Raw genomic sequence first — 113,269 nt, 5'->3', positions numbered from 1 at the left:
GTCTGCTTCAGAGATGTGCATCAGCGCAGAGCGGTCCAGCACGACCAGTCCGGCCGGCTCGATCCGGATGGTGCCCTCGCGCTCCATCGTCTTGAGTTCCTGGTTGACCCGCTGGCGCGAGGCGCCGAGCAGCTGCGCGAGTTCTTCCTGCGCCAGTTGCAGGCCGATGCGCGTCTGGCTGCCGTCGTCCAGGTTGGGCACGCCGTAGCTGCGCACCAAGTGGATGAGCTGCTTGGCCAGGCGTGCGCGCAAGGGCAGGGTGTTGAGGTCTTCCACCAGCCCGAACAGCGTACGGATGCGGCGCGCCTGCAGCCGCATCAGCGCTTCGTACAGCTCGACGTGCGTGGCCAGGATCTTCTGGAAGTCGGCCCGCGCCACGCACAGCACGGTGGTGTCGCCGTGCGAGTACGTGTCGTGCGTGCGCCGCTCCCCGTCGAACATCGCCACGTCGCCGAACCAGATGCCCGGCTCGACGTAGGTCAGCGTCACCTGCTTGCCCGACACCGCGGTCGAGCTCACGCGCAACGCCCCCTTGGCACAGGCGATCCAGTGCTCGGGCGGGTCGCCGCGCGCGGCGAGCAGGTCGCCGTCCTTGTAGCGTTTGACAAAGGCGCATCGGAGGATGTCGTGCCGTAGCGATGGAGATAGGGAAGAAAACCAGCGACCACTGTTGATCGCTTCACGTTCTTCGATGGTAAGAATGGGGTCGTCCATGGTCTGTCCTCTCGGCGACTGAAAAGCTGTGGGGTGTCTCGGGAGCGACGCCGTCAGGCGTCACTCGTAGCGTGGCGGTGTCTTGTCGAGGAACGCGGCGATGCCGATGCCCGCGTTCGCGTGGTGCAGGTTGCGCACGAAATGATCGCGCTCCTGCGATAGCTGCGACGCCAGTGTGGCGCCGCGCGCGTCGCTCAGCAGCTCCTTGATGCTGGCCAGCGAGTTCGGTGCGCGCGCGTTCAGGCGGGTGGCCAGGGCCAGCGCGCCGGCCAGCGCCTGTCCGCTGTCGGTGAGCTCGTTGACGAGGCCGAAGGCATGCAGGCGCGCGGCCTCGATGCGCTCGCCGTTCATCAGCCATTCGCTCGCCAGCTGGCGCGGCAGCGCCTGCCCGAGGTGCCAGCTGAGGCCACCGTCGGGCGACAGCGCCACGTTGCTGTACGAGGCCGCGAACACGGCGTCGCGCGCGGCCACGACGAAGTCGCAGGCCAGCGCGAGCGAGAAGCCGGCGCCGGCCGCCGCGCCCTCGACGGCCGCGATGACAGGCTTGGGAAAGGTGCGGATCGAGTCGATCCAGTTGTGCAGGCCCTCGATGCTCTCGGCCTGCACGGAGCGGTCGAGCTGGCGGTTGGCCAGCAGCCGCTGCAGCGAGCCGCCGGCGCAGAACCAGGCGCCTTCGCCCACGATGACGACGCTGCGGATCTCGTCGCTGCTCTCGGCGCCGTTCAGCGCCTCGATGCCGGCGGCATAGATCTCGGGGCCCAGTGCATTGCGCTGGGTCGGGTTGACGATGGTCAGCACCATGGTGCTGCCTTCGCTGGTGCTCTTGAGTTCGGCGGTCATGGTGTGCGTGCTTATTCTTCTTCGTGCAGCAGGCTCAGGCCCAGCGCGCCGCGGCGGCGCAGCCACGGGCTCGGGCGATAGCGCGGGTCGCCATACACGGTCTGCAGGTTGAACAGCACCTCGAGCATGTTGGTCGGCCCGTACAGGTTGCCCATGGCGAGCGGACCGCGCGGGTAGCCCAGGCCCAGCTGCACGGCGGTCTCGAGGTCGGCCGGCGTGCACACGCGCTGCTGGCACATGTCGGCGGCGATGTTGACGATGGCGCCGATCACGCGCTGCGTGACGAAGCCGCCGCTGTCGCGGATCACGCTCACGGCCTTGCCGTCGCGCGCGAAGAGGGCGTGCGCGGCGTCACGCACGTCGCGGCGCGTGGCCGGGTTGGTGGCGAGCACGCGGCGCTTGGTGGCGGCGTCGTCGATCAGCATGTCGATGCCGACGGTGCGCGTGGCGTCAAGCCGCTCGACCGCCGCGACCGTCGTCACGTCGAAGCCCAGCGGCGCGACCAGGATGATCGACTGCGGTGCGGGGGCGCTGCCGCTGTCGATCTGCGCACCCAGCGTGTTCACCAGGCGCAGCAGCTCGGCGCGGCGCGCGGCACGCGGTGACACCCAGACCGCGGGCGTGCCTTCGATCACCGGCGCCGGCGCTTCGGGCGTCTGCTGCATCACGCCGTCTTCATAGCGGTAGAAACCTTCGCCGGTCTTGCGGCCGAGTGCGCCGGCGGCCAGGCGCTGCGCGGTGATCACGCTCGGGCGGAAGCGCGGCTCTTCGAAGTACTGGTGGTAGATCGACTCCATCACCGGGTGCGACACGTCGAGCGCCGTCAGGTCGAGCAGCTCGAACGGGCCGAGGCGAAAGCCGGCCTGGTCCTTCAGGATGCGGTCGATGGTGGCGAAGTCGGCCACGCCTTCGCCGACGATGCGCAGCGCCTCGGTGCCGTAGCCGCGGCCCGCGTGGTTGACGATGAAGCCGGGCGTGTCCTGCGCCTGCACGGCGCTGTGGCCCATCTGCGTGGCGTAGCCGGCCAGTTTCTGGCAGACCTCGGGCGAGGTCTTGAAGCCCGCCACCACCTCGACCACCTTCATCAGTGGCACGGGGTTGAAGAAGTGGAAGCCCGCGAAGCGCGCGGGGTTCTGCAGGCCCGCCGCGATGGCCGTGACCGACAGCGACGAGGTGTTGGTGACCAGCGTGGCGGTGGGCGCGACCACGTCCTCGAGCTCGCGAAACAGCGTGCGCTTGACCTCGAGGTTCTCGACCACGGCCTCGACCACGAGGTCGCAGCCGGCGAGCGCCTGCATGCCGTCGACCGCCTTCACGCGGGCCACGTAGGCGTCGCGCGTGGGGGCGTCGATCTTGCCCTTCTCGTACAGCTTGTTCCATTGGGCGGCGAGGGCTTCGCGGCCGCGCTCGGCGGCACCGGCGAAGCTGTCGAGCAGCAGCACTTCGCTGCCGGCCTGGGCGGCGATCTGCGCGATGCCGCGCCCCATGGCGCCGGCGCCGATCACGCCGATTCGGGGGTAGTTCACTGTCATGGGATCAAGGTTCTCATGGGTTGGTGGGTGTCCGGGGCGGCCGTGCCGGCGCGGGTGCGCGACACGGACGAAAGCTCCGATTTTGCAATCTCGCGGGAGGCCCGCGCCCCGGGTGTTACGCGGGGCATCGGAATCAGGCCGGGCGGCGGCTGCGGTCGATGGCGATGCTCAGGCCCATGGCCAGCAGCATCAGCGCGAAACCGACCCGGCTCATCCACTCGGTGGCGTCGTTCGCCAGCAGCCAGCCGCCCAGTGCCGCACCCAGGGCCTGGCCGATGTAGATGCCCGAGCTGTTGAGCGCCACCGAGCCCGGTGCCAGGGCGGGCGCCAGCCCCACGAGGCGCGCCTGCTGCGAGGAATTGGTGGCAAAGCAGCCCAGGCCCCAGGGCACGAGCACCACCGCGAGCCACGCCAGCGTGCTGGCCAGCGGCCACAGCAGCAGGCTCAGCGCGATCAGCCCGGTCGTCAGCAGCACCATGCGCCCGGCGCCGACGCGGTCGATGTAGCGGCTCACCACCATGTTGCCCAGCAGGCCGAAGGCGCCGAACAGCGCCCACATCAGGCTCAGCGTATTGGCATCGGCGCCGAAACCCTGCTTGAGCAGCGGGCCGAAGTAGCTGAACAGCACGAACTGGCCGACGCCCTGCAGCGCCGTGACCGACACGATGCCCATCAGCACCGGGCTGCGCAGCACGCGCGACCAGGCGGCGGCCGTGAGCGCGGCGGGCCGGATGCCGCTGGGCAGCGTGAGCCAGACCGAGGCGGCGCTCACGACGCTGAGCGCCGCGATGGCCATGAAGGCCATGCGCCAGCCCAGGTGGCCACCGATCAGCGCGCCGATCGGCAGGCCCAGCACCGAGGCTACCGACCAGCCGAGAAAGACGAAGGTGACGGCGCGCCCGCGCTGCTCGGGCGGCACCAGCATGCCGGCGCAGGCCGCGGCCTGGGGCGTGAAGATGGCGGGCGCGATCACCGTCAGCATGCGCACCGGCAGCAGCGCGCCGAAGCTGGGCACGAGCGCCGCGGCGACATGCCCAGCGGCGTACCAGAGCAGGGTGAGGGCCAGCAGCTTGCGGCGGTCCCAGCCGGCGACCGCGGCGGCCAGCAGCGGGGCGCCCAGGCACATCACGAAGGCGGCCGCGCTGATCAGCTGGCCTGCGGTGGCGACCTTGATGGCCAAGGAGGCGCTGATCTCATTGAGGGTGCCGGGCACGACCATCACGCCCGTGCCGATCACGAAATTGCCGGCCAGCAGCGCCCAGAGCGCGCCTCGCTGCGGCGCGGGCCGGCTCATGCGTTCACCGCCGGACCTGCAGCGCGCCGGGGTTCACGATGTTCGTGGGATTGCCCTTGATGAAGCTCACGACGTTGTCGAACGCCTGGCCGAAGTAGCTTTCGTAGCTTTCCTGCTCGACGTAGCCGATGTGCGGCGTGCAGATGCAGTTTTCGAGGCGCAGCAGCGCATGGCCCTGCAGCGGCGGCTCGCTCTCGAACACGTCGATGGCCGCCAGCCCGGGGCGGCCGCGGTTGAGCGCGGCCAGCAGGGCATCGGCTTCCACCAGCTCGGCGCGCGAAGTGTTGACGAACAGCGCCGTCGGCTTCATGCGCGAGAGGTCTTCGAGCTTGACGAGACCCTGGGTGTCCTCGTTGAGCCGCAGGTGCACCGACAGCACGTCGGCGGCGGCAAAGAATTCGTGGCGGTTCTGCGCCACCTGGAAGCCGTCGGAGCGCGCCTTGGCGCAGCTGGCCTCGCGGCCCCAGATCACGACCTGCATGCCGAAGGCCTGCCCGTAGCGCGCCACCAGTTGACCGATGCGGCCGTAGCCCCAGATGCACAGCGTCTTGCCCTTGAGCACCGAGCCCACGCCGAAATTCGGCGGCATCGACGCCGACTTGAGGCCCGACTGCTGCCAGGCCCCGTGCTTGAGGTTGCTGATGTACTGCGGCAGGCGGCGCATGGCCGCCATGATCAGCGCCCAGGTGAGTTCGGCGGGCGCCTGCGGCGAGCCCGAGCCCTCGGCCACCGCCACGCCGCGTTCGGTGCAGGCCGTGACGTCGATGTGGCCGCCGACGCGCCCGGTCTGGGAAATCAGCTTGAGCTTGGGCAGCTTCTCGATCAGTTGGCGGGATATCTGGCTGCGCTCGCGGATGAGCACGATGACGTCCGCATCCTTGAGGCGAACCGACAGTTGGCCGATGCCCTTGACCGTGTTGGTGTAGACCTTGGCGGCATAGGCGTCCAGTTTGGCGGCGCACTGCAGCTTGCGCACGGCGTCCTGATAATCGTCGAGGATCACAATGTTCATGGCATGCCATTGTGCCTCGCAGCATCGGCACGTCGCACGTGTGAACGTTTGGATACCCCGTGCCAGATGGCGCCCGGGAGGCCTGTTTCAGACCGTTGGGGGTGAATCCGCCATGCGCGTGCGGGCGCGCAGGCACGGCGGGTTCGTTCGCACCTTCTCAGTGCAGGTGGCTGGGGCGGGGCGTGCCGCTCCCAGTTTCTGCAGCTTCGAGTGCGGCGAGCCGGTCGAGTTCTGCGCACACGTCGGCCATGCGGCCGGAAATCACGACCCGGTTGGCGCAGCCGCGCTGCGAGCCTTGCCGATCGACCACGCGGACCACGCGCAGCGGGCGGGCGGGTGTCGCGGCGGCGGATGGCGACGTGGCCGGCGTCGGGCTGCCTGCGGTGCGTGCCGTGCAGGCCGGGCGAATGGCCACGTAGCGCAGACCGGCGGCAGCGTCGCTGCTGTCACCGTGCGACGGGCGGCGGGCGGGCATCCAGCGGGTGGCCAGCGATTGCAGGGGCGACCAGAGGTCGGCGATGGCGAGGAGGGCGATTCCCATGTGAACTCCAAAAAAGTATGAGGTTGAACACAGGCAGGATTTCTTGAATCGGCCGCAACAGGGTGATGGCGACTTTGCGCCATACGCCCGCCACCTGTCGCGGCCGGATGAGGTGCTGCTGCGTGTGGACAGCAGGCCCGGGGCCTACATCAGCATCGTGTTGCGGATGAGGCCGACCGCGAGGCCTTCGATTTCGAAGGGCTCGCCGGGCTGGACGATGATGGTCGGGTAGTCGGGGTTCTCGGCGTGCAGCTCGATCACCTGCTTGTTGCGCTTCAGGCGCTTCACGGTGACTTCTTCGCCGAGGCGTGCCACCACGATCTGGCCGTTGCGTGCTTCCTTGGTGGCCTGCACGGCGAGCAGGTCGCCGTCCATGATGCCGGCGTCGCGCATCGACATGCCGCGCACCTTGAGCAGGTAGTCGGGTTGGCGCTGGAAGAGCGTGTTCTCGACGTAGTAGGTCTGGTCGACGTGCTCTTGCGCAAGGATGGGCGAACCCGCCGCCACGCGGCCGATGAGCGGCAGCGCGAGCTGGGCCATACCGGGCAGCGAGAGCGAGAACTGGTTGCCTTCGCGGTGGCGCGTTTCGTGGAGCGAGCGCAGCGCATCGCCCTTGAGGCGGATGCCGCGCGAGGTGCCGCTGACCAGTTCGATCACGCCCTTGCGGGCCAGGGCCTGCAGGTGCTCCTCGGCGGCGTTGGCCGACTTGAAGCCCAGCTCGTTGGCGATTTCGGCGCGCGTGGGCGGCGCACCGGTGCGTGCGATGGCGCCCTGGATCAGGTCCAGGATCTGCTGCTGGCGGGCGGTAAGCTTCACTGCGAACTGCATAGTGGTTTCCTTGCGGCACTGGCTAGATATCCAGTACCTGTATTTTTAACCAGTTTTCAAAAGTTGACAAGCCATGACTCATTCCTCTTCGTCCGAGACGCGCCGTGTGGTCGTGCTGGGCACCGGCGGCACCATTGCCGGCAAGGCTGCCAGCAGCGGCGACAACATCGGCTACACCGCCGGGCAGGTGGGCGTGGCGGACCTGCTGGGTGGCATCGAGGCGCCGGCCGGCGTGACGCTGGTGGCGGAGCAGGTCGCGCAGCTCGACAGCAAGGACATGGACGCCGACACCTGGCGCCAGCTGGCCGCGCGCTGCGCACACTGGCTGGCGCAGCCTGATGTGGCCGGCATTGTGATCACGCACGGCACCGACACGCTGGAGGAGACGGCCTTCTTCCTGCACGTCGTGCTCGCGTCGGCCAAGCCGGTGGTGCTGACCTGCGCGATGCGCCCGGCGACGGCCCTGTCGCCCGATGGTCCGCAGAACGTGCGCGACGCGCTCGCGGTGGCCTCGACGCCCGGCGCACGGGGCGTGACGGTGGTGTGTGCGGGCGCGATCCACAGCGGCCTCGATGTGCAGAAGGTGCACACCTACCGTCTCGATGCCTTCGCGTCGGGCGATGCGGGGCCGGTCGGCTATGTGGAGGAGGGCGAAGTGCGGCGCGTGCGTGCGTGGCCGCAGGGAGCGCCGTTCGATGCGGCGCGGCTGGAGGCGGTATCGCAGCCGTGGCCCCGCGTCGAGATCGTCATGAGCCACGCGGGCGCGAGCGGTGCGATCGTGGAGGCGTTGCTGCTCCCGTCGACTGAGCCCTTGCGCGGCCTGGTCGTGGCCACGACCGGCAACGGCACCGTGCACCACGCGCTGGAAGCCGCGGCGCTGAAGGCGCAGGACGGTGGCTTGGTGGTGTTGCGCGCCACACGCTGCGCGAACGGACGCATCCTGCCGAAACCCGGTGACTGGCTGCGGGATGCGGGCGCACTCACGCCGGTGAAGGCGCGGGTTGCGCTGGTGCTGGAACTCTTGGGAGTGGCCGCCCTGCCGGAGTCGAAGGGCGGCTAGGAGAAAGAGGCTGACGAATCAGCCGCTGAATCAGCTGGTCAGTGCGGCAAGCGCGCGCTGCGTGATCTCGTCGACCGTGCCCACGCCCTGGATGGCGCGGTACTTCGGCGCGGCGGCCGGGTCGGTCTTAGCCCAGGCCGAGTAATAGTCGACCAGCGGACGGGTCTGCTGGCTGTAGACGTCGAGCCGCTTGCGCACGGTCTCTTCCTTGTCGTCTTCGCGCTGGATCAGCTCTTCACCGGTCACGTCGTCCTTGCCTTCCACCTTCGGCGGATTGAACTTGACGTGGTAGGTGCGGCCCGATGCCGGGTGCGAGCGGCGGCCGCTCATGCGTTCGATGATGTCGCCGAAGGGCACGTCGATCTCGAGCACGTAGTCGAGCTTGACGCCGGCCGCCTTCATGGCGTCGGCCTGCGGAATGGTGCGCGGGAAGCCGTCGAACAGGAAACCGCCGTTGCAGTCGGGCTGCGCGATGCGTTCCTTCACGAGGTTGATGATCAGGTCGTCACTGACCAGTGCACCCGAATCCATGATCGTCTTGGCCTGCCGCCCGAGGGGGGTGCCTGCCTTGACCGCGGCGCGCAACATGTCGCCGGTCGAGATTTGGGGAATGCCGTATTTCTGGCAGATGAAGGTCGCTTGCGTGCCTTTGCCTGCTCCGGGCGCGCCCAGCAAAATAAGTCTCATGGTGTCCTCGGAAGGTTCTTAGATTTTGTGTCGCGCCCCATGCGCGCCCTCAGGCGCGCCGAGGCGGAATTGCATCGAGGATAGCATGCGTCCCCGTGACAAATTGCCGCCGTCTCCCTCGGGGCGGCCGGCAGCTCACGCAGGCGAGCCGGCCGCGAAGACGGCGCGCACGCGCGCGAGGTCTTCGGGCGTGTCGATCCCGGGGCCCGGTGCCACATCGCTCACATGCACCGCGATGCGGTGTCCGTGCCACAGCGCGCGCAACTGTTCGAGCGCTTCGGTGGCTTCGACAGGGGCAGGCGACAGCAACGGAAATTGCCGCACGAAGCCTGCGCGATAGCCGTAGATGCCGATGTGGCGCAGCGGCGCCGGGCTGGGCAGCACCGAGGGCGCCGCACCGCCTGAAGAGCCGTCGCGCCACCAGGGGATCGGTGCGCGGCTGAAGTACAGCGCATGGCCCTGTGCATCGAGCACGGCCTTCACCACGTTCGGGTTCATGAAGTCGGCCAGCGAGTCGATCGCATGGACGGCGGTGCTCATCGCGGCCTGCGGTCGCGCGGCCAGCGTGGCGGCAACAGCGTCGATCAGCGCGGGGTCGATCAGCGGCTCGTCACCCTGCACGTTGACGACGATCGCGTCACCGTCGAGTCCGAGCTGTTCGCAGGCCTCGGCCAGCCGGTCGGTGCCGCTGGGGTGGTCCTGGCGGGTGAGCAGGGCCTCGACGCCGTGCGCCTTGCAGGCCTCGATGATCGAGGCGTCATCACCGGCCACCACCACGCGAAGGGCGCCGGACTGGCGGGCGCGTTGCGCCACGCGCACGACCATCGGCAGGCCAGCGATATCGGCCAGCGGTTTGTTGGGAAGTCGCGTCGAAGCCAGCCGGGCCGGCACCAGGACGGTGAAGCTCACAGGCCCAACTCTTCGTCGGACAGCGTGCGGGCCTCGTTCTCGAGCAGCACCGGGATGCCGTCGCGCACCGGGTAGGCCAAGCGCGCGCTGCGCGAGCAGAGTTCCTGCTTCTCGGCGTTCCAGGTCAGCGGGCCCTTGGTGACGGGGCAGACGAGCAGTTCAAGCAGCTTGGTATCCATCGAGCGATGATAGCTTCGCGTCGAGGGCGGCGAAGAACGCCGGCGAGGGTTCGAAGTGCAGCGGCACGGCGAGCGCGTCGGGCGCCTGGTGCCAGAGCTTGACGGCGTCTTTTTCCGTGCAAACGAGGGGCAGGGCGGGACCGGCTGGTCGTTGCCAATCGCTGAAATCGTGGTGGTCAGGCAGCACGAGGGTGTCTGCGAGCGTCAGGCCGCGAGCACGCAGCATCGTGAAGAAGGCCTCCGGCCGGGCGATGGCTGCGAGCGCGATCACGGGCTGGCCGGCGAGCGTCTCGAGCGGGATGCGTCGGCCATCCTTCGCGAGGGCGTACGGCGCCAGTTCGCGGGTGGCGGTGTAGCCATCGGCGAAGGCTGGCCGCTCGCCGCTGTGCAGCAGCAGGTCGCAATGGCGCGGCCACGGCTCGCGCAAGGGGCCGGCCGGCAGCAGCCAGCCGTTGCCGACACCGCGGTCATCGAACACGCAGATCTCGATGTCGCGCGCCAGCGCCAGATGCTGCAGGCCGTCGTCGCTGACGATGACCTGCGTCGCCGGGTGCCGTTCGAGCAGGGCGCGTGCGGCCTCGATGCGCTGCCGGGCCACGAAGACCGGCGCGCCGGTGGCATGGTGGATCAGCGCGGGTTCGTCGCCGACGTCCTGCGGATCGCTGTCAGCCTGGACTTCACGGCAGTCGTCGGTGCGGCGGCCATAGCCGCGCGACACCACACCCACCCGCAGGCCACGCGCCTGAAGGTGGCGCACGACGGCCATCACGACCGGTGTCTTGCCGGCCCCGCCCGCGATCACATTGCCGACCACGATCACGGGAACCGGCACGCGTCCGGTTTTCTGCCAACCCCATCGGTAGAAGGTGCGCCGCAGCGCGAAGAGGGCGCCGTAGACCTGCGACAGCGGCCACAGCAGGCAGGCCAGCGCACCGCGGCGCAGCCAGGCGTCCTGCAGCCGCGCGCCGGTCGACACTCAGTGACCGGCCTGGGCCGTCGACTGGGCGGCGAAGGTGATCTGCATCAGGCCGGCGCGGCGCGCGGCCTCCATCACCGTCACCACGGCCTGGTGCGGGCTGGCGGCATCGGCGCTGATGATCACGACGCTGTCCTTGCCGCCGGTGGCGGCGGCGCCGAGCGCGGCGGCCACGGTGTCGACGCTGCGGTCCGCCAGCGGCGACTTGTTGATCACGTAGCGGCCGTCGGCCGACACCGCCACGATCACCTCTTTCGGGTAGTCGCGCTGGGCGTCGACGTCCGCGGTCGGCAGCCGCAGCTGCATCTCGGTGAACTTGCTGTAGGTGGTCGACAGCATCAGGAAGATCAGCACGACCAGCAGCACGTCGATGAACGGGATCAGGTTGATCTCCGGCTCGTCGCGCGCGCCGTGGCGAAACTGCATGCGGCCCCGCGTGCTCATTTGCGCAGGGCGTTCAGGTGACGGGCAAAGCGCTCGCCCGAGAGTTCGAGGTTCAGCAGGTACTCGTCGACGCGGCTGCGGAAGTAGCGCCAGAAGATCAGCGTGGGAATGGCCACGATCAGGCCGAAGGCCGTGTTGTACAGCGCGATCGAAATGCCGTGCGCCAGCTGCGCCGGATTGCCCGAACCGACGGCACCGCTACCGGGCGACTGCGAGCCGAAGATCTCGATCATGCCGATCACCGTGCCCAGCAGGCCGAGCAGCGGCGCGGCCGAAGCGATGGTGGCCAGCGCTGGCAGGTAACGTTCGAGCTTGTGCGCCACGGTGCGGCCCGAGGCCTCCATGGCGGCGCGCAGGTCTTCTTCGGTGCAGCGCGGGTTGGCGTTCAGCGCGCGCAGGCCGGCGGCCAGCACCTGGCCGAGCATGGAGTTACTTTCCAGTTTGGTCACGACATCGGGGCCGGGAACCGCGCCGCGCGACACGGTGATGGTCTCGTCCAGCAGCTTCGGCGGCAGGACCTTGACGGTCTTGAGGCTGGTGAAACGTTCAATGACCAGCGCGAGTGCGATGACCGAACAGGCGAGCAATGGCCAGATTGGCCAGCCCGCGGCAACAATGATGGAAAACAAGAAAATCCTCCGGCCCGTAGACTGCAAATGCGCGGCGATTATCCACCGAGCCACCCTCGGCTCGCGGCTTGTTTGCGTGTCGGCAAGGACGCACAGATTCTGTGGATAACTTTGTGATTAACCCATCGCGCAATGTCTCCGAACCCGCATGGGACGGGCTTTCCGTTAGATCGATTGAATTTTGAGCAGCACTTTTTTTAATGAAATCAACAGCTTGCACGAGAACTCGTGCATCTGTTCCACCATACCCCTCCAAAGTGGGGGGCGCGACGCCCGTTGTGGAAGAGTGGCGCTCGGTGGGGGAGGGGCGCAATGAGCTTCAGGGAGCCGAATGCCGTGCCCGGGCCGCGCGTGTGGGCCGTGGGCGCGCTGTGCCGCGCGGTGGCCGATGCGCTCGATGCGCGCTTCAACCCGGTCTCGGTGCGCGGAGAAATCTCGGGTTTCTCGCGTGCATCGAGCGGTCATTGCTATTTCTCGCTCAAGGACGAATCCGGCCAGCTGCGCTGCGCGATGTTCCGTGGCGCGGCGGGTCTGCTCGACTTCACGCCGCGCGACGGCGACCAGGTCGAAGTGCGCGGCCGGCTGGCGGTGTACGAGCCGCGCGGCGACCTGCAACTCGTGGTCGAGAGCCTGCGGCGGGCGGGGCAGGGCGCGCTGTTCGAGCAGTTCCTGCAGCGCAAGGCACGCCTCGAGGCCGAAGGTCTGTTCGACCCCGCGCGCAAGCGGGCGCTGCCGTCCATGCCGCGCGCCGTGGGCGTCGTCACCTCGCAGGGGGCCGCGGCGCTGCATGACGTCGTGACCGCGCTGCGGCGGCGCGTCCCACATATTCCCGTGGTGCTGGCGCCGTCGGCAGTGCAGGGCGCCAGCGCGCCGGGCGACCTGGTGCGTGCCTTGCAGTCGCTGTACACGCTGGAGCCGGCCGTCGACGTGATCCTGCTGGTGCGCGGTGGCGGCTCCATCGAGGACCTCTGGGCCTTCAACGACGAGACGCTGGCGCGCACCATCGTGCAGAGTCCTGTGCCGGTAATCAGCGGCGTGGGGCACGAAACCGATTTCACCATCGCCGACTTCTGCGCCGACCTGCGCGCACCGACGCCGACGGCCGCCGCCGAACTCGTCAGCGCGCCGCGCGACCTGTGGCTCGGCGCGCTCGACCTGCTTGACGAACGGCTCGGCGATGCGCTGGGCGGGCGGCTCGACGTGCTCGGCCAACGGCTGGACCAGGCGGCCGCGCGGCTGGGCCGCCCATCGGGCCTGGTCGCGCGCCAGCAGTTGCGGCTGGCGCACCACGCGCAGCGGTTGCATTACGCGGTGCTGTCGCGCCGGGAGCGATTGGCGCAGGTGCCGCAGGCCATCGCCACCGATTTCTCCGCGAAATTCGCGCGTTCGCTGACGCAGCGGCGCGAGCGGCTCGAGCGCGTGGCCCTGCGCCTGCGCCTGCTCGACCCGGCCCTGGTGCTGCAGCGCGGCTATGCCTTGCTGACCGACGGCGAAGGCCGCGCGGTCGTCAGCGCAGGCAGCCTGCAGGCCGGCGATGCCGTGGTCGCGCGCCTTTCGGATGGCTCGGTCGACCTGACCGTGACGCCCGGCGGCGCGACGGGAACGCGTCTGACGCCGCCCCCCTGATTACTTCCTAGAATCCTTCATTCCCCACAACCAACCCACGAGAAAAAACCATGGAACATGTGCTCCCACCCCTGCCGTACGCCATCGACGCGCTGGCCCCCGAGTATTCGAAGGAAACGCTCGAGTACCACCACGGCAAGCACCACAACGCCTACGTGGTGAACCTGAACAACCTGCAAAAGGGCACCGAGTTCGAAGCGATGACGCTCGAAGAGATCGTCAAGAAGTCCAGCGGCGGCATCTACAACAACGCCGCCCAGATCTGGAACCACACCTTCTTCTGGAACTGCATGAAGCCTCAAGGCGGCGGCGCACCCACCGGCGCGCTGGCCAAGGCCATCGACGCCAAGTGGGGCAGCTACGACGCCTTCAAGGAAGCCTTCGTGAAGTCGGCCGTGGGCAACTTCGGCTCGGGCTGGACGTGGCTCGTGAAGAAGGCCGACGGTTCGGTGGACATCGTGAACACCGGCGCCGCCGGCACGCCGCTGACCACCGCCGACACCGCGCTGCTGACGGTGGACGTGTGGGAGCACGCGTACTACATCGACTACCGTAACCTGCGCCCGAAGTTCGTCGAGACCTTCCTGGCCAAGCTGGCCAACTGGGATTTCGCGGCGAAGAACTTCGGCTGAAGCCGGACCTGGCGCTCGCCATAAAAAAAGCCGACCTGCGGGTCGGCTTTTTTACGGGCGCTCAATTGCTCAGCGCTTGGCGGCCGAGAAGAGCTCTCCGCCGAGCTTGGCACCCTTTTTGATGTTCTTCTTGGCGAACCAGCCCTGGTTCATCTCGAGCACGTAGCGCACCGGCTCCTCGGAGCAGTGCGAGTTCTCGGTCATCGGCTGCATGTCGACCAGATTGACGATGCGGCCATCGTCGGCCACGAAGGCGGCGGTCAGCGGCAACAGGGTGTTGCGCATCCAGAAGCACTGCGTGGCCGGCTGCTCGAAGACGAAGATCATGCCTTCGGCCTGCGGCATCGTCTTGCGGAACATCAGGCCGATCTCGCGCTCGCGGGGCGATTGCGCCACCTGCGCATCGATCTTGTAGAGGCCGACCGACAACTGCGTGCGTGCCAGATCGGTTTGGGGTTGCGGTTGGATTTGCTGCTGCGCGTGGGCCGGCGCCAGGAAGGACGCGGACACCAGAAGCAGCGCGGCGAGACGCTGAAACATCGGATGACTCTTTCGGGGCCGCGACACACGAGGTCGGCCCGTGACCAATAAAAATGCCCGCTGGAGCGGGCATTGCCGGGAGCTTGAAAGCTTACACCTTCTTGGCGGCGGCCGCGTGGGCCTTGGAGACGTGACGCACCTTGTGCTTCTTGACCGTGTGCTTGGCCTTGGCCTTGTGGACGGCGGGAGCGGCCGGCGCTGCGGGAGCGGGTTCGGCGGCTTGGGCGAATGCACCGGCTGCGAAGAGGCCGGCGACCAGGGCTGCGATCAGCTTGTTCATGAGAAATCCTTTGAGATTGTTGATATGGATCACCTCCCTGCGGAAGGCCTCCATTCAACGGACCTCAAGAACCCCGGTTGACAGTGGTTGAACAAAACTGCGAACGAAAAAAAGCGCTCCGGAGAGCGCTTTTCTTAAGGGGACAGACCAGCTTACTTGGCGCCGGGCATGTCAGGCGTGCCGCCTTGGGTGGCCTTGCGCTTCACGCTGCCGTCCTTGTTGCGGCGACGATCGTCGCGGGTCTTGGCGCGCTTTTCGCCAGCAACGCCAGCCTTGTCGGCACCGAAGGCGCCGCCTTCAGGCGTCTTGGCGATGTCGCCAGCAGCGGGAGCCACTTGACCAGCGGGCTTGGCTTCCTTCTTGGCTTCAGCGCGAGCTTGCGGCTTGCTGTTGGTCGCGTTGCCTTGTTCGGGCGTGGTACCGGCCGGGTTCTGGGCGTACGCGCCAGCGGCGAACAGGCCAGCGATCATGACTGCGAGAAGTTTGCTCATTGATGATTCCTCTATCGAGAATTGGTTGGAAACGCCTCCCGGCGAGCAGAAGGTCAGCCAGTAACGGGCTCTATCGCCCTACGGTTGACAATTGTCCGCTGATGGGTTGCGTCTAAAATGTACAGCGATTTGTTAGCGCGCTGTACAGCGATTCTCCCTCGCTGTCTGAATTCGCAGACAGTCGTTCGAATTACGTCACTCCCGGAGTCAAGCCCCCTCATGTCCAGCTATCAGCACATCAAAGTCCCGACCGAAGGCCAGAAGATCACGGTCAACGCTGACAATTCGCTCAATGTGCCCGATCAGCCGATCATTCCGTTCATCGAAGGCGACGGCACCGGGCTGGACATCACGCCGGTGATGCTCAAGGTGGTGGACGCCGCAGTGGCCAAGGCCTACGGCGGCAAGAAGAAGATCCACTGGATGGAAGTCTACGCCGGCGAGAAGTCGACCAAGGTCTACGGCCCCGACGTCTGGCTCCCCGAGGAAACTCTGCATGCGGTGCGCGACTACGTGGTGTCCATCAAGGGCCCGCTGACCACGCCCGTCGGCGGCGGCATCCGCTCGCTGAACGTGGCGCTGCGCCAAGAGCTCGACCTGTACGTCTGCCTGCGGCCCATCCAGTACTTCGAAGGCGTGCCCAGCCCGGTGCGCGAGCCGCACAAGACCAACATGGTCATCTTCCGCGAGAACTCGGAAGACATCTACGCCGGCATCGAGTTCGAAGCCGAAAGCGACAAGGCCAAGAAGCTCATCAAGTTCCTGCAGGACGAGATGGGCGTCAAGAAGATCCGTTTCCCCAACACCTCGGGCATCGGCGTCAAGCCCGTGTCGCGCGAAGGCACCGAGCGCCTCGTGCGCAAGGCCTTCCAGTACGCCATCGACAACGACAAGCCGAGCGTGACCCTGGTCCACAAGGGCAACATCATGAAGTTCACCGAAGGTGGCTTCCGTGACTGGGGCTACAACCTGGCCGCCAAGGAATTCGGCGCCGAGCTGATCGACGGCGGCCCGTGGATGAAGTTCAAGAACCCCAAGACCGGCAAGGAAATCACCGTCAAGGACAGCATCGCCGACGCGTTCCTGCAGCAGATCCTGCTGCGTCCCGCCGAATACAGTGTGATCGCCACGCTGAACCTCAACGGCGACTACGTCTCCGACGCGCTGGCCGCGCAGGTCGGCGGCATCGGCATCGCACCGGGTGCGAACCTGAGCGACACCGTCGCCATGTTCGAAGCCACCCACGGCACGGCCCCCAAGTACGCAGGCAAGGACTATGTGAACCCGGGTTCCGAGATCCTGTCCGCCGAAATGATGCTGCGCCACATGGGCTGGACCGAAGCGGCCGACCTGATCATCAGTTCGATGGAAAAGTCGATCGCCAGCAAGAAGGTCACCTACGACTTCGCGCGTCTGATGGACGGTGCGACGCAAGTGAGCTGCTCTGGTTTCGGTCAGGTCATGATTGACAACATGTAATTGCGATCACTGACGTCGAGAAACGTCAGACCCTTATCAAGCCCTCGAGCTTCCGAAAGGACTCGAGGGTTTTTTCTCGCCTGTCGCCCTCGCGATATCGTTAGTGAATTACCTCCTTTGTGCTCTGAACGTAAGTAGAGGCGGGCAAACATCACAGATCAATAGGCTCCGTCTTTCGTTTAACTATTGGTAGAAACTGTGCTGTGTTTGCCTCGCAGCGAGCCGCCAGAATCGCGCCCATTCCAAGAAGCATAGGGGGCGCGAAGTGGGGAAAAAGAACGCAGGAATCTGCCCGGCAACAGGGGGCCTCGCAGACGACTCGATCGAACAGGGCGTGCACGCTGCACGGCAGATCGCGCAATGACGATCTCTCGGCGAGCGCTGTTCGGCAAGCTCAACCTCACCTTGTTTCGCGGCATCGAGTCCGCCACCGCCTTTGCCAAGCTGCGCGGCAATCCCTATGTCGAACTGACGCACTGGATTCACCAGCTCTGGCAGCTCAACGACAGTGATCTGCACCGCATCTGCCGGCACTACCAGATCGACGCGCAAGCCATCGAGAAAGACTTCGCATCGGCCTTGTCCAGCTTGCCATCCGGTGCCACCTCGCTGACCGATTTTTCCAGTCACATCGAAGCTGCCATCGAGCGCGCGTGGGTACTCTCGAGCCTCGAGTTCGGCGCGCATTGCGTACGTGGTGCGTGGCTGCTTGCTGCGCTGCTTCAGACGCCGGACCTGCGGCGCGTGCTTCTTGGCATCTCGTCTGCATTCCAGAGAATCCCAGCAGACCAACTGACGGAGGCCATCGGTGCCATCGTGGCCGGCTCCCCCGAAGGGCAGGAAGGACCGCACGATGGCTCCGGGCTGCCATCAGCGCTGCCTGGCGAAGCCAGCGCCGCGCTCGCGGATGCGGCGTCGGATGGAAAGTCCGCGTTGCGGCGCTACTGCACGGATCTGACCGAGCGCGCATCTCAAGGGCAGATCGATCCGGTCATCGGCTCGCGCCATCACGGCCAAGCGACGGCAGCACGCTGAATTTTTCCCTTCGAGAAACCTGCTCCATGACCGCTCCCATCCACACCGACGCCGAGCCCACCGCCTACGCCACGCGCGCCCGCATCGAGGCGGGCGACCGGCTGTCTCCCTTCAGCGCGACAGCGCCTTGTGGCCCCAGCCTGGAATACGACGCCGAATACGCCGTCCTGCTGGCGCGCATGTCCCCGCGTGGCGATGCGCAGTACGGGCAGTTCGTCGGAGCACCCGACGCCCCGAACTGGGCCGAGATCGAACGGGACTGCCGTCGGCTGCTGTTGCGGACGCGGGACATCAATCTCTTTGTCTGGCTGTGCCGCGCGCGCACCCGGCTGGCGCAGGCGGCAGGGCTTGCGCAGTCGTTGGTGCTGCTGGTCGAGGCGCTCCGGACCTGGCCCGAAGCGGTGCACCCCCAGTTGGTGATCGAAGGCGAGCGCGACCCGGCCGTGCGCGCCAATGCGCTCGCTGCGCTGGCCGATCCGGAGGGCCTGTTGAGCGACGTGCGAGAAGTCGTCATTGCAGCCAATGCCGCGCGGCACCTGACGGTGCGTGAAGTCGAGCGCGCCTTTGCGATGCCCCGGGCGCCGGACGCAGCCAGTCCGGAGGCCATGGCGCAGCAGCTGGCAGACCTCGCGGCCGCTGCGTCGGGCGACGACCAGGCGCCGCTGCGCCTGTTGGCGCAAGCGGCCGAGGCGGCGGCGCAGATCGTCGCCTGGGCCGCCCAGCACCTGGGGCTGGACGCGCCTCCACTGCATGCGCTGGTGCGGGTGCTGGCCCCATTCCAGCGAACCGGGGCATCGGCGCCGCCTGTCGCGGCCGCAACAAGACCTGATCCGCTTCCGTCGTGGCCGGCAAGCACGCCAGCCGGTGAGGGCCTGGCGACACGCGACGACATCCTGCGTAACATTCGCAAGGCCCGGCGATGGTTCGAGAACCACGAACCGAGCAGTCCTGTCGCCGTGTTGCTCAAGCAGGCCGAACGCATGACCGGCTTGCGGTTTTCCCAGGTGGCCGATGCCATTCCACTTGATCTGCTGCGCAAATGGGATGCCGACGAGGAGGCTTCGCTGTGACGCTGATCCAGGCCAATTTCCTTGTCGTCTGCTTCGCGGTCGGCGCCGCCGGCGCCTTGCTGGGTCTCTGGGTGTTCTCGCACAGGCTCGGCAGGCAACTCGACGCGCAGCGCCGTGCCTCGGATTCGGAGCGCGAACAGGTGCGGCTGGCGATCCGCGCCGAGTTGGCGCTGCTAGGGCAGCAGCAGACCGCACATCAGAAAGCGCAACACTTGGCCCTGACGCGGTGGCAGGCAGAGCAGGATGCGCGGCGGCTGGCTGAATGGCAGGCGCTGTCGCCAGCGCTCCCCACCTTGACGGGCAGAAGAGGAGGGCCGGTTGCGCCGCCCGTTGCACCCTCACCCCTGCAGCGGCCGAGACCATTGCCACCAGTACCGGCCTTGCACGAGGATTCGGAGTTGCAGAACTCGCCAGTCCCGTTCACGCTGCCCGCCGCCGTTCACGAGGAAGCAGAGTCGGCTCCCGAGCGCGAACTCACCGACGAAGAAATTGACGCCTTGCCGCCCGATCTGCCGGTGCCGACCCGGGTGCCGGGCCGGAAATTGCCGGCGCCCAAAGGTCCTGTTCTGCGCAATCTGTAAAAAAGACCGGCAATCTGCCGGTTTTTTTACGTCTGTCTTCGTGCTGTCGTACACGCCGCATGCCTCTTGATTTGTCGAATAGGCGTCACCAAGTCTGTTGGCGTCGGCACGGTGCTTGCACGCTCTATAGAATCTTTTTCATGGCAACGAGAATTCCCAAAACTCCCAGCACCCCACCGGCGCAGAAACCGGCGGGCGACGACGGAGATTCGGTCGTTCTGGAGCGCCGCCCGCAAAAAACGGCGCCGCCCCAGATGTACCAGGTCGTCATGCTGAACGACGACTACACGCCGATGGAGTTCGTGATCGTCATCCTGCAGGAATACTTCAGCAAGGACCGAGAAACGGCGACCCAGATCATGCTCAAGATCCACCTCGATGGCCGGGGTGTCTGTGGGGTTTATTCCCGCGACATGGCGGCCACCAAGGTCAATCAGGTGATGGAGGCCGCGCAGCAGGCAGGGCACCCGCTGCAATGTGTCAGCGAACCGGTCGCGTGAACCAGTTGAATTGCACGCGCTCCAACCCATCTGAGAACTTATTTACAGCAAGGCAAAAGGAAATCACATGATTGCCCAGGAACTGGAAGTCAGCTTGCACATGGCCTTCGTCGAGGCCCGGCAGCAGCGCCACGAGTTCATCACCGTGGAGCATCTGCTGCTCGCTTTGCTGGACAACCCGAGCGCCGCAGAGGTTCTGCGCGCCTGCTCGGCGAACGTCGACGACCTGCGGGCGTCGCTCACCAACTTCATCAAGGACAACACGCCGCAAGTGGCGGGTACCGATGATGTCGACACCCAGCCCACCCTGGGTTTCCAGCGCGTGATACAGCGCGCCATCATGCATGTGCAGTCCACCGGCAACGGCAAGAAGGAAGTCACCGGCGCCAACGTGCTGGTCGCGATCTTCGGCGAGAAGGATTCGCACGCCGTGTACTACCTGCACCAGCAGGGCGTCACCCGCTTGGACGTGGTCAATTTCATTGCCCACGGCATCAAGAAGAGCGATCCGCCGGAAGCCGTCAAGGGCAGCGGCGAAGCTCCGCAAGGCGAGGGCGAAGAGGGTGGCGGCGAACGCAACGAGAAGGCCTCGCCGCTCGAGCAGTTCACGCAAAACCTCAACCAGCTCGCCAAGGACGGCAAGATCGATCCGCTGATCGGCCGCGAATACGAGGTCGAGCGCGTCATCCAGATCCTGTGCCGCCGGCGCAAGAACAACCCGCTGCTCGTGGGCGAGGCCGGCGTGGGCAAGACCGCGATCGCGGAAGGCCTGGCATGGCGCATCACCCAGGGCGACGTGCCCGAGATCCTCGCCGAGGCGCAGGTCTACTCGCTCGACATGGGCGCGCTGCTGGCCGGCACCAAGTACCGCGGTGACTTCGAACAGCGCCTGAAGGGCGTGCTCAAGTCGCTCAAGGACAAGCCGAACGCCATCCTGTTCATCGACGAAATCCACACCCTGATCGGTGCGGGCGCAGCCTCGGGCGGCACGCTCGATGCGTCGAACCTGCTCAAGCCGGCGCTCTCCAGCGGCCAGCTCAAGTGCATCGGCGCCACCACCTTCACGGAATACCGCGGCATCTTCGAGAAGGACGCGGCCCTGTCGCGTCGTTTCCAGAAGGTCGACGTGGTCGAGCCGTCGGTGCAGGAAACCGTCGACATCCTGAAGGGCCTGAAGTCGCGCTTCGAGGAACACCATGGCGTGAAGTACGCCGTGGCGGCCCTGCAGGCTGCAGCCGAGCTCAGCGCCAAGTACATCAATGACCGTCACCTGCCCGACAAGGCGATCGACGTCATCGACGAAGCCGGCGCCGCCCAGCGCATCCTGCCGCCGAGCAAGCGCAAGAAGACCATCAGCAAGACCGAAGTCGAGGAAATCGTCGCGAAGATCGCGCGCATTCCCCCGGCCAACGTCAGCAACGACGACCGCAGCAAGCTGCAGACGATCGAGCGCGACCTCAAGAGCGTGGTGTTCGGCCAGGACAAGGCACTCGAAGTGCTGGCCTCCGCGGTCAAGATGGCGCGTTCGGGCCTGGGCAAAGGCGACAAGCCGATCGGCTCGTTCCTGTTCTCCGGCCCCACGGGCGTCGGCAAGACCGAAGCCGCGAAGCAGCTGGCCTACATCATGGGCATCGAGCTGATCCGCTTCGACATGTCGGAGTACATGGAGCGTCACGCGGTGAGCCGCCTGATCGGCGCGCCTCCGGGCTACGTCGGTTTCGACCAGGGCGGTCTGCTGACCGAGGCTGTCACGAAGAAGCCGCACGCGGTGCTGCTGCTCGACGAAATCGAGAAGGCGCACCCGGACATCTTCAACGTGCTGCTGCAGGTCATGGACCACGGCACGCTGACCGACAACAACGGGCGCAAGGCCGACTTCCGCAACGTCATCATCATCATGACGACGAACGCGGGTGCCGAGACCATGAACAAGGCGACCATCGGCTTCACGAACGCGCGGCAGGCCGGCGACGAAATGGGCGACATCAAGCGCCTGTTCACGCCTGAATTCCGCAACCGTCTGGACGCCATCGTCAACTTCAAGGCGCTCGACGAACAGGTCATCCTGCGCGTGGTCGACAAGTTCCTGCTGCAACTGGAAACCCAGCTCAGCGAGAAGAAGGTCGAGGTCACCTTCACCGACAAGCTGCGCAAGCACCTGGCGAAGAAGGGCTTCGATCCGCTGATGGGCGCACGCCCGATGCAGCGCCTGATCCAGGACACGATCCGTCGTGCGCTGGCCGACGAGCTGCTGTTCGGTCGCCTGACCGACGGCGGTCGCCTCGAAGTCGACCTCGACGAGAAGGACGAAGTGCTGCTCGACATCCAGCCGATCCCGAAGAAGGAAGGCAAGTCGAAGCCCGAAGCGGAGGAAGCAGCCACGGGCTGATCCCGCCTCTCTGAGGAACGAAGTCAAAGGCCGGTAGCATTCGCTGCTGGCCTTTTTCTTTGGGCCGGCCGAAAACACTCCGCCTTCAACCGCTTTTGCCTTGATCCTCCCCGAACTCAGCCACGAATGGAAAACCGGCCTCTCCCTGGCGTGGAGCGGCTACATCGCCGTGCTGTCGATCTGGATCGTGATGCAAAAGCGCGCGCCGGTGTCCACCATGAGTTGGATCCTGTCGCTGGCGTTGCTGCCGTTCGCGGGCTTCATCGTCTATTACTTTCTGGGGCCGCAGCGGCTGCGCAAGCAGCGGCTCAAGCGCCTGCGCAACCGCGCGAACGCCCATGCGCAGGCCGACCTGGCGCGGCTGCGTGACGCCTCGCAGCATGCGCCGCCGGCACTGCAGCAGATGGCCCGGCTGGGCACCGCCGCCTGCGGCCTGCCGGTGTCGAGCGCCACGGGCGTCGAGCTGCTGTCGGGCGGTGCGCGCACCTTCGACGCGATCTTCGAGGCCGTGCGCGCGGCGCGTGACCACGTTCACCTCGAGTACTACATCTTCGAACCTGACCGCATCGGCACCGCGCTGCGCGACCTGCTGGTCGAGCGCGCGCAGGCCGGCGTGCGGGTGCGCCTGCTGCTCGACGCGCTCGGCTCCAAGCGCATAGGCCGCAAGTTCATGGCGCCGATGCACGCGGCGGGTGTGGAGGTGGCGCTGTTCCACGACACCAAGATCGGCCGGCGCCTGCGCCCCGTGACCAACTACCGCACCCACCGCAAGATCGTGGTGTGCGACGGCCGCGTGGGCTTCACGGGCGGCGTGAACATCACCGACGAGGAAGACAAGCGCACCAACCCCAAGGACGCGTACCACGACGTGCATGTGCGCATCGAAGGCAGCGCGGTGCGCTGGCTGCAGACCACCTTCCTCGAGGACTGGAGCTACGCCACCGGCGAAAAGCAGCACCGCTCCGACGCCGTGCTGGACGCGCTGCTGCCCCAGGTAGAGGCGGGCGACATCCCGGTGCAGATCGTCACCAGCGGCCCCGACAACGCCTTCGAGGCCATCCACCGCATGCACGTCGAGGCCATCCATTCGGCCACGCGCCGGGCCTGGCTCACCACGCCGTATTTCGTGCCGGGCGAGCCCGCGCTGATGGCGCTGACCAGCGCGGCGCTGCGCGGTGTCGACGTGCGGCTGCTCGTGCCGCGCCGCAGCGACTCGGCCATCGTGAGCGCCGCCGCGCGTTCGTACTTCGACGAGCTGATCGCCGCAGGCGTCAAGATCTGGGAGTACAAGGAACGCATGCTGCACTCCAAGACGCTGGTGGTCGACGACCATTGCGCGATGATCGGCACCGCCAATTTCGACAACCGCAGCTTCCGGCTCAACTTCGAGGTCTGCGCCGTGGTCTACGGACCCGCGCTGACCCAGCCGCTGGCGGCGCAGTTCGAAACCGACCTGCACAGCTCCGGCGCGGTGCGCGCCCACCGCCCGCAGACTTTCTGGCGCCGCCTCGGCGATGCCATTGCGCGACTGTTTTCTCCCTTGCTCTGAATGAACCACACCTTTCTCTGGCACGACTACGAAACCTTCGGCGCCGTGCCGCGCCGCGACCGTCCCTCGCAGTTCGCGGCCATCCGCACCGACGCCGAGCTCAACGAAGTCGGCGAGCCGCTGATGATCTATTGCAAGCCCGCGCCGGACTACCTGCCCAGCCCCGAGGCTTGCCTCATCACCGGCATCACGCCGCAGGTCTGCCTGGAGCGCGGCATTCCCGAGCACGAGTTCGCGGCGCACATCGAGCAGGCCTTCTCGCAGCCCGGCACCATCGGCGTGGGCTACAACACCATCCGCTTCGACGACGAGGTCACGCGCTTCCTGTTCTGGCGCAACCTCATCGACCCGTATGCGCGCGAATGGCAGAACGACTGCGGCCGCTGGGACCTGCTCGACGTGGTGCGCCTCACGTATGCGCTGCGCCCCGACGGCATCGAGTGGCCGAAGAAGGAAGACGGCAAGCCCAGCTTCAAGCTCGAAGACCTGGCGCGCGCCAACGGCCTGCTGCACGAGTCGGCGCACGATGCGCTGTCCGACGTGCGCGCCACCATCGCGCTGGCGCGGCTCATCCGCGACAAGCAGCCCAAGCTCTTCGACTTCGCCTTCGGCTTGCACAAGAAGGACCGCGTGGCGATGGAGCTCGGCCTGCCCGCGATGCGCGAGACCGCCAAGCCCTTCCTGCACGTGTCGGGCATGTTCCCGGTCGAGCGCGGCTGCCTGGCCGTGATGTGGCCGCTGGCCAGCCACCCGACCAACAAGAACGAGCTGCTGGCCTGGGACCTGTCGCAAGACCCGAGCGAGCTGCGCGACCTCGACGCCGAGACGCTGCGCCTGCGCCTGTTCACGCGCACCGCCGATCTGCCCGAAGGCATGACGCGGCTGCCGATGAAGAGCGTGCACCTGAACAAGTCGCCGATGGTGGTCGGCAACCTGCGCACGCTGGCACCGGCCATGGCCGAGCGCTGGGGCGTCGACATGGACACCGCCATGCGCCACGCCGCCATCGCGCGCGACCTGCCCGACATGAGCGCCATCTGGTCGCAGGTTTTTTCCCGCCCGAAGGAGGCGACGCCCGATGTCGATGAAGACCTCTACGGCGGCTTTGTCGGCAACGGCGATCGCCGTCGCCTGAACCAGCTGCGCGGCCTGTCGCCCGAGGGGCTCGCCAAGGAGCGCGTGGCCTTCGACGACGGGCGGCTCGAGGAAATCCTCTTCCGCTACCGCGCACGCAACTGGCCCGAGTCGCTGAACGAGGAAGAAGCCGAGCGCTGGGAAGCCCTGCGCGTGGCGCGCCTGTTCAAAGGCGAGGGCGGGGCGCGCACCATCGAGGCGCTGTTCAGCGAAGTCGATGCGTTGTCCGAGAACGCCGACGAGCGCGGCGAGGAAATCCTCGGCGCGCTGTACGAGTACGCCGAGTCGATCGCGCCCGAGGCCTGAACCAAGACCGAGGGCCGGCATGAACAGCGTCGCACGCCACAGACTGTTTCGCGCAGGCGTGGCGGCCGCGCTGGCCGCTGCGGGGCTTGCAGGCTGCGCCGCAGGGCCGTCCGGCCACTGCGCCGCGGGCTTCGAGGCCTTCGAGCGCTACACCCTCTATTTCGGCCGCGCCATCCCCACGGGCGGTCAGGTGTCCGACGCCGACTGGGCCGACTTTCTCGACACCCGCGTCACACCGGCCTTTCCGCAAGGCTTCACCGTGCTCGACGCCGCCGGCCAGTGGCGTGGTGCGTCGGGGCAGGTGGTGCGCGAGCCCTCGAAGCTGGTCGTGCTGCTGCACCCGCGCGACACGAAGGCCGACACGGCCATCGCTGCGTTGATCGACACCTACCGCCAGCGCTTCGCGCAAGAGGCGGTGTTGCAGGAAAGGCAGTCCATCTGTGCCCGTTTCTGAAGCCGCTCCTACCGTTCGCCGTCTGGTTCCCGCCGATGCGCCGGCCTACCGCGCGCTGATGCTCGACGCCTACGCGCGGCACCCCGAAGCCTTCACCTCCACGGTCGAAGAGCGCGCCCGCATGCCGCCGACGTGGTGGGAGACGCGCCTGCGCACGGACGCCGATGCGGTCGAGGTGGTGTACGGCGCCTTCGATGCCGCCGGCGCGCTGATCGGCGCGGCGGGGCTAGGCCGCGAATCGCGGCAGCGCACGCGCCACAAGGCGACCTTGTTCGGCATGGTGGTGGCGGAATCGGCACGGCGCGCGGGTGCCGGGCGACAACTCGTGCGGGCCTTGCTCGCGCATGCATGCACGCTCGACGGCGTGCGCGTGGTGCAACTGACGGTGACAGAAGGCAATCGCCCGGCGCAGGCGCTGTACGAACGCTGCGGCTTCCAGGTCTTCGGCGTCGAGCCGATGGCCACCGTGCTCGATGGCGCGTTCTCGTCGAAGGTCCACATGTGGTGCGACCTCGACGCGACACCGTCTTCGACTTAGTCGCCGCGCTCGCGCACCATCAGCAGCGCGGGCCCGTCGGGCGTGACCACTTCGCCGAGCGCGCGGAAGCCGGCCTTGGCGTAGCTGCGGATCGCGCGGGCGTTGCGCGGCGACGGATCTGTCTGGATGCGCGTCACCGCCGGGTCGGCGAACAGCTGGTCCGTGAAGGCACGCACCATCGCGCTGCCGAGTCCGCGATTCAATTGGTCCGCCTGAGCCAGGAACTGGTCGATGCCGCGCGCACCCGGATCGCGCTCGTCTTCCCACCAGCCGTCGCCCGAGCCCATCACGACGTACGACTGGATGAATCCCAAGGGCTGCCCGTCGCGCAGCGCGATGTAGCCGCGGTCGGGCGACTCGGCCGCCAGCATCGGCGTGAAGTCGGCCTCGACCTCGGCGAGCGTCGGCACGGGCGTCCACCATTCGGCCACGTGCGGGCGGCACAGCCAGTCGTGGAGCATCGCGAAATCCGTGGCGTGCAGCGGGCGGAACGAAATCGAATGCATGGCGTGCGTCCTAGCAGGAGATCCGGTCGACGATGTCCTGCGCCAGCGAGGCGATGGTCAGCGGCGCGCAGCCTTCGGCGTTGTTGCTCACGGTGACGAAGGCGTTCTGCCCGGCGCCCGTGGTGCCGGCGATCACCTTGGCCAGCGCGGCGCGGGTTTCGGGGTCGGGGTCGAGCACCTTGTCGAAGGCGCCGTAGAGTTTTTCGGCATCTTCGTAGCCGAAGCGGCCGTGGCGGCGGTGCAGGTTCCAGCGGCACACCAGCGGCCCGGGCCACAGGGCGCGCAGCATCGGCAGTTGGTCCTCGATGGGCGGCATCTTCGCGTGCAGGCCCATGCAGAAGGTCGCGCCCACGCTGCGCAGCATGTCGGCGAAGGCGGGGCACAGCAGCTGCGGGTCGCGCACCTCGACCGCGAGCACGGCGTCGGGTGCGATCGGCTTCAGGTCGGGCATCGCCGCCAGCATGGCGCCGATGCGTGCGATCAGCGCGGGCTGGTCGGCCAGCAGGTGCGCGGGGATCGGGCTCAGCTGGAACACCAGCGCGCCGATGCGGTGGCCCAGCCCGTCGAGCGCCGGCTGCACGAACTCCTGCAGCGCGATCTCGTGGCTCAGGAACACCGGGTTGGCCTGCGTGCCGCGGCCGCTTTCATCGCGCACGGTGGCGTCCGTCACGAGGCTCGGGGCCTTCACGACGAAGCGGAAGTCGTCCGGCACCATGGCCGCGTAGCGCGCGTACTGGCTGGCGGTGAGGGCGCGGTAGAAGTTGCGGTCCAGGCTCACGGTGCGCAGCAGCGGGTGCTGGGCGAGCGCCGACAGGCCGTTCTTCGAGAGCACGGTCTCGGCGTAGTCGCCGTCCCAGACCAGGCCGGCCCAGCCCGGGTAGCTCCACGACGAGGTGCCCAGGCGCAGCTGCGGTGGCAACTCGGCGGCGAGGGCGACCAGCGCCGCGTCGGGTGCCACGGGCTTCACGGTGGCGCCGCGCAGCTTCTTCGGCGAAAGCGCCGGCGCGTCGGCCGCTTCAGCCGGGCGCGGAAGTTCGGGGAGGTCGGAAAAGAGGGAGTCCTGCACGTCAGCCATGTCTGGGTCGGCATTTTCGGCCAAGCGGGGAGGCCCGTCGGCGCCGGGCACAATCCGCGCCATGACACAGTGGTTGCGTACGCGGGGCGGTTGGTGGCTGGCTTGGGTGGTGCTCACGGCCGCCGGCGCCGTGTGGTTCGCGCGCGCCGAGCTGACCCGGCTCCAGCAGGATTTCGAGACCGACGCGCGCATTGCGCACCGCCTCATGAGCCAGCAGGTGGTGCAGTACGACGCCGTACTGGCCACGCTCGCGCTGCTGGAGCCCAACGCCGGCGCCGACTACCCCGAGCGTCGCCTGCCGTCGGTGTACTCGTCGATCCTGCGCGTGCAACGGCGTGCGGCCGACGAGCCCTGGCCCGATGCCGAACACGCCGATGCGCTGGCCGCCGCCGAGGCCCGCTCGCGCGCCGAACGCCGCGCCGACCTGGCCGTGCTCGACCTCGCGCATGGCCGCTACCAGCTCGTGATCGGCTCGGAGCCGCTGAGCTATGCGCTCGAGATCGACCTCGTCGGCTCGGTGCCCTGGCGCGACTGGCCGATGAACCCGCAGCGCAGTCCCGTGCGACTGGTCCTGCAGCGCGACGGCCAGCAGCTGGTGCTGCAACACGGCCAGTCGGCCGAACATGGCTGGCGCTACAGCCTGAGCAAGGAACTGGCGTCGCCGAGCCAGCCTTTCGAGTTGGTGGCCGAGCGCCAGGTCGGCTGGGCCGAGCTGCCGTGGCGCACCATCGGCGGCTGGGCGGTGGCGATGGCGCTGCTGCTGGCGGGCCTGTGGGCCGCGCAGCGCCAGCGCATCGCGCGGCGCCGCGCCGAGGAGCTGCTGCGCCTGGGCCAGGTGGCGCGCCTCAATGCGCTGGGCGAGCTGTCGGCCGGGCTGGCGCACGAACTCAACCAGCCGCTCACGGCCGTGCTGGCCAACGCCCAGGCCGCGCGCCGCCTGCTCGACGACGACCCGCCCGACCTCGCCACCGCGCGCGACGCGATGGGGCAGGCCGTCGAACAGGCCCGCCGTGCCTCGGGCGTGGTCGGCCGACTGCGCCGCGTGATCGAACGGCCCGAGGCCGGCGGCGACGTGAAGCCGCTGGTGCTGCAGGAGGTGGTGCGCAGCGCCATGCACCTGCTGGCGCCCGAGTTCGCGCGCCACGGCGTGGCGGCCCAGTTCGACGCCGGCGCGCAGGCGCCCGTGCGCGTGCAGGCCGAGGCCGTGGCGCTGGAGCAGATCGTGCACAACCTGCTCATGAACGCGATGCAGGCGCTGGACCTCGTGCCCGCGGCCGAGCGGCGCCTCGTGGTCTCGGTCGGCCGCAACGGCGAGGAGGGCGTGCTGACCGTCACCGACAACGGCCGCGGCATCGCGCCCGAGGCGCTGCCGCGCCTGTTCGAACCTTTCTTCAGCACGCGCGAAGGCGGCCTGGGCCTCGGCCTGAGCCTGAGCGAAACGCTGGCCAGCGGCATGGGCGGCAGCCTGAGCGCCGCCAATGCCTCGCCGCGCGGTGCGCGCTTCACCTTGCTGCTGCCGCTGGTGGCACCTTCGACATGACCACGCCAACCACTGCCGACCAGCCGCAATCGCCCCTGATCCACCTGATCGACGACGACCAGGCCGTGCGCGACAGCCTCTCGCTGCTGATCGGCACGGTCGGCCTGCGCGTGCAGGGCTGGGCCGATCCGCAGGCCTTCATCGACGGCTTCGACCGCGCGAGCGTCGGCGCCATCGTGCTGGACGTGCGCATGCCCGGCATCAGCGGCCTCACGGTGCTCGACCGGCTGGTGACGCAGGGCGTCGACCAGCCCGTGATCATGCTGACCGGCCACGGCACGGTCGAGATGTGCCGCCGCGCCTTCAAGGCCGGCGCGGCCGAGTTCCTGGAGAAGCCGGTGGACGACGAGCAGCTGCTCGAAGCCCTGCAGCAGGCCGTGCGCCAGCATGTGCGCACGCGCGAGCGCTCGCAGGCCGACAACGCCGCGCGCGAGCGGGTGGCGCAGCTGTCGGAGCGCGAGCGCGAGGTGCTGGCCTTCATCGTGCAGGGGCTCACCAACAAGGAGATCGCGCGCGTGCTGGCGCTGTCGCCGCGCACCGTCGAAACCCACCGCGCCAACCTGTTCGCCAAGCTCGACTGCGACTCGCTGGCGCAGCTGATCCGGCGCTACGCCGTGCTGGCGTCGGACGCGGGAGAAGAGGGCGCTCCGTAGTTCTACGGAGGGCCGGGCGTAGCCGTACGAATGGTTGCAGCGGACCGTATTTTTTACAGTGACACCGTGGTCGGCACAGGCCGGCACGAACCCTCTCATCACTGGAGAAACAACACATGCAATCGATCATCCGCGTTGGCGGTCTCGCCGTTCTGCTCGCTGCTTCCGTCGCCCAGGCCCAGACGCCGGCCCCCGCTGTTCGCACCGAGAAGAACATCTCGCTCGCACTGGCCAACCAGATCGCCGCAGAAACCGTGGCCGCCTGCGCCGCCAACGGCTACAACGTGGCCGCCACCGTGGTCGACCGCGCCGGCACCGTGCGTGCCGTGCAGCGCGCCGACAACGCCGGCCCGCACACGCTGTCGTCGAGCGAACGCAAGGCCTGGACCTCGGCTTCGGCCAAGAGCCCCACGCAAGCCATGATGGAAGGCGCCCAGAAGAACCCCGGCGCCGCCAACCTCGTGTACCTGCCGGGCTTCCTGCTGCTGGGCGGCGGCGTGCCGATCAAGTCGGGCAACGAAGTGATCGGCGCCGTGGGCGTGGGCGGTGCGCCCGGTGGCCACCTCGACGAGCAGTGCGCCAACGCCGCGCTCGAGAAGGTCAAGGGCCAGCTCTGATGACGGCGCGCGGTCTCTGGTCGGCGGTGCTCGCCGCCGCGATCGGCTGGAGCGCCGCGCCCGGCGCGGCGGCCCAGGTGCCGCCGCTGGCCGCCGAAGTGCTGGCCTACGAAGGCCTGCACCGCGCCGCCTGGCACGGCGACCTGCCCAAGCTCAAGAGCCTGATCGCCTCCGGCGCCAGCCTCGATGCGCGCGACGCGCGCGGCCGCACGCCGCTGCAGGTCGCCACCTACGCGCGACAGCGCGACGCCGTGACGCTGCTCGCCAAGGCGGGCGCGAACATCGACCTGCTCGAAGACGACCGCTACGACGCCGTGACCATCGCGGCCGTGGCCGACGACGTGACCACGCTCACGCTGCTGCTGCAACTGGGCGCCAAGCCCGGGCAGGTCACCAGCCGCTACGACGGCACCGCATTGATCGCCGCCGCGCACCTGGGGCACGACGAGGTCGTGCGCCGGCTGGTCGCGGCCGGTGCGCCGCTGGACCACGTGAACAACCTGCACTGGACGGCGGTGATCGAATCGATCGTGCTCGGCGACGGTGGCGCACGCCACCAGCGCACGCTGGCCGCGCTGATCGCCGGCGGTGCCAACCTGCAACTGGCCGACCGCCAGGGCCTCACGCCGCTGCAGCTCGCAAAGGCGCGCGGCTACACCGCGATGGTGAAGCAGCTCGAAGCGGCACGCGCCAAGTAGCCTGCCGCACCGCAAGCCGGGGGCGACTCGGGGACAATCGGACCTCCCCACGAGGAACCCGCCCCATGTACATGCCTCCGCAGTTCAACGCCAAGGACCCGGCCGTCGCGCTGGGCCTCATGCGCGACCACCCCTTTGCCAACCTGATCTCGAACGACGACGAGGGCCTGCCCTTCGTCACGCACCTGCCCATCGTGGCCGAGCAGCGCGAGGGCGATGCGCTGGTGCTGCTGGGGCACTGCGCCAAGCCCAACCCGCACTGGCGCTACCTGCAGGCGCGGCCGCGCGCGGTGGTGGTGTTCCAGGGGCCGCACGCCTATCTGTCGCCCTCGGTCTATCCCGACTTGGCGCGGGTGCCGACGTGGAACTACCTCGCGGTCCATTGCACCGTCGAAGCTCGGCTCGTCGAGACGCCCGAGGCCAAGGACGCGCTGCTCAAGAAGCTCATCGGCGACCACGAGCCGGCCTACGCCCAGCAGTGGAAGGACCTCGGCGAGGAGTTCCAGCGCAAGATGCTGGCCGGCATCATGGGCTTCGAGCTGCACGTGACGGCGCTGCAATGCAAGATCAAGCTCAACCAGCACCGGCCCGAATCGCATGCGGCGATGCGCGAGGTCTATCGCGCGGGCTCGGCCGACGAGCAGGCGCTGGCCGTGTGGATGGACCGGCTCGGCATGGCCGTCGCACCGGAGGCGCGCTGAGATGCGGATGTTCGGTTTGATCGGCCTCGTGCTCGCGCTGGTGGTGGTCGGGCTGCTGGCGAAGCAGCAACTCTCCCGCACCGCCATCGCCAAACAACCGACCGTGCCCGGCGCGTCGGCCCCGGCGGCCGTCGATGCACGCACGCAGGCGCAGCAGGTCCAGCAGCAGGTCCAGCAACAGGTCCAGCAACAGGTCAAGGACGCCCTCGACGCCGCGGCCCAGGCCCGCAAGATGCCCGATGACAACTGAGCCGGCCGCATCGACATCGGACGCGCACTGGATGGCGCTCGCGCTGCAGGAAGCGCAGCGTGCGGCCGACGCAGGCGAGGTGCCCGTGGGCGCGGTGCTGGTGAAGGACGGCCAGGTCATCGCGACCGGCCGCAACACGCCCGTGGCGCAGCACGACCCGAGCGCGCACGCCGAGATCAACGCACTGCGCGCCGGTGCCGCCGCGCTCGGCAACTACCGGCTCGACGGCTGCGAGCTGTTCGTCACGCTCGAGCCCTGCGCGATGTGCGCGGGCGCGATGCTGCATTCGCGGCTGGCGCGCGTGGTGTTCGGCGCCGCCGACCCCAAGACCGGCGCCGCGGGCTCGGTGCTCGATCTCTTCGCCGAGCCGAAGCTGAACCATCACACGCGCGTGCGGGGCGGCGTGCTGGCCGACGACTGCAGCGCATTGCTGCAGCGCTTCTTCCAGCAACGCCGCAGCGTCGCACGCGCGCAAGCCGAGCCGCTGCGCGACGATGCCTTGCGCACGCCCGCCCAACGCTTTGCCGCGCTCAGCGATTTCGGCTTCGCTCCGCATCACGTCCAGGACCTGCAAATCCTGCAGGGCTGGCGCCTGCACTGGGTCGACGAGACCGGCCCGGCCGGCAGCGACGGCCGCGTGGCCGATTGCCTGTGCCTGCATGGCCCGGGCGAGTGGGGCTACTTCTTCCGCCACCTCGTCGGCACGCCCGGCCTGCGCACGCTGGTGCCCGACCTGATCGGCTTTGGCAAGAGCGACAAGCCCAAGCGCGAAGCCACGCACCGGCTTGACTGGCATCGCGACGTGCTGCTGGCCTGGCTCGACCAGGTGCATCCCGAACCACTCGCGCTGGTGCACAGCGAGGGGGGCGATGAACTGGCAACGCTGCTGCAAACGGCGGCGCCGGGCCGCTTCAGCGCGACGCTAACCGCACCCGACAGCGGCGTGCGCGCCAAGGACGCCTGGCGCGCGCCGTTCCCCGACCGGGGCTACGAAGCCGCGCTGCGCGCGCTCGGTCCGCGTGCCGCATCGGGCGGGCCGGACAACGCGCAGGCCGCCACCCTGGCCCGGCAGATCCGGGACGCAATGGGATACTCGACGACGTGACGTCCAAACATATCTACATCTATTCCCCCTCCAGTGCCATCCGCGACAAGGCCGCCTTCCGGCGCGGCGTGGCGCGGCTGAAGGCCCTGGGCCATGAAGTCGAAGTCGATGAAGCCGCGCTCTCGGCGCACCAGCGTTTCGCGGGCGACGACGCCACCCGGCTCGCCGCCATCTCGCGTGCGGCCGCCAGCGGCGCCGACGTGGCGCTGATCGCGCGCGGCGGCTACGGCCTCACGCGCATCCTCGACGCGCTGCCGTACAAGGCGCTGGCCAAGGCCATCGACAAGGGCACCGAGTTCGTCGGCTGCAGCGACTTCACGGCCCTGCAGAACGCACTGCTGGCCAAGAACGGCGCCGTCACCTGGTCGGGTCCCGCGGTCGGCGAAGACTTCGGCGCCGAAGGCGGTGCCGACGACATCATGGAAGCCTGCTTCGACGACCTGTTGAGCGGGCAGGGCGAGGGCACCGGCTGGCGCATGCCGGCGCGCGACGCCGAACTCAAGGTCAAGCCGATCGAAGACGCCGTGCTCTGGGGCGGCAACCTCTGCGTGCTGACCAGCCTGCTGGGCACGCCGTACTTCCCGGTGGTCGACAAAGGCGTGCTCTTCATCGAGGACACCAACGAGCACCCGTACCGCGTCGAACGCATGCTCGACCAGCTGAAGCTCGCGGGCGTGCTGGCGCGCCAGAAGGCCGTCGTGTTCGGCCAGTTCACCGGCGTGCGCAACATCGCCGGCTACGACCGCGGCTTCGGCATGAACACGGTGATCGACCGGCTGCGCGCGAGCCTGAAGAAGGTGCAGGTCATTGCCGGCCTGCCGTTCGGGCACGTGCAGACCAAGGTGCTGCTGCCGGTGGGTGCGAAGGTGGCGCTGGCCGCCGAGGGGCGCGACGTGTTCCTGGTGTGGGGCCATCGGCACGGCCACCATGACCATGATCACCACGGTCACGACCATCACGGCCACGACCATTGAGCCAGCACGCAGGCGGCCACCGGTGCCGCTGCGATGCCGGCCGATCAGGCCATCACTGGTTGGTGAAACGCTGATGGACGCGCGGGCCCATCGAGCCGGGCAGGCCGCCCTTGAACATGCTGTTGATTTCTTTCATCTGGCGCCGCGCGGCCGATTCGCCGTCGATGGCGCTCAGCGCGACCATCACGTCCTGACGCAGGTACCAGAGGGTCTCGACATCGACCGCAAAGCGCACGCGTTGGCTGACGCGCTGGATCGATTGGCCGCCGCGGCCCTGGAGCACCGACAGCATCGCCGTGCGGATGCGCCCGAGCTGACTTTCCGCAACCTGCCGCGAGCCCAGGCCGGGTACGTTCAGGAGCTGAAAAAGGCGGCGAAAGAGCAGCATGTCACGAAAAGCGTATTGCCGGGAGCTGAGACGGTCGCTACCTTAAGCCTCAGTTCGCCGGGACACAAGATGTGAAACACCGTTTCTTGTTTGCAAACAACAAGCTTTAGCGGTCTCTTTTGTTGTCATTTGAATTTTGAGCGCAAAAGTATTAAAAAACTTTGGCATTCATCTGCACGATGCGCCAAGCTGGCCCCGTCGATGCAGCGTCAACAAGAAGCTTCTGCGGATCGTTCCTTGCATGTGAAGGCGCATGTCGGGGAAACTTCTCGCAGGAGCGGCGAAAGGTCCAGAGCAACCTAACCAGCGCTTGCCGCCAAGAAAAAACAGTATGGGTGTCAATTCCACAGTCGTTTTCGCGGACTTGACCGGAAGTACCAGGGTCTTCGAGGCCATGGGGAATGCACGTGCCACCGAGACCGTGACGCGGCTGACCCAATGGATCGGGCGTGTGTGCGAGGCCCACGGCGGCCGGGTCGTGAAATCGCTGGGCGATGGCGTGTTCGCCATCTTCACCAGCGGCGCCGCCGCCACGCACGCGGTCATCGAGTTGCAGCGCTACCACCAGAAGCGCCTGGCCGGCTGGCCCGTGCCGCTGCGCATGGCGCTGCAGATCGGCGTGGCCAGCGGTGATGTGGTCGAGGTCGAGGGCGACTGCTTCGGCGACGCCGTCAACCTGGCCTCGCGCCTGAGCGACCTGGCCGGCCCCGGCCAGATCTGGGTTACCGAGGCGGTGATCCAGCAACTGCACGAAGGCGCCGTGCAGCACCGCGACCTCGGGCCCATCAGCATCCGCGGGCGCACCGAGATGTCGATCGTCCACCGCATCGACTGGCAGGAAGACCTGACGAGCTTCCTCACCGTGCCGGCCGCGCTGCTGCCGGCGCGCCTGCCCGATTCCACCTTCGGCCGCATCGAACTCGCATGGCTCGATGTGCGCTCCATGTTCCGCATCGACCAGCTGCCCATCCACCTGGGTCGCGTGGGCGACGCGCAGTTCGTGGTCAACGACCCGCGCGTGTCGCGGCTGCATGCGCGCATCGAGGAGCGGCAGGGCAGTTGCGTGCTGATCGACGTCAGCACCTACGGCACCTGGGTGCGCTTCCATGGCAACGGCGGGCCGAGCCACGAGATCGCGCTGCGGCGCGACGAGTGCGTGCTCCACGGCCGCGGCGAAATCGGCCTGGGCGCGCCGCTGAGCGACTTCAGCGCGCCGACCATCGCCTTCAACACGACCGGCGACGACGTGATGCTGTCGCGCCGGGCCATCGTGAACTGAAGGCCGACTGGGAATCCCGTTCACGTTTGGCAACCAGCTGGTGCGCTTCGAGGTGCACCACGCAGGGACATGTGGCGTTGCAGGACCACGCCGGCGCCGTTCGCGCCAGGCCTGGAGCCACCATGCATTCCCCAAGTGATTCTTCTGTTTTCAGATGGGCCGCCGTCGCCGCGATCGCCGCCGGCGCGCTGCTCGCCACGGGTGCCGCCAGCGCGCGCACGAGCTGGTCGGTGCAGATCGGCACGCCCGGTGCGGTCTATGCACCGCCGTACTACGTGCCGCCGCCCGTCTATGCGTACCCGGCCCCGATCTACTACGAACCGCCACCGCCGCGGGCCTACTACCGTCCGCCGCCGCCCGTGTACTACCGGCCGGCCCCGATCTACGTCCCGCCGCGCGGGCGCCTGTACTACGGTCCCGGCTATCCCTACCGTGCGCCGAACGATGACGACGAGGATGACGACCGCGATTGACCCGCCGTCCGCAAGCTTGCAGGCATGCCAATTCTTGGCGTGAACTCTGACGAAAACGTCACATTCAGTCACATTTGTAAGATCAAAGAATTCATTTGATGCCTGCATGAGGGTTGAGGCCCGGGGCATGACACTTGCCTTGCATCGTTCAACAGGCGCGCAGAGTGCCGAAGGAGCGACAAAAAATGCAGACCAGCGTTCGGCCTTTCACCGATGTCGAGGCCGCCATTGCGGCGGTGGAGGCCCTGGACGGCGAACTCCGTAAGTTCGAGCTGGCCGTGGGGGACAACCTCCAGGACAGCATCGGCCTGCAGATGGCGCAGATCACCGACCGTGCGCTCGCACGCGGCTGGGAGCCCAGCGGCTTCATCCAGAAGGAAGGTTTTCGCCTCTACCGCTACCGCGCGATGCGCTGAAGGGCGAGGGGAGCGGAGTCAGCCCGGCGCGAGGATGCGCTCGAGCGCCCCGATGTCGATGGGCTTTTGCAGGTGGTGGTCGAACAGCACCTCGCCCGGCGCCGCATTCGCCGCGTCCCGTTCCGAAAACCCTGAAATCGCCACCAGCAGCCGCGGCGTGCCTTCGGCGGCTGTGGCACGCAGCCGGCGCGCCACCTCGGTGCCCGGAAAGTCGGGCAGGGTGAGGTCGATCAACGCCGCATCGAAGCGCTCGCCGGCCGCAGCGTCCAGCGCCTGTTGCGCCGTGTAGGTGCAGCGGGCGGTGTGGTCCTGCAGCGTCAGCAGCTCCCGCAGCAGGTCGGCCGCGGCCTCGTTGTCGTCGACGATCAGCACATTCACAGTTGTTTTCTCTCGGCATCCATTGATTGCGATCCCGCAGTATCGACGCTGTGCCTACCGGAATCCGTAACAGAGGCCTTGTTTGTTACTTCCCGCTGTCGGCCGAGGCGGGCGGTGGCTGCAGCGGCAGCTCGACGAAAAAGCGCGCGCCGTGGCCCGGTGTGCTCTCCACGCCGATGCGGCCCGCATGCAGGCTCACGATCTTGTGCGTGATGTACAGGCCCAGGCCCAGGCCGGCCGCGTGCTTGCGGCTGACGTCGGTGCGCTCGAACTGCTCGAAGATGCGCTGGTGGTCCTCGGGCGAGATGCCAATGCCTTGATCGCGCACGCTCACGACCGCCTGATCGCCGTCCTGGCGCACCGTCATCTCGACCGGCTTGCCGCCGCCGTAGCGCAGCGCGTTGGTCAAGAGGTTGGTCAGCACCTGTTCGATGCGGAACTCGTCCCACACGCCGCGCAGCGCCGGGGGCGCGTCCAGGCTGATGGTGCAGCCCGCGGCCTCGGCCTGGTGGCGCAGGTTGTCGACCACGGCGCGGGCCAGCTCGGCCAGGTCGACCGGCTTGGTCTGGATCGACAACGCGTCGCGCCGCAGCCGCGTCACGTCGAGCATGTCGTCGATGAGCCGCACCATGTTGCGGATCTGCCGCTGGTCGCGCTCGATCATGGTGGGCAGCTTCTCGGGCGAGAAGCTGTCGAGCTTGCCCTTGGACAGGTGCAGCTGCCGCAGCTGCGCCTCCAGGTAGAGCGTGTTCAGCGGCGTGCGCAGTTCGTGCGACACCATCGACATGAAGTCGTCGCGCATGCGCACCGCGCGCTCCAGCTCGCGCTGCGTGTGCTGCAGCTGCTGCACCAGCTCTTCCTGCTTGCGGTGCGCGGCGGCCAGCGATTCCATTTCGTGGCGCAGCGCCTTGCGATGCTGGTGCAGGTCGACGAACACGCTCACCTTGCTGACCACCGCGTGCGGATCGAGCGGCTTGTGCAGGAAGTCGACCGCGCCGCTTTCGTAGCCCTGGAAGGCGTAGTTCATCTCGCGCCCGGCGGCGCTCACGAAGATGATCGGGATGTGCCGCGTGCGCTCGGTGCCGCGCATCAGCTCGGCCAGCTCGAAGCCGTTCATGCCGGGCATCTGCACGTCGACGATGGCGAGCGCGAATTCGTGTTCCAGCAGCAGCGCCAGCGCGGCCTCGGCCGAACCGGCGCGGTACACCAGCCGCCCGGGCGCGCGGATCAGCGCCTCGAGCGCCAGCAGGTTCTCGGGCAGGTCGTCGACGATCAGCAGCTTGCTTTCGACCTCAATGGGCATGGGCGGGCTCCAGTAGCTGCAGCAGGATGCGCAGGTCGCGCAGCCGAAGCACGTGGTCGGGGGCGTGGCGCGCAATGGCGGCGAGGGGCATGGTGGGAACCAGGGCTTCTTTCGGGTCTTGCACGGCGGTGAGTCCGCCGGCGCGGTGGATGCGCAGCAGGCCTTCGGCGCCGTCCTCGTTGGCGCCGGTCATGAGAAAGCCGGCCACCGAGGGCCCGTAGGCGTCGGCGGCCGAGGCCATGAGCACGTCGATGGACGGGCGCGAGAACAGCACGGGCGGCTCGCAGCTCAATGAAAAGCGGCGCCCGCGCTCGATCGACAGGTGGTAGCCCGGCGGCGCGAAGTACAGGCAGCCATCCACCAGCGGCATCTTGTCGAGCGCCTCGTGCACGGGAATCGGCAGGCGCTGCGCGAAGATCTCGGCCAGGTGGCTCTCGTGCGATTCGGGCAGGTGCAGCACCACCGCCATCGGAATGCGCCAGTTGGCCGGCAGGCCGTCGAGCACCGCACTGAGCGCGTCGATGCCGCCCGCCGAGGCGCCGAGCACCACGGCCTCGACACGGCGAACCGGAAACGGACGGTGCTGCGTGCTGCCGCGCTTCATGCGACCTTGCGGTAGATGCGCTCGGCGCGCGCGTGGGCGTCGAAGCGGTCGGCGTAGCCCGAGAAGTCGATGCTTTCCTTGGAGCCCAGGCCGAGAAAACCGCGGTGCGACAGCGACTCGTGGAACAGCCCGAGCGCGCGGTCCTGCAGCTGGCGGTTGAAGTAGATCAGCACGTTCCGGCACGACACCAGCTGCGTCTCGGCGAACACGCTGTCGGTGGCCAGGCTGTGGTCGGCAAAGATCACGTCGGCGCAGAGCGACGGGTCGAAGCGCGCGGCCTCGTAGGCGGCCGTGTAGTAGTCGGAGAACGCGCTCAGGCCGCCCGCGCGCTGGTAGTTGGCCGTGTAGCCGCGGATCGCCTCGAGCGGAAAGATGCCCTGGCGCGCCTTCTCGAGCGAGGCCGGGTTGATGTCGGTGGCGTAGATCTGCGTGCGCTCGAGCAGGCCTTCCTCGCGCAGCAGGATGGCCAGCGAAAACACCTCTTCGCCCGTGCTGCAGCCCGCCACCCACACCTTGACCGACGGGTAGGTGTGCAGGATCGGCACCACATGCCGGCGCAGCGCCAGGAAGTAGGCCGGGTCGCGGAACATCTCGCTCACGGGAATGGTCAGGAACTGCAGCAGCTGGCCGAACAGCGCCGCGTCGCGCAGCACGCGGTCCTGCAACGCCGAGATGCTGGGCAGCTCGAGCTGCTCCAGCGCATACAGCACGCGGCGCTTCTGCGAGGCCGTGGTGTAGTTGCGGAAGTCGTAGCTGTACTTGAGGTAGATGGCCTCCATCAGCAGGCGCAGCTCGATCTCGGTGTCGCTCAGCGGCTGGGGCTGCATGGGGGCGGTGGCCGGGTCCTGCAGCGCGGCGGGAAGGGGCTTGCGGGTCACAGGCGCTCCATCTTCGGCATCCACACGCGCAGCAGCGAGAACAGGCGCTCCAGGTCGACCGGTTTGGCCAGGTAGTCGCTGGCACCGGCGGCCAGGCACTGGTCGCGGTCGTCCTTCATGGCCTTGGCGGTGATGGCGATCACCGGCATCTTCGCGAAGCGCGGGTCGGCGCGCAGGTGGCGCGTGGCTTCCAGTCCGTCCATCTCCGGCATCATCACGTCCATCAGCACGAGGTCGATCTCGCTGACCTGGTCCAGGCGCTCCAGCGCCTCGCGGCCGTTGCGGCCGATCTCGACCGTGGCGCCGCGCTGCTCCAGCGCGCTGGTGAGCGCGAAGATGTTGCGCACGTCGTCGTCCACCAGGAGGATGGTGCGGCCCTCGAAGATGCGGTCGCGCCCGCGCGCCGTCTTCAGCATGCCCTGGCGCTCGCTGGACAGCGAGGCCTCCACCTTGTGCAGGAACAGCGTCACCTCGTCGAGCAGCCGCTCGGGCGAGCGCGCGCCCTTGATGATGATCGAGCGTGAGTAGCGTTGCAGCTCGGTTTCTTCGTCGCGCGTGAGGTTGCGCCCGGTGTAGACGATGACCGGCGGGAACGACACGATCTCTTCCGCCGCCATGGCCTTGAGCAGCTCGCTGCCCTGCATGTCGGGCAGCCGCAGGTCGGTGATCATGCAGTCGAACACGCGCGTGCGCAGCAGCGCCAGCGCCTCCTCGCCAGAGCCGACCGCGACGATCTCGATGTCGTCGTCACCGATCAGCCGGATCACGCTCTCGCGCTGCAAGGCGTCGTCTTCCACCAGCAGCACGACCTTGACCTTCTGCGTGAGCTTTTCTTCCAGCCGGCCGAACACCTTGGTCAGCTCCTCGCGCGTGGCCGGCTTCAGCGCGAAGCCGATGGCGCCCATGTGCAGCGCGGCGGCCTGCGCGTTGTCGGCGGCCGAGACCACGTGGATCGGGATGTGGCGCGTGTGCGGCGAGTCCTTGAGCTTTTGCAGCACATCCAGGCCGGTGCTGTCGGGCAGGCGCATGTCCAGCAGGATCGCGTCGGGCACGAACTGCGTGGCCAGCTCGAAGCCGTCGGCCGCGCCGTGCGCCACCAGGCAGCGGTAGCCCAGCTCGTGCGCCAGGTCGTACAGGATGTGGGCGAACTGCGGCTCGTCCTCGATGACCAGCACGCGGCGCACCTGGTCGCGCGGGATCGAGCGGTCGTCCGCGAAGCGCGGGGCCGGCACCACGGGCGCCGGAGCAGCGGGTGCGAGCGGCGGCGGCGACAGCACGGCAGGTGCATGCGAGGGCGAGGCGCTCGACACCGACCGCAGCGTGCCCACCGGCACGGCCGGCGCCGGCATCGTCTGCGGCGCGCGCGGCGGCAGCTGCAGCGTGAAGGTGCTGCCCTGACCGGCTTCGCTCTTCACCGTCAGCGAGCCGCCCAGCAGCTGCGTGAGGTCGCGCGAGATCGACAGGCCCAGCCCCGTGCCGCCGTAGCGCCGGCTGGTGGTGCCGTCGGCCTGGCGGAAGGCCTCGAAGATCAGCTCGTGCTGCTGCGGATCGATGCCGATGCCCGAGTCGTGCACCGCAAAGGCCGCGCCGCCGTCGGCCGTGGCCGACACCGTGAGCGCCACTTCACCGCGCTCGGTGAACTTGATCGCGTTCGACAGCAGGTTCTTCAGGATCTGCTCCACGCGCTGCCGGTCGGTGACCAGCAGGGCCGGCGCGTCGGGCCGCAGCTCCAGGCGGAACTCCAGGTTCTTGTCGGTCGCGAGCGGGCGGAAGGTGCTTTCCAGGCTCTGGGCCAGCTTGTCGAGCGGCACCTCCTCGGGCACCAGCTCCAGCTTGCCGGCCTCGACCTTGGCGATGTCCAGGATGTCGTTGATCAGCACCAGCAGGTCGTTGCCCGAGGCGTAGATCGATTCCGCGAACTTCACCTGCTCCAGCGACAGGTTGCCCTGCGGGTTGTCGCCCAGCAGCTTGGCCAGGATGAGCGCGCTGTTCAGCGGCGTGCGCAGTTCGTGCGACATGTTCGCCAGGAACTCCGACTTGTAGCGGCTGGCGCGCTGCAGCTCGTCGGCGCGGTCTTCCAGGTCGCGCTGCACGCGGCGCAGGGCGGTGTTGCGCTGGTCGAGCGCCTCGGTGCGCTCGGAGAGCTGGCTGTTGGTCTGTTCCAGCTCGGCCTGCTGGTTCTCCAGCATGGCCTGCGAGGCGCGCAGGGCGCGCGATTGTTCTTCGAGCTCTTCGTTGGCGGTGCGCAGTTCTTCCTGCTGCACCTGCAGTTCCTCGTTGAGCTGCTGCGTTTCGGCCAGCACGTCCTGCAATTGCTCGCGGTAGCGCGCCGCCGCCAGCGAGGTGCCGATGTCGTCGGCCACGAGGTCGAACAGCTGCTCGCTGCGCGCGTCGGGCGTGCCCGGCAGGCCGAGTTCGAGCACACCGTTGACGGCGCCATCGGCCGCCACCGGCAGCAGCAGCACGGCCTGGGGCGCCATCTCGCCCAGGCCGGAATTCACCTTCAGGTAGTCGGCCTGCACCGGATCGATCAGCATGCGGCGCTGCTCGGCCGCCGCCTGGCCGATCAGGCTTTCGGTGGGGGAGAACACCTGCGGCGAGGCTTCGGCCTCGCTGGAGAAACCGTAGCTCGCGGCGCGGCGCAGCGGCCCGTGGCGTTCACGCACATAGAGCGCACCGACCGAGCTGCCGAGGTGGCGCGAGAAGAACGCGAGGATCTTGCGGCCCATGTCCGGCGCGCTGAGTTCGCCGACCAGCTCGCCCACCAGCTCGGTCTGCGCATTGCGCAGCCAGGCCTCCTGCGACAGCCGCTCGGCGTGCGCCGCCTGTTCACCCAGCACCACGTCGTAGCTGTCGGACAGGCGCATCAGCTGCCGGCGACCGAAGAACGCCACCAGGCCCGAGTACACCAGCGTGAACAGAAGGAACAGCCCGACCACCCACCAGCTCGTGCGGTTGGCTTCGGTGTTGCGCTGGAAGCGCAGCGTCTGCTCGGTGTCCATGAAGGCCGTGAACTCGGCGCGCAGGTCGTCGGTCAGGCGCTTACCGCGGCCCAGCCGGACGGTGGCCTGCGGATCGACGCCGTTGCGCCGCGCCTCGATCATTTCCCGTGCGAAGGTCAGCCACGACTCCTGCAGGCCGACGATGCGGTCGACGCGCTCCACCTGCTGGCGGTTGTCCGACACCTGGCGGCGCAGCGCGTCGGTGTCGGCCTTCAGGCGCGGCAGGGCGGACTGGTAGGGCTCGAGAAAACTCTCCTCGCCGGTGATCAGGAAGCCGCGCATGCCCGTTTCCATGTCGATGGAGCGGCGTTGCAGTTCGCTGGCGGCGCGCGTGACCTGGTCGGTGTGCTCGACCCAGCTCAGGCTCGTCAGCAGATACAGGATCAGCGCGACGAACGCCACGGCGCCGATCAGTCCGCCCAGCAGCGGCAGCTTGAGGTTGCGGCTGAGCAGGCGGTCGAATTCGACGGGGTCGATCGCGGAGGGAGTTTTCATGAATGCATTTGTAAGCAAAACTTGTCAAGTCTTGCCGAAAAAGCTCATTTGACCTGTCGGAGAAGGCCTCGATACCGATTTGTGTGACGTATTGCCGCATTCGGTGCTCGCTATACTGTGATTTCATCCAGTATCGGCAGCATGCCTTCCGACCTCCATTCCGCTCCGTCAGCCGCCGTTTCGGCGGCGCACGTCGTGTCCGTCAAGGCCTTGTGCGCCTTCGGCGCCAAGGCGGGCGATCTCGACCTGCGCTTCGTGCCCGCGCCCAGCGCGCTCGAAGGCATGGCCGGCCACGCGCTGGTGCAGGCCCGGCGCGGCGGCGACTACCAGAGCGAGGTGCCGCTGGCCACCACCTGCGGCACGCTGCGCGTGCGCGGCCGGGCCGACGGCTACGACCCGGCGCAGGCGCGGGTGGAAGAAATCAAGACCTTCCGCGGCGACTTCGACGCCATCCGCGCCAACCACCGCGCGCTGCACTGGGCCCAGGTGCGCTGCTACGGCTGGATGCTGTGCGAGCAGGAAGGACACGAGCAGCTGACCGTCGCGCTGGTCTACCTCGACCTGGCCAGCGGCGACGAAACCGTGCTCGAAGAGCAGCACACGCGCGACACGCTGCGCACGCACTTCGAGACCCTGTGCGCCTGCTACAGCGACTGGGCGCAGCGCGAGGCCGCGCACCGCGGCGCGCTCGACGAGGCGCTGGCGCGGCTCGAGTTTCCCCACGCCGACTTCCGCACCGGCCAGCGCGAACTGGCCGAGGCGGTCTATCGCGCCGCCGTGGGCGGGCGCTGCCTGCTGGCGCAGGCGCCCACCGGCATCGGCAAGACGCTGGCCACGCTCTTTCCGCTGCTCAAGGCGCGCGCGGCACACAAGCTCGACAAGGTGTTCTTCCTCACCGCCAAGACCTCGGGCCGGCCCGTGGCGCTCGACGCCTTGCGCGTGCTGGGGCAGGGCGGCGCCCACCGGCCGCGCGTGCTCGAACTCGCGGCCCGCGAGAAGGTCTGCGAGTACCCCGACCGCGCCTGCCACGGCGAGGCCTGCCCGCTGGCACGCGGCTTCTACGACCGCCTGCCGGCCGCGCGCGCCGAGGCCGCGCAGGTGGGCTGGCTCGACCGCGAGGCGCTGCGGCGGGTCGCGCTCGCGCACGAGGTGTGCCCCTATTTCCTGGCGCAGGAAATGACGCACTGGAGCGACGTCGTCGTGGGCGACTACAACTACTACTTCGACAGCAGCGCCTTCCTCTTCGCCAGCATGAAGGACGCCGGCTGGCGCGTCGCCGTGCTGGTCGACGAGGCGCACAACCTGCTGGAGCGTGCGCGCGGCATGTACACCGCGAAGCTCGAAGGTGCCGCGTTGGAAGAAGCGCACCGCGCCGCGCCCGCGGCCGTGCGCGGCCCGCTGGCGCGGCTGTTCCGCGAATGGGACACGCTGCAGCAGGCGCAGACCGCCGGCTACGACACCGCCGACGAGATTCCCGAGCGTTTTTTGCGCACGCTGCAGGCCGCCAACACCGCGATGGCCGAGCACTTCGCCGCCACGCCCGACGCGGCGCAGGGGCCGCTGCAGCGCTTCTTCTTCGATGCGCTGCACTTCGCGCGGCTGGCCGAGGTCTTCGACGACCACTCGGTGTTCGAGCGCACGCTGGGCGCCACGCAGGAACAGCGCGGCCTGGCCATCCGCAACCTCGTGCCCGGGCCCTTCCTCGAAGGCCGCTTCGCGGACTCGGTGTCGGTCACCTGCTTCTCGGGCACGCTCGCGCCGTTCGCGTTCTACCGCGACGCGCTCGGCCTGCCCGAAGACACGGCGCTGCTCGACGTCGAATCGCCGTTTCGCGGCCAGCAGCTGCGCGTCGAGGTGGCGACCGGCGTCTCCACGCGCTTTCGCGACCGCGCCGGCTCGCTGCGCCATGTGACGGACATCATCGGCGCGCAGTTCGAACGCCTGCCCGGCAACTACCTGGCCTTCTTCAGCAGCTTCGACTACCTGGACAAGGCCTGCGCCGCGTTCTCGCTGCGCCACCCCGGCGTGCCCGTGTGGACGCAGACGCGCGGCATGCGCGAAACCGACCGTCACGATTTCGTCGCGCGCTTCGAAGAGGGCGGGCAGGGCATCGGCTTCGCCGTGCTCGGCGGTGCGTTCGGCGAAGGCATCGACCTGCCGGGCAGCCGGCTCATCGGCGCCTTCGTCGCGAGCCTGGGGCTGCCGCAGTACAACGAACTCAACGAGATCACGCGCGAGCGCATGCAGTCGCGCTTCGGCAAGGGCTACGAGTACACCTACCTCTACCCGGGCCTGCAGAAGGTGGTGCAGGCCGCCGGCCGCGTGATCCGCACCGAGGCCGACATCGGCGTGCTGCACCTGCTCGACGACCGCTTTGCGCGCGCCGAGATCCGCGAGCTGCTGCCGCGCTGGTGGCATGTGCAGCTGGCCGGGGAGGCCGGGCAGGCCGGAGAAGGCGATGCGCGCCACCCGACGCCTTGAGCACGCCGGCCAGCCCGACCTGTTCGGCGAGGCGCCCGTGGCGGCCATCGGGGGCCTGCGCTACGAAGCGGGGTTCCTGTCGCGCGACGAGGAGGCCGGCCTGCTGCGCATCGTGCAGGGCCTGCCGCTCAAGGAGATGCGCTACAAGGAATACACCGCCCGCCGACGCGGCACCAGCTTCGGCGGCAGCTACGACTTCGACACCAACCGCCTCAAGCCCGGCGCGCCGCTGCCCGAGGCGCTGCACCCGCTGCGCGCGAAGGCGGCCGCCTGGGCCGGCCTGGCGCCCGAAGACCTCACCCACGTGCTGATCGCCGAGTACCGCCCCGGCACGCCGCTGGGCTGGCACCGCGACGTGCCCGACTTCGAGGACATCGTCGGCGTCTCGCTGTGCGGCGACGCGGTGATGCAGTTCCGGCCGTATGTGCCCGGTGCGCCCGCGTCGGGGCCGGCCGCGCTCGATGTTCTCATCGAGCCGCGCTCCGTGTACCTGCTGCGCGGGCCGGCGCGCTGGGCATGGCAACATGCCATCGCCCCGACCGAGGGCCTGCGTTATTCGATCACCTTGCGTACCCGGAGACCCCGCGCGCCATGAACCGCACCACCTTCCTCAAGCTGCTCACGCACCACCTCTTTCCCGTGCTCAAGGCCGAAGGCTTCCAGGGTTCGGGCCAGACGCTGCGGCGCATCGACGGGCCGGTGATCCACGTGTTCAACGTGCAGGGTGCGAGCGGCGGCAAGGCCTGCTACCTGAACCTCGGCGCGCACCTGGACTTCCTGCCGCCCGAGGGCGGAACGCCGGTGGCGCCCGAGGCGCTCGAAGAATCGCACTGCGTGTTCCGCGACCGCCTGGACCCACCGCCCGGCGCCGCGTTCGGATGGGCCTATGGCGAGACGAAAGAGCAGGCCGAGGAAAACGTCGAATTCATCGTGAGCGAGTGGGAAGGGCCGGGGCGTACTTTCTTCGCACGGCATGGCAGCTATCCGCAGAGCTTCGAACAGATGCTGCGCGAGACCGACCCGCACCAGATCCATGCGCGCACCGCCTTGCACTTCGCACGGATCGCGATGCACCTGGGCGACCGCGCCCGGGCACAGGCGCTGGTCGAGGCGGGGCTCGCGCGGGCGCCGGAACGCGCCACGGCCCTGAAGACCGACCTCGCGAACGTGCTGTCGGCCTGAGCGCGCACGACAGACTGCGCTGACGCGCAGCGCCTGCCTCTTCCGACCCATGGCGGCTCACAGGCGGCCAGCATGAAGGCTTCTTTCATTCCATTTGATTGAAGGAGCGCAGACATGCCACGAGGCGACAAGTCGTCCTACACGGACAAGCAGAAACGCAAGGCCGAGCACATCGAGGCAGGCTACGAGCACCGCGGCGTGGCCAAGGGCGAGGCCGAGCGCCGCGCCTGGGCCACGGTGAATGCCGAGACCGGCGGCGGCAAGAAGAGCGGTGCGGGCCGCGGCAAGGCCGAGAACCACGGGCCCTCGCGCAAGGGCGGGCGCCTGGGTGGCGCCGCCGCGGCGAACCGCACCGCCGCCGAGCGCTCGGCGTCCGCGAAGAAAGGCGCCGCCACGCGCAAGCGCAACGCCGAGAAGCGCGGCTGAGGTCGGTTGCGAATACCAGCCATATCGGCTGTCCGAAAAGAGGAATCCACCCGCCGCGCACCCTGAAAAGCGGACATTCCTTCGCCATCTGTGACGGCAGCCGGACAACTTGCATCGGCCCCGTGCCGACGCGGCCCTGCAGGAAGTCGCCAGCTTGCGCGACGTTGCCCTGAACGCACGTGCTACGCCGCCCAACCTCGGTCATTCCACCTTCTTTTTGCACGCGTTCCGGGCGTTTGCCGGGGCGCGTTCGCGTCGATACGATCCGCCGCCTTGCCCTCCAGAAAGGAACGCGCGGGTGCCTCCCTCGAACGTTTTCTCCCCCACGACCGCGCCAGCCGCCGCAGGTGCCGATGCAGCCAATGCCAACGCCGACTGGCAGCAGCGCAGCCGCCGCCACGTCTGGCACCCCTGCACCCAGAGCATCCGCCTCGAGGTCGCGCCGCCGCTGCCCATCGCGCGCGGCGAGGGCGTCTGGCTGACCGACCACGAAGGCCGGCGCTACCTCGACGCGACCAGCTCGTGGTGGGTCAACCTGTTCGGCCACGCGCACCCGGCGATCAACGCCGCGCTGAAGGCGCAGCTGGACACGCTGCCGCACGTGATGCTCGCCGGCTGCACGCACGCGCCGGCGGTCGAGCTGGCCGAGCGGCTGGCGGCGCTCACGGGCCATGCGCTGGGTCATTGCTTCTATGCCTCCGACGGTGCTTCGGCCGTGGAGATCGCGCTCAAGATGAGCTTCCATGCCTGGCGCAACGCGGGCCGCGCCGGCAAGCGCCGCTTCGTCGCGCTGCGCGGCGGCTACCACGGCGAGACGCTGGGCGCGCTGCACGTCACCGACGTGCCCGTGTTCCGCGACGCCTACGCGCCGCTGCTCGCCAGCGCGCACCTCGTGGCCTCGCCCGATGCGCGCGCCGCCCGGCCCGGTGCAGACGCCGCCGCCGTGGCGAACCGCGCGGCCGACGAGCTGGAGGCGCTCCTGGCCGCGCAGCACGACAGCATCGCCGCCGTCATCGTCGAGCCGCTGGTGCAGTGCGCCACCGGCATGGCGATGCACGACGCGGCCTACCTGCGCCGCGTGCGCGCGCTGTGCGACTGCTTCGGCGTGCACCTGATCGCCGACGAGATCGCGGTCGGCTGCGGGCGCACCGGCACCTTCTTCGCCTGCGAGCAGGCCGGCATCTGGCCCGACTTCCTGTGCCTGTCGAAGGGCATCAGCGGCGGCTACCTGCCGCTGGCGCTGGTGATGACGCGCGAGGCCATCTACCAGGGCTTCGTCGACGACGACGCCGCGCGCAGCTTTTTGCACTCGCATTCCTACACCGGCAACGCGCTGGCCTGCCGCGCGGCGCTCGCCACGCTCGATCTGTTCGAGCAGGAGGACGCGCTGAACCGCAACAAGGACCGCGCCGCACGCCTGCTGGCACGGCTGCGCGAGGGGCTCGCCGGCCAGGCGATCGACCACCTGCGCCAGCGCGGAATGATCACAGCCTTCGACGTGCGCGAGCCCGGCCCGCGCTTTGCCGAGCGCTTCCACCTCGCGGCGCGCGACCACGGCCTGCTGATGCGGCCCATCGGCGCCACCGTGTACCTGATGCCGCCGTACGCCATCGCCGACCACGAAATCGACCAGCTTGTGGACGGCACGCTCGCGACGCTGAAAGCCGTCACCACCGCATCCGGCGCCACCGCCAACGAAGGAGCCCGCGATGCTGCGCTTGCTTGAACGCCTGCAGGACGAGATCACCGCGCTCGACGCGCGCTCGCTGCGTCGCCGCCGGCAGATCGCCGAGACCGCCTGCGCGCCCGAGCAGATCCTCACGCTGGCCGGTGCCACCGCGCCGCGCACCATGCTCGGCTTCAGCAGCAACGACTACCTGGGCCTGGCCGCGCACCCCGCGCTGGCCGAGGCGCTGGCCGAAGGCGCGGCGCGCTACGGCACGGGCAGCGGCGGCTCGCATCTGATCCTGGGTCATTCGCGCGCCCATGCGCAGCTCGAGGAGCGGCTGGGCGAATGGATGGCGCCGCACATTCCGCAGGCGCGCAGCCTGTTCTTCTGCACCGGCTACATGGCCAACCTGGCGGTGCTGTCGGCGCTGGGCGACGGCGAGGCGGTGATCTTCTCGGAGACGCTGAACCACGCCTCGCTGATCGACGGCGCGCGGCTGGCCCGCGCCCGCGTGGAGCGCTATCCGCACTGCGACCTGCAGGCGCTCGACGCGCAGCTCGCCGCCTGCGACGCGCCGGTCAAGATCATCGTGAGCGACGCCGTCTTCAGCATGGACGGCCACATCGCCCCGGTCGCGGGCCTGCTCGCACTGGCCGAGCAACACGACGCCTGGCTGGTGATCGACGACGCGCACGGCTTCGGCGTGCTCGGCGCCACCGGGCGCGGCGCGCTGCAGGCGCTGGCGCTGCGCTCCGAGCGGCTGGTGCTCATCGGCACGCTGGGCAAGGCGGCCGGCGTGTCGGGCGCCTTCGTGGCGGCGCACCGCACGGTGATCGACTTCCTGGTGCAGCGCGCGCGGCCCTACATCTTCACCACGGCCGCACCACCGGCGGTGGCGCATGCGCTGCTCACCAGCCTGGCGCTCATCGAGGGCGAGGAGGGCACGCGCCGCCGCGCCCAGCTGCGCGCCCGCATCGCCCAGCTGCGCAACGGCCTCAAGCAGGTGCTGCCGGCCGACGGCAGCGCCTGGCTGGCCGATTCGCCGACCGCGATCCAGCCGCTCATCGTGGGCGACAACGCGCGCGCCATGCAGACCATGGAGCGGCTCGACGCGCACGGCCTGCGTGTCGGCGCGATCCGTCCGCCCACGGTGCCCGCCGGCACCGCGCGGCTGCGCATCGCGCTGTCGGCCAGCCACACCGAGGCCGACGTGGCGCGGCTCATCGATGCGCTGGGCGAGGCCCTGGCCGAACCATGGCCGGAGGCCGCATGACGACGGCAGCGGCTGCGCAGCGCCGCTGGTTCGTCACCGGCACCGACACCGGCGTCGGCAAGACGCTGGTGAGCAGCGCCATGCTCGCGCTGCTGGCCGCCTCGGGCCTGCGCGCGGTCGGCATGAAGCCGGTGGCGGCGGGGCTCGATGCCATCGACGGCGAATGGCGCAACGAAGACGTCGAGCGCCTGCAGGCGGCCGGCAACGTGGCCGCGCCGCTGGCCTGGCGCTGCCCCTACGTGCTGAAAGCGCCGATGTCGCCGCACCTGGCGGCGCGGGAAGAGGGCGTGCAGGTCGCGCTGCCCGTGCTGCTCGATGCCTTCGAGCGGCTGTCGGCGCAGGCCGACGCGGTGGTGGTGGAAGGCGTGGGCGGCTTCTGCGTGCCGCTGGGCGACGACCTGGACACGGCCGACCTCGCGGTGGCGCTGGGCCTGCCCGTGATCCTCGTGGTCGGGCTGCGGCTGGGGTGCCTGAACCATGCGCTGCTCACCGCCGAGGCGATCCGCGCGCGCGGGCTGGTGCTGGCCGGCTGGGTCGCGAGCGTGGTCGAGCCGCAGATGCTCTCGCCCGAAGGCAACCTGCAGACGCTGCGCGCCCGGCTCGGTGCGCCGCTGCTGGGCGTGGTGCCGCACCTGGCAGAGCCCTCGGCGGCGCGCGCCGCCGAACACCTCGACCTGCGCGCGCTGCGGGCGAGCGCGGCCCATGCCGCGCGTCGCACCGAGGCCCCGCTCGTGTCAGCCGCGACGGCCTGAATCCGCCAGCCGCTGGGCACGCACGCCGCCCTGGCGCGCGAGCATCCAGCCCGGGTACTCGGGCGCCAGCGCGCTGGCCTTGTCGATCGCCGCGAGTTCGTCGGCCGTGAGCCGCACCTCGGTGGCGGCGATGTTGTCGTCCAGCTGGTCGATGCGCTTGGCGCCAACGATCACGCTGGTCACCACCGGCTGGTGCAGCAGCCAGGCCAGGGCGATCTGCGCCACCGACACGCCGCGCGGCTCGGCGAACTGGCGCATGAGGTCGATGCAGTCGTAGGCGCGCTCCACGTTCACCGGCGGAAAGTCGAAGCTCGCGCGGCGGCTGCCTTGCGCGGTGGCGGTGTGGCGGTCGACCTTGCCGCTGAGCAGGCCGCCGGCCAGCGGGCTCCAGACCATCAGGCCGAGCTGTTCGCTGCGCAGCATCGGCACCAGCTCGCGCTCCAGGTCGCGCCCGGCCACGGTGTAGTAGGCCTGCAGCGACTCGAAGCGCGCCAGCCGGTCGCGCTCGGCGATGCCCAGCGCCTTGGCGATCTGCCAGGCGGCCCAGTTCGACACGCCCACGTAGCGCACGTGGCCTTGGCGCACGAGGTCGTCGAGCGCGCGCACCGTTTCCTCGATGGGCGTGATCGGGTCGATGCCGTGGATCTGGTACAGGTCGATGTGGTCCAGCTGCAGCCGCTTCAGGCTGGCCTTCACGCCGTCCATGATGTGGTAGCGCGAGGCGCCGGCCGAGTTCACGCCCTTGCTGCCGGTTTCGCCCAGCACCTTGGTCGCGACCACCACGCGGTCGCGCGGCACCTTCAGGTTCTTCAGCGCCTGGCCGGTGATGGTCTCGGACAGGCCTTCGGAGTACACGTCGGCCGTGTCGATGAAGTTGATGCCGGCGTCGAGCGAGCGGCCGATGAGGCCTTCGGCCTCGCCTTGCTGCAGCTGGCCGATGTGGTCCCAGATGCCCGGCGCGCCGCCGAAGGTCATCGTGCCGAGGCAGAGTTCGGAAACCAGGAGGCCGGTGCGGCCGAATTGGCGGTATTGCATCGAAAGTTGTCCTTTGCGGGTGGAGGGGCCGTCCGGCGTGACGAATGGCCGGCGGTTGCGAAAAAGTATCCCGCCGGCGCGCCCCGGCGGGCGAGCGCGTTTCTGCAAAGTCTTTGCCTATTTCTCCAGACCTCGTGCGCAGGCCGTGCGAAGGAGAGGATGCGACGCTAAGCTGCGGGCAGCCCAATCCTCCATGGCCGCCACCGCGGCCGCTCCCCTTTGTCAGAGGCCTACCCATGTCTGATGAAACCCCCGACACCGCCACCGTCCTCGCCATGCCGATGCCGCTGGAACCCGAACTCGATGCCGCCCGCGAAGAGCTGGTGCAGCTCATCCGCCACATCACGCGCGGGCAGGACGGCACGGTCGAATGCGCCGTGCCCGGCCTGCAGGTGCACTGCATCAGCAAGCCCGACGGCCCCAAGCACGGCTTCGCCACGCCGGCGCTGGGCCTCATCGCGCAGGGCTCCAAGCGGATCATCGTGGGCGACGACATCTACGTGTACGACCCGATGAACTACCTCGTCACCTCGGTCGACCTGCCGGTGTGCGGCCAGGTGTGCGTGACCAGCGAGAACGAGCCCTACCTGGGCGTGCGGCTGGAGCTGGCGCTCGACGAGATCGGCGACCTCATCGGCGACGAGAAGCTGCCGGCCAAGGCCAACGCGCCGGCCTCGCGCGGCATGTACGTGAACCGCATCGCCATGCCGGTGCTGGAGCCCGTGCTGCGCCTGCTGCGGCTGCTCGACACGCCCGAAGACATTCCGATCATGGCGCCGCTCATCAAGCGCGAGATCATGTACCGCCTGCTGGTGAACGGCGAGGGCGCGCGGCTGCGCCAGATTGCGCTGCACGACAGCCACACGCAGCGCATCGCGAAAGCCATCAGCGCGCTGCGCACCAACTACGCGCAATCGCTGCGCGTGGAAGACATGGCGCGCGCGGTGCACATGAGCGTGTCGTCGTTCCACCACCACTTCAAGGCCGTGACCGCGATGAGCCCGCTGCAGTACCAGAAGCAGCTGCGCCTGCAGGAGGCGCGCCGCCAGATGCTGATCGCCGGCACCGACGTGGCCAGCGCCGCGCACAACGTGGGCTACGAAAGCCCCTCGCAGTTCGCGCGCGAGTACGGCCGCATGTTCGGCGCGCCGCCGCTGCGCGACAAGCGCCGCTGGCTCGGCGAGGCCGGCAACGACGCGACCTCGATGGAAGCCGCGTAGGCCGCCCAGGGCCCCGCGCGAGGGGTCTTTCAACATAGCACCTGCCGCGATTTCTTGCGTCGTCGTGGAAATGCAGGTTTCGCAAATTCTCGCTATCGTTTTGTTCGCTGCAGCACCCGTCCGCCCGTGGAGGCGGGACTACTCAACAACTCGGAGAGATGCATGCTTTGGGAAAAGAAGCTGGCGCAGTGGAGCGCCGCGGTCCGCGCACGGGCCAACCTGCCCGCGCGGCTCACCTTGTGGGACGGCCAGTCCTACGACTTCGGTGACTTCAGCGGGCCGGCGGTCACGCTGCACGTGAAATCGCCCGCGGCGCTGTCGCTGATGCTGCAGCCCACGCTCGACAACCTGGGCGAGGCCTACGTCAAGAGCAAGATCGACATCGAAGGCAAGCTCAGCGACGTGATCGACATTGCCTACGGCCTGGCGAAGACCTCGCTCGACAAGCCCGGCGGCGCGCTGCAAAGCATGGCCCGCTACTTCGCGCACACCAAGTCGTCGGACAGGAAATCCATCGAGTACCACTACGACGTGTCGAACGCGTTCTACCAACTCTGGCTGGACGCGAACATGGTCTATTCGTGCGCCTACTTCGAGAACGGCGACGAAGACCTGGCCACCGCACAGCTGAAGAAAATAGACCACATCCTCACCAAGATCGAACTCCAGCCCGGGCAGACGCTGCTCGACATCGGCTGCGGCTGGGGCGCGCTGGTGATCCGCGCGGCGCAGAAGTTCGGCGCGCGCTGCGTGGGCGTCACGCTGTCGCAGAACCAGTTCGACCTCGCGACCGAGCGCGTGAAGGCCGCCGGACTGCAAGACCGCATCGAGATCCGCCTGCAGGACTACCGCGACGTGACCGGCCAGTTCGACCGCATCACCAGCGTCGGCATGTTCGAGCACGTGGGCCGCAAGAACCTGCCCGAGTACTTCAAGCGCGTGCAGCAGCTGCTGGCCGACGACGGCATCGTCATGAACCACGGCATCACCTCGTCCGACCCCGAGGGCGGCGGCGTGTCGTACGGTGGCGGCGACTTCATCGACCGCTACGTGTTCCCCAACGGCGAGCTGCCGCACATCAGCCTGGCGCTGCAGGCCATGCAGCAGGGCGGGCTCGAGGCCTTCGACGTGGAGAACCTGCGCCGCCACTACGCGCAGACGCTGCGTCACTGGAGCGACGCCTACGAGGCCCGTGCCGACGAGGCGCGCGCGCTGGTCGACGAAGAGAAGTTCCGCATCTGGCGCATCTACCTCGCGGGCTGCGCCTATGCCTTCGAGAACGACGACGTGGCGATCTACCAGATCGTCGGGCGCAAGGCGGGCAGGGCGGCAAGCACGCTGCCGTGGTCGCGCCGCTATATCTACGACGGCACCTCGGCGCTGCGCGCCTGACCCGTCAAGGCCGCGTTGCGGCTACTCGAGCGTGAAGCCGATCTTCACCGTCACCTGCCAGTGCGCGACCTTGCCGTCGACCACATGGCCGCGCGTCTCGGTGACGGTGAACCACTGGATGTTGCGCACCGTCTCGTGCGCCTTCGCGATGGCGGTCTGCACCGCGTCCTCGATGCTGGTCTTGGACGAGCCCGTCAGCTCGAGCGACTTGTAGACATGGTTCGACATGGCGGCTGCTCCTTGGGTGGTTGCGTGCCCATCGTAGCCATCGCATGGGGCGCGAGGCAACACCTTTGGGCGCGCGGATGCGATGCAAACCGCATCAGGACATTCGCAATCCGTCGTTGGCAACGGCGGATGCGCTTCGCAGAATCGGCGGCATCGAACCAGGGAAACCGCCCGCCATGCCACTGCACACCGTCGCCTCTTCATCCCCGGCCGCACAGGCCCGCCATGTCCTTGCGCTGACCGCCATCGCCTGGTGCATCGCGCCGGCGTCGCTGCATGAAGTGGCACGCCGTGCGCCGCATGGCCATGTGCCGCTGCGCGTGCGCAGGAGGCTGCACGCCACGGCCGTGGCGGCGCTCCTGCCCTATGCATGGTGAGCCGCGCGACCCCGCAGATTCCAGATATCGATAGAGGAATTCAGCGCAAACGGCCCGCGTGATGGCTCGCAGAATTTGAAGCACACCCGCTTCCACTGCGCCATCGCCGAACACCGTGTCCTACTCGCTCTCCCTGCTCGACAAGAGCCTGATCCCCGAAGGTGCCGACGCCGCGCAGGCGTTCCAGCACACCATCGCGCTGGCCCGGCGCGCCGAACGGCTGGGCTACCGCCGCTACTGGCTGGCCGAGCACCACGGCAACCGCACCTATGCGGGATCGGCGCCCGAAGTGCTGGCCTCGCACCTGCTGGCCAAGACCTCGCGCATCCGCATCGGCACCGGCGGCGTCATGCTGCAGCACTACAGCCCGTTCAAGGTCGCGGAGACCTTCAAGGTGCTGGCCTCGCTGGCGCCGGGCCGTGTCGACCTGGGCATCGGCAAGGCGCCGGGCGGCCTGCCGCTGACCAGCAAGGCGCTGCAATCGCTGCACGACCCGGCGAAGGCGAAGGCCCTCGATTTCGAAGCGCGCCTGCGCGAGCTCGATGCCTTCCTGCATGACGGCGTGCCCGCCGACCATGCGCTGGCGGGTGCCGTGGCCACGCCGTTCCCGCCGGTGGCGCCGCAGCGCGTGCTGCTCGGCGGCAGCCCCGAGAGCGCGCTGCTCGCGGCGCGGCTGGGCTGGCAGTTCGTCTATGCGGGCCACTTCAACGGCGACCCCGTGAACATCGAGCAATCGATCGACGCCTACCGCGGCGCGACCGGCCGCGCGCCGCTGCTCGCGCTGTTCGCCTTCGCCGCCGAGACGCACGACGAGGCCGCCGAGCGCGTGGGCGCGCTGCGCAGCTTCCGCGTGACCTTGCCCACGGGCCAGAGCGTGAACCTGCCCAGCCTCGAGGCCGCCGCCGAGTTCGCGCGGCAGGCCGGCGCGAGCGACTACCGCACCGAGGAACGGCGCCCGCATGTCATCGCCGGCACGGGTGAGGAGGTGCGCGACGCGCTCGAAGCCCTCAGTGCGCGCCACGGCATCGAGGAGTTCGTGATCGACATCCCGGTGGCGGACTTCGGCGCGCGCGCCACGGCGGTCGAGCTGCTGGCGCAGGCCCGTGAGCCCGCACTGGCCTGAGTTTTTTCTTTTCCCATCACAAGAACGATCGTCATGAGCAACATCCAGTTCGGCGTCATGCTGCAAGGGGCCGGCAGCCACATGAATGCGTGGAAGCACCCGGGCGGCCCGGCCGATGCCAGCGTCAACCTCGACTTCTTCATCCGCAGCGCACAGAAGGCCGAGGCCGCGGGCATCGCCTTCGCCTTCGTGGCCGACGGGCTCTACATCAACGAGAAGTCGATCCCGCACTTCCTCAACCGCTTCGAGCCGATCTCCATCCTGTCGGCGCTGGCCGCCGTCACCACGAAGATCGGCCTGGCGGGCACCATCTCCAGCTCGTACAGCGACCCGTTCACGGTGGCGCGGCAGTTCGCCTCGCTCGACCTCATCAGCGGCGGGCGCGCGGGCTGGAACGTGGTGACCACGCCGCTCGAAGGCAGCGCCAAGAACTACAGCCGCGCCCACCCCGAGCACGCGCTGCGCTACGAGATCGCCGACGAGTACCTGGCCGTGACGCAGGGCCTGTGGGACAGCTGGGACGACGACGCTTTCGTGCGCGACCGCGAGAGCGGCCGCTTCTTCGACCGCGACAAGCTGCACACGCTGGACCACAAGGGCCGCTTCTTCCAGGTGGCGGGGCCGCTGAACATCCAGCGCTCGCCGCAGGGCCAGCCGGTGATCTTCCAGGCCGGCTCGTCGGACGCGGGCATCGGTCTGGCGGGCAAGTACGCCGACGCGGTGTTCACCCATTCGCCCTCGCTCGAAGACACGCGCGCCTTCCTCAAGCAGGTCAAGGCCAGCGCCGTGGCGCAGGGGCGGCAGGCCGGCGACGTGAAGATCTTCCCGGGCATCGGCCCCGTGGTCGCCGCCACCGAGGCGGAGGCCGAGGCCAAGTACCTCGCCATCCGCGCGCTGCTGACGGTCGAGGAAGCCTTGGCCTACCTGGGCCGATTCTTCGACCACCACGACTTCAGCCAGTACCCGCTCGATGCGCCATTCCCCGAACTGGGCGAGATCGGCCGCAACAGCTTCCGCTCGACCACCGACCGCATCAAGGCCAATGCCAAGGCCAAGGGCCAGACGCTGCGCGAGGTGGCGCTCGAAGTGGCCACGCCGCGCACGCAGTTCGTGGGCACGGGCGAGCGCATCGCCGACGAGATCATCCGCTGGGTGGACGAGGGCGCGGCCGATGGCTTCATCCTCGGCTTCCCGGTGCTGGGGCAAGGCCTGGACGACTTCATCGAGTTCGTGATTCCGGCGCTGGAGGCGCGCGGTCGCTACCAGCGCACGCTGCCCGGCCAGACCCTGCGCGACCACCTGGGCCTGCCACGCAAGGCGAGCCGCCATGCCGCGCCGCAGGGCGGCGCCACCGTCGAGCGCAAGGCCGCCTGATGGGCGCCGCGCTGCCACGACCGGCCCTCAAGGACATCCACCGCGTCGAATCCGCCATTGCCGGCTACGGTGACGAATTCATCGCGCTGCGGCGCGACATCCACCAGCACCCCGAGCTGTCGTTCAAGGAGCACCGCACCTCGGCCCTCGTGGCCGAGCGGCTCGCGGCCTGGGGCTACGAGGTCACGACCGGCCTGGCCGGCACCGGCGTGGTGGGCACGCTGCGGCGCGGGCCGGGGCGCAGCCTCGGCATCCGCGCCGACATGGACGCGCTGCCGATCCACGAAGCCACGGGCCTGCCGTATGCGAGCGAGAACGCGGGCGTGATGCATGCCTGCGGCCACGACGGCCACACGGCAATCCTGCTCGCGGCGGCGCGCTTCCTGGCCGAGGCGGGCGCCTTTCGCGGCACGCTGCACCTGATCTTCCAGCCCGCCGAAGAACTCGGCGCGGGTGCGAAGAAGATGATCGACGAGGGCCTGTTCACGCGCTTCCCGTGCGATGCGGTGTTCGGCCTGCACAACTGGCCCGGCGTGGGGGCAGGGCACGTGGGCTGCGTCACCGGCCCCGCGATGGCCGCCATCGACCAGGCCCACATCACGGTGCGCGGCAAGGGCGGCCACGGCGCGCAGCCGCACGAGACGGTGGACCCCGTGGTCGCGAGTGCGCACCTGATCGCGGCGCTGCAGACCGTGGTGTCGCGCAACGTCGATCCGCTGGACATGGGCGTGATCACGGTGGGCTCCATCCACGGCGGCGAGGCCTCCAACGTGATTCCGAACACGGTCGAGCTCAAGCTCACGGCACGCTCGTTCAAGCCCGAAGTGCGCGCACTGCTGGCACAGCGCATTCCCGCGCTGGCGCGGGCGCAGGCCGAGAGCTTCGGCGCGCAGGCTGAGGTGGACTACCGGCCGGGCTTTCCGCCGGTGATCAACCACGCGGAAGAAACCGCCTTCGCACGCGCCGTGGCGCTGGACACCTTCGGCGCGCAGCGGGTCGACCCGGCCTTCCGCCCGCGCACCGCCAGCGAAGACTTCGCCTACATGCTGCAGGCGCGCCCCGGCAGCTACGTGTTCTTCGGCAACGGCGAGAGCGCCTCGCTGCACAGCCCGCGCTACGACTTCAACGACGCGATCCTCGCGCCCGCGGCCGTGTACTGGGCCCGGCTGGCCGAGCGTTTTCTTTCCGCCGACGGCGACACCCAGGAAACCACCCCATGAGCGAACAGTTTCTCTACACCACGCCGCTGGACCCGCTGGCCCGGCCGTTGATCGAAGGGCTTACCTTCGAGTACGACAGCCGCTACGGCGACGTGCTGCGCGAGCCCGGTGCACCACGCGAGATCGACCGCTACCCGCCCGAGGTGTTCGCGCCGCCGCACGGCAACTTCGTGCTGCTGCTGCGCGACGGCGTGGCGATCGGCGGCGGCGCCTTCATGCGCCACGACGAGCGCACCGCCGAACTCAAGCGCGTGTGGACGCACGGCGCGCTGCGCCGCCAGGGCCTGGCGAGTCGCGTGCTGGCCGAGCTGGAGGCGCAGGTGCTGCGCCAGGGCTACGAGCGCATCTACCTCACGACCGGCTTTCGCCAGCCCGAGGCCGTGGGCCTGTACCGCAGCCATGGCTACACGGCGCTGTTCGCGGACGACGCCGACCCCGAGACGCCGCGCAAGCTGCCGTTCGAGAAGCACCTGGCGCAGTGGGCCGCGCAAGGCCGTGCTGGTGCGACGTTGAGCGGGGCGGTGTCGCGATGAACACGACCACCATCCTGGACGTCGGCCCGGAGCCGCGCACCCCCACAGCACCCGCACGACCAATCGGCCGCAGCGATGCGGCACCGCCCGCCAAGGGCGACTACTCCCACTTTCGCATCGTCCCCGCGACCTACCCGGCACGCACCGTCGGCACCGTCTTCGCGGTGGCGGTGATCGGCCTCGTGCTGCATTCGGTGCTCACCAACCCCCGCTGGGGCTGGCCGGTGTTCGCGCAGTGGTTCTTCTCGGAGCCAGTGCTGGCCGGGCTGGGCCGCACGCTGCTGCTCACGGCGCTGGGGGCGATGCTGGGCTTCTTCTTCGGCACGGGGCTGGCGCTGGCGCGGGTGTCGCGCTCGCCGCTGCTGGCACGGCTGGCCTGGGTGTTCACCTGGCTCTTTCGCTCGGTGCCGGTGATCGTGCTGCTGTTGATCATCAACAACCTGGGCTACCTGTACGAGACCGTGTCGCTGGGCGTGCCGTTCACCGACCTCACGTTCTTTTCGTACCCGACCACGCAGCTCATCAGCCCCTTCGTGGCGGCGCTGCTGGGCCTCACGCTGAACCAGGCGGCCTTCGCCTCGGAGATCGTGCGCGGGGGCATTTTGTCTGTGGACCAGGGGCAGCTCGAGGCAGCAGCGGCACTGGGCCTTTCACGCCGGCGCCAGGCCTCGCGCATCGTGCTGCCGCAGGCCATGCGCAGCATCCTGCCGACGGCCTTCAACGACATCATCGGGCTGGCCAAGGGCACCTCGAACCTCTACATCCTGGCGCTGCCCGAGCTGTTCTACACGATCCAGATCATCTACCGGCGCAACCTGGAAGTGATTCCGCTGCTCATGGTGGCGACCGTGTGGTACCTCGTGATCCTCACGGTGCTGTCGGTGGCGCAGCACTACATCGAGCGGCATTTCTCGCGCGGGGCGCTGCGCCATGCGCCGCGCTCGTGGCTGGGCGGCGTGGTGCACGGGCTGTGGGCGCGGGGCAGGGCGCCGGCCGTGGTGCCCGTGTCGGCACCGGCGTCGGCGCCCGCACAGGTGCCGCGCTGGAACGGCTCGCGCGCACCGGGCGGCGAGGTGACGATCCACGGCGTGTCCAAGCGCTTCGGCGCGCTGCAGGTGCTCGACGACGTGACCTTCACCGCGCCGCGTGGCAGCGTCACCGTGATCCTCGGCCCCTCGGGCTCGGGCAAGTCGACGCTGCTGCGCACCATCAACCACCTGGAGCGCGTGGACGACGGCTTCATTGCCATCGACGGCGAGCTCATCGGCTACCGGCGCGACGCCGACACGCTGTACGAGCTGCACGAGAAGGACATCCTCACGCGCCGCGTCGACGTGGGCATGGTGTTCCAGAACTTCAACCTGTTCCCGCACCTCACGGTGCTGGAGAACATCGTCGAGGCGCCGCAGTCGGTGCGCGGCCTGCCGCGCGCCGAGGCCGAGGCGCTGGCCACCGACCTGCTGGCGCGCGTCGGCCTGGCCGACCGCAAGGACGCCTACCCGCGCCAGCTCTCGGGCGGCCAGCAGCAGCGCGTGGCGATCGCGCGGGCGCTGGCGCTCAAGCCCAAGGTGCTGCTGTTCGACGAGCCCACCTCGGCGCTCGACCCCGAGCTGGTCGGCGAGGTGCTCGCGGTGATCGAGGAGCTCGCGAGCTCCGGCACCACGCTGGTCATCGTGACGCACGAGATCGGCTTTGCCCGCGAGGTGGCCGACACCGTGGTCTTCATGGAGCAGGGCCGCATCCTCGAGACCGGCACGCCCGAGCAGGTGTTCAACGCGCCGCGGCACCCGCGCACGGCCGAGTTCCTGGCCAAGGTGCTCTGAGCTTTTTTCTCTTTCCCCATTTTTCAAACCGACCGCTTTCATGACCCATCGACGCCTTCTCCTGTCCGTTCTCCTGGCGGCCTTGCTGCCGATCGCCGCCACGGCCCAGACCGCCCCGGCGCCCGACCTGAGCCCCGAGCAGCCCGGTCGCCCGCGCGCGCAGAAGATCGACGAGGCCGTGCGGCTCGCGAAGGACTTCAAGTTCCTGAAAGAAGGCGTGCTCGTCGTGGGCACCACCACCGGCCGGCTGCCGTTCGCGGCCTACGCGACCGACACCAAGACGCCCGTGGGCAACGCGCCTGACATCGCGCAGCTCGTGGCCGACAGCCTGGGGCGCAAGCTGGAGCTGGTGTCCACCGCCTGGGCCGACTGGCCGCTGGGCCTGCAGTCGGGCAAGTTCGACGTGGTGGTGTCCAACGTGACCGTCACCGAGGAGCGCAAGGAGAAGTTCGACTTCTCGACCTACCGCAATGACCAGCTGGGCATCTACGTGAAGTCGGACAGCAAGCTCGGCGCCATCAAGGAGCCCAAGGACATCGCGGGCCTGAAGCTCATCGTGACGGCCAGCACGAACCAGGAGCAGATCCTGCTGCGCTGGAACAAGCAGAACCTCGCTGCCGGCCTCAAGCCCATCGAGATCCAGTACTACGACGACGATGTGGTGCAGCGCCTGGCCATCCAGTCGGGCCGCGCCGACGCGTACGTGGGCCCCAACGCCATCGCGGCCTACGAGGCGCGCGACGGCAAGACCCGGCTCGCGGGCCTGGTGTCGGGCGGCTGGCCGCTCAACGCCGAGATCGCCGTCACCTCGCGCAAGGGCTCGGGCATTGCCGAGGCCGTGACGCTGGCGCTGAACACGCAGATCAGGAACGGCAACTACGGCAAGGCGCTGTCGCGCTGGAACCTGGCATCCGAGGCCATCGAGGTGGCGCGCACCAACCCGCCCGGCCTGCCGAAGAACTGAGGGAGGGGACCATGTCGCTCAAGAAGACACTGGGGGCGCTGGCCGCCCTCGGGCTGATGGCGTTCGCGCCGGCGCACGCCGCCGACACCTTCGACTTCAGCCCCGAGCAGAAGGGCCGCCTGCACACCGGCAAGGACGCAGAGGCCGTCAACGCCATTCCGCCGAGCTTCAAGTTCGTGAAGGAGGGCGTGCTGACCATCGCCATCGCGCCGTTCGCGCCGCCGATCTCCACCTACGCCACCGACGCGAAGACGGTGGTGGGCTTCGACCCCGACTTTGCCCACCTCATCGCCGAGGCGCTGGGCCTGAAGCTGGAGCTGCGGCCCGTCGCCTGGGCCGACTGGCCGCTGGGCCTGAGCTCGGGCAAGTACGACGCCGTGATCTCCAACGTGGGCGTGACCGAGCAGCGCAAGGAGAAGTTCGACTTCTCGACCTACCGGCTCGGGCTGCACGGCTTCTACGTGCGCACCGACAGCGCCATCCAGTCGATCCGCGAGCCGAAAGACGTGGCGGGCCTGAAACTCACGACCGGCGCCGGTACCAACCAGGAACGCATCCTGCTCGAATGGGACCGGCAGAACGTGGCCGCGGGCCTGAAGCCGGTGTCGATCCAGTACTACGACGACGATGTGACGCGCTGGCTGGCGGTGACGACGAAGCGCGTCGATGCCAACTTCAACCCCAACGCACCGCAGGCCTACGAGGCCGCGAAGAACGGGCAGCTGCGGCTGGCCGGCACGGTGAACGCGGGCTGGCCGCTGAAGTCGGACGTGGCCGTGGCCACGCGCAAGGGCAGCGGCCTGGCGGTGGCGCTGAGCACCGCGGCCAACAACCTGATCCGCAACGGCACCTACGCCAAGGCGCTCGCGCGCTGGCGCCTGGCCGAAGAGGCGCTGCCGAAATCGGAGGTCAACCCGCCGGGGTTGCCGAAGTTCTGACCCTGCGAGCGACACGACCATGACCATCCACCACATCGGTTTCCTCACGCCCGGCAACTACGACGAGGCCGACCCGCACGCCGGCCTCGAAGCCGCGCTGCGGCTCTTTGAATTCGGCGAGCGGCGCGGCTTCGACAGCGCCTGGGTGCGCCAGCGCCACCTGGAGCGTGCCGTGTCGTCGGCGCCGACCTTCCTGGCCGCCGCCACGCAGCGCACGCGCCGCATCGAACTCGGCGCGGCCGTGATCCAGATGGGCTACGAAAACCCGTTCCGGCTCGCCGAAGATCTGGCCACGGTCGACGTGCTCTCGCGCGGACGCCTGCAGGTGGGCCTGAGCGCGGGCGCGCCGCCGCACGGTGCCTTGCTGGGCGGGCGCTTCCAGGACGCGCCGCCGGCCACGGTCGACTTCACGCACAAGCGCGTGGCGCGGCTGCGCGCCAACCTCGAAGACGTGCTGCTGGGCGACGAGGACACGGTGGTCGAATCGGCCGGCGGGCGCGTGCGTCCGCGCGTGCAGCCCTATGCGCCCGGCCTGGTCGGGCGGCTCTGGTACGGCGGCGGGTCGCTGCGCTCGGCCGAATGGGCGGGGCGCAACGGCTTTCACCTGCTGCTGGGCAACGTGCTCACGGGCGAGACCACCGATGACTTCCTCGAGGCGCAGACCGGCCTGGTCGAGCGCTACCGCGCCAGCGAAGTGCCGGGCGCGCGGCGCGGGCGGATCGCGCTGGGCCGCGTGATCGTGCCGCTGGACGGCGCCGATGCCGCCACGCGGCGGCGCTACCGTGCCTTCGCCGCGGGCCGCGTCGAACGCACGCTGTCGCCGCAGGGCGAGCGCCGCACGCTGTTCGCCGGTGACCTCGTGGGCAGTGCCGACGAGATCCTGGAGCGCCTGCACCGCGACCCCGTGCTGCCGCTCGTGAGCGAGCTGCGCGTGGAGCTGCCCTACAACTTCGACAGCGAGGCCTACGAGCAGATCCTGGACGACCTGGCGGTGCGCATCGCGCCCGAACTGGGCTGGCGCGTGCGCGCCGAGCTGCCACATGAAGCGGTCGCTCTGGCTTGAGCCTCAGACGCTTTGCGCATGCGCTTATCGCAAACGCTTCGTTGGTGATCGCGGGTGGCCTGCCTAGAGTTCGCTCTGATCTGTTTCTGATGTCTTCCATTCAACACAAGGAGTCCCGCATGTCGATCTTCAGCAGATGGTGGCGCGCCGCGTCCCTCGCCACGCTGACCTTCCTGGCCACCGCACCGTCGGCCTTCGCGCAGGCCTCGGCCGACGGCAGCGGTCCGCTGGTCTCCACCGACTGGCTCGAGAAGAACCTGCGCAACCCGAAGTTGCGCGTGATCGAGGTCAGCGTGAACCCGGGCCTGTACGAGCGCGGCCACATTCCGGGCGCGGTGAATTTCTCGTGGCACAACGACCTCAACGACCGCGTGCGCCGCGACATCGTGAGCCAGGCGGAGTTCGAGAAGCTGCTGTCGGCGGCCGGTGTCGACAAGGACACCACCGTGATCCTCTACGGCGACACCAACAACTGGTTCGCCGCCTGGGGCGCCTGGGTGTTCGACCAGTACGGCGTGCAGAACGTGAAGCTGCTCGACGGCGGGCGCAAGAAGTGGGAGGCCGAGAACCGCGTGCTCGACAACCGCGCGCCCGAGCATGTCGCCACGCGCTTCAAGGTGACGCAGCCCAACCCGCAGCTGCGCGCGCGGCTGGCCGACGTGCTGGCCGTGGCCGAGGGCCGCTCCGACGCGAAGCTGGTCGACATCCGCTCGGCCGACGAGTACAGCGGCAAGATCTTCGCGCCGGCCGGCGCCGCCGAACTGGCGGTGCGCGCGGGCCACGTGCCCGGCGCGGCCAACGTGCCCTGGGGCCGCGCGGTGAACGAAGACGGCACCTTCAAGTCGGCCGCCGAGCTGAAGGCGATCTACGCGGCCGTGGGCATCGACGGCAGCAAGCCGGCCATCACCTACTGCCGCATCGGCGAACGCTCGAGCCACACCTGGTTCGCGCTGCACAAGATCCTGGGCTACAAGAACGTGCGCAACTACGACGGCTCGTGGACCGAGTACGGCAACGCCGTCGGCGTGCCGGTCAACAACCCGGCGGGCACGGTGTGGGCGTCCAAATGATTGAGTTGAGGTGAGATGAGTTCGAGGTGAGTCGGCGTTGGAGGGACCTCGCGGCCTCTCTGATGAGCGACATTGGGCGAGCCCTCGGGCTCGCTTTTTTTTGGACCCAAAAAAGAGGGACCGAGGCATGTCTGCTTCGTCAATCCATGCGGCGCCTGCGCCGCTTTCTCGCACAGGCCTAGCCGCTGCGGTCGTGGTGTTGCTGCTGGTCGGCGCCGGCGTGCACCTGCTGGGCGAGCGCAGCGGCGGCCGTGCGCTAGCGTTCGCGCTCGGGTTGGGCGCGGTGCTCGGCGTGGTGCTGCAGCGCTCGCGCTTCTGCTTCTATTGCCATGCGCGCGACTACTTCGAAGGCGGCGACGCACGCGGCCTGCTGGCCATCGTGGCCGCGCTGGCGGTCGGCACCGTGGGCATGCACGTCGTCATGACGGGCTGGCTGCCCGTGCCGCAGCCGGGGCGATTGCCGCCCGATGCGCACATCGGGCCGGTCAGCGGCGCCCTGGTGCTCGCGGGGCTGGCCTTCGGCGCGGGCATGGTGGTGTCGGGCTCTTGCATCAGCGCGCACTGGTACCGGCTGGGCGAAGGCTCGCCGACTGCGCCCTTTGCGCTGCTCGGCGCTGGCGCGGGATTCCTGTTGGGGTTCGCCAGCTGGAACTGGCTCTACAGCGCCACCATCGCCACCGCGCCCATCGTGTGGCTGCCGCATCACCTGGGCTATGCGGGCTCGGCCGCGTTGCAGCTGGCGGTGCTCGCAGCGCTCGCGGCCTGGCTCTGGCGAAAGCTGCCGGCGGGTGAGGCTGCCTTGCCCACGCCGCGCCGCTTCATCGACGCCGCGCGCCGGCTGCTGCATGGGCGCTGGCCGTATGCGTGGGGCGGCCTCGCGGTCGGCGCGATCGCCGTGGTCGTGGTGCTGCGGCTGCGTCCCCTTGGCGTCACCGCCGCGTTGGGCAGCGCCGCGCGTGACTTCGGCAACGCGCACGGCCTGCTGCCGCAGCGCCTGGACGGGCTCGACGGTTTCGGCGGCTGCGTCACGGCGGTGGTCGAAAGCCTCTGGCAGACGCCCAACGCGCTGCTGGTCGGCGGCCTGGTGGCCGGCGCGTTGGCTGCGGCGCTCGCGAGCGGGCAGTTCAAACCCGCGTGGCCGAGCGTGGCGCAGGTGGTGCGCGGCCTCAGCGGCGGCGTGCTGCTGGGGTGGGGCGCGATGACCGGGCTGGGTTGCACGGTGGGCAACCTGCTGTCGGGCACGATGGCCGGTGCTCTGTCGGGGTGGGTGTTCGGCGCGAGCGTGCTGCTGGCGGTGTGGGGCGGGCTGCGATTGAAGCGTCTCGCCGTAAGGGCGTGATCGCCGTTCATCGCCGCGCGGCAGACACCGCATTTCCATATGCGGAGTCCTTCTTTCGGAGCGGCGTGGGGCAGGGCACAGTCCCTCACGCACAGGCACAGGACGACGCGGCCCCGCGCGGTCGTCCGCCTGTCTTCTCTTCCAAAGAACACCCGAGGGATTCCATGCTCCGACCACTCCTGACCGCGGCCCTGCTGGCCGCCGGCCTGCTGCAGGCGCCTGTTGCCGCCGCCGAAACCGTGCGCTGGGCGCGCAGCGCCGACCCCGCCACGCTCGACCCGCATGCGGTCAACACCGGCACCAACTTCGGGCTGCTGCACCAGATCTACGAACCGCTGATCCTGCGCGGCGCCGACAGCAAGTTGCAGCCCGCGCTGGCCACCTCGTGGAAGCTCACGGCCGACCCGACGGTGTGGGAGTTCAAGCTGCGTCCCGGCGTCAAGTTCCATGACGGCGCGCTGCTCACGGCCGACGACGTGGTGTTCTCGCTGCAGCGCGCGCAGGCGCCGAGCTCGGCGCTGAAGTCGCTGCTGTCGTCGGTGGCCGAGGTGAAGAAGGTCGATCCGCTCACGGTGCAGGTCAGGACCAAGGGCCCGAACCTGATCTTCCCGAACAACCTCACGAACCTTTTCATCCTCAACGAGGCCTGGGCCAAGGCGAACAAGGCCGAGCAGTCGCAGGACGTGGCCAGCAAGACCGAGAACTTCGCCACCCGCAACGAGAACGGCACCGGCCCGTACGTGCTGGCCTCGCGCGAGGTCGATGCGCGCACGGTGCTCAAGCAGTTTCCGCAGTACTGGGGCCGCGGCCAGTTTCCGCTGGACGTGACCGAGCTGGTCTACGTGCCGATCAAGTCGCCGGCCCCCCGCGCGGGCGCGGCCCACGCGGGGGGCCGCGCTGCTGTCGGGCGAAGTCGATTTCGTGCAGGACCTGCCGGCGCAGGACGTGGGCCGGCTCAAAGCCGACAAGCGCCTGCGCGTGACCGAAGGGCCCGAGAACCGCTCGATCTTCCTGGGCCTGAACGTGGGCGCGAAGGAGCTCAAGTACGCCGACGTGAAGGGCAAAAACCCGCTGGCCGACCCGAAGGTGCGCGAGGCCATCGGCCTGGCGATCGACCGCGACGCGATCAAGGCGGCGGTGATGCGCGGGCTGTCGACCCCCTCGGGCATCATCGCGCCGCCGTTCGTGCACGGCTACGAGAAGGGCTTCGCGGCCTACCCGAAGGCCAACGCCGCGCAGGCGAAGAAACTGCTGGCCGAGGCCGGCTACCCGAACGGCTTTGCGATCACGCTGCACACGCCGAACGACCGCTACGTGAACGACGAGGCCATCAGCACGGCGGTGTCGGGCTTCCTCGGGCGCATCGGCATCAAGACCACGGTGGCGGCGCGTCCGATCGCGCTGCACAGCACCGCCATCAACTCGGCCGACACCGATTTCTACCTGTTCGGCTGGGGCGTGCCGACCTACGACTCGGCCTACATCTTCGACTATCTGGTGCACACGCGCGGCAAGGACGGCCGCGGCCCGACCAACGCCACCGGCTACAGCAACGCCGAGGTCGACGCGCAGATCGCGTCGCTGGCCGCCGAGAGCGACAAGGCGAAACGCGACGCCACCATCAAAAGCATCTGGCAGACGGTGCAGAAGGAGCGCATCTACATCGCGCTGCATGACCAGGTGCTCAACTTCGCCTCGACCCCGAAGCTGGACATTCCCGTCAGCCCCGACGGCAGCGTGTTCTTCAAGAATGTGAAGGTGGCGAAGCCCTAAGCACACACACGCACGCACACCATGTGGGTTCATCTCTTGCGCCGGCTCGGCCAGTCCGTGCTGGTGCTGCTGGCGGTGTCGTTCGTGTCCTTCCTGGTGTTCCGCCACATCGGTGACCCGACCATCAGCCTGCTCGGCGAAGACGCCACGCTGGAAGAACGCGCCGCGCTGACGGCCGAGCTGGGCTTCGACCGCCCGGTGCCGGTGCAGTACCTGCGCTACGTGGGCCACGCGCTGCAGGGTGACCTGGGTGTGTCGTACCGGCTCAAGCGGCCGGTGGTCGAGCTCATCGCCGAGCGGCTGCCGGCCACGCTGGAGCTGGCGCTGGTGGCGGCCGTGCTGGCGGTGGCAGGCGGCGTGGCGCTGGGCGTGTACACCGCGATCCGGCGCGACAGCGTGGCCAGCCGCGCGGTCATGGCGGTGTCGCTGGTCGGCGTGTCGCTGCCCACCTTCCTGATCGGCATCGGGCTCATCTACCTGTTCGCGGTCGAGCTGCGCTGGCTGCCGTCGTTCGGGCGCGGCGACACGGTGCAGTTGGGCGGCTGGAGCACCGGGCTGCTCACGGCCTCGGGCTGGGCCTCGCTGCTGATGCCCGCGCTGACGCTGGGCCTGTACAAGCTGACGCTGATCATGCGGCTGGTGCGCGCCGAGATGCTGGAGGTGCTGCGCGCCGACTACATCCGCTTCGGCCGCGCGCGCGGGCTGCGCGAGCGCGACCTGAACTACGGCCACGCGCTGCGCAACACGCTGATCCCGGTCATCACCATCACCGGGCTGCAGATCGGCTCGCTGGTCGCCTTTGCCATCGTCACCGAGACGGTGTTCCAGTGGCCGGGCGTGGGCCTGCTGTTCATCACCTCGATCCAGGGGGTGGACGTGCCGGTGGTGGCGGCCTACCTGCTGCTGATCGCGCTGCTGTACGTGGCGATCAATTTCATCGTTGACCTGCTGTACGTGCTGGTCGATCCGCGCCTGCGACGCGCCTGACTCCTTTCTTGCTTTTCCGAATGACGTTTCCTTCCCCGACCGGCGCCCCCGCGCCGCGCCGCTGGCGCAACGCCGAGTCGCCCGTGCTGCGCGCGTTTGCACGCTCGCGTACCGTGCAGCTGGCCGCCTTCGTGCTGCTGCTGGTTGCCCTGGCCTCGCTGTTCGCGCCGTGGATCGCGCGGCAAGACCCCTTCGATCCGGCGGTGCTCGACCTGATCGACGCCTTCACGCCGCCGGGGCAGCAGGGCGCCTCGGGCGCCTTCTATCCGTTGGGCGCCGACGACCAGGGGCGCGACGTGTTCTCGGCCATCCTCTACGGGCTGCGCATGTCGCTGCTCGTGGGCGTGAGCGCGGTCGGGTTGTCGCTGGCCATCGGCGTGCCGCTCGGGCTGGCGGCCGGCTATGCGGGCGGCTGGTTCGACACGCTGGTGATGCGCGTGGCCGATGTGCAGCTGACCTTTCCGGTGCTGCTGGTGGCGCTGCTGATCTTCGGCATCGCACGCGGCTTGCTGCCCGCGGGCTACCGCGACGACATGGCGGTGTACGTGATCGTGGCGGCCATCGGCCTGTCGGAGTGGGTGCAGTACGCGCGCACGGTGCGCGGCGCGGTGATGCTCGAAAAGCACAAGGACTACGTGGCCGCCGCGCAGATCATCGGCCGCTCGCACACCGGCATATTGGTGCGGCACATCCTGCCGAACCTGCTGGCGCCGGTGCTCGTGATTGCCACCATCAGCTTCGCGCTGGCCATCGTGGCGGAGTCGACGCTGTCGTACCTGGGCGTGGGCCTGCCGCCCACGCAGCCGTCGCTGGGCACGCTGATCCGCATCGGGCAGGGCTTCCTGTTCTCGGGCGAGTGGTGGATCCTGCTGTTTCCGGCGCTGGTGCTGCTGGCGCTGGCGCTGTCGGTCAACCTGGCGGGCGACTGGCTGCGCGACGCCTTGAACCCGAGGCTGCAATGAGCGCGCGCGACCCCTCGCCATCGCCCCGCGGCGAAACGCCCGTGCTGCGCGTGCGCGGGCTCGACGTGGCCTTCGACACGCACCGGGGCACGGTGCAGGTGCTCGATGGCGTCTCCTTCGAGATCGCGCCGGGAGAAATCCTGGGCGTGGTCGGCGAGTCGGGCGCGGGCAAGTCGATGGTCGGCGCGGCCGTCATCGGGCTGGTGCCGCCGCCGGGGCGTATCGCGGGCGGCACGGTCGAGCTGCACGGCGAACGCATCGACACGCTGCGCGGCGAGGACATGCGCCGCGTGCGCGGGCGCCGCATCGGCAGCGTGTTCCAGGACCCGCTGACCAGCCTGAACCCGGTCTACCCGATCGGCCGGCACCTCATCGAAACCATCCGCACGCACCTGCCCGTGAGCGAGCAGGAGGCACGCCGGCGCGCGCTGGCGCTGCTGGCCGACGTGGAGATTCCCGATCCCGAAAGCCGCATCGACCAGTACCCGCACCAGTTCTCGGGCGGCATGCGCCAGCGCGTGGCGATTGCGCTCGCGCTGTGCGCCGAGCCGCAGCTGCTGATTGCCGACGAGCCCACCACCGCGCTCGACGTGTCGGTGCAGGCGCAGGTGATCCGCGTGTTCCGGCGCGTCTGCCGTGAGCGTGGCACGGCGGCGATGCTCATCACGCACGACATGGGCGTGATCGCCGAGGCGGCCGACCGCGTGATGGTGATGTACCAGGGCCGCGTGCTCGAGACCGGTCCGGTGCGCCAGGTGCTCGACCGCCCGCGCGAGCCGTACACGCGGGCGTTGATGGCCGCGATTCCTTCGGTGCACGACAGGCTGCATCGGCTGCCGGTGCCGGAGATCGGCGCGGACATCGCCGAGGCCGCCGCGTTGCCGCCCGCGCAGGCCGAGACCGTGGCGCCGCCGGCCGACGGCACTCCGCTGATCCGCGTGCAGGGCCTGTCGCGCGCGTTCGATCTCTCGGCCGGCTGGCTCGTGCGTACGCTCGCGCGCCAGCCGAAGAAGGTGCTGCACGCGGTCGACGGTGTGAGCTTCGACATCGCGCGCGGCCGCACCTTCGGGCTGGTCGGCGAATCGGGTTCGGGCAAGTCGACCGTGGCGCGCATGATCGCCGGCCTCACGCGGCCCACGGCCGGCAGCGTGCATTTCGACGGCATCGACCGCTGGGGCGACGCCGCGCAGACGGCCGCGCTGCGCCGGCGCTTCCAGATGATCTTCCAGGACCCGCATGCCAGCCTCAACCCGCGCTGGCGCGTGGACCGGCTCATCGCCGAGCCGGTCGAGGTGCTGGGCCTGGCGGCCAGTGCCGACGAAACCGCCGAGCGCGTCGCCCAGGCGCTGCGCCGCGTGCGCATGTCGCCCGACGACGGGCGGCGTTACCCGCACCAGTTCTCGGGCGGCCAGCGCCAGCGCATCGCCATCGCGCGGGCCTTGGCCAGCCAGCCCGAGTTCATCGTCTGCGACGAACCGACCTCGTCGCTCGACGTCTCGGTACAGGCCCAGGTGCTGAACCTCATGCGCGACCTGCAGGACGAGTTCGGTCTGACCTACCTGCTGATCAGCCACAACCTCGCGGTGATCCGCCACATGTGCGACGACGTAGGCGTGATGCAGCGCGGGCGGCTGGTGGAGCAGGGCAGCGCGGGCGAGGTGCTCGATGCGCCGAAGCACGCCTACACGCAGGCGCTGATGGCAGCGATTCCCGACATGCGGCATGCACCAGCCGTGGCCGTGCTCGCCACGGCCTGAAGTGCCCTCAGGGCACGCGCTGCAGCTGTTCGCGCAGGATGCGCCGGATCTCCAGGATCGCCAGCGGGTGCTCCTGCACGCTGTGCGCCGACGGGATCACCAGCTCCGACACCGCGCCGTCGAGGTGCGCGCTGGTGTAGGGCACGATGCCGTCGCTCGACTCGGCCAACGGCAGGCCGGGCGTGTCGTTGCCGATGATCGAGTGGTAGCGCACCTTCGGGCTCAGCGGCAACCCGGACGACAGGCGCACGAAGGCATCGCGGTCGCTGAGGTTGTCGATGCTGTTGGGAATGCGCAGCGGGCCCATGTCCTGCGAACTGGGCGCCACGCGCATCAGCTCACGCGAGATGTCGTTGAGCTGACCCAGCATGGCCACCGGCAGCGTGATGAGGTTGGCCACCCAGCGCGAGATGCGCTTGTTGGCGAACGAGGTGCCGCGGTGCGGCGACGCGATGAAGATGGCGTCGCTGACCTGGGGCAGCGGCTCGAAGCGAAGGTAGGGCCCCAGCCCTTCCTCGATGCGGCGGCGCTGCGCGGCCGGCATGGGGTAGCCCTCGCGCAGCGCGTCCCACAGCACGTCGCCCGACGACGACACCAGCAGGCGCGACAGCACGCCGCCCATGCTGTGGCCGATGAGCGTGACGTTGCGCGAGGCCTCGGCGCGGCCCTGCGGATCGAAGTGCGCCAAGGTCTGCGTGATGGCTTCGCGGATGGCCAGGTTGTTCAGCGGCAGCGGCGCATTCGTGGGGTAGTACACCTGCCAGATCTGGTAGCGGCGGCGCAGCGTCTCGTCGCCGAGCACTTCGTTCGCCACGTTGATCCAGGCCTCGGGGCTGCTGGCCAGGCCGTGCAGCATGACGATGGTGCGGCGCTTCGGGTCGTAGGGCTGCATCAGGTAGATGTGCGGCCGGGTCAGGCCCTCGGCGCCGCCGAACAGGCTGCGCAGCGCCTGCAACGCGAAGTCGGAGCGCGCCAGCCACAGGCCGTAGCCCGAGGTGAAGTTGGCGGCCAGCGGAATCTCTTCGCCGGCCAGCCGGATCGTGCTGGTGCGGTAAGGGTCGAACACGGCGATGCGCAGCGTGCGCGTGGCCAGCACGTCCTGCAAGGTGGCGCCGTCGAACTGCAGCAGCGCGGTGAGGGCGGGGAAGGGCGTCTCGCTGAAGGGCGGAGCGTCTTCGTCGGCCTGCGCCGCGGTCGGGCGGTCGTCGCCCGCGGCGACCAATTCGGCGCCGAAGCCGTCGCGGCGGTAGATGTTGCGCAGGCCCGAGAAGGTCAGCGAGGCGGCGGGAATCAGCTCTTTGGGCGGGGGCGCGTCGGGCGCGAACTGCAGCGCCGACAGGTCGGCGTCGATGCGCCAGCCGCTCACCTGCGGAATGGCGACCACCGACATGCCGCTCTTGCGGTAGCGGCTGAACAGGCCGGTGATGGCGCGCTGCACGGCGTAGTTGTAGTAGTCGCGCACCTGCGTCTGGCGGTCTTCGAAGGCGCGGTCGCGCGGCTTGCGCGCCGTGTGGAACAGGTAGGCGTAGGCGTGGCGCGCGGTTTCGAGCCAGGCCTCGATGGCCTCGGGCGCCATGGGCTGCGCGGCCGAGCCGCCGTCGCCGCCCGCCAGCGCGAGCTGCAGCCACACCTCGGACAGCGCCGACATGCGTTGCTCGTCGCTCAGGCCGGCGGAGGTGGCGAGGTTCTGGCGGCAGGCGCGGCCGTCCTTGCGGCACTGGTCGGCGTCGGAGCCGATGACGCGCAGCACCTCTTGCGCGGAACTGCTGAGCTGGCCGGTGGTGAGCACGTCACCGCGCCGCTGCGCCAGGTAGTCGGCCGGCGAGATGGTGCCGACCGTGACGCCGGCGCAGCCGGTGAGCAGCGACAGCGCCAGCAGCAGGGCGGGGAGGAAGCCGATGCGCCTCATGGCGCCACGCCCGGCAGGCCGTTGCGGATCGCCTGCGAGAAGTTCACGCCGGGCTGCTGGTCGGTGGCGATGGCCCGGTCGGTGATGCGGCCGCCGGCGCGCAGCGCCTCCATGCTCAGCCCCGGCGTCAGGCCGCCCACGTCGTGCAGGTACTCGGGCAGGTAGCCCGAGGCCAGCAGGCGGTAGTCCATCGGCAGGCCGGGCACGACGTGCCTGGCGAGGCTGTAGACGATGGTCGTGCAGTTGGCCGTGAGCGTGTTGTAGAAGCTCGGCGCGCGCGTCAGCGCATTGGCCTCGCCGACGTAGCCCAGGAACAGCGAACGCATCTCGGCCTGCGGCAGGTGCACGCGGTACATGTAGACGTCTTCGCCGCGCACGTTGGTGCGCACGCGCAGGATGTCGTGCTCGTCGGCGGCCACGAGGCTGTTCTCGAACTGCTTGAAGAAACCGCCCACGGACGAGAAGCTCTCGCCGCGCTCCTTGCGGATCTCGATGGAAAAAGTGACGAACTGGCCGTCGTCGAAGCCGAAGGACACCAGCGTGTGGGCGATGGCCGGGCCGGTCCAGTAGGACAGCGACACGTCGACCGAGCGCAGGCGGTCCAGGTCGTAGCGGCGCGTGTCCCAGCGCACGGTGTAGTCGGTGTCGCTGCGCCAGTCGAAGTTGCGCACGTTCTCCATCGTGACCACGCTGCCTTCGACGCGCGGCTTCAGGTGGCGGGCCACGTCGTCGGCCCATTCGCGATGCTGAGAGGGCGCGATGGTGCCCCACCATTCGAGCAGCACGACGAAGCCGATGGCGTAGGCCAGCAGCGAGCGGCCGGCCTTGCCGCGCCACAGCAGCACGATCGCCGCCAGGCCGAAGAGGCCCCACAGCACCATCGCGCCGACCTTGAGCGGCAGCGTCGCGGGCAGCTGATACCAGAGGGCCGCGCAGGCCCAGGCGGCCGACAGCAGCACGGCGAAGCTCACCAGCAGACGGCCGAGGGAGCGCAGGAGGATTCGGAGCATGAAGAAACGCGGAGGTGGAGGGCGGCCGATTCTCGTCGAGTTGCAGCCGCCGCCGTCGGGCTACAGCGGATAGGTCACCAGCTTGAAGTCCGGGTCCTCGGGGAAGGACTTCACCGAGAAACCCAGCCGGCGCACCAGCTTGAGCATGTCGGGGTTGCCGGCCAGCACCAGCCCGTCCATTTCCGAAAGGCCACGGTCGCGCGCCACGTCGATGATGCTTTCCATGAGGCGCGAGCCGATGCCCTTGCCGCTGAACTCGTCGGCCACCACGAGCGAGAACTCGCAGCTGGTCTGGTCGGGGTTGGTGATGTAGCGCGACACGCCCACGATGCGCTCGCTCTCGAGGATGCTGCCGTCGGGCGCGGTGCTGCGTTCCATCACGGTGGCGACCAGCGCCATCTCGCGGTCGTAGTCGATCAGCGTGAAGCGCGACAGCATCGACGGCGGCAGCTCGTGGAAGCGCGAGACAAAGCGGAACCAGCGGCTCTCGGGCGACAGGCCCTGCACCAGCGCCTGCAGCATCTGCGCGTCGTTCGGATGCACCGGCCGCACGACGTACGCGCCGCCACCGGGCAGCGGCCATTCGCGCCGGTAGCGCGCGGGGTACGGCATGATGGCCAGGTGCTGGTAGCCGTTGCCCACCGGGCCCGCCACGGCCTGCGTGCTGCTGTCGACCACGATGCGCGCATCGACCGACACCGCGCCGTGCTCGTCCACGATGATGGGGTTGATGTCCATCTCGCGCAGCTCGGGCAGCTCGCACACCATTTCGGACACGCGCAGCAGCACGTCCTCGATGGCCTCCATGTTCACCGCGTTGGCGCCGCGCCATTCGCCCAGCGTCTCGGCCACGCGCGAGCGCTCGATGAGGTGGCGCGCCAGGAACTGGTTCAGCGGCGGCAGCTCCATCGCGCGGTCGTTCATGAGCTCGATCATGGTGCCGCCGGCGCCGAAGACGATCACCGGGCCGAAGGGCTGGTCGGTGACCAGGCCCACGTAGATTTCGCGCCCGCGCCGCGCGCGCACCATCTTCTGCACGGTCACGCCGTTGATGCGGGCGTCGGGCGCCAGGCGCGCCACGCGCTCCATCATCTCCAGGTAGGTGTCGCGCGCGCTGGTGCCGTTCATCACGTTCAGCGCCACGCCCTCGACGTCGGACTTGTGCGAGATGTCGGGCGAGTCGATCTTCAGCGCCACCGGAAAGCCCAGCTGCGTGGCGATCATCATGGCCTCGTTGGCGCTGCGCGCGAGCAGGGTGCGCGTGATCGGGATGTGGAAGCACGACAGCAGCGACTTCGACTCCATCTCGGTCAGCACCTTGCGCCGCTCGGCCAGCACGCTCTCGATGAGCAGGCGCGCGCCGTCGATGTCGGGCTTGGCCAGCGCCGACAGCGGCGGTGGCGTCTGCTGCAGCAGCTGCTGGTTCTGGTAGAAGGCCGCGATGTTGCCGAAGGCGCCCACGGCCGCCTCGGGCGTGCGAAAGCTGGGAATGGTGGCCTCGGCCAGCACGGCCCGCGCATTGCCCACCGAGGCATCGCCCATCCAGCACGACAGGAGCGGCTTGGGCATGGGGCGCGGAATGTCGGCCAGCGCGCGCGCCGTGGCGGCCGCGTCGACGCCGGCCTTGGGCGAGAAGATGGCGAGCACGCCGTCGATCTGGCTGTCGGCCGAGGCGGTGTCGATGGCGGCGCGAAAGTGCGCGGGCGTGGCGTCTTCCGACAGGTCGATGAGGTCGGTGAGCGATGCGAGCGCCGGCAGCGACGGTTGCAGCGACCGCTGTGCGGGCGCCGAGAGGCGGCCCAGGTCCAGGCCGATCTCGTTGATCCAGTCGGCCGCGAGCACGCCGGGGCCGCCGCCGTTGGTGACCACGGCCAGCCGCTTGCCCACCGGCCGGTAGCGCGAGGCCAGGCACTTGGCGGCCGAGAACAGCTCGACGAAGGAGCGCACCCGCACCGCGCCCGCGCGGCGCAGGGCGGCGTCGAACACGTCGTCGCTGCCCACGATGGCCGCGCTGTGCGTCTGCGCGGCCTCGTTGCCGGCCGGCTTGCGGCCCGCCTTGAGCACCACCACCGGCTTGGCGTGCGAGGCCGAGCGCAGCGCGCTCATGAAGCGGCGCGCATCGGCAATGCCCTCGAGGTACACGATGATGCTGTGCGTGCTCGAATCGTTGGCCAGGAAGTCGAGCACCTGCGGAATGTCGACCGAGGTGTGCGGCCCGAGCGACACCACGCTCGAAAAGCCCACGCCGTTCTGCCGCGCCCAGTCGAGCATCGAGGCCGTGAGCGCACCCGACTGCGACACCAGCGCCAGCGGCCCGGTGCGCGCGAGCGGGCCGGCCACGCTGGCGTTCAGGTGCAGCGGCGGGCGCTGGAAGCCCAGCGAATTCGGGCCCAGCAGGTGCACGCCTTCGCGGCGCGCGATCTTGCGCCACTGCGCGGCCTGCTCGGCGGCGATGCCGGTGGAGATGACCACCGCGGCCTTGCAGCCGATGCGGCCCGCGATCTCGAGGGCGGCCGCCACGTCGTGCGGCGCCAGCGCGATCAGCGCCAGGTCGGCATGCGTCTGCGCCAGCTCTTCGAGCGTGCCCTGGGTGCGCACGTCCAGAAAGCGCAGCGTGCCGTCGAAGCGGTCGGCCCGGAAGGCTTCGCGCAGCGTGCGGCCCAGGGCGGTCTGGCCCCCCGGATCGCTGGGCTGGCCGACGAAGGCCACGATCGACGCCGGGGCGAACAGGGGGGTCAGGAAATGCTTGTCCATGCCCTAGTTTGCCCGGATCGGGGCGTGCCGCAAGCACCGCGTGTACACTCGCCGGCTCATGTCGTGCCTTTCACTTTCCCCCGTTGCAGCATCCAGCGCCGCCGTTGTCGGCCGCACGATGCCGTTCGCCGCCTGCGTGCGAACGAGCGACGCAGTGAATGCACGAATGATTACCACCATGACCGCCGCGGCCCCCTGAGCACGCGCAGGGTGGCCGCTCCGGCAGCCACCTGGTGTCTCTTCTCCCGAATGAACGAAACCCAGCTGGCAGCTGGGTTTTTTTGTTTTTGTCCTGTTCGTTCGTTGTTTGGAGAAGCCCATGTACCGCGATCCCGTCTCGTCCTTCCTGCCCCAGCCCAGCCATCCTGCGGCCATTCGCCCCTTGCGCGTCGGCATGATCGGCATCGGCACCGTGGGCACGGGCACCTTCCGCGTGCTGGCCCGCAACCAGGACCTCATCGCCGCCCGCGCCGGGCGCGGCATCGAGGTGACGGTGGTGGCGGCGCGCAATCTCGCGCGGGCCCAAGGCATCGTGGGCGAGGGCGTGGCGCTCACGGCCGACCCGATGCAGGTGGCCACCGACCCCGATGTCGACGTGGTGGTCGAGGTGGCCGGCGGCACCGGCCCGGCGCGCGACTGGGTGCTGGCGGCCATTGCGCACGGCAAGCACGTGGTCACGGCCAACAAGGCGCTGCTGGCCGTGCACGGCCCCGAGATTTTCGCCGCCGCCAGCGCGCACGGCGTGGCCGTGATGTACGAGGGCGCGGTGGCGGTGAGCATCCCCATCGTGAAAGCGCTGCGCGAGGGCCTCACGGCCAACCGCATCGAATGGGTGGCGGGCATCGTCAACGGCACCACCAACTTCATCCTGAGCAAGATGCGCGACGAGGGCCTGGACTTCGGCGACGCGCTCGCGCAGGCCCAGGCGCTGGGCTATGCCGAGGCCGATCCGGCCTTCGACATCGAGGGCGTCGACGCCGCCCACAAGACCGCGCTGCTGGCCGCCAACGCCTTCGGCATGCCGGTGCGCTTTGCCGATGCGCAGGTCGAGGGCATCACCGCGCTGCAACGTGTTGACGTGGCCTGCGCCGAGCAGCTGGGCTTTCGCGTCAAGCTGCTGGGCGTGGCGCGCCGACGTGAAGAGGGCGTGGAGCTGCGCGTGCAACCCGCGCTGGTGCCTGCGACGCACCTGCTCGCGCAGGTGAACGGCTCGATGAACGGCATCATGGTCAAGGGCGACGCGGCGGGCGTCACGATGTACTACGGCGCGGGCGCCGGCTCGGAGCAGACCGCCTCGGCCGTGATCGCCGACCTGGTCGACGTGGCGCGCCTGGACGGCACCCACGCCGGCCAGCGCGTGCCGCACACGGGCTTTCATGCGCATGCGGTGCGCGAACTGCCGGTGCTGCCGCGCGCGGCCGTGCGCAGCGCGCACTACCTGCGCGTGCCGGTGCAGGCGGCGACCGACATCGCGGCCGTGGCCGACCTGCTGGCCGCGCAGCGGCTGCCGGTGCGGCAGCTGGTGCTGGCGAACGGGCCGGCGGACGCGGCGCCGCAGGTGCTGGTGATCACGGAATCGGCGTTGCAAAGCGCGGTCGATCTCGCCTTGCACGCATTGCAGACGAGCCCGTTCGTGGCTGGCCCGGTGATCGCACTGCGCGTCGAAACCCTCGACGACTGAGACGCTGTCACCGAACTCCCGAGGATTTTCAATCGGACTGACATGCGCCGCTGCGAGGATGGCCCGCAGTGCTCGTCGTTGTCCTTGTGAAGTCTTTTCCCGGGAGTTGTGGAACATGGCCGCCCGTTCAATCCGTCGCCGTGCCGAGCGGGCCTTCACCCTCATCGAACTGATGGTGGTGCTGGTCATCATCGGCGTGCTCGCCGCGCTCATCGTGCCGAGCCTGATGGACCGCCCCGACCAGGCCCGCGCCACCGCGGCCCGCCAGGACGTGGCCGCGATCATGCAGGGGCTGAAGCTCTACCGCCTGGACAACGGCGCCTACCCCAGCGCCACGCAGGGCCTGCGCGCGCTCGTCGAGAAGCCGGCCACGGGCAAGGTGCCGACGAACTGGCGCACCTACCTCGAACGCCTGCCTCAGGACCCGTGGGGCAACGCCTACCAGTACCTGAACCCCGGCACGCACGGCGAGGTCGACGTGTTCTCGCTGGGCGCCGATGGCGAGCCCGACGGAGAAAAAGCCAACGCGGACATCGGCTCCTGGTAGCGCGGGAACGGCACCGTGGGCGCGATGGCAGGGATCGGAACAGGCCGCCGGCAACGGCGCATGCGCGGCATGGCGGTGATCAGCGCCTTGCTGATCGTCGCGGTGATCGCCGCGCTGGCAGCGGCCTTGCTCGGGCGGCAGTCGGCCTTCATCCGCACCATGCAGGGCGAGCAGTCGCGGGTGCAGGCGCGCTGGCTCCTGCGTGGGGAACTGGGCGCGGCGCAGCGGCTGTTGCGCGCCGAGGCCGTGCGCGAGCCGACCACGCGCCTGGACGGCCTGTGGACCCGGCCGTTCGCCGGGCCCGTGGCGGGGCAGGTGGCCGCCGAGGGCGCGCGGCTACTCAGCGAGATCAGCGACGAGCAGAGCAAGTTCAACCTGCGCAACCTCGTCGACCGGGGCCGCATCGACCCGGCCGAAGCGGCCGTGTTCCAACGGCTCTGCGCCATGACGGACGTCTCGCAAGCCCAGGCGCAGGCGCTCATGCGGCGCGTGGTCGGCAGCATCGCCGACCCCGAAGGCGAAGCCGCGCAGACGATGCCCGATGCGGCAGCCGACACGATGGCCGCAACGCTGGGCCTGCCGCCCGAGTTGCCGCGCGCCCCGCAGGCCCCGCGCCCGCGCGTGCTGGAAGACCTCCTGGCCGTGCCTGGCGTCGATGCCGGCGTGATCGCGCGGCTCGCGCCCTTCGTCACGCTGCTGCCGGCGCGCACCTGGATCAACGCGAACACGGCCAGCGCCGAGTTGCTCGCGGCCGGCGTGCCCGGGCTGGCGCTGGACAAGGCGCGCGCGCTGCTCGCCGCGCGCGACCGCGGCCAGTGGTTCATCAACCGCGGCGACTTTGCGAACCGGCTCCAGATGCCCACGCTCGACGAGCGTGACGTGCGCATCGGCATCGACAGCAACTGGTTCCGCGTCGCCAGCGTGCTCGACACGCCGCGCACGAAGTTCGTGCAGGTCGCGCTGCTGCAGGACGACAAGACCAGCGTGCCGCGCGTGGTCTGGCTGCGGGAGGGCGTGTGAGCGCCCTGAAGGTCGATCGCCTGCGCCTGCAGCTGCCGCCCTGGCCGGACGAGGGCGAAGCCGATCTCGTGGATGCCGAAGTGCACTGCGGCTGGCGCGCTGCCGACGGTCGCTGGCACGACGGCGGCGCGCTCGCGCTCGGGGCCGTGGCCGGCCGCTTCGAGGCGCGCCATCTCGAGGTCGCGCTGGCGCCGGGCGAGGTGGCGCTGGCGAGCTTCGCGCTGCCGCCGCTGACGGGGCGGCACCTGCATGCGGCGGTGCTCGGGGCCATCGAGCCCTGTGCGTTGCAGCCGATCGACGCGCTGGCGGTGGGCATCGGCCCGCGCGGGGCCGACGGCACGGTGCCGGCCGCCTGGATCGCGCGCGACGCGATGGTGCGCTGGCTGGCGCTGCTGCGGCGGCACGGCATGGCGCCGCGCGCACTGTGCCTGCCGACCGCCTTCCTGCCGACGCCCACCGAGGGCTGGACAGGCCTGCAGTTGGACCGCTGGCTCGTGGTGCGCACCGGCGCCGGCGCGGGCTTCATGCAGGCGCTGCCGCACGGCGCGGACCGCGACGCCGCGCTCGCGGCGTATGTGACGAGCGGCGAGGCGGCGTCGCCGGCCGTGCACTGGACGGCGCAGGAAGAGGGCGACGCGGCGCGCTGGTCGGGCGAGGGCTGGCGCTGGGCGCTGTCCGCGAGCGACCCCGCTCAGGCGCATGCGGGCGTGGCGGCGCTGCTGCGGCCGGCGGCCTTGTGGGGCTGCATGGCCGCGCTCGTGTGGACAGCTGGCCTCCAGGTGCATGCCCACCGGCTGGCGACGCAAGGCCAGGCCTTGAAGCGGGAGATGGCCGCGCGGGTCAAGGCCGCGTTTCCCGAGCTGCCCGTGGTCGTCAACCCGGTGCAGCAGGCGCGCCAGCAGAAGGAGGCGCGGGCGGGCCAGGCACCGCAGGCCGCGGTCGGCGGCGATTACGCGGGGCTGTCGCGCGCGGCGGTGGGCTTGCTCGCGCAGCTGCCGGCCGGGCAGGTCCAGGCGCTGCACTACACGGCGGGCGAGCTGCGCGTCCGCTGGCGCGAGGGCGCGGCGCCGAACACCGAGGCGCTGCGCGTGCTGCAGGCGCAGGCGCGCGAGCGAAGCCTGTCCGCCGACCCGGAGGCCGGCGCACTGCGCATCACGCCGGCCACGGCCCGCGCAGAGAAGGACACCCCGTGAACCTGTCCCGAAGGGGTGGCGTCCTCCTCGACCCCGCGCGGCGGATGGCACGCGAAGCGATCGGGCGCTGGCGTGGGCTTCCCGCACGCGACCGGCTCGGCGCGGGCGTTGCGCTGCTGTTGGTGGTGCTCGCGATCCTGTGGCTGGGCCTGGCCCGTCCCGCGCTCGACACCGCCGCGCGCTGGCAGCGCGACCTGCCGAAGCTGCGGGCCCAGTCCGCCGAACTCGACACGCTGCTGGCCGATGTGCCCGGCGCCCACGCGGCGACCGATACAGCACAGGGCGGCATAGACGCCGCCCTCGACCGCGCCGGCCTGCGCGGCCGTTACCGCCTGCACGACGCCGTGGCCGACGGGCCGCCGGCGGCCGGGAGCCCGGCGCAGCCCACGCGCGCATGGCGCGTCGAGTTCCCGGAGCCCGTGCCGGCCGCGCAGGTGTTCGCCTGGCTCGTGGCGGTCTCGGCGCGCCGCGACCTCGAGGTCACGCGGGCGCAGCTGGAGCGCATCGACAGTTCCGACGACGACAGCGAGGGCACGCCGCAGGGCCGCGTGCGCGGCGCGGTGGCGCTGCAGTCCACACAACTCACCAAGGATGGCCAGTGACACGAGATCGAAACGGCGCGGCCCTGCGCCGATGGACGGCGGCATGCTGCCTGGGTGTCTTCGCGATCGCCGCCAGCGCCGCGACCCCATCGCCGCCCGCCAAAACCGCGCCGCGTGCCGGTGCCGAAGAGCGCGTGGTGCTGAACTTCGTCGACGCCGACATCACCTCGGTGGTGTCGGCGCTGGCGCGATTCCTGGGGCGCAACTTCCTTTTCGATCCGCGCGTGAAGGGGCAGATCACGCTGGTCTCCGAAGGCGAGGTGCCGGCCGCCACCGCCTACGGCATGCTGGCCTCGGCGCTGCGCATGCGCGGCTTCGCAATCGTCGACGTGGGCGAGGTGAGCCGCGTCGTGCCCGTGGCCGACGCCAAGCAGCAGGGCGGCTCGGTGAACGCACGCAGCCCCGGCGGCGGGCTCGCGACGCGCACCTTCCGGCTCAACTATGAGAACGCCGAGGCGATGGTGCCGGTGCTCAAGCCGCTGGTCGCGGCCGAGAACAGCATCGCGGCCTATGCCGCCAACAACACGCTGGTCGTCACCGACTACATCGACAACCTCGAGCGGCTGGCACGCATCATCGAGAGCATCGACACGCCCACCGCGCTCGACGCCCAGCTGGTCAAGCTGCGCCACGGCATCGCGACCGACATCGCTGCGTTGGCCACCGAGCTGCTCGAAGGCAGCGGCGAAAAAGGCCGGCGCGACATCGTGGTGCTGGCCGACCCGCGCTCCAACAGCATCGTGATCCGCTCCAGCAGCCCGGGCCGCACGGCGCTGGCGCGTGAACTCATCGGCAAGCTCGAGAGCGCGCAGGGCGACCCGGGCAACCTGCATGTGGTCTACCTGCGCAATGCGCAGGCGGTGCACCTGGCGAACGTGCTGCGCGGGTTGCTCACGGGCGAATCGGGCGACCAGACAGTCACGGGCGGTGGCGGCAGTTCGGTGCGCGCCGCGCTCGGCGCGGGCGGCATGCTCGGCGGTGCAGGGGCGGCGAATGGCGGCGCAGCGAACGGTGCGTCGGCCACCGGCAGCCAACCCGCGACCGGTGGCGCCACGGCAAGCACCGCCGGCAAGTTCGGTGGCCTGCGCGGCGCGGCCGGCGGCGCCAATGGCCAGGTTCCGGGCGCGGCGGGCGGCACCGGCGGTGCGTCCACCGCGTTCTCCAGCGGCGGTGTCACGGTGCAGGCCGACGCCACCACCAACACGCTCATCATCGCGGCGCCCGACCCGATGTACCGCAGCCTGCGCAGCGTGATCGACCTGCTCGACCAGCGGCGCGCGCAGGTGCTGGTCGAAAGCCTGATCGTCGAGGTCACCGAGCGCGACGCGGCCGAGCTGGGCATCCAGTGGATGGCGGGCGGCAACAACGGCCGCGTGCGCGGCGGCACCAACTTCGGCGGCGCGGGCCTCAACGCCAACGCGCGCACCACCATCGACGCCATGCCGCGCGGCCTGAACATCGGCGTGGTCGACGGCACCATCAACCTGCCGGGCGTGGGCGAGGTGCTCAACCTGAAGGTGCTGGCGCGCGCGCTGCAGGCCAAGGACGGCGCCAACATCCTCTCGACGCCGAACATCCTCACGTTGGACAACGAGCCGGCCTCGATCATGGTCGGCAAGACCGTGCCCTTCGTGAGCGGGCAGTACATCACCAACGGCAACAGCAGCACCAACCCGTTCCAGACCATCCAGCGCGAGGACATCGGTCTGAAGCTCAACATCCGGCCGCAGATTTCCGAGGGCGGCACGGTCAAGCTCGACATCTACCAGGAGGTGTCCAGCATCGACGAGCAGACCTCGGGCGCGGCCGGCATCGTCACCAACAAGCGCGCGCTCGATACGAGCATCCTCGTGGACGACGGCCAGATCATGGTGCTGGGCGGGCTGATGGAAGACAGCGTCGCCAACGGCACCGAGGCCGTGCCCGGCCTGGGCTCGCTGCCGGTGCTGGGCAACCTGTTTCGCTACGACAAGCGCCAGCGCGTCAAGACCAACCTCATGGTGTTCCTGCGGCCCTACGTGATCCGCGACGCCAACGCCAGCCGCGGCCTCACGCTCGACCGCTACAACTTCATGCGCTTGCAGCAGGGCCGCGCGCGCCCGATGGCGCACGGCCTGCTGCCCGACAGCGGCGCACCGTTGCTGCCGCTGGCCGACGTGCCCAGCCTGCGCGCTCCGGGATCAGCGCCCGAGGTCGACCTGCGCCCCCAGAGCTGGGAGCACACGCGCGAGCAGCCGCCACCGCCCACCGCCACGGCCAGCGCGGTGCGCCAGGCACCGGCCGCTGCGCCGCCGCCACCCCCGACGCAGCGCTCGCGGCTGCCGGCGGGCGTGACGGTCGAATCCGACCCCGCCGCGCTGTACGGCGGCGCCAACGACAAGGTCACCGTGGTGCAGTTCGCCGACACGAAGACCGAGCAGGAGGCGCTGCGCATCGTGCAGCGCGTGCGCGTGAGCGGCATCGGCGCCTACATCGTCGGCGGCCCGGGCGGGGAGGGCGCGATGGTGCGCGTGGACGTGCCGCGCGAGCCGCAGGCCGTCGACAACGCGGTCGCCGTATTGCGCGAGCTGGGCTACCGGCCCGAACGGGTGGTGACGCCATGAACACGGCCCGCGCCGACATCGCCTTGCCCCAGGCCTGGGCCCGCAGCCAGCGCGTCGCGGTGCAGCGCGACGGCGAGGCGGCCTTCCTGGCGGTCAGCCCGCGCACGCCCGGCTGGGCCGTGGTCGAGGCGCGCCGGCTGCTGGGCGCGCTGCCGCTGCGGCAGGTGGGCGACGAGGACATGGAGCGCCTGCTCGCCGAGCGCCAGGCCGAATCCGGCGACGCGGCCTCGGTGGTGGGCGCGGTGGAGCAGCAGGTCGACCTGGCGCGGCTGATGCAGGACATCCCGGCCGTCACCGACCTGCTCGACGCGCAGGACGACGCGCCCGTCATCCGCATGATCAACGCGCTGCTCACGCAGGCCGCGCGCGACGGCGCGAGCGACGTGCACCTCGAATCCTTCGAGACCCATTCGGTGGTGCGCTTCCGTGTCGACGGCACGCTGCGCGACGTGGTGACGCCGCGCCGGGCGCTGCATGCGGCGCTGATCTCGCGCATCAAGATCATGTCGCAGCTCGATATTGCCGAAAAACGTCTGCCGCAGGACGGGCGCATCACGCTGCGCGTGGGCGGGCGGCCGATCGACGTGCGCGTGTCGACCGTGCCCACGGCGCACGGCGAGCGCGCGGTGCTGCGGCTGCTCGAGAAAGACGCCGGCCGGCTGCGGCTCGAACGGCTGGGCATGGCACCCGACACGCTGGCCGAACTCACGCGGCTGGTGCGCCAGCCGCACGGCATCGTGCTGGTCACCGGCCCCACGGGCAGCGGCAAGACCACCACGCTGTACGCCGCGCTGGGCCAGCTCGACCTGGGCACCAGCAACATCCTCACCGTGGAAGACCCGGTGGAGTACGACCTGCCCGGCATCGGCCAGATCCCGGTGCACGCCAAGATCGGCATGACCTTCGGCGCGGCCCTGCGCGCCGCGCTGCGGCAGGACCCCGACAACCTCATGATCGGCGAGATCCGCGACCTGGAAACCGCACAGATCGCCGTGCAGTCCTCGCTCACGGGCCACGGCGTGCTGGCCTCGCTGCACACCAACGACGCGGTGTCGGCCGTCACGCGCATGGCCGACATGGGCATCGAGCCCTTCCTGCTGTCGTCTTCGCTGCTGGGCGTGCTGGCGCAAAGGCTGGTGCGCTGCCTGTGCCCGGCCTGCAAGGCGCCGCGCGTGCAGGACGACGGCCGCACGGTCTACGTGCCCGTGGGTTGCGCGGCCTGCGGCCACTCGGGCTTCAAGGGGCGCACCGGCATCCATGAACTCTTCGTGGTGCACGACGACATCCGCCGCCTGATTCACGAAGGTGGCGACGAGCAGGCCATGCGCGCCGCCGCCGTGCGCCACGGCATGCGCTCGATGCGCGAGGACGGCCAGCGCTGGGTGCGCGAGGGCGTGACCACCGCCGAGGAAATCCTGCGCGTCACGCGCGACGCCTGAGCACGCCATGGCACGGTTCCAGTACGAAGCGGCGAACGCGGCCGGCGAGGTGCAGCGTGGTAGCTCCGAGGGCGAGTCCGCGCGCGCCGTACGCGCCCAGCTGCGCGAACGCGGCCTGACGCCGCTCGGCATCCGCGAACAGGCGGCCAGCGGCGGTGCGCTGGCCTGGCTGCAACCGAGGCTCGGCGCGGCCGACCTGTGCTGGGCCACGCGCGAACTCGCGAGCCTGCTGGGCGCGCGCCTCACGCTCGAAGCCGCGCTCGTCGCCACCATCGAGCAGGCCGAGCGCCGCCACGTGGCCGAAGCATTGGGCGCGGTCTGCGACGGCGTGCGCGCCGGCCTGCGGCTGGCCGATGCGCTGGGCGAACGGCCGCGCGACTTTCCGCCGATCTACCGCGCGCTCGTCAGCGCCGGCGAAGACTCGGGCGACCTCGCGCGCGTGATGGAGCGGCTGGCCGACTACCTCGAGAACCGCGACACCCTGCGCGGCAAGGTGCTCACCGCCTTCATCTACCCGGCCATCGTCGGTTTCGTGTCGCTGTGCATCGTGGTCTTCCTGCTGGGCTACGTCGTGCCGCAGGTCATCGGCGCGTTCGCGCAGGCGCGCCAGGAGCTGCCGGCCATCACGCGCGTGATGCTGGCCGCGAGCGCCTTCGTGCGCGAATGGGGCTGGCTCACGGCGGGCGTGTGCGCGGGCGCGGCAGTGGGGGCCCGTGCCGCGCTGCGCGATGCGGGGCGGCGGCTGCGCTGGCATGCGCTCGTGCTGCGCCTGCCGCTGGTGGGGCGCTATGCGCTCGGTGTGGACACGGCGCGCTTCGCGTCCACACTGGCGATCCTCATGGACGCGGGCGTGCCGCTGCTGCGCGGGCTCGAGGCCGCGCGCCAGACCCTGGGCAACGACTGGCTGCGCCGCTGCGTGCTCGAGGCCACGGGCCGCGTGAAGGAGGGCGCACCGCTCGCGGCGGCGCTGAAGGCACAGAAGATTTTTCCGTCGAACCTCGTGCACCTGGTGGCCAGCGGCGAGAAGACGGGAGCGTTGGCGGCCATGTTCGAGCGCGCGGCGCAGAACCTCTCCCGAGATCTGGAGCGCCGCGCGATACGCCTGACCATGCTGCTGGAGCCGCTGATGATCCTCGCCATGGGGGGCGTGGTCATGGCGATCGTGCTCGCGGTGCTCATGCCGATCATGGAAATCAACCAGATGGTGCGCTGAATGTTCGGGAGCTTGGCGCACGCCGACGCCCCGTTTCGCACGCATTCACGGGTGCGTGTTCCCGAGCTTTTTTCGGGTGGCTGTCACCTCGCGAACGCACCATCGATCCTGTCGCTGCACAGGCGACACGAGTCAAATTTTCTGGTCCCTTCAAAGGAGTTTCCATGCGTGCAAAGTTCAAGTCGGTCGCCCTGTCGGCCGTGATGATGGCGGCCCTCGTGGCCGCCGGCGCCGCTTCCGCCCAGATCGCCGTCGGTGGCGGTGCGACCCTGCCCGAATTGCTCTATGACGATCTGCTGCCCAGCGGCATCGGCAAGACGGACTTCAGCTACACCGGCACCGGCAGCGGCGCTGGCAAGACGGGCTTCATCAACAACAACGCCACCGCCTTCAAGAACGAATCGGTGACCGGCACCCCCAACTGGCCTGCCACGCAGTCGGTGCATTTCGCCGGCAGCGATTCCGCGCTGACCTCGACGGAGTTCTCCACCTACACGACCAACGCCGCCGGTGCGACGGGTTGGGGCCCGATGATCCAGGTGCCCGCCGTGGCCACCTCGGTGCTCATCCCCTACAAGCGCGCAGGCATCGCCGACCTGAGCCTGACCGACGCCAAGATGTGCGCGATCTTCAGCAACAAGACCGGCGGCCAGACCTGGGGCCAGGTGCGCGGCACGGCCGACACGACGACCGTGAACGTGGTCTACCGCACCGACACCAGCGGCACCAACGAGCTGCTGAGCCGCTACCTCGTGGCCGCCTGCCCGGGCGCCGGCTTCACGGTGTCGAACAGCTTCGCCACGATGGTCGGCGGCGCGCTCTCGCCGGCGAACGTCATTCCTTCGCACTGGGTTGCCGCCACCGGCAGCAGCGGCGTGAAGGCCGCCCTGACCACCGACGCACGCGTGAGCTACCTGAGCCCCGAAACGGGCTATACCGGCTCCGACAACACCGTCGTCGCGAAGATCAACGGCGTGCTGCCGGTCGCCAGTGCGATCCGTGAAGCACTCGCCAAGCAGGTGCTCCCGAACGGCCCGGCGGCCAACCCGCTGAGCTGGGTGCCCGCCTACGTGATGCCGGCCGCCGGCACCGGCTACCCGATCTTCGGCACCACCAACCTGCTGCTGAACCAGTGCTACAAGGACGCCTCGATCCAGACCAAGATCAAGAACCTGCTGACGGGTCTGACCGGCACGACCTACGACACCAAGATCGCGACCCACAACTTCGTGGTGCTCCCGAACGGCACGTCGCCGGGCACGCCGCCGGCCGCCAACAACAACTGGAAGGCCGTCATCGCCGCCAACTTCCTGAACGCTTCCAGCTCGCTGAGCATCGGCTACGCCAGCGTCTGCAACGGCAAGGGCCGTCCGTAAGTTGCTGATCGGTGCGGCCTGAGCGGGCCTTGCCCGTTCGCCGACCGGAGGCCCCGTGGAGAGGCTGCGCTTCGGCGTGGCCGATCCCCGGGGCCTCTTCGCTGTTCGCGGCGGAGCAGAACGAATGGATGTCATGCGTGCGTCACCGTCGATCACTACCGTGACCACGGCCTTCCGCGGTCCCGAGGGCGCGGAAGAACGAAGTCACCCAGGAGCCTGTGCGCCCAACCGGTATGAGAGCGAACGCGGCATCGGTCAGTGCCATGGCACTGGTGGGGTGCTTGGCGTGGGGCACGGGCGCGCAGGCGCAGCAGCCACCAGAACCCAGTGCCAAGACGGCATCGACGGCGCGCCGGGCGTTCGACATCGCACCGCAGCGGCTGGGCGATGCGCTCGATGTCTACAGCCGGATGACCGGCCTGGACGTCCTGATCGACGGCGAGCACGCGCAGCGGCTGTCGAGTGCGGTGCGCGGCTCGTTGAGCGCGGCCGAGGCGCTCGAGGCGATGCTGGCCGGCACGGGCATGGAGGCGCGCCATGCGAACGCGGGCTCGGTGGTGATCCGCGAGGCCGCCGCAGGGCCGAAGGAGGCGGGCCTGTCGCCGGAAGCGGCGGGCCTGGAGGGGTCGGGTTTCAACGAAGGGGATGTCTTGCATCAAGCCTATGCCGCACAGGTCCAGCACGCCTTGCGTGGTGCCCTGTGCGATACCACGCAGACGCGGCCGGGCAGCTACCGCCTCGCGCTGCAGCTGCACCTGGACGCGCGCGGCGCGGTGGACCGCTTTCGCCTGCTGAGCACCACCGGAGAACCCGACCGCGATGCCGCGGTGCGGTTCAAGGTGCAGCGGCTGTCGGTCGGCGCGCCGCCACCGCCGTCATTGCCGCAACCGCTCGTGGTGCTGCTGCTGCCGGAAGGGCCGGGCGCGCGCACCGACTGCACGCCGCCGGTGGCGCCATGAGCGAGAGCCTGGCCTCCACGCTGCGCGCGCGCATGGTCGCGCGCTATGTCGAGCTGCGCGGCAAGCTCGAACGCATCGTCGGTTCGCGCGACGACGCGGCCGACGCGATGCAGGAAACCTGGCTGCGGCTCGCGGCCATGGGCGACGCGGGCACGGTGCACAACGCCGACGCCTACCTGCTGCGCATGGCCGCCAACATCGCGACCGACGGCTACCGCCGCGACAGCGTGCTGCTGGTGCGTGGCGAGATCGATGCGCTCGTTCACCTCGTGGACGAAGCGGGCGACCCCGAGCGCATTGCCAGCGCGCGCAGCGACGTGCAGGCGCTGAGCGACGTGCTGGCGCGCATGCCGGCGCGGCGCCGCGAGATCCTCGTGGCCGCGCGGGTCGAGGGGCTGCTCAACAGCGAGATCGCGCTGCGCTTCGAGGTGTCGCTGAGCACCGTCGAGAAAGAACTGCGCGCGGCGCTGGATTACTGCAAGAAGCATTTGCCGGACGTGGACGCGGTGCAGCGCGGCCACTTTGCCGGGCCGAGACACAACTGATGATGAGCGCCATGTCTTACCCCGATACCGAAACGAGCATGCTGGAGCGCCAGGCGCGGGCCTGGTGGGCACGCCTGCATTCGGGCCAGGCCACGCGCGCGGATGCCGACGCCTTCAAGCAGTGGGCGGCGCTGAGTGCCGCCCACGCGCAGGCCTGGCGCGAGCTGATGCGCGTGTGGTCCGCGCTCGATCCGCTGCTGGCCGAAGAAGCAGCACGACAGGCCGAAGCCGCACGCTCACGCACGTCGCGCACGCGGGGCCACCGCTTCTGGCCGGCGCTGTCGAACGCGCTGCATTCGCCGGGGCGCCGTGCCTTTCTCGGCGGTGCGGTCGCGGCCTCGGTGACCGCGGGCGTGCTCGCGGTCGATCCGCCGCTGGGCCTGTGGCCGTCGGTCGGCGAGCTGACGGCCGACTACAGCACCGCGACCGGCGAGCAGCGGCAGGTGGCGCTGGGCGAGGGCGTCAGTGTGCGCATGAACACGCAGACGCAGATCAACCGCCTGCAGGGCGCGCGCGGATTGGCGTTGGTCGCCGGCGAAGCCGAGATCGCGACCGCTGACGAGGTCGAACTGCTCGTCGAAGCCGGCGGTGGCCGGCTGCAGGCGCGCGGGGCACGCTTCAACATCCGCCACACCGGGCCCGAGGTCTGCGTGACCTGCCTTGACGGCCGCGTGCTGGTGTCGGTGAACGGACAGCAGCGTTCGGTCGAGGCGGGCCGGCAGGTGGTGTACGACCCCAACGGGCTGCACGAGGTGATGCGCGCCGACCTGGCGAACGTGAGCACCTGGGGCACAGGTGTGCTGTCGTTCGACGGCACGCCGCTGGCCGAGGTCATCGCGGAGATCAACCGCTACCGGCCGGGCCGGATCATCCTGCGCAACGAGGCGCTGGGCCGCGTGGCGGTGCGCATGCAGCTGTCGCTGCGCAGCATCGACAACGCGCTGGCGATGATCCGCGAGCTCTACGGCGCGAAGTTGCGCAGCCTGCCCGGCGGCATCGCGCTGCTGAGCTGAATTTCTGACGCATCGCGAGCAGCCTGCAAAAAGTTTACGGGTTGCATCGCGCAGGCTCGTCATGGGGTATGCAACCGACGCCTCATGACACCCGCCTGAGCGACGAAGCGCTGGCCTGGGTCGTACGCCTGAACCGCCTGCATGGCAGTGAGGCCGAGGCACAGGCGCTCGCGGGCTGGTGTGCACGCAGCGCGGCGCATGCGCGGGCCTGGCGCGAGGCCTTCGCGCTGTGGCAGTTGCTGTTGCCAGCGGCCTGCCAGACCCGGCCGTTGCCTGTCCCTCGATTCCCGTCGATCGCCCGCGCGGCGAACGACATCCATGTGTCCGTGCGCCGTCCGGGTTCCCGGGCGGCGTTCGATCCCGCCGTTTCTCCCTTCGCGCCGTTCCGCTCCCGCTCATCATGGTCCTGAATCCGCACGCCCACTCTTCGCGCCGACGCGCCGTTTCGACCGAGGGCGAGCTGCGCCTCACGCCGCTGGCGCGTGCGCTGGCCGTGGCACTGGCCACCGCGGGTGCGCTGGGCGTGGCCCAGGCTCGGCAGGCTTTCAGCCCCGCCTGGTTCGCCGACAAGGGCGCGGCGCAGGCCGGTGCGGTCCAGAGCGGGCGCCTGCCGAACGGCATGCCGGCGTCGAGCCTCACGAACCCGGGGCTGCAACAGCAGCAGGCGAATGCACAGCTGCAGCGTTCGATCAGCAACCTGAACCTCGCGGCACAGGCCATCGCGGCGCAACAGGCCGCGCAGGCGGCGGCACGCGAGGCCGCGCGCAACACACCGTCGTCGGTGCCCGACGGTCTCACCGAAGGCGGGCTTGCGGTCGACACGAACAGCCTCACGGCCGGCTGGCACAACGCCAACAGGCCCGAGCAGACGCCGTCGGCCGACGGCCGCACGCACGTGGCGATCCAGCAGACCGGCGACCGCGCGGTGCTGAACTGGGAGACCTTCAACGTCGGTCGCAACACCACGGTCGATTTCAAGCAACAGGCCGACTGGGCCGCGCTCAACCGCGTGAACGACCCGAAGGCGCGGCCCTCGCAGATCCAGGGCCAGATCAAGGCCGACGGCACGGTGCTCATCGCCAACCGCAACGGTGTGGTGTTCAGCGGCACCAGCCAGACCGACACGCGCAACTTGGTGGCGGCCGCCGCGCACATCAGCGACGACCAGTTCAAGGCACGCGGCATCCACAGCGCCCGCGCGGGCGAAGGCTACGCGCCGAGCTTCACCGATGCACAGGGCGCGGTGAAGGTCGAGGCGGGCGCGCAGCTCACCACGCGCACGCCGGCCTCGGTGACGCAGGGCGGCGGCTACGTGCTGCTGATGGGCAAGGAGGTGCACAACGCCGGCACCGTCACCACGCCGCGCGGGCAGGCGCAGCTTGCCGCGGGCGACTTCTTCATCGTGCGCCCGGGCCAGGGCACGGCCGAGAACACCTTCTCGACCACGCGCGGCAACGAGGTGGCGCCGCAGTTCCTGCCCGACAGCACGGCGGGGCAGGTGAGCAACACCGGCCTGCTGCGCGCGCCCGAGGGCGACATCACGCTGGCCGGGCGCAAGGTGGTGCAGGACGGCGTGGCGCTGGCCACGACCACGGTCGACACGCGCGGCACGATCCATCTGCTGGCATCGGCCGCCGATGCGAAGAGCAGCGTCACCGTCACCGGGCGCGCGCTGAACGCGGTGCTGCTCGACACGCAGGACGGCCGCACCGCGCTCGACAGCCAGCGCAGCGCACTCATCAACGAGTCGGCCAGGCAGGACGTGCTGCGCCGGAGCGCCGCATTGGGCGCGTTCGACAACCTCTCGCAGCTCAACGACCGGCGCGACCTGTCGCGCATCGAGATCGTCTCGGGCGGCGGCGTGCTGCTCGAAGGCGCGTCGACCACGCTCGCCACCGGCGGCCAGATCGCGGTGAGCGCGGGCCGCCAGGGCGGGCGCAGCACCGTGGCCGACGGCGCGCGGCTCGACGTGTCGGGCGCCGTGGGCGTGCGGGTGGCCATGGCCTCGAACAACGTCGAGATCAACATCCAGGGCAACGAGCAGCGCGACGCACCGGTCAACCGCGACACCACGATGCTCAACAACAGCAACGTGTGGATCGACCGGCGCAAGCTCACGCGTGTGGCGGCAGGCACCGGCGGCTACGACGGCGAGCGCTGGTACACGGCGGGCGGCCTGCTGGAGGTGAGCGGCTACCTGGGCCTGCAGGGCCACAGCGTCGGCGAATGGGCGGCGCAGGGCGGCCACGTGGTCTTCACGGGCGCCGAGGTGGTGACGCAGGCAGGATCGAACATCAACCTCTCGGGCGGCACGCTGGACGTGCAGACCGGCGTCATCCGCCAGAGCTGGCTCAAGGGCCGCGACGGGCGGCTGTACGAGGCGTCGAGCGCGCCGGCCGACATCGTCTACACCGGCGTCTACAAGGGCTTCGAAGACGAACACAAGCGCTGGGGCGACAAGACCACGGGCTACTTCTACAACCCGCTGATCGGCCCGCAGCAACGGCTCGAGAACGGCTACACGGTGGGCCGCGACGCGGGCCGCCTCGAAGTGGCGACGGGCGCGGCGGTGCTGCGCGGCGACATCACGGCCACCGCCTACCAGGGGCCGGGGCAGGGCACGAAGAGCGACGCCGCACTCGACGGCTACGCGCAGTCGCACGCTGCGGCGGCCCGCGCGGGCCAACTCACGCTCGGCAACGACCAGGTCGTCGGCTTCAACGACGACCCCGCGAAGGGCGCGGTGGGCATCTTCCGCCAGCTGGTGCCGACGCTCGATCGCATCGTGTTCGCAGACGGTGCGGCAGGCGCCGACACGGCCAGGCTCGGGGCCGGCGACCCGCTGCCCGCCGCCGACAAGGAGGCGCTGCGCCTGGACAGCCGGCAGCTCAGCGGCTTCGGCCTGGGCGCGCTCGTGGCCGTGGCCGGCAAGGAGATCGCGGTGGACGGCGCGCTGGGCGTGGCACCGGGCGGGCGCATCGCGCTGCACGCGACGACGGTGGCGGTGCGCGGCGACCTGACGGCGCGCGGCGGCCAGATCATGTTGGGCAACGTGGTGCGCAGCGCCACCAACGTGGGGGGACCGGGCGAGGTCAGCGTGCCGCTGGCGGAAGGCACGGTGCCCGAGACCATCGGCGTGCGCGTCGCGCCCGGCGTGACGCTCGATGCGCGCGGGCTCTGGAGCAACCTGCAGATGGACCCGTCGGGCAGCAGCGGCCTGCCGTACCTCGACGGCGGCGCGGTGCGCATCCGCAGCACGGGCGCGATCGACCTGGCTGCGGGTTCGCTGATCGATGTGTCGTCGGGCGGCGCGGTGCTGGCCAACGGCAAGACACGCGGCGGGCGCGGCGGCGATGTGGACCTGCTGGCGGACAGCCATGCCACGGTGGCGACCCACGGCCTGTTGCATGCGGATGGCGACATCCGGGGCTACGGCGTGAGCGGTGGCGGCACCTTGCGGATGGCGTCGGGCACGGGGGTGGTGATCGGCGGCGAGGCGCTCGGCGAGCGCGCGGCCACCGACCTGATCCTGCTGGAGGACTACAAGGTGGTCGCGGGCAGCATCCTGCCGGTCGACTATCAGTACGAGCGCACCCACGCGCGCCCCGGGGAGGCGATGGGGTCGGCGCCGTTCTTTCTCGACAACGACACGAACGCCGTCACCATCGCCGTGGCCTGGGTGCTGCCTCGCAGTGCGGGCTCCATCGCATTCAACGTCGAGGCGATCGTGAACGGTTCGGTGGAGCGCTTCAGCTCTTACTCCCCGGGCGACGCCCGGCAACCCCAGACGGTGCCCGCAGGGGCGAAGCTCATCGGCATCAGCAGCCCTGAGGGCTTTCCGATCGACTACGTTGTTTCGGCTGCGATCTTTCCGAACGGGCTGAGCGTGCAAGGGCGCATGGTCACCGTCCCCACGGGCCAGGTCGCGCCCGCCGACTTCACCATTGCGAGCGGCACCCGGGTGGCGGCCGGCACCGTGTTCAACCGGCCCGTCACTGCTCTCGCGCAGATCGGCATCGACAGCGGCATCTTCCAGTCGGGCTTCTCACGCTACGACGTCAACGGACACCTCGGTCTCGTGGTGGCCGACGGCGCGAAGCTCGACGTGCGCATGCCGGTCTACCGCTTCGCGCCCGACGCCAAGACCATCGCCGGTGGCAGCGATCGCGCGCTGGCGCTGTGGATGCCGCCGCTGTGGACCGAAGACCCGGTGCGCGGCGTGCTCACGCAGCGCGGCGGTGCAAGCCTGCAGCTGCAGGCGGCCGTCGACAGCGGCGTTGCCACGGTGTCGCGGGCTCCGGTCGACGTGCGCCCGGGCGCGGAAATCACGGTCGATGCAGGCCAGTCCATCGGGCTGCGCGGTCGGGAGATCACGGTCGACGGCCTGCTGCGCGCGCCGGGCGGCACGATCAGCGTGGAGGGCAGCGGGTTGCCGGGCGAACCCGGCCAACCCGGGTTGGTGTGGATCGGCGAGCGTGCCGTGCTCGACACCTCGGCGCGGGCTGCGGTGGCGCACGACAACTTCGGCCGGGCCTACGGCCAGGTGCCCGATGGCGGCACGATCCGCATCGGTGGCGCATTCGATTGGGAGCAGACCGGGCTGACCCAGGCGCCCGAAGCCTTCGTCGTCATTCGCCCGGGCGCGCTGCTCGATGCGTCGGGCACGCGTGCCGAACTCGATCCGGGCGCGGGTGGGCCGCGCGGCATGACGTCGCCCGTCGTGGTTGCGAGCAACGGCGGCACGATCGTCCTGTCGTCGAGCCAGGGCCTCTACCTGGACGGCACGCTGCGTGCGGCGGCGGGCGGGGTAGGCGCCGCGGGTGGCACGCTGGCGCTGGCCCTGGAGTCGGCGATCTACCCGACCGCGCTCACGACAGGCGAACTCCTGCGTCATCGCGAAATGATGCTGGCCCAGACGCAGGGCGACAGCCCGCTCGCGGCCGCAGCCTCGCGGTTCGACGCACGACAACTGCTGCGCACGGGCACGGGCCGGATCGGCGTCGATCGCATCGAGGCCGGAGGCTTCGACAACCTCTCGCTGCTGGTTCATGGTCCGTTGAGCTTCGATGGCAACGTCACGCTGAACCTGAGACAAAGTCTGCGCCTCTACGCGGCGTCCTATGCCCATGGTGAAACGGCCGCAGTGGGCAGTTCGGTGTCGCTGAGCGCGCCCTATGTTCGGCTGGCGGGAGCGCGCAGGCCGACCGTTCCCGATGGCTCGGTCATGCCTGAAGCCGGCTGGGCACAAGGCCCTTCCACCCAGGCGGGCGATGGCACCTTCGCTGTCTCTGCCGAACTGGTCGACGTGCGCGACCGGGTCGGCTTCGGCGCCCGCACCGATGTCAACCTGGGCACGGCGCGCTACACAGTGGACCGACGCAGCTTCGGTTCCGTCGAGATCGCCAGCCGGGGCGACATCCGTTTCCTGAGCGGCGGAATGAGTCAAGGCCTCCAGGGCGACCTGACCACCGAGCTGTCGACCAGCGGCCAGATGGCGTTGACGGCCGCCCAGATCTATCCGGCGACAGGCGCCAGCGCACAGATCCTGGCCGGCGTGATGCCACGGGACCCCGCCTCCGGCGAGGCGCCGCGCTTTGCCGAGGGCAGTGTGCTGGCGATCCGCCGCCAAGGCGATGGCGAGGTCGCGATGCCGTACTCGGCGTTCGGCAGCCTGAGGCTCGGCGCCGAGACCATCGAGCAGGGCGGCATCGTGCGCGCGCCGCTGGGGCGCCTGCTGCTGGGCTCCAACACCAACAGTGGTGAAGTGGCCGAGCGGGTGACGCTGCTCGCAGGCAGCGAAACCTCGGTGAGCGGTGCGGGCCTGCAGATGCCCTATGGCGGCACGGTCGACGGCCTGATCTATCGCTACGGCGGGCTGGCCGTGACACAGGACGCAGCGGGCGGCATGGTCGGTGCAGCCATCGTCGGGCGCGGCATCGGCTTCAACGCCCGCCATGTCGACGCGCAGGCCGGCTCGCTGCTCGACCTGTCCGGCGGCGGCACGCTGTCGGGCGCGGGCTTCACCACCGGCCGGGGCGGCTCGGTCGACGTGCTGGCCACGCCGCTCGCCAACGCGAACCCCTTCAACGCCTACAGCGACCGCCGCAGCGGCGTGTACGCCATCGTCCCCGGCAGCGCGGCCAGCTATGCGCCGGTGGCGCCCGAGGCGGGCTTCGGCACACCGGCGGTGGGGCAGCAGGTCACCCTTCCGGCCGGCGTGCCCGGCCTTCCGGCCGGGACCTACACGCTGATGCCCTCGACCTATGCGCTGCTCCCCGGTGCCTTCCGCGTGGAGATCGGCGCGGGCGACCGCATCGGCCTGTCGGGCGTGACCGGCGTGGGCAACGGCTCGTATGTCGCGCCCGGCTACCTGGGCGTGGCCCACACCGCGATCCGCGAGACGCTGCCGAACCGCCTGGTGCTCACGCCGGGCACGCAGGTGCGTGCGCATTCGAGCTACCGCGAGACCGACTACAACACGTTCATGCGCGCGGACGCGGCGCGCCAGGGTTTTGCGCGCGGCATGCTCACGGTCGACGCGAAGACGCTGGACGTCTTCCTGGCCAAGCCCACCGACAGCGACACGAACCGCCTGGGCTTCACCTTCGACGGCCAGGTGCGCCTGGATGCGGCGCCCGGCACCGACGGCTTCGGCGGCACGGTGAACGTGCGCGGCCTGGGCGAGGTGCTGGCGGCGGGGCAGACGGCCGCCACCGACCTGGCCGGTTCGTCGGTGCGGGCCGACGAACTCAGCAAGCTGCATGCACCACGGTTGGTGCTCAATGGCGGCATCTTCGTCGAGTACGGCCAGCGCGGACGGCTGGCCACGATCGACGGCGACGGCAGCCTGGTGGTGCGCAGCGGTGCGCGCCTGTCGGCGGGCGACATCGTGCTGGCGAGCAGTCCCGGCTTTGTGGGCGAGCAGCAGATCGTCATCGAGGAAGGCGCCTCGCTCAGCACCCTGGGCCAGAAGGCCTCGGGTTTCGACTCGAGCGCGGGCTATGTGTTCACGGGCACCTCGGTGCTGGCGTTGTCGAACGGCTGGTTGAACTTGCAGTTGGGCGCGTCGTCGCCCGATGTGCCGTATTCCGTCGGCATCCACGTCGGCCAGTGCGTGACGGCCTCGTGCAGCGGCACCACGCAGCTGGTGTCCGAGGGCACGCTGGCCATCGCCACGAACGGTGCGCTGACGCTGGCCGACAACGTGTCCTACGGGACGCGCAACCTGTCGCTCGCGGTGGCGGCGGTCAACCTTGGCGAGGACGCGGCCATTGCCACCGCAGGCGCCAACGGCCGCCTGCCGCTGGGCCTGGCGCTGAACCAGGCGCGGCTGGACCGCCTGCTGGCGGGCAACACCGCCATCGGCGCGCCGGCGCTCGAGACTTTGATCTTCAACGCGCGCGACGCCGTGAACATCTTCGGCGCCGTGAAGCTCGACGCCAGCGGCCTCGACCGGCTGGTGTTCGGCACACCGGCGATCCACGGCTACGGCGCAGCAGGCGACGTGGCCTCGATCCGGGCGGGCGAGTTCGTCTGGTCCGGCTCCAACGCCGTGCCCGGCGCGGCCATGGCCGACCTGCTGGGCGCGGGCACGCTCGACATCGGCGCCCGCACCATCGTGCTGGGCCACGGCCCGTATGCACAGCCCAGCGGCCAGGTCACCGATGCGCGCCTGGCGCTGGGCTTTGCCGACGTGAAGCTGAACGCCAGCGAACGCGTCACTTCGAGCGGTCGCGGCACGCTCGCGGTGCACCAGCGGCAGGGCGCGTACACGCCGGGCGAGGGCTATGCCTACGAAGGCGGCAACCTCGCGGTGGTGGCGCCGGTGCTCACGGGGCAGGCGGCCTCGACGATGCGGATCACCGCGGGCGGCGACATCACCGTGGCCGTGCCCGAGGGCGTGGCGCCCGGCACGAGCGACGCGCTGGGCGCGACACTGGAACTCAGGGGGAAGCGCGTCGGGCTGGAGGGCAGCATCGTGCTGCCCTCCGGCCGGCTGGTGCTGGCGGCGAGCGACAACGTCACGCTCGGCGTGGCCTCGCGCATCGACCTGTCGGGTCGCACCGTGACGCTGTTCGACGTGGCGAAGGACAGCGCCGGCGGCGAGCTGCTGATGACCAGCGCGGCCGGCCACATCACACAGGCGGCGGGCGGTCTCATCGACGTGTCGGCGCGCCGCCAGCGCGGCGGCACGATCGAGGCCGTGGCGCTGGGCGAGGGCGCCGGCCATGTCGCGCTGGACGGCGCGCTGCGCGGCGCCACCAACGGCAGCTACGACGCCGGCGGCACCCTGGTGCCCTACGACGCGGGCGAGCTGACCGTGCGCGCCCGGACCCTGTCCGACTTCGCGGGCCTGAACCAGCGGCTCAACGAAGGCGGCGTGTTCGGCGCGCGGCGCTTCCAGATCAAGCAGGGCGACCTCGTGGTGGGCGACGGCGTGAAGGCGCGCGAAGTGTCCATTGCGCTGGACGGCGGCAGCCTGCGCGTGGACGGGCGCGTCGACGCGAGCGGCGTGCAGGTCGGCACCATCCGGCTGGCCGCCGCGGGCGACCTGCGCGTGAACGGCACGCTGGACGCGCACGGCACGGGCCTGCGCGTGGACAGCGCAGGCCGCATCATCGACAGCCCGAACCGCGCCGTGGTCGACCTCACGAGCCGCGACGGCACGCTCACGCTGGGCAGCGGCGCACGCATCGACCTGCGCGTCGGCACCGACGTGGCCATGGGCACCCGCGCCGGGCAGAACGACGGCCGCGCGCGGGGCACGCTCGACCTCAATGCACCGCGCCTCGGCGCGGACGACGTGGCCGTGGCGGTCGAGGGCACGCCGGCCATCGTGGGCGCGAAGACCGTCGCGGTGAATGCCTTCCGCACTTACGACGACGCGCCGCTGGCCACGACGCCCGACGTGACGGGCCACCGGCCGCAACTGATCACGCAGGATTTCCTCAACAAGGTTGACGTCCACAGCGTCGCCTTCATCGACAAGGCGCTGGGCAACGCCTCGCTGTCGGCGCGCCTCGCAGGCCTGGGCAGCTACCACCTGCGCCCGGGCGTGGAGATCGTGAGCGACCGGCTGAACAACCCGAACGGCGACCTCACGGTGGACGGCGACCTCGACCTCTCGGGCTACCGCTATGGGCCCGCGGCGCACCGCGGCGATCCGGCGCGGCGCGGCTTCGGCGAGCCCGGCAAGCTGGTGATCCGCGCGGCCGGCGCACTCAACGTGCACGGCAGCATCAGCGACGGCTTCGCACCGCCGCCGGCCACGCCGGACGACGTCGGCTGGATGCTCGCCGAAGGGCGCTACGCCGGCGGCGACGTCGTCGTGCCCATCGACGGCGTGACGCTCGACAGCGGCACCCGCTTCCCCGCGGGCGCCACCCTCAACTACAGCGTGAGCGTGAACCCCGCCACGCTGCCCGCCGGTACGGTGCTGCCCGTGGACGCGGTGCTGCAAGCGCCGTGGAGCTTGCCGGCCGGCACGGTGGTGGCGGCCAACATCTACAGCCCTGACGGTTCGCTGGCCCATGCCGCCGGCTCGGTGCTGGCGACGGCCGTGACACTGCCGCCCCAGACGCGGCTGAGCGCCGGCACCGCGCTGCGCACGGCGGCCTCGGTGGGCGCACTCACCTGGCCCAAGGGCGTGGAGCTGCCGGTGGAGATGACCATGGCCGGCCCGCTGCAGCTTGCGCGCGGCGCGCTGATTCCGTCGAACACCTCGCTGGAACTGCCCGGCAACACGCCGGTTCAACTGCGGCCCACGGTCGATGGGGTGCAAGGGCGCAACTGGGCGATCGCTCCAATGCTGGGCGAGGGCGCCACCTCGTGGGACTTGCAACTGGTGGCAGGCGCCGACCTCGGCGCGGCCGACCGGCGGGCGACGCGACCGGATTCGCGCGCGACATTGCAGCTGGCCGACGCACACAGCGTGCTGAAATTCACGATCGAAATGGGTCCCGGCAACGGTCCGCTGGTCTGGGCCCCGGGCAACTGGCTGGGTCGCCCGCCCGGCACACCGGTCGAGCCCGACGACCTGTGGTGGTGCGACATCGGCCCCGGCCTCTGCGTGCCCGGCGGTGGCCAGGAACGGGCTGTCGGCGCGCCGAACACGCCCGCCTTCAGCGTGCTGCGCACCGGCACCGGCGACCTCGAGTTGCTGGCCGCGGGCGACCTGCGGATGCGTTCGCCCTTCGGCGTGTACACGGCCGGCACGGCCACCGCGACCGAGGCGGGCCACAACCGCCCGCGCGGCAGCGGCACCGACGGCCTGCTGGGGCCGCAGTCGCCGCTGACCGACTACAACGGCGCGCTCTCGGCCTACCGCGCGTGGTACCCCGACCAGGGCGGCAACCTGCTGATCGCAGCCGGCGGCGATCTCGTGGGTCACATCGTCTCCGAAGAACGCTCGAGCGTGCTGGCTGGCAACTGGCTCTGGCGGCAAGGCTCGGGCACGGCGGGCATCGACAGCCCGATCCCGAGCGCATGGTGGATCAACTTCGGCGCCTACGTCGGCGGCATCGCCATGCCCGGCACGTTCACACCGCCGACGCTGGCCGGCTTCACCGGTTTCGGCACGCTGGGCGGCGGCAACCTGAGCGTGCGTGTCGCTGGAGATGCAGGGGCCATCGCACCGCGTACGCCGCAGCCTCTGGTGAACTCGCAGGACAGACCCAGCAGCGGCGGGCTCGTGCTCGCCGTGGCGAGCACCGGCCGCGTCGGCGCGGACGGTGCCCTGACCCTCACGGGCGGCGGCGACATCGACATGCGCGTGGCCGGCGCCCTGAACCCGCACCGCGCGCTCAATGGGGGCGCGGAGAACCTCGTGCTCACCGGCGCCATCGCCAACCTGCGCGGCAGCACCGACGTGCGCGCGGCGTCGATCGGCAGCCTGGGCCTGCAGTACCTGTCGAGCAACTTCAACCTGAGCGACCCGATCGACACGCGTGCCATCGATCCCTTCAACCCGACCTTTGCCGACGCGCGCGGCGGCATCAACCTGCTGCCGGGCGACGCGACGATGCGCCTGAGCACGCGCGGCGACCTGGTGCTCGGCGCCGCGGCCGACCCCGGGCGCGTTCCGACGCCGAACACCTCGGCCTTCAGCGTCGGCGGTACCGGCTACGACGGAGGCGGGCAGGGCTGGTTCAGCCTGTGGACCGACCGCAGCGCGATCGACCTGCTGTCGGCGGGCGGGCACCTCACGCCCGTGATGGCACGCCGGGACAGCGCCGACTCGACACTGAAGACGACTTCACCCGACGCATGGATCGTCTATCCGGGCATCTTTCACGCCGCCGCGTTGACGGGGAACATCTACGCCGGCTACGCGGCGCTGCCGCAAGCACGGTACTACCCCGTGGCACTGAGCTACGGGCTGACCCTGGCGCCTTCCGCACGCGGCGAATTCGAGATGCTGTCGGGCGGTTCGATCTACGCGGGCCAACTCGGCATGGGCATGTCGGGCACCGGCACGCCGCTGCCGACGCCGTTCAATCCGGCGTTTTTTGCCGAGTTCGACGCGCAGGGGGTGAAGCAGTTCGTCACCAACGCCTCGCCCACGGGGACGGCCATTTCCGGCTCCCAGTTCTTCGGGCCTTCGCTGTTCGCTTTCGGCCCGAACACGGCAGCGCAGCCACTGGCCCGTGACGCCGCTGCGCCGCCCGTTCGCTTCTATGCGGCCAGCGGCGACATCGTCGGCCTGCGCACCGGCGAGACGCTGACCCTGCCCGACGGCAGCGCGACCTGGTACCACGCCGCGGGCCCGATCTGGATCAAGGCCGGCCGGGACATCGTCAACACCGGCGATGCGCCGGGCACGTTCTGGGTGGAGCGTCCGAGCGAGCTCCAGAGCACAGCCTCACGCGGCAACCTCATCGTCCACCAGCAGCCCTCCGACGTCTCGGTGATCTCCGCGGGCCGCGACATCCTCTACGCCAACGTCGACATCGCCGGCCCCGGCACGCTCGAAGTCTCGGCGGGCCGGCACCTGCGGCAGGAAGACCGCGGCGGCATCACCTCGATCGGCCCCATCGTGCCCGGCGACACGCGGCCCGGTGCCTCGGTGGCGCTCATGGCCGGCGTGGGCGCACAGGCGGCGACGCAGGGGCTGGACATGGCGCCGGTCCGCGCGCGCTACCTCGACCCGTCGAACCGCGCCGAAACCGGCACGCCGCTGGCGCAGCAGCCGGGCAAGGCCGCGAAGACCTACGAGGCCGAGCTGGCCGCATGGCTGAAAGCGCGCTACGGCTTCGACGCCGGCACCACCGCGCAGGCGCTCGCGTACTTCGACGGGCTGGCCCCGGCGCAGCAGCGCATCTTTTTGCGCGAGGTGTACTACGCCGAGCTGCGCGAAGGCGGGCGCGAGTACAACGACGCGGACGGCCCGCGCCAAGGCAGCTACCTGCGCGGGCGCGAGATGATCGCCACGCTGTTCCCCGCGCGCTCGGCGCTCGAGGGCGACATCACGATGTTCGGCGGCTCGGGCGTGCGCACGCAGTTCGGCGGCGACATCGACATGCTCGCGCCGGGCGGCAGCATCATCCTGGGCGTGCAGGGCGCGGTGCCGCCGGCCACCTCGGGCGTGCTGACGCAGGGGCAGGGCAACATCCGCTTCTTCAGCGAGGGCAGCCTGCTGCTCGGGCTGTCGCGCATCATGACCACCTTCGGCGGCGACATCCTCGCGTGGTCGGAGAAGGGCGACATCAACGCCGGGCGCGGCGCCAAGACCACGGTGGTGTTCACGCCGCCCAAGCGGGTGTACGACAACGTCGGCAACGTCGAGGTGTCGCCGCAGGCCCCGAGCTCGGGCGCGGGCATCGCGACGCTGGCGCCCATCGCCGAAGTGCCGCCGGGCGACGTCGACCTGATCGCGCCGTTGGGCACCATCGACGCGGGCGAGGCGGGCATCCGCGTGTCGGGCAACGTCAACGTGGCCGCGCTGCAGGTGGTGAACGCAGCCAACATCCAGGTCAAGGGCGAATCGGCCGGGCTGCCGGTGGTGGCCTCAGTGAACGTGGGCGCGCTGACCAACGCCAGCGCCGCCGCCGCACAGGCCGGCATGGCCGCGCAGGACGCGATGCAGCGCGAACGTGCGGCGGCGCGCCAGGCGCTGCCGTCGGTGTTCACGGTGCGCGTGCTGGGCTTCGGCAACGAGCCGGTCAGTGGAACCGGAAGCAACGGCGCACAGGCGCCGGCCGACAGCGCCAAGGCCGCCACGACCGCCGCCAGCTACAACCCGCGCAGCGTGATCCGCGTGCTCGGCGGCGGTGGCAGCCTGCCGCCGGCGATGAGCCGGCAACTGACGGACGAGGAGCGCGCCAACCTGCAACGCTGAACGCCCCGTCGAGCCCGCGCCCAGGCCGACGGGCGCCCGTGTTCCTTCCCTTGTTGTCCCAGGCCTGGCCGCTGCCGCCACCGGAGAGTCCGGGGGCGGCGCGGCGGGCGCTCAGCGAAACCGACCATGACTCCCCATCCTCACGCCTTGCGACGCGCCCCGGACCGGTTCTCCTCGATGCGGCCTTCGGTCTGGCGCCTGATCGACGACCGGGTTGCGCTGCCCGCGCTGCGTCCGGCCCCACGGCCGGCGGCGACGCCGACGCCGGGCGTGCAGCTGCAACAGCACCTCGTGGCGCAGTACGCGCCGATGCAACGGCGCCTCGAACGGCAGCTCGGCTGCGCGGACCTGGCCAGCGAATGCCTGCACGAGGCCTGGCTGCGGCTGGGCGAATGCACGCTGCAGGAGGTGCCTGCCAACCCCGATGCCTACGTGTACCGCGTGGCCTCCAACCTCGCGATGGACCGCATCCGCGCACGCAAGCGCTGGCAGGGCCTGAGCGCGGAAGGCGCCGACCTGGAGGCGATGGCCGACCCGCGCCCCGGCCCGGCGCAGATCGCGCAGGCGCGCTCGGACGTCGCCGCCGTCGACCGCGCCATGGCGCGCCTGCCGCAGCGCCATCGTTCGGTGCTGCTGGCGCTGCGCTGGCACGAGATGTCGCGCCAGGACGTGGCCCGGCGCCAGGGCACGACGGCGCGGCGGGTCGACACCACGCTGCGGCAGGCGCTGGCCGAATTGCGCCGCGACGGCGCGGCAACGTGAAGGGAGCGAACGAGATGAAGTGGATGTTGCCGTTGCGGGTCACCATGCAGGAGCTCGATGCCCGGCTCTCGAAGATCGTCGAGCGCGCGCGCGAAGGCCCCGTGGCGGTCAACCGCTACGGCTCGCCCTGGGTCTGGATCGTGAGCCACCAGGCCTGGGTGCAGGCCGACAACCTGCGCGCGCTGGTGCCCCAGAGCCACCCGCTGGTGGCGCTGCGCGACCAGGTGGAAGACACGCTGCGCTGCGAACGCACGCTGCTGGCCGAACTGGAGCGCCAGCACGGCGGCACGGTCGATGCCGCGACGCTGTTCAAGAGCCTGATGCTGCAGATCATCTATTCGCTCGAGGACGCGCAGAAGGTGCACGAGAGCCTGGCCTACAACATGCTCTTTCGCTGGTTCGTGGGCTTCGAGCGCTTTGCCGACGAGCTGCCCGCGCGCGCGGCCTTCGCGCGCGAGCTCGAAGCCTTCGGCGGCGATCCGCGTGCGGTGCGCGTGGTGACGCGGGCGCTGTCGGGCGCCTTCCTGCCGGAGTCGGGCGACGGCGATTTCCGCGTCAACCGCGGGCTGCTGCACGCGCTGTCGAACTGGGCCTCGGCGCCGGATGCGCGCCCGCGCGAAACGGCGCCCTGAGCGCCGCAAAGGTTCAGGGCACGGCGCGCACGATGCCGGGCGCCGTGGGCAGCACTGGCGCGGCGATGCGCAGCGAGGTGCCGGCCTTGTCGACCGTCACCGCGTCGGCCTCGATGCCCGCGAGCGTGAGCGCGCGGCCCAGCGCATCGCCGACCCGGTAGGGCTGCGGCGCGCCGTCGTTCACCGACAGCACCGCCACGCCGCCTTGGCCCGCGCCCTTGATCAACCCCTTGACCGCGATGTTCGCGCGGACCTCGCCGGGCCCGAACCAGGCGGCGAGCGCATCGGCCGTGGGATCGGCGACAGCGGCTTGCGCGGGCGCGGTTCGCACTTGCGGGGCAGAAGGTGTGAGCAGCCGGCCCCAGGTCACGACACCGGCCACGACCAGCGACAGGCCCGCGGCATGAACGAGAAGGCGGGCGGAAGGTGGTGTGAAAGGGCGCATGGTGAAGGGCGGTCAGCGGGCCGCGAGGGCGGCGGGCACCCCCTGTGTCTATCACGCGGGCGTTGGGGTTTCGTGTCAGCACTGCGTTTCATCGCGGCATCACGCAGCCTGCCTAGCATCGGCCGCATGGCGTGTTTCCACGACGGGATGACGAGCGGCATGCGGCAACACACGGGCCGGGAGCGCGGCTTCTCGCTGATCGAACTCATGATCGTGCTGGTCATCGTCGGCATCGCCACCGCCGCGATCAGCCTGGGCATCGCGCCCGACCCCGCGCAGGAACTGCGGCGCGACGCGCGCGAGCTGGTGCGGCACCTGGCCGTGGCGCAGAACGAGGTGCGCGTGGACGGCCGCACGATCGCGTGGCAGGCCGATGCCGAGGGCTACCGATTTGCGCGCGGCACTTGGGTGCAGCGCGGCGGCAGCGCGATCCCGCAGGTGACGACGCTCGGCGCGCTCGACACCTTTGCGGCGGACGACGAGCTGCGTCCACGCGGCTGGCGCGTGGGTCCGGTCGAGGTCGTGCCGGCGGGGCCGGTCGTGCTCACGTCGGAGCCCGTGGGCGCGAGCTGGCAGCGCGAGCTGCGGCATGGTGCGGCCACGGTGACGGTGACGCGGGATGCGTCCGGGGCGTTTCATGTGCGCTAAGAACCGCGGCTTCACGCTGATCGAAATCTTGATTGCGCTGACCATCGTGAGCATCGCGCTGGCCGCGATCGTGCGCGCCTCGAGCCTCACCATCGGCAACCTCGGCCTGCTGGAGCGGCAGTCGCTGGCGATGCTGTCGGCGGGGAACCAATTGGCAGAGCTGCAGCTGGGCGGCGCGCCCCCCACGCCGGGCGTGTCGCGCAGCGACTGCCCGCAGGGCGGCATCCGCTTCGTCTGCCGGCTGGAGGTGGGGACCGTGGTCGATGGCTTGCGGCCCGTGCGCGTGCAGGTCTACGCGGCCGACGACGAAGACCGGCTGCTGGCCACGCTGCACACGCGCAGCGCGCCACCATGAAGCGCACGCAACGCGGTTTCACGCTGGTCGAGGTGATGATCGCCATCGCGCTCATGGCCGTGCTCGCCGTGATGGCCTGGCGCGGCCTGGACAGCGTGAGCCGTGCGAACGACCAGCTCGAAGACCGCACCGAGCGCGTGGCGCAACTGCTGCGCGCGCTGGACCAGTTCGAGCGCGACGTGGCCTTGCGCGCGACCACCGAGCTGCCGGCGCCGGCGGCTGCAGCGGCGAATCCTTCGGCCGCCGCGGTGCTGCTGCCGGTGGCGATGCAGGCGCGCCAGCCGAACGGCGCGCCGTTCGTGGTCGAGATCGTGCGCACCGCGCCGGCCGCGCCCGGGCGGTGGCAGCGCGTGCAATGGTGGGTGCGCGGCGATGTGCTCTACCGTGCGGCGGGGCCTGTGTCGGCCGTGTTCCCGCTGCAGGCGCCCGAGCCTGCGGACCGGGTGGCGGTGCTTGACGGTGTCGCCACCTTCCAGCTGCGCGCCTGGGAGCCCGGGCTGGGCTGGCGCCGCCTGCCGGGCGTGACACCGACGCGCGCACCGGCCACCGGGGTGGAGCTGCTGCTGACGGTCTCGGCGGGCAACGACTGGGCGCTGCGGTCGTTCCGGCGTGTGTTGGCGTTCTGAACTGCGTCAGGCCTCAGGTGCGCGCAGCCGCGGCTCCCAGTCTTCGACGCGCCCCACATCCACGCGCTTGCGAAACGTGGCACGCCAGCGCTCAGCCAAGGCGGGCAGGGCGGCGGCCTGTTCCCATTCGGGGGCGAAGCGCGCGTCGCGCGAGAACAGCAGCGCGATGAGGCGCGAGAGCGGCCAGTCCGGGTGCGGGCGTTCCACGCGCGTGGCCAAGGCGCCGGCCCGCACCCAGCCGGGTTCGAGCACGCGGTAGTACCAGCCCGTGCAGCCGCGCGCCTGCATCTCGCGCGCCATGCCGGGCCTGCTGAAGTGCGCATCGAGCTTCCAGCAGGGCTGCCGGCCCTGCGACACCTGCACCCGCGCGTCGCCGAGCTGGATCACGTCGCCGATGCACACGGTCGATTCGTCCCAGCCTGTGGTCGAGATGTTCTCGCCGAAGGCGCCCGCGTGCGCCAGCAACTCGCTGCGGTCGCCGCCCGCTGCCCAGCCCGCGTAATGCTCGCGCGGATAGTGGTGCACGGCCTTCTCGACACCGCCGTGGATGCACAGGTCGGCCTGCGCATCGCCCTGCAAGCCGGTGGACGACAGCCACAGTGCATCGGCCGTCGGCATCTTGCGGATGCCGCTGCGCGTGCGGCCGTCGGGCAGCAGGGCCACGGGGCCGACCAGCAACGCGTCGATGGTCAGGGCGTGTTGTGTCATGCGAGCTGATCCAGCCATGCGGTCAGCATGCGCGTCGCGGCATCGGAGCGCAGGTCGGCCAACTCGGCGCTGCGGGCGCGCAGCGCGGGAATGTCGATGCCGGCCGCGGCCAGTTCGTGGTGGTGCCCGATGAGCCAGGGCTCGATGCGCGCGGGGTCGGCCTCGGGATGGAACTGCAGCGCGAGCGCATGGCGGCCGTGGCGGAAGGCCTGGTGCGGCGTGCGTGCGGTGCTCGCCAGCAGTTCGGCGCCGGGCGGCAGGTCGAAGGTGTCGCCGTGCCAGTGCAGCACGGGCTCGCCGTCCAGCGCCGCGAGGCACGAGGCCCGGCCCGCCGCGCTCAGGTCGACCGGCGCCCAGCCGATCTCCGTGTGCCCCGACGGGTACACGCGCGCGCCGAGCGCACGGGCCATGAGCTGCGCACCCAGGCACAGGCCCAGCGTCGGCCGCTGCAGCGCCAGCCGCTCGCGCAGGCCGGCGATCGCTTCGGCGAGCCAGGGGTAGGTCGCCGTGTCGTAGGCCCCGATGGGGCCGCCGAGCACCACGACGAGGTCGGCGTGGCGCCACTCGTCGGCGCTGAGCGCGGACGGGCCCGCCTGCCGGTAATCGATGGCGTGGCCGGCCCGGGTGAGCACGCTGGCGAAGCGCCCGAGGTCTTCGAAGGCGAGGTGTTGCAGGGCGATGCATGGCATGCGGCGAATGTCCTTTCTTCTTTCAGGCGCGGCAGGCGGCGTCGTCGCACGGGCCGTCTGGCGATGCATCGTCTGCAGGTTGCGCAATGAGGTGCGCGGGCGCCTCTTCGGCCGCGAGCTGCCCGATGGCGGCGCCCAGCGCCATGTCGTCGAGCAGGCCGAAGTGGCTCAGCCGCAGACGCCCCTGCCGGTCGACCAGCACCGTGCTCGGCGTGCCTTGCCACTGGTAGTCGCGCATGGTGGCGGGGATGCCGCCGGTGGGCGAGGGCTGGTCGATGCCGATGGGAAAGCCCAGGCGGTACTCGCGCACGAAGGCGTCGAGCGCGGCGGGCGTCATGACGTCGTGATGCTCGAACACCGAGTGCAGGCCGATCACCGCGACGTCTTTCGCGGCGAAGAGCTGCCGCGTCTTCTTCGCCTGCGGCAGGCCGTGCGACACGCAGGCCGGGCACAGCATCTGGAACGCGTGCAGCACCACGACTCGGCCGCGCAGCGACGCGAGCGTGACGGGCGCGTCGGTGTTGAGCCACTGCGCGACCTGCAGCTCGGGCGCCTCGGGGCGCGGCCAGGCCATGTCAGGCCGCCTCGGTGCGCAGCTTCACCTGCGGGAAATCCACCGGCACCTGGAACGCCACGTTCACGTAGTTGGTGAACAGGTTCAGCGCGACGTGCGCGAGTATCTCGACGATGTGCCGGTCGTCGAAGCCCACGGCGCGCAGGGCCTGCACATCGGCGTCGTTGACCTGGCCGCGCGCGTCGACGAGCTTGAGCGCAAAGCGCAGCGCCGCTGCGGTGCGCGGGTCGGCCGATTCGCCGGCCTGTGCGGCCGTCATGTCGGCGGCCGACACGCCCGCCTTACGGCCCAGCGCGGTGTGGGCCGCGAGGCAGTAGTGGCAGGCGTTGCGCTCGGCGACGGCCACGGCGATCTGCTCGCCGAGCTGCGCCGGAATGACGCCACCGCCGAGCGCGCCGAACGATCCCCACAGGCTGCGCAGCGCCGCGGGCGAGTTGGCGACGGCGCGGAACATGTTGGGCGTGGCGCCGAAGGCCCCGTGGATCTGGGAGAGCAAGACCTGGGCGTCGCCAGTGGCGGCGGTGTCGGTGACGAGGTTGACGCGGGGCATGAAGACTTCCTTTCGGTGATGACGATGGAGGCAGTGTCTTCCCGGAATCCGTATGATTTGAACGCTTTCATCCATTCAACATACCTTTTCGTCCAATGCCGAGCGCACCGCCACCGCCGCCCATCGACAGGCTCTCGTCCCTGCTCGAGCGTTTCCGTGTCCGCGCCCACCTGTTCCACACGGGGCCGCTGTGCGGCGTGACGCACTTCGCGGCGAAAGAGGGGCGCAGCTTCCTGCATGTGATGCGGCGCGGCGAGATGGTGGTCACGCATTCGGCGCCGTCGGTGCGTTCGGCCGGCGTGCCGCGCAAGCTGGTCGTGAAGGAGCCCAGCCTGCTGTTCTACCCGCGCCCGCTGGCGCACGACTTCCACAACGCGCCCACCGAAGGTTCGGATTTCGTCTGCGCCACGGTCGACTTCGACGGCGGCGAGGCGCACCCGCTGGTGCGCGCCTTGCCGCCGCTGGTGCGGCTGCCGCTGCATGCGGTCGACGGCCTCGAAGCGGCGCTGGCGCTGCTGTTCGCGGAAACCGGGCGCGTGCTGTGCGGGCACCGCCTGCTGGCCGACCGGCTGTTCGAGGTCGTGCTGATCCAGCTGCTGCGCTGGCTGCTCGACCATCCGCAGGAGAGCGGCGTGCCCGCAGGTTTGTTGACCGGGCTGGGCGATCCGCAACTGGCGCGCGTGCTGGTCGCGCTGCACGAGCGACCGGGCGAGCCGTGGCCGCTCGAACAGATGGCCACCGAGGCCGGCATGTCGCGCAGCGCGTTCGCGGCGCGCTTCAAGTCGGTGGTGGGAGCGACGCCCGCCGACTACCTGGCGCAGTGGCGCCTGACGATCGCGCAGGCCGAGCTGCGCACGGGCGCGTCGGTCAAGACGATTGCCGACGGCCTCGGCTACGCGAACGCCTCGGCGCTGTCGCGCCTGTTTGCGCAGAAGGTGGGCGTGTCGCCGCGCGAATGGCTCGCGCGGCAGTCGGCTTGAGCGCTCAACCCTCCGCGCGCAGGAAGCGCTCGGTCAGCAGCACCCAGTAGGCGCCGCCCACCGCAACGTTGCTGTCGTTGAAGTCGTAGCCCGGGTTGTGGACCATGCAGGCGCCGTGCGCGTCGCCGTCGCCATTGCCGATGAGCAGGTAGCAGCCGGGCACGCGCTCCAGCATGAAGGCGAAGTCTTCGCTGCCCGGCAGCGGCGGCGTCTGCCAGGTGACCTGCGCCGGGCCCACGAGTTCTTCGGCCACGGTGCGCGCGAAGGCGGTTTCTTCGGGTGTGTTGACCAGCACCGCGTAACCGGGCCGCCAGTCGATCTGCGCCTGCACGCCGAAGCTCTCGGCCTGCGCGGCCACCAGCGCCTTGATGCGGGTTTCGATCTTCTTGCGCACCTCGCGGTCGAGGGCGCGCACGCTCAGCTCGAGCACGGCGCCTTGCGGAATCACGTTGTTGGCCTTGCCCGCGTGGATGGCGCCCACCGTGACCACCGCCATCTGCAACGGATCGATGTTGCGCGAGACCACGCTCTGTAGCGCCATCACGATGCTGGCCG

At 69.9% G+C, this 113,269-nt stretch carries 102 protein-coding genes and 2 pseudogenes (2 of these 104 running past the window's edge); 69 read left to right on the top strand and 35 right to left on the bottom strand.

What is annotated here, in order from left to right; all coding sequences use genetic code 11:
- The 7 genes from AC07YS_RS01040 to lexA all read right to left on the bottom strand — a co-directional run.
- Positions 1-714 carry the 5' portion of a Crp/Fnr family transcriptional regulator gene (locus AC07YS_RS01040; RefSeq protein ID WP_062471540.1) on the bottom strand. Its footprint begins 6 nt before the window's first position, so only the first 714 of its 720 coding nucleotides appear in the window; it begins with the start codon at positions 712-714; its stop codon lies off the left edge, out of view.
- 60 nt (positions 715-774) lie between these two features.
- On the bottom strand, positions 775-1,554 hold the full coding sequence (locus AC07YS_RS01035; RefSeq protein WP_062471537.1) for an oxepin-CoA hydrolase, alternative type: 780 nt from the start codon (positions 1,552-1,554) through the stop codon (positions 775-777).
- An 11-nt stretch (positions 1,555-1,565) separates the two neighbouring features.
- The gene (locus AC07YS_RS01030; protein WP_159271909.1) at positions 1,566-3,086 is read right to left on the bottom strand and encodes a 3-hydroxyacyl-CoA dehydrogenase; all 1,521 of its coding nucleotides are present in this window, start codon (positions 3,084-3,086) and stop codon (positions 1,566-1,568) included.
- A gap of 133 nt (positions 3,087-3,219) precedes the next feature.
- Positions 3,220-4,380 (bottom strand): MFS transporter, encoded by a 1,161-nt coding sequence (locus AC07YS_RS01025; RefSeq protein WP_307583534.1) that lies wholly within the window; start codon positions 4,378-4,380, stop codon positions 3,220-3,222.
- 4 nt (positions 4,381-4,384) lie between these two features.
- The gene (locus AC07YS_RS01020) at positions 4,385-5,392 is read right to left on the bottom strand and encodes a D-2-hydroxyacid dehydrogenase family protein (protein ID WP_062471528.1); all 1,008 of its coding nucleotides are present in this window, start codon (positions 5,390-5,392) and stop codon (positions 4,385-4,387) included.
- 157 nt (positions 5,393-5,549) lie between these two features.
- Positions 5,550-5,933, bottom strand: a complete 384-nt coding sequence (locus tag AC07YS_RS01015; RefSeq protein ID WP_495267241.1) for a hypothetical protein — start codon at positions 5,931-5,933, stop codon at positions 5,550-5,552.
- Positions 5,934-6,077: 144 nt separating this feature from the next.
- Positions 6,078-6,761 (bottom strand): transcriptional repressor LexA, encoded by a 684-nt coding sequence (gene lexA / locus AC07YS_RS01010; RefSeq protein ID WP_062471522.1) that lies wholly within the window; start codon positions 6,759-6,761, stop codon positions 6,078-6,080.
- Between the two features lie 73 nt (positions 6,762-6,834).
- Between lexA and AC07YS_RS01005 the strand changes: the two genes are divergently transcribed.
- On the top strand, positions 6,835-7,821 hold the full coding sequence (locus tag AC07YS_RS01005; RefSeq protein ID WP_495267240.1) for an asparaginase: 987 nt from the start codon (positions 6,835-6,837) through the stop codon (positions 7,819-7,821).
- Between the two features lie 30 nt (positions 7,822-7,851).
- Here the strand turns inward: AC07YS_RS01005 and adk are convergent, their stop codons facing one another.
- The 6 genes from adk to AC07YS_RS00975 form a co-directional block, all read right to left on the bottom strand.
- Positions 7,852-8,508 (bottom strand): adenylate kinase, encoded by a 657-nt coding sequence (gene adk, locus AC07YS_RS01000; protein ID WP_495267239.1) that lies wholly within the window; start codon positions 8,506-8,508, stop codon positions 7,852-7,854.
- Positions 8,509-8,643: 135 nt separating this feature from the next.
- Positions 8,644-9,417: a 3-deoxy-manno-octulosonate cytidylyltransferase gene (kdsB, locus tag AC07YS_RS00995; RefSeq protein WP_495267238.1), complete on the bottom strand. Its 774-nt coding sequence runs from the start codon at positions 9,415-9,417 to the stop codon at positions 8,644-8,646.
- Positions 9,414-9,596: a Trm112 family protein gene (locus AC07YS_RS00990; RefSeq protein ID WP_013541700.1), complete on the bottom strand. Its 183-nt coding sequence runs from the start codon at positions 9,594-9,596 to the stop codon at positions 9,414-9,416. Before AC07YS_RS00990 ends, kdsB begins: the two co-directional genes overlap by 4 nt.
- The gene (gene lpxK / locus AC07YS_RS00985) at positions 9,577-10,572 is read right to left on the bottom strand and encodes a tetraacyldisaccharide 4'-kinase (protein ID WP_495267237.1); all 996 of its coding nucleotides are present in this window, start codon (positions 10,570-10,572) and stop codon (positions 9,577-9,579) included. The genes AC07YS_RS00990 and lpxK overlap by 20 nt, the downstream gene beginning before the upstream one ends.
- Positions 10,573-10,998, bottom strand: a complete 426-nt coding sequence (locus AC07YS_RS00980; RefSeq protein ID WP_062471507.1) for an ExbD/TolR family protein — start codon at positions 10,996-10,998, stop codon at positions 10,573-10,575.
- A gap of 14 nt (positions 10,999-11,012) precedes the next feature.
- Complete coding sequence (locus AC07YS_RS00975) at positions 11,013-11,645, bottom strand: MotA/TolQ/ExbB proton channel family protein (RefSeq protein WP_070060550.1); 633 nt, start codon at positions 11,643-11,645, stop codon at positions 11,013-11,015.
- A 312-nt stretch (positions 11,646-11,957) separates the two neighbouring features.
- On the opposite strand from AC07YS_RS00975, the gene xseA reads away from it, so the two are divergent.
- Positions 11,958-13,271, top strand: coding sequence for an exodeoxyribonuclease VII large subunit (gene xseA, locus AC07YS_RS00970; protein WP_495275701.1), 1,314 nt, complete (start codon positions 11,958-11,960; stop codon positions 13,269-13,271).
- A gap of 50 nt (positions 13,272-13,321) precedes the next feature.
- Positions 13,322-13,903, top strand: coding sequence for a superoxide dismutase (locus tag AC07YS_RS00965; RefSeq protein WP_095745206.1), 582 nt, complete (start codon positions 13,322-13,324; stop codon positions 13,901-13,903).
- A 69-nt stretch (positions 13,904-13,972) separates the two neighbouring features.
- On the opposite strand, the gene AC07YS_RS00960 is transcribed toward AC07YS_RS00965, so the two are convergent.
- The 3 genes from AC07YS_RS00960 to AC07YS_RS00950 form a co-directional block, all read right to left on the bottom strand.
- A complete protein-coding gene (locus AC07YS_RS00960; protein WP_082548869.1) occupies positions 13,973-14,443 on the bottom strand; it encodes a DUF192 domain-containing protein in 471 nt (156 codons plus the stop codon).
- 91 nt (positions 14,444-14,534) lie between these two features.
- Entirely contained in the window at positions 14,535-14,723 is a 189-nt protein-coding gene (locus AC07YS_RS00955) for a hypothetical protein (protein ID WP_070060553.1), read from the bottom strand.
- A gap of 152 nt (positions 14,724-14,875) precedes the next feature.
- Positions 14,876-15,214, bottom strand: coding sequence for a hypothetical protein (locus AC07YS_RS00950; RefSeq protein ID WP_062471494.1), 339 nt, complete (start codon positions 15,212-15,214; stop codon positions 14,876-14,878).
- 219 nt (positions 15,215-15,433) lie between these two features.
- Between AC07YS_RS00950 and icd the strand changes: the two genes are divergently transcribed.
- The 10 genes and pseudogenes from icd (at position 15,434) to AC07YS_RS00900 (ending at position 26,249) form a co-directional block, all read left to right on the top strand.
- The gene (icd, locus tag AC07YS_RS00945; RefSeq protein WP_062471491.1) at positions 15,434-16,693 is read left to right on the top strand and encodes an NADP-dependent isocitrate dehydrogenase; all 1,260 of its coding nucleotides are present in this window, start codon (positions 15,434-15,436) and stop codon (positions 16,691-16,693) included.
- Positions 16,694-17,053: 360 nt separating this feature from the next.
- A pseudogene (locus tag AC07YS_RS00940) lies at positions 17,054-17,692 on the top strand (Clp protease N-terminal domain-containing protein); the annotation flags it as partial.
- 62 nt (positions 17,693-17,754) lie between these two features.
- Complete coding sequence (locus AC07YS_RS00935) at positions 17,755-18,798, top strand: type VI secretion system protein TssA (protein WP_495267234.1); 1,044 nt, start codon at positions 17,755-17,757, stop codon at positions 18,796-18,798.
- Positions 18,795-19,379, top strand: a complete 585-nt coding sequence (locus AC07YS_RS00930; RefSeq protein ID WP_495267233.1) for a hypothetical protein — start codon at positions 18,795-18,797, stop codon at positions 19,377-19,379. The genes AC07YS_RS00935 and AC07YS_RS00930 overlap by 4 nt, the downstream gene beginning before the upstream one ends.
- Before the next feature lie 140 nt (positions 19,380-19,519).
- Positions 19,520-19,879 carry an ATP-dependent Clp protease adapter ClpS gene (clpS, locus tag AC07YS_RS00925; protein WP_062471456.1) on the top strand — a complete coding sequence of 120 codons (360 nt, stop codon included), beginning with the start codon at positions 19,520-19,522 and terminating at the stop codon, positions 19,877-19,879.
- 67 nt (positions 19,880-19,946) lie between these two features.
- Positions 19,947-22,268 carry an ATP-dependent Clp protease ATP-binding subunit ClpA gene (gene clpA, locus AC07YS_RS00920; RefSeq protein ID WP_062471453.1) on the top strand — a complete coding sequence of 774 codons (2,322 nt, stop codon included), beginning with the start codon at positions 19,947-19,949 and terminating at the stop codon, positions 22,266-22,268.
- Positions 22,269-22,368: 100 nt separating this feature from the next.
- Positions 22,369-23,817 (top strand): cardiolipin synthase, encoded by a 1,449-nt coding sequence (gene cls / locus AC07YS_RS00915; protein ID WP_139706230.1) that lies wholly within the window; start codon positions 22,369-22,371, stop codon positions 23,815-23,817.
- Positions 23,818-25,257 (top strand): exodeoxyribonuclease I, encoded by a 1,440-nt coding sequence (sbcB, locus tag AC07YS_RS00910; protein WP_095745215.1) that lies wholly within the window; start codon positions 23,818-23,820, stop codon positions 25,255-25,257.
- Between the two features lie 19 nt (positions 25,258-25,276).
- Positions 25,277-25,711 (top strand): DUF3574 domain-containing protein, encoded by a 435-nt coding sequence (locus AC07YS_RS00905; RefSeq protein WP_495267232.1) that lies wholly within the window; start codon positions 25,277-25,279, stop codon positions 25,709-25,711.
- A complete protein-coding gene (locus AC07YS_RS00900) occupies positions 25,698-26,249 on the top strand; it encodes a GNAT family N-acetyltransferase (RefSeq protein WP_495267231.1) in 552 nt (183 codons plus the stop codon). Before AC07YS_RS00905 ends, AC07YS_RS00900 begins: the two co-directional genes overlap by 14 nt.
- On the opposite strand, the gene AC07YS_RS00895 is transcribed toward AC07YS_RS00900, so the two are convergent.
- Both AC07YS_RS00895 and AC07YS_RS00890 read right to left on the bottom strand, forming a co-directional pair.
- On the bottom strand, positions 26,246-26,755 hold the full coding sequence (locus AC07YS_RS00895; protein WP_495267230.1) for a GNAT family N-acetyltransferase: 510 nt from the start codon (positions 26,753-26,755) through the stop codon (positions 26,246-26,248). The genes AC07YS_RS00900 and AC07YS_RS00895 overlap by 4 nt on opposite strands.
- A gap of 10 nt (positions 26,756-26,765) precedes the next feature.
- Positions 26,766-27,830: a DUF72 domain-containing protein gene (locus AC07YS_RS00890; RefSeq protein ID WP_495267229.1), complete on the bottom strand. Its 1,065-nt coding sequence runs from the start codon at positions 27,828-27,830 to the stop codon at positions 26,766-26,768.
- Positions 27,831-27,891: 61 nt separating this feature from the next.
- On the opposite strand from AC07YS_RS00890, the gene AC07YS_RS00885 reads away from it, so the two are divergent.
- The 8 genes from AC07YS_RS00885 to AC07YS_RS00850 all read left to right on the top strand — a co-directional run bounded on the left by AC07YS_RS00885 (position 27,892) and on the right by AC07YS_RS00850 (position 34,368).
- Complete coding sequence (locus AC07YS_RS00885) at positions 27,892-29,370, top strand: sensor histidine kinase (protein WP_495267228.1); 1,479 nt, start codon at positions 27,892-27,894, stop codon at positions 29,368-29,370.
- Complete coding sequence (locus AC07YS_RS00880; protein ID WP_495267227.1) at positions 29,367-30,023, top strand: response regulator transcription factor; 657 nt, start codon at positions 29,367-29,369, stop codon at positions 30,021-30,023. Before AC07YS_RS00885 ends, AC07YS_RS00880 begins: the two co-directional genes overlap by 4 nt.
- 116 nt (positions 30,024-30,139) lie before the next feature.
- Positions 30,140-30,640 (top strand): GlcG/HbpS family heme-binding protein, encoded by a 501-nt coding sequence (locus tag AC07YS_RS00875; protein WP_056581174.1) that lies wholly within the window; start codon positions 30,140-30,142, stop codon positions 30,638-30,640.
- A complete protein-coding gene (locus AC07YS_RS00870) occupies positions 30,640-31,338 on the top strand; it encodes an ankyrin repeat domain-containing protein (protein ID WP_495267226.1) in 699 nt (232 codons plus the stop codon). The genes AC07YS_RS00875 and AC07YS_RS00870 overlap by 1 nt, the downstream gene beginning before the upstream one ends.
- A gap of 65 nt (positions 31,339-31,403) precedes the next feature.
- A complete protein-coding gene (locus tag AC07YS_RS00865) occupies positions 31,404-32,039 on the top strand; it encodes an FMN-binding negative transcriptional regulator (protein ID WP_095745222.1) in 636 nt (211 codons plus the stop codon).
- A 1-nt stretch (position 32,040) separates the two neighbouring features.
- Complete coding sequence (locus AC07YS_RS00860) at positions 32,041-32,289, top strand: hypothetical protein (protein ID WP_495275700.1); 249 nt, start codon at positions 32,041-32,043, stop codon at positions 32,287-32,289.
- Positions 32,279-33,394: a tRNA adenosine(34) deaminase TadA gene (gene tadA, locus AC07YS_RS00855; RefSeq protein ID WP_495267224.1), complete on the top strand. Its 1,116-nt coding sequence runs from the start codon at positions 32,279-32,281 to the stop codon at positions 33,392-33,394. Before AC07YS_RS00860 ends, tadA begins: the two co-directional genes overlap by 11 nt.
- Positions 33,391-34,368 (top strand): LD-carboxypeptidase, encoded by a 978-nt coding sequence (locus AC07YS_RS00850; protein WP_495267223.1) that lies wholly within the window; start codon positions 33,391-33,393, stop codon positions 34,366-34,368. Before tadA ends, AC07YS_RS00850 begins: the two co-directional genes overlap by 4 nt.
- A 52-nt stretch (positions 34,369-34,420) precedes the next feature.
- Here the strand turns inward: AC07YS_RS00850 and AC07YS_RS00845 are convergent, their stop codons facing one another.
- Positions 34,421-34,756 carry a hypothetical protein gene (locus tag AC07YS_RS00845; RefSeq protein ID WP_062480058.1) on the bottom strand — a complete coding sequence of 112 codons (336 nt, stop codon included), beginning with the start codon at positions 34,754-34,756 and terminating at the stop codon, positions 34,421-34,423.
- A gap of 331 nt (positions 34,757-35,087) precedes the next feature.
- Between AC07YS_RS00845 and AC07YS_RS00840 the strand changes: the two genes are divergently transcribed.
- The 3 genes from AC07YS_RS00840 to AC07YS_RS00830 all read left to right on the top strand — a co-directional run bounded on the left by AC07YS_RS00840 (position 35,088) and on the right by AC07YS_RS00830 (position 36,924).
- A complete protein-coding gene (locus tag AC07YS_RS00840; protein WP_062480056.1) occupies positions 35,088-36,035 on the top strand; it encodes an adenylate/guanylate cyclase domain-containing protein in 948 nt (315 codons plus the stop codon).
- Between the two features lie 122 nt (positions 36,036-36,157).
- Positions 36,158-36,508, top strand: coding sequence for a hypothetical protein (locus tag AC07YS_RS00835; RefSeq protein ID WP_492726589.1), 351 nt, complete (start codon positions 36,158-36,160; stop codon positions 36,506-36,508).
- Positions 36,509-36,693: 185 nt separating this feature from the next.
- Positions 36,694-36,924 carry a hypothetical protein gene (locus tag AC07YS_RS00830; RefSeq protein WP_070060568.1) on the top strand — a complete coding sequence of 77 codons (231 nt, stop codon included), beginning with the start codon at positions 36,694-36,696 and terminating at the stop codon, positions 36,922-36,924.
- An 18-nt stretch (positions 36,925-36,942) separates the two neighbouring features.
- Here AC07YS_RS00830 and AC07YS_RS00825 read toward each other — a convergent pair whose 3' ends face one another.
- The 5 genes from AC07YS_RS00825 to AC07YS_RS00805 form a co-directional block, all read right to left on the bottom strand.
- Positions 36,943-37,302, bottom strand: a complete 360-nt coding sequence (locus AC07YS_RS00825; protein ID WP_070060569.1) for a response regulator — start codon at positions 37,300-37,302, stop codon at positions 36,943-36,945.
- Positions 37,303-37,387: 85 nt separating this feature from the next.
- On the bottom strand, positions 37,388-38,605 hold the full coding sequence (locus AC07YS_RS00820) for a hybrid sensor histidine kinase/response regulator (RefSeq protein WP_307693692.1): 1,218 nt from the start codon (positions 38,603-38,605) through the stop codon (positions 37,388-37,390).
- Entirely contained in the window at positions 38,595-39,209 is a 615-nt protein-coding gene (locus tag AC07YS_RS00815; protein WP_495267222.1) for a chemotaxis protein CheB, read from the bottom strand. The genes AC07YS_RS00820 and AC07YS_RS00815 overlap by 11 nt, the downstream gene beginning before the upstream one ends.
- Entirely contained in the window at positions 39,206-40,036 is an 831-nt protein-coding gene (locus tag AC07YS_RS00810; RefSeq protein WP_062480071.1) for a CheR family methyltransferase, read from the bottom strand. The genes AC07YS_RS00815 and AC07YS_RS00810 overlap by 4 nt, the downstream gene beginning before the upstream one ends.
- Positions 40,037-40,083: 47 nt before the next feature.
- Complete coding sequence (locus AC07YS_RS00805; protein WP_495267221.1) at positions 40,084-43,584, bottom strand: response regulator; 3,501 nt, start codon at positions 43,582-43,584, stop codon at positions 40,084-40,086.
- Positions 43,585-43,725: 141 nt separating this feature from the next.
- Between AC07YS_RS00805 and AC07YS_RS00800 the strand changes: the two genes are divergently transcribed.
- The 7 genes from AC07YS_RS00800 to bioD all read left to right on the top strand — a co-directional run bounded on the left by AC07YS_RS00800 (position 43,726) and on the right by bioD (position 51,367).
- Positions 43,726-46,065 carry an ATP-dependent DNA helicase gene (locus tag AC07YS_RS00800; protein WP_495267220.1) on the top strand — a complete coding sequence of 780 codons (2,340 nt, stop codon included), beginning with the start codon at positions 43,726-43,728 and terminating at the stop codon, positions 46,063-46,065.
- Positions 46,043-46,660, top strand: a complete 618-nt coding sequence (locus tag AC07YS_RS00795) for an alpha-ketoglutarate-dependent dioxygenase AlkB (protein ID WP_495267219.1) — start codon at positions 46,043-46,045, stop codon at positions 46,658-46,660. Before AC07YS_RS00800 ends, AC07YS_RS00795 begins: the two co-directional genes overlap by 23 nt.
- Entirely contained in the window at positions 46,657-47,247 is a 591-nt protein-coding gene (locus AC07YS_RS00790; protein ID WP_495267218.1) for a DUF4304 domain-containing protein, read from the top strand. The genes AC07YS_RS00795 and AC07YS_RS00790 overlap by 4 nt, the downstream gene beginning before the upstream one ends.
- Before the next feature lie 114 nt (positions 47,248-47,361).
- Entirely contained in the window at positions 47,362-47,673 is a 312-nt protein-coding gene (locus AC07YS_RS00785; protein WP_095947685.1) for a plasmid stabilization protein, read from the top strand.
- 298 nt (positions 47,674-47,971) lie between these two features.
- Complete coding sequence (locus AC07YS_RS00780) at positions 47,972-49,399, top strand: adenosylmethionine--8-amino-7-oxononanoate transaminase (RefSeq protein WP_495267217.1); 1,428 nt, start codon at positions 47,972-47,974, stop codon at positions 49,397-49,399.
- A complete protein-coding gene (bioF, locus tag AC07YS_RS00775) occupies positions 49,383-50,615 on the top strand; it encodes an 8-amino-7-oxononanoate synthase (protein WP_495267216.1) in 1,233 nt (410 codons plus the stop codon). Before AC07YS_RS00780 ends, bioF begins: the two co-directional genes overlap by 17 nt.
- Positions 50,612-51,367 carry a dethiobiotin synthase gene (gene bioD, locus AC07YS_RS00770; RefSeq protein WP_491513773.1) on the top strand — a complete coding sequence of 252 codons (756 nt, stop codon included), beginning with the start codon at positions 50,612-50,614 and terminating at the stop codon, positions 51,365-51,367. Before bioF ends, bioD begins: the two co-directional genes overlap by 4 nt.
- On the opposite strand, the gene AC07YS_RS00765 is transcribed toward bioD, so the two are convergent.
- Positions 51,350-52,402, bottom strand: a complete 1,053-nt coding sequence (locus AC07YS_RS00765; protein WP_139706342.1) for an aldo/keto reductase — start codon at positions 52,400-52,402, stop codon at positions 51,350-51,352. The two genes, bioD and AC07YS_RS00765, sit on opposite strands and share 18 nt — an antisense overlap.
- 236 nt (positions 52,403-52,638) lie before the next feature.
- Here AC07YS_RS00765 and AC07YS_RS00760 point away from each other — a divergent pair, with 236 nt between their 5' ends.
- Together AC07YS_RS00760 and AC07YS_RS00755 are read left to right on the top strand one after the other, a co-directional pair.
- Positions 52,639-53,622, top strand: coding sequence for an AraC family transcriptional regulator (locus tag AC07YS_RS00760; RefSeq protein ID WP_062482185.1), 984 nt, complete (start codon positions 52,639-52,641; stop codon positions 53,620-53,622).
- A gap of 162 nt (positions 53,623-53,784) precedes the next feature.
- Positions 53,785-55,014, top strand: coding sequence for a class I SAM-dependent methyltransferase (locus tag AC07YS_RS00755; protein WP_495267215.1), 1,230 nt, complete (start codon positions 53,785-53,787; stop codon positions 55,012-55,014).
- 21 nt (positions 55,015-55,035) lie between these two features.
- Here AC07YS_RS00755 and AC07YS_RS00750 read toward each other — a convergent pair whose 3' ends face one another.
- Complete coding sequence (locus AC07YS_RS00750) at positions 55,036-55,242, bottom strand: dodecin (protein WP_062482179.1); 207 nt, start codon at positions 55,240-55,242, stop codon at positions 55,036-55,038.
- Between the two features lie 176 nt (positions 55,243-55,418).
- Here AC07YS_RS00750 and AC07YS_RS00745 point away from each other — a divergent pair, with 176 nt between their 5' ends.
- The 16 genes and pseudogenes from AC07YS_RS00745 (at position 55,419) to AC07YS_RS00670 (ending at position 72,545) form a co-directional block, all read left to right on the top strand.
- On the top strand, positions 55,419-55,619 hold the full coding sequence (locus AC07YS_RS00745) for a hypothetical protein (RefSeq protein ID WP_495267214.1): 201 nt from the start codon (positions 55,419-55,421) through the stop codon (positions 55,617-55,619).
- Between the two features lie 115 nt (positions 55,620-55,734).
- Positions 55,735-56,742 (top strand): LLM class flavin-dependent oxidoreductase, encoded by a 1,008-nt coding sequence (locus tag AC07YS_RS00740; RefSeq protein ID WP_495267213.1) that lies wholly within the window; start codon positions 55,735-55,737, stop codon positions 56,740-56,742.
- A gap of 33 nt (positions 56,743-56,775) precedes the next feature.
- A complete protein-coding gene (locus AC07YS_RS00735) occupies positions 56,776-58,116 on the top strand; it encodes an LLM class flavin-dependent oxidoreductase (RefSeq protein ID WP_495267212.1) in 1,341 nt (446 codons plus the stop codon).
- The gene (locus AC07YS_RS00730; protein WP_495267211.1) at positions 58,116-59,336 is read left to right on the top strand and encodes a M20 aminoacylase family protein; all 1,221 of its coding nucleotides are present in this window, start codon (positions 58,116-58,118) and stop codon (positions 59,334-59,336) included. Before AC07YS_RS00735 ends, AC07YS_RS00730 begins: the two co-directional genes overlap by 1 nt.
- Positions 59,333-59,869, top strand: a complete 537-nt coding sequence (locus AC07YS_RS00725) for a GNAT family N-acetyltransferase (protein ID WP_495267210.1) — start codon at positions 59,333-59,335, stop codon at positions 59,867-59,869. Before AC07YS_RS00730 ends, AC07YS_RS00725 begins: the two co-directional genes overlap by 4 nt.
- On the top strand, positions 59,866-61,692 hold the full coding sequence (locus AC07YS_RS00720) for an amino acid ABC transporter permease/ATP-binding protein (RefSeq protein ID WP_495267209.1): 1,827 nt from the start codon (positions 59,866-59,868) through the stop codon (positions 61,690-61,692). Before AC07YS_RS00725 ends, AC07YS_RS00720 begins: the two co-directional genes overlap by 4 nt.
- 40 nt (positions 61,693-61,732) lie before the next feature.
- The gene (locus tag AC07YS_RS00715) at positions 61,733-62,656 is read left to right on the top strand and encodes an ABC transporter substrate-binding protein (protein WP_492735405.1); all 924 of its coding nucleotides are present in this window, start codon (positions 61,733-61,735) and stop codon (positions 62,654-62,656) included.
- Positions 62,657-62,667: 11 nt separating this feature from the next.
- Positions 62,668-63,594, top strand: a complete 927-nt coding sequence (locus AC07YS_RS00710; RefSeq protein WP_495267208.1) for an ABC transporter substrate-binding protein — start codon at positions 62,668-62,670, stop codon at positions 63,592-63,594.
- Positions 63,595-63,613: 19 nt separating this feature from the next.
- Positions 63,614-64,657 carry an LLM class flavin-dependent oxidoreductase gene (locus AC07YS_RS00705; protein WP_495267207.1) on the top strand — a complete coding sequence of 348 codons (1,044 nt, stop codon included), beginning with the start codon at positions 63,614-63,616 and terminating at the stop codon, positions 64,655-64,657.
- Positions 64,658-64,776: 119 nt separating this feature from the next.
- Entirely contained in the window at positions 64,777-65,727 is a 951-nt protein-coding gene (locus tag AC07YS_RS00700) for a sulfurtransferase (RefSeq protein ID WP_062472823.1), read from the top strand.
- Positions 65,728-65,854: 127 nt separating this feature from the next.
- Positions 65,855-67,066: a YeeE/YedE family protein gene (locus AC07YS_RS00695; RefSeq protein WP_495267206.1), complete on the top strand. Its 1,212-nt coding sequence runs from the start codon at positions 65,855-65,857 to the stop codon at positions 67,064-67,066.
- A 164-nt stretch (positions 67,067-67,230) separates the two neighbouring features.
- Positions 67,231-67,896: pseudogene (locus AC07YS_RS00690) on the top strand (ABC transporter substrate-binding protein); the annotation flags it as partial.
- A gap of 91 nt (positions 67,897-67,987) precedes the next feature.
- Positions 67,988-68,839 (top strand): ABC transporter substrate-binding protein, encoded by an 852-nt coding sequence (locus AC07YS_RS00685; RefSeq protein WP_495275699.1) that lies wholly within the window; start codon positions 67,988-67,990, stop codon positions 68,837-68,839.
- Between the two features lie 21 nt (positions 68,840-68,860).
- On the top strand, positions 68,861-69,826 hold the full coding sequence (locus tag AC07YS_RS00680; protein WP_070060589.1) for an ABC transporter permease: 966 nt from the start codon (positions 68,861-68,863) through the stop codon (positions 69,824-69,826).
- 20 nt (positions 69,827-69,846) lie between these two features.
- Positions 69,847-70,788, top strand: coding sequence for an ABC transporter permease (locus tag AC07YS_RS00675; protein WP_495267204.1), 942 nt, complete (start codon positions 69,847-69,849; stop codon positions 70,786-70,788).
- Complete coding sequence (locus AC07YS_RS00670; protein WP_495267203.1) at positions 70,785-72,545, top strand: dipeptide ABC transporter ATP-binding protein; 1,761 nt, start codon at positions 70,785-70,787, stop codon at positions 72,543-72,545. The genes AC07YS_RS00675 and AC07YS_RS00670 overlap by 4 nt, the downstream gene beginning before the upstream one ends.
- Before the next feature lie 7 nt (positions 72,546-72,552).
- Here the strand turns inward: AC07YS_RS00670 and AC07YS_RS00665 are convergent, their stop codons facing one another.
- The 3 genes from AC07YS_RS00665 to AC07YS_RS00655 are packed head-to-tail and all read right to left on the bottom strand — an operon-like array spanning position 72,553 to position 78,218.
- A complete protein-coding gene (locus AC07YS_RS00665) occupies positions 72,553-74,454 on the bottom strand; it encodes an esterase/lipase family protein (protein ID WP_495267202.1) in 1,902 nt (633 codons plus the stop codon).
- Positions 74,451-75,464: an Lnb N-terminal periplasmic domain-containing protein gene (locus AC07YS_RS00660; protein ID WP_495267201.1), complete on the bottom strand. Its 1,014-nt coding sequence runs from the start codon at positions 75,462-75,464 to the stop codon at positions 74,451-74,453. Before AC07YS_RS00660 ends, AC07YS_RS00665 begins: the two co-directional genes overlap by 4 nt.
- Before the next feature lie 60 nt (positions 75,465-75,524).
- Positions 75,525-78,218: a bifunctional acetate--CoA ligase family protein/GNAT family N-acetyltransferase gene (locus AC07YS_RS00655; protein WP_062472839.1), complete on the bottom strand. Its 2,694-nt coding sequence runs from the start codon at positions 78,216-78,218 to the stop codon at positions 75,525-75,527.
- 319 nt (positions 78,219-78,537) lie between these two features.
- On the opposite strand from AC07YS_RS00655, the gene AC07YS_RS00650 reads away from it, so the two are divergent.
- The 16 genes from AC07YS_RS00650 to AC07YS_RS00575 all read left to right on the top strand — a co-directional run bounded on the left by AC07YS_RS00650 (position 78,538) and on the right by AC07YS_RS00575 (position 107,139).
- Complete coding sequence (locus AC07YS_RS00650) at positions 78,538-79,899, top strand: homoserine dehydrogenase (RefSeq protein WP_495267200.1); 1,362 nt, start codon at positions 78,538-78,540, stop codon at positions 79,897-79,899.
- A 115-nt stretch (positions 79,900-80,014) separates the two neighbouring features.
- Complete coding sequence (gspG, locus tag AC07YS_RS00645; RefSeq protein WP_489056829.1) at positions 80,015-80,446, top strand: type II secretion system major pseudopilin GspG; 432 nt, start codon at positions 80,015-80,017, stop codon at positions 80,444-80,446.
- Positions 80,447-80,515: 69 nt separating this feature from the next.
- Positions 80,516-81,466 carry a type II secretion system minor pseudopilin GspK gene (gene gspK / locus AC07YS_RS00640; protein WP_495267199.1) on the top strand — a complete coding sequence of 317 codons (951 nt, stop codon included), beginning with the start codon at positions 80,516-80,518 and terminating at the stop codon, positions 81,464-81,466.
- Positions 81,463-82,659, top strand: coding sequence for a type II secretion system protein GspL (gspL, locus tag AC07YS_RS00635; protein WP_495267198.1), 1,197 nt, complete (start codon positions 81,463-81,465; stop codon positions 82,657-82,659). Before gspK ends, gspL begins: the two co-directional genes overlap by 4 nt.
- Positions 82,656-83,261 (top strand): type II secretion system protein M, encoded by a 606-nt coding sequence (locus tag AC07YS_RS00630; protein WP_495267197.1) that lies wholly within the window; start codon positions 82,656-82,658, stop codon positions 83,259-83,261. Before gspL ends, AC07YS_RS00630 begins: the two co-directional genes overlap by 4 nt.
- Positions 83,258-85,864, top strand: a complete 2,607-nt coding sequence (gspD, locus tag AC07YS_RS00625; RefSeq protein ID WP_495267196.1) for a type II secretion system secretin GspD — start codon at positions 83,258-83,260, stop codon at positions 85,862-85,864. Before AC07YS_RS00630 ends, gspD begins: the two co-directional genes overlap by 4 nt.
- Entirely contained in the window at positions 85,861-87,303 is a 1,443-nt protein-coding gene (gene gspE / locus AC07YS_RS00620) for a type II secretion system ATPase GspE (RefSeq protein ID WP_495267195.1), read from the top strand. The genes gspD and gspE overlap by 4 nt, the downstream gene beginning before the upstream one ends.
- A gap of 7 nt (positions 87,304-87,310) precedes the next feature.
- On the top strand, positions 87,311-88,516 hold the full coding sequence (gene gspF, locus AC07YS_RS00615; protein WP_495267194.1) for a type II secretion system inner membrane protein GspF: 1,206 nt from the start codon (positions 87,311-87,313) through the stop codon (positions 88,514-88,516).
- A gap of 164 nt (positions 88,517-88,680) precedes the next feature.
- Positions 88,681-89,892 (top strand): substrate-binding domain-containing protein, encoded by a 1,212-nt coding sequence (locus AC07YS_RS00610; protein WP_495267193.1) that lies wholly within the window; start codon positions 88,681-88,683, stop codon positions 89,890-89,892.
- 272 nt (positions 89,893-90,164) lie between these two features.
- Positions 90,165-90,851: a hypothetical protein gene (locus AC07YS_RS00605; protein WP_495267192.1), complete on the top strand. Its 687-nt coding sequence runs from the start codon at positions 90,165-90,167 to the stop codon at positions 90,849-90,851.
- Positions 90,848-91,396: an RNA polymerase sigma factor gene (locus AC07YS_RS00600; RefSeq protein ID WP_495267191.1), complete on the top strand. Its 549-nt coding sequence runs from the start codon at positions 90,848-90,850 to the stop codon at positions 91,394-91,396. The genes AC07YS_RS00605 and AC07YS_RS00600 overlap by 4 nt, the downstream gene beginning before the upstream one ends.
- Positions 91,397-91,407: 11 nt before the next feature.
- Positions 91,408-92,409, top strand: a complete 1,002-nt coding sequence (locus tag AC07YS_RS00595; RefSeq protein ID WP_495267190.1) for a FecR family protein — start codon at positions 91,408-91,410, stop codon at positions 92,407-92,409.
- Between the two features lie 68 nt (positions 92,410-92,477).
- Complete coding sequence (locus AC07YS_RS00590) at positions 92,478-92,819, top strand: FecR/PupR family sigma factor regulator (RefSeq protein WP_495267189.1); 342 nt, start codon at positions 92,478-92,480, stop codon at positions 92,817-92,819.
- Positions 92,810-105,745, top strand: coding sequence for a filamentous hemagglutinin family protein (locus tag AC07YS_RS00585; RefSeq protein WP_495267188.1), 12,936 nt, complete (start codon positions 92,810-92,812; stop codon positions 105,743-105,745). The genes AC07YS_RS00590 and AC07YS_RS00585 overlap by 10 nt, the downstream gene beginning before the upstream one ends.
- Positions 105,746-105,871: 126 nt before the next feature.
- Complete coding sequence (locus tag AC07YS_RS00580; RefSeq protein ID WP_495273690.1) at positions 105,872-106,507, top strand: RNA polymerase sigma factor; 636 nt, start codon at positions 105,872-105,874, stop codon at positions 106,505-106,507.
- A 14-nt stretch (positions 106,508-106,521) separates the two neighbouring features.
- Positions 106,522-107,139, top strand: coding sequence for a transposase (locus AC07YS_RS00575; RefSeq protein WP_495267186.1), 618 nt, complete (start codon positions 106,522-106,524; stop codon positions 107,137-107,139).
- A gap of 13 nt (positions 107,140-107,152) precedes the next feature.
- Here AC07YS_RS00575 and AC07YS_RS00570 read toward each other — a convergent pair whose 3' ends face one another.
- Positions 107,153-107,584 carry a type II secretion system protein N gene (locus tag AC07YS_RS00570; protein ID WP_495267185.1) on the bottom strand — a complete coding sequence of 144 codons (432 nt, stop codon included), beginning with the start codon at positions 107,582-107,584 and terminating at the stop codon, positions 107,153-107,155.
- Positions 107,585-107,743: 159 nt separating this feature from the next.
- Here AC07YS_RS00570 and AC07YS_RS00565 point away from each other — a divergent pair, with 159 nt between their 5' ends.
- Genes AC07YS_RS00565 through AC07YS_RS00555 form a run of 3 tightly spaced genes read left to right on the top strand, consistent with a single transcriptional unit; the run spans position 107,744 to position 109,213 of the window.
- Entirely contained in the window at positions 107,744-108,232 is a 489-nt protein-coding gene (locus tag AC07YS_RS00565; protein ID WP_495267184.1) for a prepilin-type N-terminal cleavage/methylation domain-containing protein, read from the top strand.
- Entirely contained in the window at positions 108,222-108,587 is a 366-nt protein-coding gene (gene gspI / locus AC07YS_RS00560; RefSeq protein WP_495267183.1) for a type II secretion system minor pseudopilin GspI, read from the top strand. Before AC07YS_RS00565 ends, gspI begins: the two co-directional genes overlap by 11 nt.
- Positions 108,584-109,213 carry a type II secretion system protein GspJ gene (locus AC07YS_RS00555; protein ID WP_495267182.1) on the top strand — a complete coding sequence of 210 codons (630 nt, stop codon included), beginning with the start codon at positions 108,584-108,586 and terminating at the stop codon, positions 109,211-109,213. The genes gspI and AC07YS_RS00555 overlap by 4 nt, the downstream gene beginning before the upstream one ends.
- A gap of 6 nt (positions 109,214-109,219) precedes the next feature.
- Here the strand turns inward: AC07YS_RS00555 and AC07YS_RS00550 are convergent, their stop codons facing one another.
- From AC07YS_RS00550 to AC07YS_RS00535, 4 genes are read right to left on the bottom strand one after another with little or no spacing between them, the layout of a single operon-like run.
- Complete coding sequence (locus AC07YS_RS00550; protein WP_495267181.1) at positions 109,220-109,921, bottom strand: MOSC domain-containing protein; 702 nt, start codon at positions 109,919-109,921, stop codon at positions 109,220-109,222.
- Positions 109,918-110,610 (bottom strand): glutamine amidotransferase, encoded by a 693-nt coding sequence (locus tag AC07YS_RS00545; protein ID WP_495267180.1) that lies wholly within the window; start codon positions 110,608-110,610, stop codon positions 109,918-109,920. The genes AC07YS_RS00550 and AC07YS_RS00545 overlap by 4 nt, the downstream gene beginning before the upstream one ends.
- A 22-nt stretch (positions 110,611-110,632) precedes the next feature.
- The gene (locus AC07YS_RS00540; RefSeq protein WP_495267179.1) at positions 110,633-111,184 is read right to left on the bottom strand and encodes a redoxin domain-containing protein; all 552 of its coding nucleotides are present in this window, start codon (positions 111,182-111,184) and stop codon (positions 110,633-110,635) included.
- A gap of 1 nt (position 111,185) precedes the next feature.
- Positions 111,186-111,734 (bottom strand): carboxymuconolactone decarboxylase family protein, encoded by a 549-nt coding sequence (locus AC07YS_RS00535; protein ID WP_495267178.1) that lies wholly within the window; start codon positions 111,732-111,734, stop codon positions 111,186-111,188.
- Positions 111,735-111,829: 95 nt separating this feature from the next.
- Here AC07YS_RS00535 and AC07YS_RS00530 point away from each other — a divergent pair, with 95 nt between their 5' ends.
- Positions 111,830-112,714, top strand: coding sequence for an AraC family transcriptional regulator (locus AC07YS_RS00530; RefSeq protein ID WP_495267177.1), 885 nt, complete (start codon positions 111,830-111,832; stop codon positions 112,712-112,714).
- A gap of 4 nt (positions 112,715-112,718) precedes the next feature.
- Here AC07YS_RS00530 and AC07YS_RS00525 read toward each other — a convergent pair whose 3' ends face one another.
- On the bottom strand, positions 112,719-113,269 hold the final stretch of the coding sequence (locus AC07YS_RS00525; protein ID WP_495267176.1) for a M20 aminoacylase family protein. 637 nt of this gene lie beyond the right edge of the window; 551 of the gene's 1,188 nt are visible here — the last part of the coding sequence; its start codon lies off the right edge, out of view — the gene reads right to left on this strand; it ends in the stop codon at positions 112,719-112,721.

Source organism: Variovorax sp. GW458-11-26-14-LB1, assembly GCF_059423965.1.
Note: the sequence above shows the minus strand (reverse complement) of the source record. Positions and strands in the feature narration are given on the sequence as shown.

Coding starts and splice junctions, on each gene's coding strand:
- AC07YS_RS00745 (WP_495267214.1), top strand. CDS start 55,419: ATGCCACTGCACACCGTCGCCTCTTCATCCCCGGCCGCACAGGCCCGC.
- AC07YS_RS00870 (WP_495267226.1), top strand. CDS start 30,640: ATGACGGCGCGCGGTCTCTGGTCGGCGGTGCTCGCCGCCGCGATCGGC.
- AC07YS_RS00990 (WP_013541700.1), bottom strand. CDS start 9,596: ATGGATACCAAGCTGCTTGAACTGCTCGTCTGCCCCGTCACCAAGGGC.
- AC07YS_RS00840 (WP_062480056.1), top strand. CDS start 35,088: ATGGGTGTCAATTCCACAGTCGTTTTCGCGGACTTGACCGGAAGTACC.
- adk (WP_495267239.1), bottom strand. CDS start 8,508: ATGAGACTTATTTTGCTGGGCGCGCCCGGAGCAGGCAAAGGCACGCAA.
- AC07YS_RS00735 (WP_495267212.1), top strand. CDS start 56,776: ATGAGCAACATCCAGTTCGGCGTCATGCTGCAAGGGGCCGGCAGCCAC.
- AC07YS_RS00705 (WP_495267207.1), top strand. CDS start 63,614: ATGACCATCCACCACATCGGTTTCCTCACGCCCGGCAACTACGACGAG.
- xseA (WP_495275701.1), top strand. CDS start 11,958: ATGAGCTTCAGGGAGCCGAATGCCGTGCCCGGGCCGCGCGTGTGGGCC.
- AC07YS_RS01020 (WP_062471528.1), bottom strand. CDS start 5,392: ATGAACATTGTGATCCTCGACGATTATCAGGACGCCGTGCGCAAGCTG.
- AC07YS_RS00820 (WP_307693692.1), bottom strand. CDS start 38,605: ATGCCCATTGAGGTCGAAAGCAAGCTGCTGATCGTCGACGACCTGCCC.
- AC07YS_RS00675 (WP_495267204.1), top strand. CDS start 69,847: ATGACGTTTCCTTCCCCGACCGGCGCCCCCGCGCCGCGCCGCTGGCGC.
- gspK (WP_495267199.1), top strand. CDS start 80,516: ATGGCGGTGATCAGCGCCTTGCTGATCGTCGCGGTGATCGCCGCGCTG.
- tadA (WP_495267224.1), top strand. CDS start 32,279: ATGACAACTGAGCCGGCCGCATCGACATCGGACGCGCACTGGATGGCG.
- AC07YS_RS00790 (WP_495267218.1), top strand. CDS start 46,657: ATGAACCGCACCACCTTCCTCAAGCTGCTCACGCACCACCTCTTTCCC.
- AC07YS_RS00875 (WP_056581174.1), top strand. CDS start 30,140: ATGCAATCGATCATCCGCGTTGGCGGTCTCGCCGTTCTGCTCGCTGCT.
- AC07YS_RS00935 (WP_495267234.1), top strand. CDS start 17,755: ATGACCGCTCCCATCCACACCGACGCCGAGCCCACCGCCTACGCCACG.
- AC07YS_RS00710 (WP_495267208.1), top strand. CDS start 62,668: ATGTCGCTCAAGAAGACACTGGGGGCGCTGGCCGCCCTCGGGCTGATG.
- AC07YS_RS00680 (WP_070060589.1), top strand. CDS start 68,861: ATGTGGGTTCATCTCTTGCGCCGGCTCGGCCAGTCCGTGCTGGTGCTG.
- AC07YS_RS00815 (WP_495267222.1), bottom strand. CDS start 39,209: ATGAAGCGCGGCAGCACGCAGCACCGTCCGTTTCCGGTTCGCCGTGTC.
- AC07YS_RS00730 (WP_495267211.1), top strand. CDS start 58,116: ATGGGCGCCGCGCTGCCACGACCGGCCCTCAAGGACATCCACCGCGTC.
- AC07YS_RS00540 (WP_495267179.1), bottom strand. CDS start 111,184: ATGGCCTGGCCGCGCCCCGAGGCGCCCGAGCTGCAGGTCGCGCAGTGG.
- gspE (WP_495267195.1), top strand. CDS start 85,861: ATGAACACGGCCCGCGCCGACATCGCCTTGCCCCAGGCCTGGGCCCGC.
- AC07YS_RS00760 (WP_062482185.1), top strand. CDS start 52,639: ATGTCTGATGAAACCCCCGACACCGCCACCGTCCTCGCCATGCCGATG.
- AC07YS_RS00695 (WP_495267206.1), top strand. CDS start 65,855: ATGTCTGCTTCGTCAATCCATGCGGCGCCTGCGCCGCTTTCTCGCACA.
- AC07YS_RS00960 (WP_082548869.1), bottom strand. CDS start 14,443: ATGTTTCAGCGTCTCGCCGCGCTGCTTCTGGTGTCCGCGTCCTTCCTG.
- AC07YS_RS00715 (WP_492735405.1), top strand. CDS start 61,733: ATGACCCATCGACGCCTTCTCCTGTCCGTTCTCCTGGCGGCCTTGCTG.
- AC07YS_RS00880 (WP_495267227.1), top strand. CDS start 29,367: ATGACCACGCCAACCACTGCCGACCAGCCGCAATCGCCCCTGATCCAC.
- AC07YS_RS00810 (WP_062480071.1), bottom strand. CDS start 40,036: ATGCAGCCCCAGCCGCTGAGCGACACCGAGATCGAGCTGCGCCTGCTG.
- AC07YS_RS00805 (WP_495267221.1), bottom strand. CDS start 43,584: ATGAAAACTCCCTCCGCGATCGACCCCGTCGAATTCGACCGCCTGCTC.
- AC07YS_RS00785 (WP_095947685.1), top strand. CDS start 47,362: ATGCCACGAGGCGACAAGTCGTCCTACACGGACAAGCAGAAACGCAAG.
- AC07YS_RS00535 (WP_495267178.1), bottom strand. CDS start 111,734: ATGCCCCGCGTCAACCTCGTCACCGACACCGCCGCCACTGGCGACGCC.
- AC07YS_RS00885 (WP_495267228.1), top strand. CDS start 27,892: ATGACACAGTGGTTGCGTACGCGGGGCGGTTGGTGGCTGGCTTGGGTG.
- AC07YS_RS00720 (WP_495267209.1), top strand. CDS start 59,866: ATGAACACGACCACCATCCTGGACGTCGGCCCGGAGCCGCGCACCCCC.
- AC07YS_RS00610 (WP_495267193.1), top strand. CDS start 88,681: ATGCGTGCAAAGTTCAAGTCGGTCGCCCTGTCGGCCGTGATGATGGCG.
- AC07YS_RS00895 (WP_495267230.1), bottom strand. CDS start 26,755: ATGCATTCGATTTCGTTCCGCCCGCTGCACGCCACGGATTTCGCGATG.
- AC07YS_RS01030 (WP_159271909.1), bottom strand. CDS start 3,086: ATGACAGTGAACTACCCCCGAATCGGCGTGATCGGCGCCGGCGCCATG.
- AC07YS_RS00830 (WP_070060568.1), top strand. CDS start 36,694: ATGCAGACCAGCGTTCGGCCTTTCACCGATGTCGAGGCCGCCATTGCG.
- AC07YS_RS00795 (WP_495267219.1), top strand. CDS start 46,043: ATGCGCGCCACCCGACGCCTTGAGCACGCCGGCCAGCCCGACCTGTTC.
- AC07YS_RS00905 (WP_495267232.1), top strand. CDS start 25,277: ATGAACAGCGTCGCACGCCACAGACTGTTTCGCGCAGGCGTGGCGGCC.
- AC07YS_RS01025 (WP_307583534.1), bottom strand. CDS start 4,380: ATGAGCCGGCCCGCGCCGCAGCGAGGCGCGCTCTGGGCGCTGCTGGCC.
- lexA (WP_062471522.1), bottom strand. CDS start 6,761: ATGCAGTTCGCAGTGAAGCTTACCGCCCGCCAGCAGCAGATCCTGGAC.
- AC07YS_RS00545 (WP_495267180.1), bottom strand. CDS start 110,610: ATGCCATGCATCGCCCTGCAACACCTCGCCTTCGAAGACCTCGGGCGC.
- AC07YS_RS01015 (WP_495267241.1), bottom strand. CDS start 5,933: ATGGGAATCGCCCTCCTCGCCATCGCCGACCTCTGGTCGCCCCTGCAA.
- gspG (WP_489056829.1), top strand. CDS start 80,015: ATGGCCGCCCGTTCAATCCGTCGCCGTGCCGAGCGGGCCTTCACCCTC.
- sbcB (WP_095745215.1), top strand. CDS start 23,818: ATGAACCACACCTTTCTCTGGCACGACTACGAAACCTTCGGCGCCGTG.
- AC07YS_RS00665 (WP_495267202.1), bottom strand. CDS start 74,454: ATGAGGCGCATCGGCTTCCTCCCCGCCCTGCTGCTGGCGCTGTCGCTG.
- AC07YS_RS00750 (WP_062482179.1), bottom strand. CDS start 55,242: ATGTCGAACCATGTCTACAAGTCGCTCGAGCTGACGGGCTCGTCCAAG.
- AC07YS_RS00565 (WP_495267184.1), top strand. CDS start 107,744: ATGCGGCAACACACGGGCCGGGAGCGCGGCTTCTCGCTGATCGAACTC.
- clpA (WP_062471453.1), top strand. CDS start 19,947: ATGATTGCCCAGGAACTGGAAGTCAGCTTGCACATGGCCTTCGTCGAG.
- gspI (WP_495267183.1), top strand. CDS start 108,222: ATGTGCGCTAAGAACCGCGGCTTCACGCTGATCGAAATCTTGATTGCG.
- AC07YS_RS00800 (WP_495267220.1), top strand. CDS start 43,726: ATGCCTTCCGACCTCCATTCCGCTCCGTCAGCCGCCGTTTCGGCGGCG.
- AC07YS_RS00955 (WP_070060553.1), bottom strand. CDS start 14,723: ATGAACAAGCTGATCGCAGCCCTGGTCGCCGGCCTCTTCGCAGCCGGT.
- AC07YS_RS00570 (WP_495267185.1), bottom strand. CDS start 107,584: ATGCGCCCTTTCACACCACCTTCCGCCCGCCTTCTCGTTCATGCCGCG.
- AC07YS_RS00755 (WP_495267215.1), top strand. CDS start 53,785: ATGCTTTGGGAAAAGAAGCTGGCGCAGTGGAGCGCCGCGGTCCGCGCA.
- AC07YS_RS00650 (WP_495267200.1), top strand. CDS start 78,538: ATGTACCGCGATCCCGTCTCGTCCTTCCTGCCCCAGCCCAGCCATCCT.
- AC07YS_RS00950 (WP_062471494.1), bottom strand. CDS start 15,214: ATGAGCAAACTTCTCGCAGTCATGATCGCTGGCCTGTTCGCCGCTGGC.
- AC07YS_RS00725 (WP_495267210.1), top strand. CDS start 59,333: ATGAGCGAACAGTTTCTCTACACCACGCCGCTGGACCCGCTGGCCCGG.
- icd (WP_062471491.1), top strand. CDS start 15,434: ATGTCCAGCTATCAGCACATCAAAGTCCCGACCGAAGGCCAGAAGATC.
- AC07YS_RS00660 (WP_495267201.1), bottom strand. CDS start 75,464: ATGCTCCGAATCCTCCTGCGCTCCCTCGGCCGTCTGCTGGTGAGCTTC.
- bioF (WP_495267216.1), top strand. CDS start 49,383: ATGCTGCGCTTGCTTGAACGCCTGCAGGACGAGATCACCGCGCTCGAC.
- AC07YS_RS00585 (WP_495267188.1), top strand. CDS start 92,810: ATGGTCCTGAATCCGCACGCCCACTCTTCGCGCCGACGCGCCGTTTCG.
- AC07YS_RS00860 (WP_495275700.1), top strand. CDS start 32,041: ATGCGGATGTTCGGTTTGATCGGCCTCGTGCTCGCGCTGGTGGTGGTC.
- AC07YS_RS00600 (WP_495267191.1), top strand. CDS start 90,848: ATGAGCGAGAGCCTGGCCTCCACGCTGCGCGCGCGCATGGTCGCGCGC.
- AC07YS_RS00980 (WP_062471507.1), bottom strand. CDS start 10,998: ATGCAGTTTCGCCACGGCGCGCGCGACGAGCCGGAGATCAACCTGATC.
- AC07YS_RS00865 (WP_095745222.1), top strand. CDS start 31,404: ATGTACATGCCTCCGCAGTTCAACGCCAAGGACCCGGCCGTCGCGCTG.
- AC07YS_RS01005 (WP_495267240.1), top strand. CDS start 6,835: ATGACTCATTCCTCTTCGTCCGAGACGCGCCGTGTGGTCGTGCTGGGC.
- AC07YS_RS00575 (WP_495267186.1), top strand. CDS start 106,522: ATGAAGTGGATGTTGCCGTTGCGGGTCACCATGCAGGAGCTCGATGCC.
- AC07YS_RS00590 (WP_495267189.1), top strand. CDS start 92,478: ATGCAACCGACGCCTCATGACACCCGCCTGAGCGACGAAGCGCTGGCC.
- bioD (WP_491513773.1), top strand. CDS start 50,612: ATGACGACGGCAGCGGCTGCGCAGCGCCGCTGGTTCGTCACCGGCACC.
- AC07YS_RS00580 (WP_495273690.1), top strand. CDS start 105,872: ATGACTCCCCATCCTCACGCCTTGCGACGCGCCCCGGACCGGTTCTCC.
- AC07YS_RS00550 (WP_495267181.1), bottom strand. CDS start 109,921: ATGACACAACACGCCCTGACCATCGACGCGTTGCTGGTCGGCCCCGTG.
- AC07YS_RS00835 (WP_492726589.1), top strand. CDS start 36,158: ATGCATTCCCCAAGTGATTCTTCTGTTTTCAGATGGGCCGCCGTCGCC.
- AC07YS_RS00595 (WP_495267190.1), top strand. CDS start 91,408: ATGTCTTACCCCGATACCGAAACGAGCATGCTGGAGCGCCAGGCGCGG.
- AC07YS_RS00555 (WP_495267182.1), top strand. CDS start 108,584: ATGAAGCGCACGCAACGCGGTTTCACGCTGGTCGAGGTGATGATCGCC.
- clpS (WP_062471456.1), top strand. CDS start 19,520: ATGGCAACGAGAATTCCCAAAACTCCCAGCACCCCACCGGCGCAGAAA.
- AC07YS_RS00700 (WP_062472823.1), top strand. CDS start 64,777: ATGTCGATCTTCAGCAGATGGTGGCGCGCCGCGTCCCTCGCCACGCTG.
- AC07YS_RS00890 (WP_495267229.1), bottom strand. CDS start 27,830: ATGGCTGACGTGCAGGACTCCCTCTTTTCCGACCTCCCCGAACTTCCG.
- AC07YS_RS00655 (WP_062472839.1), bottom strand. CDS start 78,218: ATGGACAAGCATTTCCTGACCCCCCTGTTCGCCCCGGCGTCGATCGTG.
- AC07YS_RS00765 (WP_139706342.1), bottom strand. CDS start 52,402: ATGCAATACCGCCAATTCGGCCGCACCGGCCTCCTGGTTTCCGAACTC.
- AC07YS_RS00530 (WP_495267177.1), top strand. CDS start 111,830: ATGCCGAGCGCACCGCCACCGCCGCCCATCGACAGGCTCTCGTCCCTG.
- AC07YS_RS01035 (WP_062471537.1), bottom strand. CDS start 1,554: ATGACCGCCGAACTCAAGAGCACCAGCGAAGGCAGCACCATGGTGCTG.
- AC07YS_RS00670 (WP_495267203.1), top strand. CDS start 70,785: ATGAGCGCGCGCGACCCCTCGCCATCGCCCCGCGGCGAAACGCCCGTG.
- AC07YS_RS00845 (WP_062480058.1), bottom strand. CDS start 34,756: ATGCTGCTCTTTCGCCGCCTTTTTCAGCTCCTGAACGTACCCGGCCTG.
- gspF (WP_495267194.1), top strand. CDS start 87,311: ATGGCACGGTTCCAGTACGAAGCGGCGAACGCGGCCGGCGAGGTGCAG.
- AC07YS_RS00965 (WP_095745206.1), top strand. CDS start 13,322: ATGGAACATGTGCTCCCACCCCTGCCGTACGCCATCGACGCGCTGGCC.